Annotated in this window: 96 protein-coding genes and 1 tRNA gene (2 of these 97 running past the window's edge); 56 read left to right on the forward strand and 41 right to left on the reverse strand. The window is 35.1% G+C overall.

Going from position 1 to position 115,343, the window contains the following annotated elements; all coding sequences use genetic code 11:
• Positions 1-2,461, reverse strand: the 5' portion of a protein-coding gene (locus ACODST_RS00735; protein ID WP_488930200.1) for a TonB-dependent receptor plug domain-containing protein. 386 nt of this gene lie to the left of the window's left edge; 2,461 of the gene's 2,847 nt are visible here — the first part of the coding sequence; its start codon is at positions 2,459-2,461; the stop codon falls past the left edge of the window.
• A 534-nt stretch (positions 2,462-2,995) separates the two neighbouring features.
• On the opposite strand from ACODST_RS00735, the gene metK reads away from it, so the two are divergent.
• Positions 2,996-4,246 (forward strand): methionine adenosyltransferase, encoded by a 1,251-nt coding sequence (gene metK, locus ACODST_RS00740; RefSeq protein WP_488930201.1) that lies wholly within the window; start codon positions 2,996-2,998, stop codon positions 4,244-4,246.
• A gap of 90 nt (positions 4,247-4,336) precedes the next feature.
• Here metK and ACODST_RS00745 read toward each other — a convergent pair whose 3' ends face one another.
• The 4 genes from ACODST_RS00745 to ACODST_RS00760 form a co-directional block, all read right to left on the reverse strand.
• Positions 4,337-5,809 carry a M20/M25/M40 family metallo-hydrolase gene (locus tag ACODST_RS00745; RefSeq protein ID WP_488930202.1) on the reverse strand — a complete coding sequence of 491 codons (1,473 nt, stop codon included), beginning with the start codon at positions 5,807-5,809 and terminating at the stop codon, positions 4,337-4,339.
• Positions 5,810-5,951: 142 nt separating this feature from the next.
• The gene (locus tag ACODST_RS00750) at positions 5,952-8,183 is read right to left on the reverse strand and encodes a hypothetical protein (RefSeq protein WP_488930203.1); all 2,232 of its coding nucleotides are present in this window, start codon (positions 8,181-8,183) and stop codon (positions 5,952-5,954) included.
• Between the two features lie 93 nt (positions 8,184-8,276).
• Positions 8,277-10,970 (reverse strand): carboxypeptidase-like regulatory domain-containing protein, encoded by a 2,694-nt coding sequence (locus ACODST_RS00755; RefSeq protein WP_488930204.1) that lies wholly within the window; start codon positions 10,968-10,970, stop codon positions 8,277-8,279.
• Between the two features lie 39 nt (positions 10,971-11,009).
• Entirely contained in the window at positions 11,010-11,894 is an 885-nt protein-coding gene (locus ACODST_RS00760) for a GLPGLI family protein (RefSeq protein ID WP_488930205.1), read from the reverse strand.
• A 227-nt stretch (positions 11,895-12,121) separates the two neighbouring features.
• On the opposite strand from ACODST_RS00760, the gene ACODST_RS00765 reads away from it, so the two are divergent.
• From ACODST_RS00765 to ACODST_RS00780, 4 genes are all read left to right on the forward strand, one after another.
• Positions 12,122-12,925, forward strand: a complete 804-nt coding sequence (locus ACODST_RS00765; protein WP_488930206.1) for a hypothetical protein — start codon at positions 12,122-12,124, stop codon at positions 12,923-12,925.
• The gene (locus ACODST_RS00770; RefSeq protein WP_488930207.1) at positions 12,925-13,539 is read left to right on the forward strand and encodes a deoxynucleoside kinase; all 615 of its coding nucleotides are present in this window, start codon (positions 12,925-12,927) and stop codon (positions 13,537-13,539) included. The genes ACODST_RS00765 and ACODST_RS00770 overlap by 1 nt, the downstream gene beginning before the upstream one ends.
• Positions 13,540-13,674: 135 nt before the next feature.
• Positions 13,675-13,971 (forward strand): type II toxin-antitoxin system HigB family toxin, encoded by a 297-nt coding sequence (locus tag ACODST_RS00775; protein WP_488930208.1) that lies wholly within the window; start codon positions 13,675-13,677, stop codon positions 13,969-13,971.
• Position 13,972: 1 nt separating this feature from the next.
• Positions 13,973-14,341, forward strand: a complete 369-nt coding sequence (locus ACODST_RS00780) for a helix-turn-helix domain-containing protein (RefSeq protein ID WP_488930209.1) — start codon at positions 13,973-13,975, stop codon at positions 14,339-14,341.
• Between the two features lie 93 nt (positions 14,342-14,434).
• On the opposite strand, the gene ACODST_RS00785 is transcribed toward ACODST_RS00780, so the two are convergent.
• From ACODST_RS00785 to ACODST_RS00805, 5 genes are all read right to left on the reverse strand, one after another.
• Entirely contained in the window at positions 14,435-16,954 is a 2,520-nt protein-coding gene (locus ACODST_RS00785) for a sodium-translocating pyrophosphatase (RefSeq protein ID WP_488930210.1), read from the reverse strand.
• 112 nt (positions 16,955-17,066) lie between these two features.
• Complete coding sequence (locus ACODST_RS00790; RefSeq protein ID WP_488930211.1) at positions 17,067-17,597, reverse strand: inorganic diphosphatase; 531 nt, start codon at positions 17,595-17,597, stop codon at positions 17,067-17,069.
• Between the two features lie 131 nt (positions 17,598-17,728).
• Positions 17,729-18,328, reverse strand: a complete 600-nt coding sequence (locus ACODST_RS00795) for a DNA-3-methyladenine glycosylase family protein (RefSeq protein ID WP_488930212.1) — start codon at positions 18,326-18,328, stop codon at positions 17,729-17,731.
• A 193-nt stretch (positions 18,329-18,521) separates the two neighbouring features.
• Positions 18,522-21,023 (reverse strand): DUF5686 and carboxypeptidase-like regulatory domain-containing protein, encoded by a 2,502-nt coding sequence (locus tag ACODST_RS00800; RefSeq protein ID WP_488930213.1) that lies wholly within the window; start codon positions 21,021-21,023, stop codon positions 18,522-18,524.
• A 70-nt stretch (positions 21,024-21,093) separates the two neighbouring features.
• Complete coding sequence (locus tag ACODST_RS00805; protein ID WP_179002522.1) at positions 21,094-22,071, reverse strand: pyruvate dehydrogenase complex E1 component subunit beta; 978 nt, start codon at positions 22,069-22,071, stop codon at positions 21,094-21,096.
• Between the two features lie 506 nt (positions 22,072-22,577).
• On the opposite strand from ACODST_RS00805, the gene ACODST_RS00810 reads away from it, so the two are divergent.
• The 4 genes from ACODST_RS00810 to ACODST_RS00825 all read left to right on the forward strand — a co-directional run bounded on the left by ACODST_RS00810 (position 22,578) and on the right by ACODST_RS00825 (position 26,122).
• On the forward strand, positions 22,578-23,324 hold the full coding sequence (locus tag ACODST_RS00810) for an electron transfer flavoprotein subunit beta/FixA family protein (RefSeq protein WP_488930214.1): 747 nt from the start codon (positions 22,578-22,580) through the stop codon (positions 23,322-23,324).
• A 113-nt stretch (positions 23,325-23,437) separates the two neighbouring features.
• On the forward strand, positions 23,438-24,406 hold the full coding sequence (locus ACODST_RS00815) for an electron transfer flavoprotein subunit alpha/FixB family protein (RefSeq protein ID WP_488930215.1): 969 nt from the start codon (positions 23,438-23,440) through the stop codon (positions 24,404-24,406).
• A gap of 165 nt (positions 24,407-24,571) precedes the next feature.
• On the forward strand, positions 24,572-25,195 hold the full coding sequence (locus ACODST_RS00820) for a bifunctional nuclease family protein (RefSeq protein WP_488930216.1): 624 nt from the start codon (positions 24,572-24,574) through the stop codon (positions 25,193-25,195).
• A gap of 75 nt (positions 25,196-25,270) precedes the next feature.
• Positions 25,271-26,122 (forward strand): thymidylate synthase, encoded by an 852-nt coding sequence (locus ACODST_RS00825; protein ID WP_488930217.1) that lies wholly within the window; start codon positions 25,271-25,273, stop codon positions 26,120-26,122.
• A 38-nt stretch (positions 26,123-26,160) separates the two neighbouring features.
• On the opposite strand, the gene ACODST_RS00830 is transcribed toward ACODST_RS00825, so the two are convergent.
• Complete coding sequence (locus tag ACODST_RS00830) at positions 26,161-26,457, reverse strand: isoamylase early set domain-containing protein (protein ID WP_488930218.1); 297 nt, start codon at positions 26,455-26,457, stop codon at positions 26,161-26,163.
• Positions 26,458-26,696: 239 nt separating this feature from the next.
• Between ACODST_RS00830 and ACODST_RS00835 the strand changes: the two genes are divergently transcribed.
• From ACODST_RS00835 to porT, 4 genes are all read left to right on the forward strand, one after another.
• Entirely contained in the window at positions 26,697-27,041 is a 345-nt protein-coding gene (locus ACODST_RS00835) for a 2TM domain-containing protein (protein ID WP_488930219.1), read from the forward strand.
• 10 nt (positions 27,042-27,051) lie between these two features.
• The gene (locus ACODST_RS00840) at positions 27,052-27,534 is read left to right on the forward strand and encodes a dihydrofolate reductase (RefSeq protein ID WP_488930220.1); all 483 of its coding nucleotides are present in this window, start codon (positions 27,052-27,054) and stop codon (positions 27,532-27,534) included.
• A gap of 550 nt (positions 27,535-28,084) precedes the next feature.
• Positions 28,085-28,816 (forward strand): bifunctional demethylmenaquinone methyltransferase/2-methoxy-6-polyprenyl-1,4-benzoquinol methylase UbiE, encoded by a 732-nt coding sequence (gene ubiE / locus ACODST_RS00845; RefSeq protein ID WP_488930221.1) that lies wholly within the window; start codon positions 28,085-28,087, stop codon positions 28,814-28,816.
• A gap of 1 nt (position 28,817) precedes the next feature.
• Positions 28,818-29,534: a type IX secretion/gliding motility protein PorT/SprT gene (gene porT / locus ACODST_RS00850; RefSeq protein WP_488930222.1), complete on the forward strand. Its 717-nt coding sequence runs from the start codon at positions 28,818-28,820 to the stop codon at positions 29,532-29,534.
• A gap of 9 nt (positions 29,535-29,543) precedes the next feature.
• Here the strand turns inward: porT and ACODST_RS00855 are convergent, their stop codons facing one another.
• Positions 29,544-30,272 carry a TrmH family RNA methyltransferase gene (locus ACODST_RS00855; RefSeq protein ID WP_488930223.1) on the reverse strand — a complete coding sequence of 243 codons (729 nt, stop codon included), beginning with the start codon at positions 30,270-30,272 and terminating at the stop codon, positions 29,544-29,546.
• A 37-nt stretch (positions 30,273-30,309) separates the two neighbouring features.
• Here ACODST_RS00855 and tamL point away from each other — a divergent pair, with 37 nt between their 5' ends.
• From tamL to ACODST_RS00875, 4 genes are all read left to right on the forward strand, one after another.
• On the forward strand, positions 30,310-32,871 hold the full coding sequence (gene tamL / locus ACODST_RS00860) for a translocation and assembly module lipoprotein TamL (protein ID WP_488930224.1): 2,562 nt from the start codon (positions 30,310-30,312) through the stop codon (positions 32,869-32,871).
• Positions 32,872-32,931: 60 nt separating this feature from the next.
• The gene (gene fbaA / locus ACODST_RS00865; protein ID WP_012023542.1) at positions 32,932-33,999 is read left to right on the forward strand and encodes a class II fructose-bisphosphate aldolase; all 1,068 of its coding nucleotides are present in this window, start codon (positions 32,932-32,934) and stop codon (positions 33,997-33,999) included.
• 103 nt (positions 34,000-34,102) lie between these two features.
• The gene (gene accD, locus ACODST_RS00870; RefSeq protein ID WP_488930225.1) at positions 34,103-34,960 is read left to right on the forward strand and encodes an acetyl-CoA carboxylase, carboxyltransferase subunit beta; all 858 of its coding nucleotides are present in this window, start codon (positions 34,103-34,105) and stop codon (positions 34,958-34,960) included.
• Positions 34,961-35,333: 373 nt separating this feature from the next.
• Positions 35,334-35,732 carry a helix-turn-helix domain-containing protein gene (locus tag ACODST_RS00875; RefSeq protein ID WP_488930226.1) on the forward strand — a complete coding sequence of 133 codons (399 nt, stop codon included), beginning with the start codon at positions 35,334-35,336 and terminating at the stop codon, positions 35,730-35,732.
• Between the two features lie 353 nt (positions 35,733-36,085).
• Here the strand turns inward: ACODST_RS00875 and ACODST_RS00880 are convergent, their stop codons facing one another.
• The gene (locus tag ACODST_RS00880; RefSeq protein ID WP_488930227.1) at positions 36,086-37,333 is read right to left on the reverse strand and encodes an ABC transporter permease; all 1,248 of its coding nucleotides are present in this window, start codon (positions 37,331-37,333) and stop codon (positions 36,086-36,088) included.
• A gap of 164 nt (positions 37,334-37,497) precedes the next feature.
• On the opposite strand from ACODST_RS00880, the gene purH reads away from it, so the two are divergent.
• The 6 genes from purH (at position 37,498) to rodA (ending at position 44,777) form a co-directional block, all read left to right on the forward strand.
• Complete coding sequence (gene purH / locus ACODST_RS00885) at positions 37,498-39,024, forward strand: bifunctional phosphoribosylaminoimidazolecarboxamide formyltransferase/IMP cyclohydrolase (RefSeq protein WP_488930228.1); 1,527 nt, start codon at positions 37,498-37,500, stop codon at positions 39,022-39,024.
• 57 nt (positions 39,025-39,081) lie between these two features.
• Complete coding sequence (locus tag ACODST_RS00890) at positions 39,082-40,110, forward strand: rod shape-determining protein (RefSeq protein ID WP_008466528.1); 1,029 nt, start codon at positions 39,082-39,084, stop codon at positions 40,108-40,110.
• 110 nt (positions 40,111-40,220) lie between these two features.
• Positions 40,221-41,051, forward strand: coding sequence for a rod shape-determining protein MreC (gene mreC, locus ACODST_RS00895; protein ID WP_488930229.1), 831 nt, complete (start codon positions 40,221-40,223; stop codon positions 41,049-41,051).
• Positions 41,044-41,550 carry a rod shape-determining protein MreD gene (locus ACODST_RS00900; protein ID WP_488930230.1) on the forward strand — a complete coding sequence of 169 codons (507 nt, stop codon included), beginning with the start codon at positions 41,044-41,046 and terminating at the stop codon, positions 41,548-41,550. The genes mreC and ACODST_RS00900 overlap by 8 nt, the downstream gene beginning before the upstream one ends.
• Positions 41,547-43,526, forward strand: a complete 1,980-nt coding sequence (gene mrdA, locus ACODST_RS00905; protein WP_488930231.1) for a penicillin-binding protein 2 — start codon at positions 41,547-41,549, stop codon at positions 43,524-43,526. Before ACODST_RS00900 ends, mrdA begins: the two co-directional genes overlap by 4 nt.
• Before the next feature lie 15 nt (positions 43,527-43,541).
• Entirely contained in the window at positions 43,542-44,777 is a 1,236-nt protein-coding gene (rodA, locus tag ACODST_RS00910) for a rod shape-determining protein RodA (protein ID WP_488930232.1), read from the forward strand.
• Between the two features lie 170 nt (positions 44,778-44,947).
• Here rodA and ACODST_RS00915 read toward each other — a convergent pair whose 3' ends face one another.
• The 6 genes from ACODST_RS00915 to xrtF all read right to left on the reverse strand — a co-directional run bounded on the left by ACODST_RS00915 (position 44,948) and on the right by xrtF (position 49,706).
• A complete protein-coding gene (locus tag ACODST_RS00915; protein ID WP_488930233.1) occupies positions 44,948-45,628 on the reverse strand; it encodes a DedA family protein in 681 nt (226 codons plus the stop codon).
• 124 nt (positions 45,629-45,752) lie between these two features.
• The gene (locus tag ACODST_RS00920; protein ID WP_488930234.1) at positions 45,753-46,097 is read right to left on the reverse strand and encodes a heavy-metal-associated domain-containing protein; all 345 of its coding nucleotides are present in this window, start codon (positions 46,095-46,097) and stop codon (positions 45,753-45,755) included.
• 69 nt (positions 46,098-46,166) lie between these two features.
• Positions 46,167-48,173 (reverse strand): TonB-dependent receptor plug domain-containing protein, encoded by a 2,007-nt coding sequence (locus ACODST_RS00925; protein WP_488930235.1) that lies wholly within the window; start codon positions 48,171-48,173, stop codon positions 46,167-46,169.
• Positions 48,174-48,288: 115 nt separating this feature from the next.
• Complete coding sequence (locus ACODST_RS00930; RefSeq protein WP_488930236.1) at positions 48,289-48,687, reverse strand: HYC_CC_PP family protein; 399 nt, start codon at positions 48,685-48,687, stop codon at positions 48,289-48,291.
• Positions 48,688-48,733: 46 nt separating this feature from the next.
• A complete protein-coding gene (locus ACODST_RS00935; RefSeq protein ID WP_488930237.1) occupies positions 48,734-49,180 on the reverse strand; it encodes an exosortase F system-associated membrane protein in 447 nt (148 codons plus the stop codon).
• A complete protein-coding gene (gene xrtF, locus ACODST_RS00940; RefSeq protein WP_488930238.1) occupies positions 49,170-49,706 on the reverse strand; it encodes an exosortase family protein XrtF in 537 nt (178 codons plus the stop codon). Before xrtF ends, ACODST_RS00935 begins: the two co-directional genes overlap by 11 nt.
• A gap of 71 nt (positions 49,707-49,777) precedes the next feature.
• On the opposite strand from xrtF, the gene ACODST_RS00945 reads away from it, so the two are divergent.
• From ACODST_RS00945 to ACODST_RS00960, 4 genes are all read left to right on the forward strand, one after another.
• Complete coding sequence (locus ACODST_RS00945) at positions 49,778-50,233, forward strand: GAF domain-containing protein (protein ID WP_488930239.1); 456 nt, start codon at positions 49,778-49,780, stop codon at positions 50,231-50,233.
• Positions 50,234-50,264: 31 nt separating this feature from the next.
• Entirely contained in the window at positions 50,265-50,972 is a 708-nt protein-coding gene (locus tag ACODST_RS00950) for a toxin-antitoxin system YwqK family antitoxin (RefSeq protein WP_488930240.1), read from the forward strand.
• A 170-nt stretch (positions 50,973-51,142) separates the two neighbouring features.
• The gene (gene rpsO / locus ACODST_RS00955; protein ID WP_488930241.1) at positions 51,143-51,409 is read left to right on the forward strand and encodes a 30S ribosomal protein S15; all 267 of its coding nucleotides are present in this window, start codon (positions 51,143-51,145) and stop codon (positions 51,407-51,409) included.
• A gap of 169 nt (positions 51,410-51,578) precedes the next feature.
• Entirely contained in the window at positions 51,579-53,723 is a 2,145-nt protein-coding gene (locus ACODST_RS00960; RefSeq protein WP_488930242.1) for a polyribonucleotide nucleotidyltransferase, read from the forward strand.
• Positions 53,724-53,822: 99 nt separating this feature from the next.
• On the opposite strand, the gene ACODST_RS00965 is transcribed toward ACODST_RS00960, so the two are convergent.
• Genes ACODST_RS00965 through ACODST_RS00975 form a run of 3 tightly spaced genes read right to left on the reverse strand, consistent with a single transcriptional unit; the run spans position 53,823 to position 55,805 of the window.
• Positions 53,823-54,425 (reverse strand): CDP-alcohol phosphatidyltransferase family protein, encoded by a 603-nt coding sequence (locus ACODST_RS00965; protein WP_488930243.1) that lies wholly within the window; start codon positions 54,423-54,425, stop codon positions 53,823-53,825.
• Between the two features lie 15 nt (positions 54,426-54,440).
• The gene (locus ACODST_RS00970) at positions 54,441-55,058 is read right to left on the reverse strand and encodes a hypothetical protein (RefSeq protein ID WP_488930244.1); all 618 of its coding nucleotides are present in this window, start codon (positions 55,056-55,058) and stop codon (positions 54,441-54,443) included.
• Positions 55,059-55,061: 3 nt separating this feature from the next.
• On the reverse strand, positions 55,062-55,805 hold the full coding sequence (locus ACODST_RS00975; RefSeq protein WP_488930245.1) for an LA_2272 family surface repeat-containing protein: 744 nt from the start codon (positions 55,803-55,805) through the stop codon (positions 55,062-55,064).
• Positions 55,806-55,908: 103 nt separating this feature from the next.
• Here ACODST_RS00975 and ACODST_RS00980 point away from each other — a divergent pair, with 103 nt between their 5' ends.
• The 13 genes from ACODST_RS00980 to rpe all read left to right on the forward strand — a co-directional run bounded on the left by ACODST_RS00980 (position 55,909) and on the right by rpe (position 71,292).
• Positions 55,909-56,871, forward strand: coding sequence for a helix-turn-helix domain-containing protein (locus ACODST_RS00980; protein WP_488930246.1), 963 nt, complete (start codon positions 55,909-55,911; stop codon positions 56,869-56,871).
• A gap of 218 nt (positions 56,872-57,089) precedes the next feature.
• Positions 57,090-57,494 (forward strand): hypothetical protein, encoded by a 405-nt coding sequence (locus ACODST_RS00985; RefSeq protein ID WP_488930247.1) that lies wholly within the window; start codon positions 57,090-57,092, stop codon positions 57,492-57,494.
• 276 nt (positions 57,495-57,770) lie between these two features.
• Entirely contained in the window at positions 57,771-59,303 is a 1,533-nt protein-coding gene (locus tag ACODST_RS00990) for a tetratricopeptide repeat-containing sensor histidine kinase (protein WP_488930422.1), read from the forward strand.
• A 1-nt stretch (position 59,304) separates the two neighbouring features.
• Positions 59,305-60,051 carry a LytR/AlgR family response regulator transcription factor gene (locus ACODST_RS00995; RefSeq protein WP_488930248.1) on the forward strand — a complete coding sequence of 249 codons (747 nt, stop codon included), beginning with the start codon at positions 59,305-59,307 and terminating at the stop codon, positions 60,049-60,051.
• A 188-nt stretch (positions 60,052-60,239) separates the two neighbouring features.
• Positions 60,240-60,491: a hypothetical protein gene (locus tag ACODST_RS01000; protein ID WP_488930249.1), complete on the forward strand. Its 252-nt coding sequence runs from the start codon at positions 60,240-60,242 to the stop codon at positions 60,489-60,491.
• A 190-nt stretch (positions 60,492-60,681) separates the two neighbouring features.
• Complete coding sequence (locus ACODST_RS01005) at positions 60,682-61,425, forward strand: hypothetical protein (RefSeq protein ID WP_488930250.1); 744 nt, start codon at positions 60,682-60,684, stop codon at positions 61,423-61,425.
• Between the two features lie 5 nt (positions 61,426-61,430).
• A complete protein-coding gene (locus tag ACODST_RS01010; protein WP_488930251.1) occupies positions 61,431-64,217 on the forward strand; it encodes a TonB-dependent receptor in 2,787 nt (928 codons plus the stop codon).
• Between the two features lie 28 nt (positions 64,218-64,245).
• Positions 64,246-65,427, forward strand: a complete 1,182-nt coding sequence (locus ACODST_RS01015) for a DUF4249 domain-containing protein (RefSeq protein WP_488930252.1) — start codon at positions 64,246-64,248, stop codon at positions 65,425-65,427.
• 14 nt (positions 65,428-65,441) lie between these two features.
• Positions 65,442-67,136, forward strand: a complete 1,695-nt coding sequence (locus ACODST_RS01020; protein WP_488930253.1) for a hypothetical protein — start codon at positions 65,442-65,444, stop codon at positions 67,134-67,136.
• A gap of 154 nt (positions 67,137-67,290) precedes the next feature.
• Positions 67,291-67,842 carry an RNA polymerase sigma factor gene (locus tag ACODST_RS01025; protein WP_488930254.1) on the forward strand — a complete coding sequence of 184 codons (552 nt, stop codon included), beginning with the start codon at positions 67,291-67,293 and terminating at the stop codon, positions 67,840-67,842.
• Positions 67,832-69,298: a hypothetical protein gene (locus ACODST_RS01030; RefSeq protein WP_488930255.1), complete on the forward strand. Its 1,467-nt coding sequence runs from the start codon at positions 67,832-67,834 to the stop codon at positions 69,296-69,298. The genes ACODST_RS01025 and ACODST_RS01030 overlap by 11 nt, the downstream gene beginning before the upstream one ends.
• 84 nt (positions 69,299-69,382) lie before the next feature.
• Positions 69,383-70,246 (forward strand): sigma-70 family RNA polymerase sigma factor, encoded by an 864-nt coding sequence (locus ACODST_RS01035; protein WP_007804760.1) that lies wholly within the window; start codon positions 69,383-69,385, stop codon positions 70,244-70,246.
• 383 nt (positions 70,247-70,629) lie between these two features.
• Positions 70,630-71,292 (forward strand): ribulose-phosphate 3-epimerase, encoded by a 663-nt coding sequence (gene rpe / locus ACODST_RS01040; protein ID WP_488930256.1) that lies wholly within the window; start codon positions 70,630-70,632, stop codon positions 71,290-71,292.
• Here the strand turns inward: rpe and ACODST_RS01045 are convergent.
• Together ACODST_RS01045 and ACODST_RS01050 are read right to left on the reverse strand one after the other, a co-directional pair.
• The gene (locus ACODST_RS01045) at positions 71,269-72,051 is read right to left on the reverse strand and encodes a DNA/RNA non-specific endonuclease (protein ID WP_488930257.1); all 783 of its coding nucleotides are present in this window, start codon (positions 72,049-72,051) and stop codon (positions 71,269-71,271) included. The two genes, rpe and ACODST_RS01045, sit on opposite strands and share 24 nt — an antisense overlap.
• Before the next feature lie 78 nt (positions 72,052-72,129).
• Entirely contained in the window at positions 72,130-74,313 is a 2,184-nt protein-coding gene (locus tag ACODST_RS01050; RefSeq protein WP_488930258.1) for a carboxy terminal-processing peptidase, read from the reverse strand.
• Between the two features lie 211 nt (positions 74,314-74,524).
• On the opposite strand from ACODST_RS01050, the gene surE reads away from it, so the two are divergent.
• The 5 genes from surE to ACODST_RS01075 are packed head-to-tail and all read left to right on the forward strand — an operon-like array spanning position 74,525 to position 79,299.
• On the forward strand, positions 74,525-75,304 hold the full coding sequence (gene surE / locus ACODST_RS01055) for a 5'/3'-nucleotidase SurE (protein ID WP_488930259.1): 780 nt from the start codon (positions 74,525-74,527) through the stop codon (positions 75,302-75,304).
• On the forward strand, positions 75,297-75,569 hold the full coding sequence (locus ACODST_RS01060; RefSeq protein WP_488930260.1) for a hypothetical protein: 273 nt from the start codon (positions 75,297-75,299) through the stop codon (positions 75,567-75,569). The genes surE and ACODST_RS01060 overlap by 8 nt, the downstream gene beginning before the upstream one ends.
• Before the next feature lie 35 nt (positions 75,570-75,604).
• Entirely contained in the window at positions 75,605-76,720 is a 1,116-nt protein-coding gene (gene lpxB, locus ACODST_RS01065; RefSeq protein ID WP_488930261.1) for a lipid-A-disaccharide synthase, read from the forward strand.
• Between the two features lie 12 nt (positions 76,721-76,732).
• Positions 76,733-77,218: a C40 family peptidase gene (locus ACODST_RS01070; RefSeq protein WP_488930262.1), complete on the forward strand. Its 486-nt coding sequence runs from the start codon at positions 76,733-76,735 to the stop codon at positions 77,216-77,218.
• Positions 77,219-77,268: 50 nt separating this feature from the next.
• Complete coding sequence (locus tag ACODST_RS01075; RefSeq protein WP_488930263.1) at positions 77,269-79,299, forward strand: ComEC/Rec2 family competence protein; 2,031 nt, start codon at positions 77,269-77,271, stop codon at positions 79,297-79,299.
• Positions 79,300-79,304: 5 nt separating this feature from the next.
• Here the strand turns inward: ACODST_RS01075 and ACODST_RS01080 are convergent, their stop codons facing one another.
• The 6 genes from ACODST_RS01080 to ACODST_RS01105 all read right to left on the reverse strand — a co-directional run bounded on the left by ACODST_RS01080 (position 79,305) and on the right by ACODST_RS01105 (position 86,790).
• Complete coding sequence (locus ACODST_RS01080; protein ID WP_488930264.1) at positions 79,305-79,754, reverse strand: thioredoxin family protein; 450 nt, start codon at positions 79,752-79,754, stop codon at positions 79,305-79,307.
• Positions 79,755-80,024: 270 nt separating this feature from the next.
• Positions 80,025-80,477: a thioredoxin family protein gene (locus ACODST_RS01085; RefSeq protein ID WP_488930265.1), complete on the reverse strand. Its 453-nt coding sequence runs from the start codon at positions 80,475-80,477 to the stop codon at positions 80,025-80,027.
• A 225-nt stretch (positions 80,478-80,702) separates the two neighbouring features.
• On the reverse strand, positions 80,703-81,170 hold the full coding sequence (locus ACODST_RS01090; protein WP_488930266.1) for a thioredoxin family protein: 468 nt from the start codon (positions 81,168-81,170) through the stop codon (positions 80,703-80,705).
• Positions 81,171-81,223: 53 nt separating this feature from the next.
• A complete protein-coding gene (locus tag ACODST_RS01095; RefSeq protein WP_488930267.1) occupies positions 81,224-82,711 on the reverse strand; it encodes a peptide MFS transporter in 1,488 nt (495 codons plus the stop codon).
• A 1-nt stretch (position 82,712) separates the two neighbouring features.
• On the reverse strand, positions 82,713-84,581 hold the full coding sequence (locus ACODST_RS01100) for a peptide MFS transporter (RefSeq protein ID WP_488930268.1): 1,869 nt from the start codon (positions 84,579-84,581) through the stop codon (positions 82,713-82,715).
• A gap of 37 nt (positions 84,582-84,618) precedes the next feature.
• Positions 84,619-86,790: a S9 family peptidase gene (locus ACODST_RS01105; RefSeq protein ID WP_488930269.1), complete on the reverse strand. Its 2,172-nt coding sequence runs from the start codon at positions 86,788-86,790 to the stop codon at positions 84,619-84,621.
• 180 nt (positions 86,791-86,970) lie between these two features.
• Between ACODST_RS01105 and ACODST_RS01110 the strand changes: the two genes are divergently transcribed.
• The gene (locus tag ACODST_RS01110; protein WP_488930270.1) at positions 86,971-88,284 is read left to right on the forward strand and encodes a hydroxymethylglutaryl-CoA reductase, degradative; all 1,314 of its coding nucleotides are present in this window, start codon (positions 86,971-86,973) and stop codon (positions 88,282-88,284) included.
• A 38-nt stretch (positions 88,285-88,322) separates the two neighbouring features.
• The gene (locus ACODST_RS01115; protein WP_488930271.1) at positions 88,323-89,234 is read left to right on the forward strand and encodes a GYDIA family GHMP kinase; all 912 of its coding nucleotides are present in this window, start codon (positions 88,323-88,325) and stop codon (positions 89,232-89,234) included.
• A 25-nt stretch (positions 89,235-89,259) separates the two neighbouring features.
• Here the strand turns inward: ACODST_RS01115 and ACODST_RS01120 are convergent, their stop codons facing one another.
• The 7 genes from ACODST_RS01120 to ACODST_RS01150 all read right to left on the reverse strand — a co-directional run bounded on the left by ACODST_RS01120 (position 89,260) and on the right by ACODST_RS01150 (position 96,208).
• Entirely contained in the window at positions 89,260-89,706 is a 447-nt protein-coding gene (locus ACODST_RS01120) for a hypothetical protein (RefSeq protein WP_488930272.1), read from the reverse strand.
• 267 nt (positions 89,707-89,973) lie between these two features.
• Positions 89,974-92,073 (reverse strand): peptidylprolyl isomerase, encoded by a 2,100-nt coding sequence (locus ACODST_RS01125; protein WP_488930273.1) that lies wholly within the window; start codon positions 92,071-92,073, stop codon positions 89,974-89,976.
• 108 nt (positions 92,074-92,181) lie between these two features.
• The gene (locus ACODST_RS01130; RefSeq protein ID WP_488930274.1) at positions 92,182-93,441 is read right to left on the reverse strand and encodes a hemolysin family protein; all 1,260 of its coding nucleotides are present in this window, start codon (positions 93,439-93,441) and stop codon (positions 92,182-92,184) included.
• Between the two features lie 3 nt (positions 93,442-93,444).
• Positions 93,445-93,639 carry a hypothetical protein gene (locus ACODST_RS01135; protein ID WP_488930275.1) on the reverse strand — a complete coding sequence of 65 codons (195 nt, stop codon included), beginning with the start codon at positions 93,637-93,639 and terminating at the stop codon, positions 93,445-93,447.
• 10 nt (positions 93,640-93,649) lie between these two features.
• Positions 93,650-94,201 (reverse strand): LPS export ABC transporter periplasmic protein LptC, encoded by a 552-nt coding sequence (gene lptC / locus ACODST_RS01140; protein WP_488930276.1) that lies wholly within the window; start codon positions 94,199-94,201, stop codon positions 93,650-93,652.
• A gap of 53 nt (positions 94,202-94,254) precedes the next feature.
• A complete protein-coding gene (bamG, locus tag ACODST_RS01145; RefSeq protein WP_488930277.1) occupies positions 94,255-95,481 on the reverse strand; it encodes a BamG family beta-barrel-assembly machinery protein in 1,227 nt (408 codons plus the stop codon).
• Positions 95,474-96,208: a type III pantothenate kinase gene (locus ACODST_RS01150; RefSeq protein ID WP_488930278.1), complete on the reverse strand. Its 735-nt coding sequence runs from the start codon at positions 96,206-96,208 to the stop codon at positions 95,474-95,476. Before ACODST_RS01150 ends, bamG begins: the two co-directional genes overlap by 8 nt.
• A gap of 104 nt (positions 96,209-96,312) precedes the next feature.
• On the opposite strand from ACODST_RS01150, the gene ACODST_RS01155 reads away from it, so the two are divergent.
• From ACODST_RS01155 to ACODST_RS01170, 4 genes are all read left to right on the forward strand, one after another.
• Positions 96,313-96,385: transfer RNA gene (locus ACODST_RS01155), tRNA-Phe, on the forward strand.
• A gap of 50 nt (positions 96,386-96,435) precedes the next feature.
• Positions 96,436-96,561 (forward strand): GIY-YIG nuclease family protein, encoded by a 126-nt coding sequence (locus ACODST_RS01160; protein ID WP_488930279.1) that lies wholly within the window; start codon positions 96,436-96,438, stop codon positions 96,559-96,561.
• Between the two features lie 234 nt (positions 96,562-96,795).
• Positions 96,796-98,292 (forward strand): MFS transporter, encoded by a 1,497-nt coding sequence (locus tag ACODST_RS01165; RefSeq protein WP_488930280.1) that lies wholly within the window; start codon positions 96,796-96,798, stop codon positions 98,290-98,292.
• 13 nt (positions 98,293-98,305) lie between these two features.
• Positions 98,306-98,533: a DUF6814 family protein gene (locus tag ACODST_RS01170; RefSeq protein WP_488930281.1), complete on the forward strand. Its 228-nt coding sequence runs from the start codon at positions 98,306-98,308 to the stop codon at positions 98,531-98,533.
• Positions 98,534-98,647: 114 nt separating this feature from the next.
• On the opposite strand, the gene ACODST_RS01175 is transcribed toward ACODST_RS01170, so the two are convergent.
• The 4 genes from ACODST_RS01175 to ACODST_RS01190 form a co-directional block, all read right to left on the reverse strand.
• Positions 98,648-101,521: an alpha-amylase family glycosyl hydrolase gene (locus ACODST_RS01175; protein ID WP_488930282.1), complete on the reverse strand. Its 2,874-nt coding sequence runs from the start codon at positions 101,519-101,521 to the stop codon at positions 98,648-98,650.
• Positions 101,522-101,599: 78 nt separating this feature from the next.
• Positions 101,600-102,700, reverse strand: a complete 1,101-nt coding sequence (locus tag ACODST_RS01180; RefSeq protein WP_488930283.1) for a SusE domain-containing protein — start codon at positions 102,698-102,700, stop codon at positions 101,600-101,602.
• Between the two features lie 19 nt (positions 102,701-102,719).
• Positions 102,720-104,324, reverse strand: a complete 1,605-nt coding sequence (locus ACODST_RS01185; protein ID WP_488930284.1) for a RagB/SusD family nutrient uptake outer membrane protein — start codon at positions 104,322-104,324, stop codon at positions 102,720-102,722.
• Positions 104,325-104,359: 35 nt separating this feature from the next.
• Positions 104,360-107,341, reverse strand: coding sequence for a SusC/RagA family TonB-linked outer membrane protein (locus tag ACODST_RS01190; RefSeq protein WP_488930285.1), 2,982 nt, complete (start codon positions 107,339-107,341; stop codon positions 104,360-104,362).
• A 235-nt stretch (positions 107,342-107,576) separates the two neighbouring features.
• On the opposite strand from ACODST_RS01190, the gene ACODST_RS01195 reads away from it, so the two are divergent.
• The 5 genes from ACODST_RS01195 to ACODST_RS01215 all read left to right on the forward strand — a co-directional run.
• Positions 107,577-108,608, forward strand: a complete 1,032-nt coding sequence (locus ACODST_RS01195) for a LacI family DNA-binding transcriptional regulator (RefSeq protein ID WP_488930286.1) — start codon at positions 107,577-107,579, stop codon at positions 108,606-108,608.
• A 178-nt stretch (positions 108,609-108,786) separates the two neighbouring features.
• The gene (locus ACODST_RS01200; protein WP_488930287.1) at positions 108,787-110,136 is read left to right on the forward strand and encodes an MFS transporter; all 1,350 of its coding nucleotides are present in this window, start codon (positions 108,787-108,789) and stop codon (positions 110,134-110,136) included.
• 24 nt (positions 110,137-110,160) lie between these two features.
• Entirely contained in the window at positions 110,161-110,814 is a 654-nt protein-coding gene (gene pgmB, locus ACODST_RS01205) for a beta-phosphoglucomutase (RefSeq protein WP_488930288.1), read from the forward strand.
• Positions 110,815-110,984: 170 nt separating this feature from the next.
• Positions 110,985-113,288, forward strand: coding sequence for a glycoside hydrolase family 65 protein (locus ACODST_RS01210; protein WP_488930289.1), 2,304 nt, complete (start codon positions 110,985-110,987; stop codon positions 113,286-113,288).
• A 26-nt stretch (positions 113,289-113,314) separates the two neighbouring features.
• Positions 113,315-115,343, forward strand: partial view of a glycoside hydrolase family 97 protein gene (locus ACODST_RS01215; protein WP_488930290.1) — the 5' portion only. It continues 86 nt past the right edge of the window; 2,029 of the gene's 2,115 nt are visible here — the first part of the coding sequence; it begins with the start codon at positions 113,315-113,317; the stop codon falls past the right edge of the window.

The following is a 115,343-nucleotide window of genomic DNA, read 5'->3' on the forward strand; positions in this document are numbered from 1 at the left end:
TAGTCATTAAGTTAGCCTTTAATTTTGGAATGGCTTCTTCTAAATATACACGGCTGGATTCCGGGAAAAAGGAATATTTATAAGGATCTCCACCAGCATCGATGATAGACTGCGGCACATGCAGATCTCCTACTCTTTTTGTTTCATTAAAACTCAGCGCCAAATCGTTTCTGATAACAAAATCCTGAATCACATCATATTTCTGAGAAATCACCAGATCAACTCCTTTGGTTTCTGAATCAATTCCGTTAGTCCAGAACGAAGCTCTTTCTACTCCTTTTAAATCAAACGCCTGCTGAAACAATGTCAAAGCCTCTTTTTGTGACTGTGATGTCGCTGCATCGATCTGTGCATCAGTTGGTCTTGAATACTGACCGGATAAAACTACCCTGTCATTGATTCTGGTAAAATAAGCATCGGTTGCAATAGTAACATTAGCCTCCGGAATTTTAAAGGTAAATCCGGTACTGATGCTTTTTGATTTTTCGGGCTTCAGGTTTTCAACCCCTATACTTTTGGCTGCCTGCGAATCGTTTGTAAAATATCCAACCTGATAAGGAGACCCGTTAATAAACTGTGTTGAACTGCTTTCAAAATACTTCTGCTGTAAAGATGGCGCTCTAAAACCGGTTTGTCCTGAAATTCTCCAGTTGATATTGTCATTTAATTTTAAGAGAGAAGCCAGTTTAAAGGTTACTGTATTTCCAAAATCGGAATAGTTTTCATAACGCGCAGCTCCGTTTACGAGCCATTTGTCAGTCACATTTAACTCTAAATCAAGGTATCCGGCACCGCTTTTTCGATCTCTTTCTTTGGCATCTGAAGGCTGAAATCCTGAGAATCCTTGTGCTCCTGCTCCTCGTTTGTTACCAAAAAAATCAGTAACAATTAATGGTGAACTGCTTGGCAGAATTCCCGAAACCAGATTTCCGTTTACATCATACAAACCATAAGAAGCTTCTTCTCCCTGCTGAATCTGGTAATTCTCATATCTAAACTCTCCACCAAAAGCAACGTTTAAACCGGATAAAACATCGTATTTTCTGCTGAAATCTAAATTAGTTGTACTTTGTAAAAACGAAACTTTTCCGGCATCAAAACTAGAAGGCGAGTTTACTCCCAAAGTAGCATTGATCGTATTGTTTACATCATACTGAAAAGAGTTCGTCCCAAGATTGGTACTCAAATCAGTATCAAAACCAAATAACTGTGTGTTTACACCTACTGCTGCAGAAGCATCCAGAATTTTAGATTCTATTTCAGGTAAAAAACCGTTTTCATATACCTGTGTAAAAGTTCCTGAACCGTTTGGCAGCCTGTTGAAAGCATACGATTTACCGTTTCGGTACGAAACTCCTCCAAATGAATACAAAGAAGTCGTTTCTGTTAAAGGATATTTAGCATTGTAATAAGCCTGTCCTGAAGCTAATTCTGACTGCCCTACGCTCATATTATAATCGGCTCTTTCCTGACCTCTGTAAGAAAGCTCGTTATTGGTAACATCAAAATTCAAAGCGGTCTGCATTTGTGCAATAGTAGTGGCTGATGCAATGGCATTTTGCTGAGCTGTTGTAAAATAAGTAACCTGCGGCGCATACTGCTGCAGTGAGCTGATAATCTGTGCCGAATTAGAGGTCGTATTAATGTTACTGAAAAGTGAATTGATCTGAACCCCGTTTTGAGCTGCTCTGTTCTCAACAGCATTATAAGCATTAAAAATACCATTACTTCTGATTCCTGCACGACTGGTTGCCTGTCTGGTTACGGCAGTTCCGGTAACATTCAGAAAACTTCCCGGTTTACCTAATGAGGTTCCGTAGTTCAGATCGACCTGAGCGGTTTGTCCGTCTGATCCTCCTTTAAAATTATTGGAACCTGAAGACAAATTAGCTCCGTACTGAATTCCCCCTGTCAGATAATTGGCATTCTTCTTAAGTACAATATTAATAACTCCCGCAATAGCATCTGAACCATATTGCGCAGCCGCCCCGTCTCTTAAAACTTCAATTCTTTCGATGGCAAAAGACGGAATCGCATTTAAATCGGTTCCTACAGATCCTCTTCCCGGCGATCCGTTTATATTTACCAAAGCGCTGGTATGTCTTCTTTTTCCATTTACCAGAATTAAAACCTGATCGGGACCTAATCCTCTTAATTGTGCCGGGTCGACGTGATCTGTGGCATCGGCAGTAGAGGTTGCATTACTGGTAAACGATGGAGCCACATAATTTAAAATCTGCGTTACACTGGTCTGCGGCGCTCCTTTTGTAATATCGGCAATATTAAAAACATCAACCGGAACCGGCACATCTGTCTTCACTCTATTTTTACTTCTTGATCCGATTATGGTAACTTCTGACAGTTCATTATTTTTTAAAGTATCCTGCTCAGTTTTAGCATCCTGAGCATAAAGGCCTGAAAATGTCACAAGACCTAAAACGATTAGTACATTTTTCTTCATTTCTTTTTTACTGATTAATTAAATGTTTTTGGCTTAAAAAAAATCTTACAGCTTTAGTTTTCAAACAAAAAAAACCTCTGCGGCTGGCAGAGGTTCTATATATGTGGTTGAAATCAAACTACAACAGAGTCTCTGCGGATAATTCCGGCATCTTACAAGACATCATATTGCAAACTGTAAATTTCATTTTTGTTCTGTTCTTTTAACGAGGCAAATTTGCGAACTATTTTTCAATCAGCCAAACAAAAACCAAAATATTTTCCATTACCCTATCAAATTAGTATATTACTGTTAAATTTCTATCTGAAAAAATAAAAAAAGTTGTACTTTAATTTGCAAATCAAAATGGTTTTATACCTTTGCACCCGAATACAGAGGAAAAATTTGAACTGATTGCAACCTCTTCATAATGAAATGGTTCGTTATGGGTGCTGAAAGATAGATTTCGGCAGTAAAAAATGCTAAAGCAGATACTCTCCTTTAGCACTTTCAGCAATTACTTTTCCTCGATTAATGTTAATTTAATAAATTATTATGGCTTATTTATTTACGTCAGAATCTGTTAGTGAAGGGCATCCAGACAAAGTTGCAGATCAAATTTCGGATGCTTTAATTGACAACTTTCTGGCATTTGACGCTGACTCAAAAGTAGCATGTGAAACTTTGGTTACTACAGGTCAGGTTATTTTAGCAGGTGAGGTAAAATCTAATACTTATCTTGATGTACAACAAATTGCACGTGAAGTAATCCGTAAAATTGGATATACTAAAAGTGAATATATGTTTGAAGCGAATTCTTGTGGAATTCTTTCTGCTATTCACGAGCAGTCTGCTGATATTAATCAGGGTGTTGACAGAGCTAAGCCGGAAGAGCAAGGTGCTGGTGACCAGGGAATGATGTTTGGCTATGCTACCAACGAAACTGAAAACTACATGCCGCTGGCATTAGATTTATCTCATAAATTATTACAGGAACTAGCTATTTTAAGACGTGAAAACAAGGAAATCACCTATTTACGTCCGGATGCTAAATCTCAGGTAACTTTAGAATACAGCGACGATAACAAACCAACCCGTATTGATGCGATTGTAATCTCGACACAACACGATGATTTTGATGAAGAAGCTGCGATGTTAGCTAAAATCAAAAAAGATATTGTTGAAATTTTGATTCCAAGAATCATTGCTAAAAACCCAAAACACGCTCACTTATTCAACGATAAAATCAACTACCATATTAACCCAACAGGAAAATTCGTTATTGGAGGACCTCACGGAGATACTGGTTTAACAGGAAGAAAAATTATCGTGGATACTTACGGTGGAAAAGGTGCTCACGGTGGTGGCGCATTCTCTGGAAAAGATCCAAGTAAAGTAGACAGAAGTGCTGCCTATGCAACCCGTCATATCGCTAAAAACTTAGTGGCTGCCGGTGTTGCTGACGAAATCTTAGTTCAGGTTTCTTATGCTATTGGAGTTGCTGAGCCAATGGGGATTTTCATCGAAACTTACGGAACTTCTAAAGTTAACCTAACTAACGGTGAAATTGCTAAAAAAGTAGAAGCTATCTTCGATATGCGTCCTTACTTTATCGAACAGAGATTAAAATTAAGAAACCCTATTTACAGTGAAACAGCTGCTTACGGACATATGGGACGTAAACCTGAAACAGTTACTAAAACTTTCTCTGCTCCGGGCGGAAATGAAAAAACCGTTACTGTAGAGTTGTTTACATGGGAAAAACTTGATTTTGTTGATCAGGTAAAAACTGCTTTTGGATTATAATTCAATCTGAAACATCTACATACAAGAAAGGCTGTCTAAAATTTTAGACAGCCTTTTTTATTCTGTGTACATTAACGCTAGAAATATCTCCTATCGTTCCAATTGTTTAGCAGGCAAAATTTTAGGGCGATTGGCATCATTTGATAAAATCCATCCGGTACGGTACATCCACTCGGTCATTTTGTGGAGTTTTACGTAATCAATGTTTTCTGCTTCATCCATAGGGGTGTGATACTGGCTGTGCAGCACGCTGGTGAAAAATACGGCCGGGATTCCTTTTCGGGCATACGGCAGATGATCCGAACGAAAGTAAAAATACTCCGGATGTTCCGGTCTGTCCCAAAGTTTATCCAATTCAAATTTAGGGCCTTCATCATTTGCTTGTTTAGCGGCATTAACCAAATCAGATGAATTTTCATGCGGCGGTGCTCCCCCTAATAAAGCGGCCTGGTTTACATCATTTCTTCCAATCATATCGCCGTTTAGTACCGCTATAATATCTTTTTCAGGAACTGTCGGGTGCTCTGCATACCAGCTGGATCCGAGCAGTCCTCTTTCTTCGGCTCCGTGAAAAACAAATAAAGCCGTTCGTTTTCCGGGCTGTTTTTTAAACGCTCTGGCAATGGCCAGCATGGCTACACAGGTACTTGCGTTATCATCGGCACCATTATAAATAGAATCCTGTCCGTATTTTTGCCTCACTCCGTCATGATCCTGGTGACCGCTGAACAAAACATATTCTTTTTTTAATTTAGCAGCTGTTCCTTCTACTTTACCCACCACATTTACAGAAGGGTATTTATAAGTTTCGGAAATTACCTCAGCCAGCAGGTTTTCTTTAGTCGTTTTCAAAAATTCCAACTGATCATTATGAAGCCAGAAAGCAGGCATTCTGGACGGAACAGGTATTCTGTCGCGATAACCTTCAATTCCGTAAACTCCTCTTGTCAGCTGCGGCTCTACCTGAGACCAGCTTTGTTCTCCTAATTCGTCGGCAACAATAATAAGGGCTGCAGCGCCTTTCTGCGCCAGATCTTCATAATATTTCTGTTTTACAAAACCAGGATAACGTCTTTCAAAAAGTGAGATATCATCTGGAATCCCTTCTTTCGATGCCAGTATTACTACTGCTTTTCCTTTTACATCAGCTTGTAAAGCTTCTTTTGGCGTTACCGCCCCTAAATAGAGTATCGGTGCATTAACCTTAATATTGGCTGTTTCTGCTACTAAGACTTCCTTCCATAATTTATAGGATTTCAGTCCAATTTTAAAAGTAGTATTTGCGGTAACCTGATGTCGGTACAAATCAAAAAACTGGAAAAACGTACCATCATCACCAGCTGGTGACATTCCGGCTTGTTTTGCTTTTTCGGCAAGCCACATCGATACTTTGATTTCGTCTAAGGTTCCGGCTTCACGACCATTAAAATGATCTCCGGCCATTTGGTACATATCGGTTTTTAAATCGGCTGTTGTAATGGCCGACACTAAAGGCTTTTTAATTGCCTGCGAAAAGACCGCTCCTCCGCAAACCATTAAAAACACTATCATTTTGTTTTTCATACGATTAAATTTGGTATTCCAAACTTAAGGATTTAAACAGTACTAATTTCTTTCTGTACCAGACAATCTATGAAAATTACTTCAAAAAAAAATCCCGGCAGAATCTAAACTACCGGGATTTTTAAATACCAAATAGCGAAACTTAATACGTTCCGTTCTGCATTTTTGCTAAAACTTCTTTGATATTTTCTGCCGTTTCTTCTTCTATATTCGGGTTTAGATATTTCACTGCCAGAGTCTGAGTCGCAATTGCTTTCTCTTTTTGGCCGTCTTTATAATACAACTGTGCGAGAGTATCTAAATAATACGGACTATTTTTGGAAATCTGCAGACTGTATTCTGACCATTTAATGGCGTCTTTAATAAAATTAGAATTTTGAGGTTTTTCTACAACAGTCCAGGCGGCATTGTTACAAAGATCTGAATAATACGTTTTGAACGAGCTCCATCCGTCATATGAATAACTTGAACTGGAATCTAATCCTGTAAAAATAGCATCTAATTTTTCGATTGGACTTGTCCCCGCCAGTGTTGTATCAAAATAGGTATTAAGTTCTCTTAAATAAGTAGTGTTTGAACCATCTGGTTCCTCAATCTGGCTTAAATAATAGAAATAGTTTCTATAGGCATCAAAATTTCCTTTGCCGGACGTGATAATCTTTTTATAAACAGAATTGATTCTCTCTTTATTCATTTCACCGCTGACACCATCCTGAGAAGCATACAGGTTTTGCTGTAAAGCTTCCGAAATCTCCGAAACAACATTTCCTATATTATGAACTTCTTTTTCATTGCTATTAAAGGCTGCACGGTTATTTTCGATTTCTTCAGAGTGTTTCAGCAGATACTCTATTGCCAGAAAGTCGGTATCGTTAAGGATTCTGTCTTCATTAAAAAGCTGTTTGGTAAATCCCTGATTCTTGATCTCTTTTACAATGGTTTCGGCCAGATACATATCCGGCTTTTTATCTTTTTGATGGGCTTCCAGCAGTTTTTTCCAGGTCTGGGTAACTTCTTTTTTATCTAATACTGCTTTTGAAATTACAAATTCCGTCGAATTTGGATCGCTTACCGCTGCTTCTGACTCATAGTCGTAATAAGGTTGTAATAAAGCTGCTTTATTAAAAGCTCTAATCAGATCGCTGTCTGCTGCTTTTTTATTTTTCAGGGTTTTATCAATAGAAACAAAAGCATCCGCCTTTAACAGTTTATAGTACAAATCGCCATAATAACTAAAAAGGTATTGTTTGTCTGATAAATTCGATTTTGCGGCGGCCAATACCTCTCCGTTACCGTTTAAAATCAGTACTCCCGGATCATTTGTTATTTTATTATTTTTCAGCCATTTTTTATCATCGGTACCTGTTAGATAATAATTGTAAACATCGTACTGCGGATAATATTTATCATACATATTGTATCCGGTTTGTGTTTCCTGATCTTTTACAAAATTGTCAAAGTCCTGCTTTGCCGACTTGTTTTTGGTATCTGTTAAAACCACTAAAAACTTAGTACCGCCTTCTTTGGTTACGGTAATCGCTTTACTCAAACTGTTCTCTATTTTTAATTTAAAAGTGTATTGTGAATATACCGGCGGAGCTTCTACAACCATTGTAGTATCAAGAGCTGTCTCAGTTCCAAAATCATCACTAAGCAGTGTACCGTCTTTTCCTGCATAAGTCCATTTTTTTACTGTTTGGCTTTCTACAGGAATAACCTTAGAAGGCACTTCGGTTTTTGCTTCTTTTTCATTTACAAATATCAGCGGATTTTTCCCCGACTGTTCTGAAATTCTCAACTCATTGCTTTTTTTATCAAAAAATCCTGCGATTTTTAAATCTCCTAAAACAGCCAGCTGATAATTGATCGTAATCTCCGATACCTCTTTTGGCAAAGCATATTTATAAACACTGCTGCTGCCATCGTATTCTTCGTAAACCAGATATAAATAATCGGCTTTTTCGATTTCAAAATCCAGATCGGTGTTAGTCCATTCCGGATCGTTTTTACTTCTGATATCTGTCAGTTTCTGATATCGGATCGTTTCTGAACCCGTTTGTGTTCCTATATAAAAAGAGTAATAAGAAGGATCCAGAAACTTAACTTTTATATTTTTTGCTTTCTTATCCTGAACAAATGAAAGATCAAACCGGTTTTCTGATTTTGCATTTTTAAAAATCAGTGAATCTCCTTTTATTTCATAACCGCCTGAATAAAAAACCAATTCATATTTATTATCATCTGACAAATGCAGTTTGATTTTCTGTCCTTTGCTGACAGACAAATAGGTTCCTTTTTCAATGTTTTGGGTCTGAGAAAAAGATAGTAAGGTTCCGGAAGTAACTAGTAAAAAACTCCAAATAAAATTGCGCATAATGTATTTTTTGGTTGTTAATAGGAAACGCAAAGATACCTGATTTCTTACAAGATGAAACAGAAATATTTTAACCCGCTAAAAGACAAAACTTTATATGTTATATTTCATCGAAAATATAATATAACGTGGCTGTACAGTATACTGGGACACTCTTGTTGAGAATTGTGTAAAATTATCGTCGTTCAGATACCTTGTATTCAGCAGATTGGTAGCCGAAACTTTGTATTCCCATTTGCTGTTTTTCTTCTGATAAATCAAACTGGCGCTTAAGAAATCATATTCGTTATCGACTGATTTGTTTCCGTTATAATAATGATAGAATTCATATTCTGACACAAAAGAGAAACTGTCCAGAAAATAATAATCGAGTCTGGCAAAAGGTTTATCGGTATAAAAAGTAGAACCGCTGTATTTGTTCACCAAAAGGTTATAACCAAACTCTATATTAGGCAGTTTTTTATAATTAGTTGAAGCTCTGATAGTATAACTCTGCACAAAACTTTCTGTTGTTCTCAATTCATCATTTTGGATATTGTTGAATTTTGACCAGTTCAGACTAGCATTAACTGAGGCTTTGTAATTTTTTAAAAATGATCGGCCGTACGCTCCCATTCCGGAGAACGTTTCATCTGCTAAATTGGAATTATACGGAACCGAAGACTGATTAATTCCATCAAAATCGGCTCTTGTTTTAATCGCATCCACTTTTCTGGTATAAGTCGCATTCGCAAAAATGTTCTCAAAATTGAACATATTGTATTTAAAATAACGTAGTGAATGTACTTGCGAAGTGGCATTCTCTAAATAACGATTCCCATGAAATAAACTACTGTAATCAGACAAAACATAACCTGCTGCCAATTGATTGATATCGGTAAAATCATTAGTTAAAGAAAAATTATACGTTAGTGTCTCTGATTTTTTGATTTGATATAAGGCGAAGAAATCGGGCAGTACTTTGGTAAAACTTTGCGAATAATCAGTCCCCAGCTGTCCGTTTGTCATTTGATAAGTATGCAGACTTACTCCCGGCGTAAATGTAAATTTACCGGTCAGGATTTTATAATGAAAGCCAACGAAAGCGTCATTAAACCTGTAATCAACATCATTATTATTCTCCGGATTATTCAGGTCATTTCGGTCTCCGTTATCTAACATTTGAAAAATATGAGTGTTGAAGTTCTGATAAGAATAGGTATTCCCTAAGGTAATATTGAAATTACTTTTTGGCGTTACCATATAATAGTAATCCAGTTTGGCATCGAGTTTATTGGTTTTTACAAAACGATTCTGGTTATAATCGTTTCTTGACTGCGCAGGATCTGTAATATATCCTGACAAAGCAAAAGGAAGTGTCTGCAGGCTGGCATTATAAAATGGATTTTCGTCCTGATATAAATGCTGCATTTCAAAAGCAAATATATTTTTAGCACTCTGTGTATAATACAAGCTCAAATTTTGATTGACAGAAGTCGGATCTTGTTTTTTGGTTGTATAAATAGTTTCAGGCGTAACAACATTCTGCACAATTTGTTCTCTAAACAAATCGGAGTATTCTTCCTGTTTGGTCAATTTGGTTAAGACATCATAATCAAACTGAAATTTGTCGCTTGGCTTATAGGTTGAACTTAATTTAAAAAGTCCTAAGTTATTTTTCTGACTGGTATTTTCATCCCGTTTCTGCTGATCTCCAGAATCTAAAATCGTGGTCTGAGATTTGGTTTCTAATTGAGTTTTTGAGGTTGAAAGAATTCCGAAACCGCTTAAATTCCACGCCTTATTAACGGAATAAGCAAAGTTGGTCGCCCCAAATTTGGTTTCAATTTCTTTGGCACGGTTATTCCTCAGAAGTGAAATCCCTAAATCATTAGAAGAAACATTAAAACTGCTTCCTCCTTTTTTCATAAGGTTTTTAAATCCACCTGTGAATTTAAAATAATCCTGTGCAGTCAGAGGCAGTTCTCCAATATTATTGAAATTGGTAATTAAATTGATACTGTATTTTGGACTGTAGTAAAATAGTTTCGGGTTTATGATATAGCGGCTGTCTAATTCTGCCACTCCAATTCCTGCCGTAACGTCTCCAAACCAGAAGTTCTTTTTACCTTCTTTCAGTTTAATATTCATCGCGACATTTTCCTGATCATTTTCCAGACCTTTTAACTGACTTACTTCGTTAAAGTTTCTTAGCACCTGAACTTTATCAATAGCATCGGCCGGGATATTTTTAACGCCCAGTTTGGTATCTCCGTCAAAGAAATCTTTTCCTTCCACCATTAGTTTGCTTACTTTTTTTCCTTCTACTTCAATTTCTCCATCGGCATTCACCTCAACACCCGGGAGTTTTTTCAATACATCTTCAAGCTTTTTTTCGGTACCGGATTTAAAAGAATCAGCATTGTAAACGATCGTATCTCCTTTGATAGAAACCGGCATTTCGCGTACAATTTCTACGCCTTCAAGTTCTATCCCTACACCATCCATAACAATGTTCTGACTCATGTTTTCAGCTTTCGTGGTAACCGCTATTTCTTTAGATTTCATTCCAAGATAACTTACCTTAACGGTATATGCGGTATTGGGTTTTAAGGTGAGCTGAAATTTTCCCTTGTCGTTGGTAATTCCATATGAATCCATTGCTTTTGTGGCATTGTTTACAGCCATAATATTGGCCATTTCCAACGGGTTTTTCTGTTCGTCCTGAATGAAACCGTCAAAACGAACACTTTGCGAAAAAGAAACAGAAGTAAGTAAAAAGGCGAAGAAAAGAAATGCTTTGTTCATTAAAAAATGCTTATAGTAAAAAATAGGATTAAGGAGTTTTTATCTTCCCATTGGCGGCGGACCTCCCGCACGTCCTCTGTTCATCTCTCTAAATTCTTCCATTTTTTTAATTACCGTCTCGTCATAATCTTTCTGCGAAATTACTTTCCCTTTTTTTGATGGTTTTATTTCGACTTTGTCTTTGGCATTCAAAACAATTTTAGAACATAAAATCGTAGTTTTTCCATCGTTAACTTCTAAAATCAGTCCAGGAAGTCCCCAGTAGTTTTCCGGTCCCTGATTTACCGGAATTTCCGGAGTGTACCAGGCGGTAACTACAATTTCTTTTGGCATTTCAAAATTATCTTCAAAGTTCGTTTTAGTTTCTCCGGAAGTCTTTTTAGCCTCTTCTTTTTTGTCGTCATTATTTCTTGGTCTGAAATTCCTGAAATCGGTTTTGCTTGCCTGTTTTACAGCGGTAGCCTTAAAACAGTTGTAACCTCCGATCTGCTTGGTCTCCTGTTCTAACTTCCAGTTTAATTTTGGCAGTGAATCGACAACCAGGAATTCTTTTCCCATAAATTCTTTATCTACAGTATAGGTTTTACTTTTTACATCTTTATAAAAAGTGCCGCCGCCTCCCATCATCGAATTCATCATAATCCGCATGCCCGCGTTCTGCTGTCCCGGAGTATCCAGTTTTTCTTCTTCTTTATAAATAGAAGCGGCTTTGTCAAAGTTTAAAATAAAAGTTTTTTCGAGCATTTGTTTCATACGCTCTTCCATATTTTTCTGCATTTCAGGTGTAATATCCCTGTTTCCTCTCATTCCTTCAAATTTAGGTGCCTGCGTTTTAGACTCATAAACCGCCATTCCCTGAAAATCTTTTTGAGCCTGTACCTGAGCAAAGGCAAATAGTAAAAATAAATATGATAGTTTTTTCATTTTTTTGTTTTTAAAAGGTAGTAAAGTAAAACTTACATTCAAATGTATTATTAATTTGAAGATATTAAAAGTTAAATATATCAATTCCAAAATGGTATCGACAAAATCGGCTCTTTCTAAGACTATTAAGTCCGGAAAAGGTTTAACTTCCAAAAACGGTCAAATCGTTGTTTTTTGAAGATTCTTTGCTGTCGTTTTTGTAATTTGGTCTTCCAAATTAGATCATTATGAGTCCGGCCATCCGTCAATTTTTATTAGTATTGTTTATTACAGGCTCTTTCTCTGTTTGTTTCGGGCAAAGCCAAAAGATAAAAACCTCCGTAATTTCAAAGCTCAATATGGATGCAGATGAATTTATTGGGTATGATTCGTTTGGGTATTCGTATCAGATAAAAAATAATGTTTTCAGCAAAATAAAAGGCAGTGAAATTTTTGAATATAAAAACGTTTCTTTAGGAAATATTACCAAAGCCGACATTCAGAATCCGCTTAAAATTGTATTGTTCTACGAAGACTTTAACAGTGTTGTGCTTTTAGACAATCAACTTAATAAAATTACCGAAATCAACTTTTCACAAAATACGGTTCCTATTGTAGTGAGCGCCATCGGAATGTCGGGACAAAACCAGCTTTGGATTTTTAATACTTTAAATCAGCAGATCGGACTTTTTGATTATCTTAAAAATGAATATAAAACCATTTCTGTTCCTTTAACGGAAGGTATAAAATATTACCAGACCGACTTTAATACTTTTTATTGGATTGATAAAAAAAACAATTGGTTTTCCTGTACTATTTTTGGAAAAATAACCCATTTGGGAAGTGTTCCTGATTTTGATAAAATAGAAATAATTTCTTCTCAAAAATACATTTTCAACAAGGCTAACTCATTGTATTTGAGAGAAAATACCAACATAGTTTCAGAAATCGAAATTTTAGAAAAAACGTTTGACAAATACTATTACAAAGACCAAATTTTATCTATTTTTACAAACAAACAAATTGTAAATTATAAAATCGTAACACCGTAATGCACATAGCAGTAGCAGGAAATATAGGCGCAGGAAAAACCACATTAACCAAATTACTCGCCAAACACTTTAAATGGGAACCGCATTATGAAGATGTGGTTGATAATCCTTATCTGGACGATTTTTACCACCAGATGGAAAGATGGTCATTTAATTTACAGATTTATTTCCTTAATAGCCGTTTTCGTCAGATTCAGCAGATTCGTGAAAGCGGTAAGAAAATCATTCAGGACAGAACTATCTATGAAGATGCCCATATCTTTGCTCCCAATTTATATGCCATGGGATTAATGACAAGCCGTGATTTTGAGAATTATACGTCTTTGTTTGAATTAATGGAATCTTTGGTAAAAGCACCTGACTTACTAATTTATTTAAGAAGTTCTATTCCTAATCTGGTAGGACAGATCCACAAACGCGGACGTGAATATGAAAACTCGATTTCTATAGACTATTTAAGCCGTCTGAATGAAAGATACGAAGCCTGGATTCAGACTTACACCAAAGGAAAATTATTAATTATTGATGTAGACAATATCAATTTTGTAGATAATCCTGAAGATCTGGGAGATATCATCAACCGGATTGATGCCGAATTGAACGGGTTGTTTTAAACACAGATTAAACGAATTTATACGATATGAAAAAGCCTCTAAAATAACTTTAGAGGCTTTTTTATTAAATATTTTTCTTACATTTGTATAAATTTCCCGTTTTGGGAAAAATAATTTATATTTGCCAGACTAAATATGAGAATAATAGCAAAAAGAACATTGCAGCATTTTTGGGAACGATACCCGAACTCAAAACAGCAGCTTTTAGCCTGGTATCAGGTTTTTGATAAAAACAATTTTGCCAATTCTAATGTTATTAAATCTTTTTTTGGTACTGCAGATTTTGTTGGCAGTAATAAGGTAATCTTCAATATCTGTGGAAATCATTATCGGCTAATTGTAAAAATTAATTATGAAACCCAAATTGTGTATGTTCTTTTTATTGGTACGCACAGTGAATACGATGATTTAAAAGACATTAAATATTTATAAGATGAATATAAACCCCATAAAAACGGAACAAGACTATACTTTAGCTTTAGAAAGAGTAAATTTTCTTTTTGATGCTAAACCTGACACAACTGAAGGAGATGAACTGGATATTTTGGTAACACTTATTGAAAAGTATGAAGAAATACATTATCCTATTCCGGAACCCGACCCTATTGAAGCCATTAAATTTATGATGGAACAGAATGGATTGACCGACGCTGATCTGGGAGTACTTTTAAATAGCCGGTCAAGAGTATCTGAATTGTTTAACAGAAAACGGGCTCTTACTATAAAACAGATTAGAATATTAACTGAAAAACTTCATATTCCCGCTTCAGTTTTAATAAAAGAATATGCTTTAGTTTCATAAAAAAAGCCTCTAAAGTTATTTTAATTTTAGAGGCTTTTTTATTTTTGAGATCCTAACAGGTTTTGGAAACCTGTTAGGATTATAATCTAATCTTTATTTAGCGGCTTCTACTTTTGCCAAAACTTCTTCTTCAGTACCTTCAAACACTTCGGTAGTTGTTTTACCGTTTTCAGTTTTGGTAACTGTTCCCGTGGTTTTTCCGTTTATATTTTTAACTTCAACACGAACTGATGCTGTTTCGGTATGAGCTTGTTTTCCATTTGTATCAAAATGAGCTAAACATTTTGCCGTTTCTTCTGCAGAACAGCCTTTTTCTTTACACATTTTAATACATTCTTCTTTTGTCATACCTGACATATCACCACATTTGGACAATCCTGAATGCATTTCGGTTTTAGCACAGCACGAAGCTTTACCTGCAATATCTGAAGATGCGTGCCCTTCACCTAAAATTGGCGCAATTACTAACCCAATCAAACAAGTCAGTTTAATTAAAATATTCATTGATGGCCCTGAAGTATCTTTAAACGGATCTCCTACGGTATCTCCGGTCACAGCGGCTTTATGAGCATCAGAACCTTTATAGGTCATTTCTCCATTGATCATAACTCCGGCTTCAAAAGACTTTTTAGCATTGTCCCAGGCACCTCCTGCATTGTTTTGAAACACAGCCCAAAGTACTCCGGACACAGTAACCCCTGCCATATAACCTCCTAACATTTCGGCAATTAACTGGTTGTTGTCAGCATAAACTAATTTCCCTATTAAAACGATTGCGATTGGAAAACCTATGGTTAAGATTCCTGGAAGCATCATTTCACGCAAAGCAGCCTTGGTTGAAATTTCAACACATTTTCCGTATTCCGGTTTTCCGGTTCCTTCCATAATACCCGCAATTTCCTTGAACTGGCGACGCACTTCATACACCATATCCATAGCTGCTTTTCCAACAGAATTCATAGCCAAAGCAGAGAAAACTACCGGAATCATTCCTCCCACAAATAACATGGCCAGAACCGGTGCTTTGAAAATATTAATTCCGTCAATTCCAGTAAAGGTTACATAAGCCGCAAATAAAGCCAGTGAAGTTAAGGCCGCTGAAGCAATTGCAAATCCTTTTCCGGTTGCTGCAGTTGTATTTCCTACTGAATCCAAAATATCGGTTCTGGTACGAACCTCTTTTGGTAATTCACTCATCTCAGCAATTCCTCCCGCATTATCAGAAATGGGTCCAAAAGCATCAATAGCTAACTGCATGGCTGTGGTGGCCATCATAGCAGAAGCAGCCAGAGCAACACCATAAAATCCCGCTAAAGCATAAGAAACCCAAATAGCCACAGCAAATAACAATACGGTTGGGAAAGTCGAAATCATTCCGGTTGCTAAACCAGCAATTACATTTGTCCCAGCTCCTGTAGATGATTTTTGAACAATAGCTAATACTGGTTTTGTCCCTAATCCTGTATAATATTCAGTTACAGATGAAATAGCTCCTCCTACCACTAATCCAACTAGGGTCGCATAAAAAACACGCATAGATGAAATAGCTTTTGATCCTTCTCCAAAGAAAGTCATCTGCATGGTTTCAGGAAGCATGTGCTGTACCAAAAAGAAACAAGCCACAGCCGTTAAAACAATCGAAACCCAGTTCCCTATGTTTAACGCTTTCTGTACCTGCGCTTCTTTGGCATTATCATCTGAAATTTTCACTAAAGTAGTTCCGATAATCGAAAACAAAATTCCGAAACCGGCAATAGCCATAGGCAGTAAAATAGGACCAATGCCGCCAAAAGCATCATTGATACTGCCTCCCATATCTTTTATCAAATAGTTTCCAAGAACCATGGCGGCCAGAACAGTCGCTACGTAAGATCCGAACAAATCGGCTCCCATACCGGCAACATCTCCAACATTATCACCAACGTTATCTGCTATTGTCGCAGGATTTCGAGGGTCATCTTCCGGGATTCCGGCTTCAACTTTTCCTACCAAATCAGCACCAACATCGGCTGCTTTCGTATAGATTCCGCCTCCAACTCTGGCAAATAAAGCGATTGATTCTGCTCCAAGTGAAAATCCTGCTAACGTTTCTAAAACAACAGTCATGGTATCAGTATCTTTCCATACACCATCTGAAAACAGATTAAAGAAAATTATAAAAAAGGCCGTTAAACCTAAAACGGCTAAACCGGCAACTCCTAAACCCATTACGGTTCCGCCTCCAAAAGAAACTTTTAAAGCCTGAGGCAGACTGGTACGGGCAGCCTGAGTAGTTCTAACGTTTGTTTTGGTTGCGATTTTCATTCCTATATTACCTGCATAAGCAGAAAATAAGGCCCCGAAAATAAATGCAATTACGATTAATAAATGTGTTTTTACACCCGGAATAAAAGTAATTCCCGCCAAAGCTAAACTGGCAATAATTACAAAAATGGTTAATAATTTATATTCGGCTTTTAAGAAGGCCAGGGCTCCCTCATAGATATAATCTGAAATCTCTTTCATCTTACCGTCTCCGGCATCTTGTTTTAATACCCAAGTCCTTTTTATTCCCATGAAAAGTAATCCTAAAACTGCCATGACAATTGGCAGGTAAATCATAAATGCATTCATAATATTGTAATGGTTTTGGTTAATAGTGAACAAACTAACTAAAACGAATTTAAACAAAAAAGCAATACTCCTGACGGAGTATTGCTTTTTTTATAAAATAGAAGTGCTAAAATTATTTAATGCTAAATAATCCTGCCGGTTTATTTTCAATATCATCAAAACGTTTGGTGCACTCAGCAATAATTGCATAAGCTTCGTTTACATCTCCCCAACCTTCCACATCTACTTTTTTGTGCTCAAGGTCTTTGTAAACCTGAAAGAAATGCTCAATTTCTTTTACTAAGTGAGGGTTGATATCAGAAAGATCTGTTAGTGAATTCCAGATTGGATCTGAAACAGGTACACAAATAATTTTTTCATCTGGTCCTTTGTCATCTGCCATGTGGAAAACCCCAATTGGTTTTACTTCCATAACACATCCTGGAAAAGTTGGTTCGTTTACTAAAACCAATACGTCAAGAGGATCACCGTCAAGGGCTAAAGTTTCCGGAATAAATCCGTAATCTGCAGGGTACATCATTGAAGAGAATAACATTCTGTCGAAACGCATTCTTTTGATTTCAAAATCGTACTCGTATTTATTTCTGCTTCCTCTTGGTATTTCGATTAATACATCGAAAGTCGTTAGTTTGTCTGCGGTCATTTTCGTTTTTTATAATTTCTAAATTTCGACTGCAAAAGTAACTAAAGAATACCTTTTTACAATAAAAAAAGTATATTAATCTATGTATTTATACATTAATTAATATACTTTTCTTTTTATATAACAGACAGTTAATATGTAATTTTTCTGTTTCGCTTCGTTAAGTAGTGATGCCAGAGTAAATAAGTGGCATATGACCGGTATGGACTCCATTGTTCAGCATGGATTTCCATCTCTTGTTTGTCGTGAATATCAAACAGTTCTTTAATAGTATTGATTACCGCAATATCACCAAGCGGAATCAAATCAGGCTCCTCAAGACAAAACATTAAATAAATATCAATAGTCCAGTTGCCGATACCTTTTAGTTTAATAAGTTCTTCTCTTACTTCTTTTGCTGTTTTAAAAGCCAGACCTTCTATATCCAGTTCCCTGCTCAGGACGGCTTCTGCCAAAATTTTAATGTACTTTGTTTTCTGACGGCTTACCCCCAGATTTCTAAACTCTTCTTCTGATAAAACTGCCATGCTTTGAGGGTCACAGGTAGTATAACTTTTTATTTTTAAAAATGTGGCTTTCGCCGAATCTATAGAAACCTGTTGTTCCAGAATTAACAAAACTAATGTCGCAAACCCCTGCGGACGTCTCGGAATTGGCGGCAGCCCGTATTTTTCTATTATTTCCTGAAATACCGGACTTTTGGATGAAAGAAAATCAATGGCTTCCTGCATGATGATGATTTTAAGTCTAATCCCAAAAATAAATAAAAAATTATCCCCTAAAGACGCTGAGTTTTTCTTTCACGCAGATTTTTTTAATCTTTAATACATCCGTTTAGATCTGTAAAATCTGACTGAAAGAAAATAAAAAAGCCACAAAGATTTAAAACCTCTGCGACTTTATAACTTTGAACCTTTACTGCTTTTAGAAATAAAAACCAAATGATCCTTTTATAGCAAACTTATTAGCATCCGGCATATCCAGATAATTTCCTCTCCAGGAGAAATCAAGTCGGAAAACTTTAAAGATATTCCCAATTCCTGCATTATATTCCCAATATACTTTTTCAGGAGCATTATACGGAAGCCCTGAAGCATTGATAGCACGATTGGCATCCGAAATAGTTCCGTGTACCGCCCTTACACCAATAAACTCTCTCCAGTTTAGTTTTCGCATAAACGGAATTCGGGCAAACAACCTTCCTCCAAAATCATGATTCCACTGCAGCGTTGTGTATTGATCCGTTACAAATTCATAGAAATTCAGGTTACTGAAGGTATTTTCAATGGTAAAATACGTCTGGTTCCCCGGAATAACGCTCATTAAGCCTAACGGAATAGTCCCGAATGTTTTTCCGGTTTCCAAAATAATATTTGTACGTCCCAAAGGCCCTATAATAATAGGCTGTTTGTAAAACACCTGAATTTTTTCGTAAGCAAAATCGCTATCCAGAACTCCTTTAAGACCATAACTGAAATTTACAAAGAAATGACTGAAAGGACTGTCCACTAAATCTCTTTCTACACCATAACCGATCGTTTTACGGTTTGGCATATACTCAAACTGAATATTGGCTTCTGACTGTTTTACATCGCTTTTTACAACTCCCATTGGGTTTGCGGCACTTGGCAGAGTGGTATAATAATCTAAACTAAAAGTTTTAGAAGCCGATTCTAATGTTCGATAGGAGAATCCTGCCGAAACGATAAAATTCTTTTTAGGCTCCATTTCCAGCGAAACATTGCTCAGATTAATATTCGTCAGCTTTCCGTTGCTTCCGGTTGTAAATAAAGCAGAAGAAGCAAAACTTCGTCCTAAAATATCATTTGTGGTGGTTAAACTGGCTCCAATCTGTTCGATATCCCGCCTGTTTCCTCCGGAAATAATAAGACGGTTTTTCTTGTCCAGCATCCATTTTCCCGAAACCCCGTATTTGAATTTATTATCGTCAAATCCGTATGCTGTATACACTTGTAATCGCCACGGATCGTTTGGACCGAAATAAGTTCTTCCTCCTACTCTCAAACGCAGACCTTCAACTTCGTTATAACCAAAAGTGGAATAAATGGGTCCGTAATCAAAATTCTTAAACTCAATATAACCGCTTCCTAAAATCGAGACGAGATTATACAGCTGCTTAAATCGCTTGACGGTCTGAAGTGTATCAAGCATCTTATAAATACCTGCTTCGTCTTTATTTAATTTTTCAAAACGATTTTCTTCCCAGAATTCAGGCGGACGGTCATAAACCGCATTGTCTATAAAATTGACTTCTTCTTTATAGAATTTTTCGGGTTTTTGAATGTTGAATTTATGATTACGATACAAAGTGGTTCGTTTTCCGTAAATCCCCTTTGATTTTTCTTTTTTATTCAAAGCAAAATCAGACATCATATAATCACGGGTCAAAAGAAAAACAGAATCATTTTCTACCTCAAACTCCTGTTCAATATAAATATCTTTTACCCAGTTAATATTGGCGCTTTTAGTTACACCCATATTAATTTTTTTGATGGCAAAAGTGGTATCATTTACCCAGAAATCCCCTTTAAACGTCAGTTCGTTTTTACGTCTTGGGTAAAAAACAATATTAAAACACCATTTTTTATCAATATAAGCACTGTCTTTCAGAACATAATTATACACGTCGATTCCGGTTCTTGAAAGCGGACTTGTAAAACTTTTATCAAAAAATTTAAGATGGTTATCGTAGATATTATAATCTGAATAAAGGTCTTTTACGAAAGACAAAATCTGCTGATTTCCGTTGAAACCAGACATTTTATTTCCAGTCAGGTTTTCTTTTACCTTCTTTATTTTATTGTCCCCGTAAACATCATAAACCGATTCGTTTATAAAAATAGGCAGATAGGTTTTTCCCGTAACATCAGAGGTATCCACATGGTTAAAAACAAACTCCATTCCCTTAAAGAGTTTACTTTTCATAAAAGCACTGTCAATCGTGTTCATGTCAAACTCGACTTTTTCATACTTCTGCATCTGATACTGGCTAAACTGGTAAAGTCCGTTTTTACGTTTTCTTTCCCATATTTTTCGCAGAATATCAAGTGCGGGATTATTTTTCTTTGATGTTTTTCCGGTATAAATAACGACTTCACTTAGAGCTTCAGGCTCACTTAAAACAATTTTAAAATTGTAATTCACTGCTTTCTCCAAAGGAACTTCCTTATCTGAAAATCCTGCTGATGAAACCAGTAAAGCGGTGTAAGTAGTTGGAGATTCTAAATAAAAACGTCCGTCTTCATTAGAAACAATCCCGGTATTTGAACCTTTAAATACAATATTGGCAAAAGGTATCGGCTGATTTGACTTGTCCAAAACAATTCCGCTCACTTTCGTTTGTGCAGTAGCAATTGTCGCAAATGCGAATACAAAAAATAGGCTGAGTAAAATTATTCTTTTCATTGTCCGGGCAAAAAAAAACTTCATCAATTAACTATGAATGATGAAGTTTTGTGAGTATTTTATATAGGTATTACTTGTATAATACTTTCTTAACTGCTTTTACTACATCACCTGCATTTGGCAGCCAGTCTTTCAATAATACTGGAGAATAAGGTGCAGGAGTATCTGCAGTTGTAATACGCTGAATTGGCGCATCAAGGAAATCGAATGCCTGTTCCTGAACGATATAAGAGATTTCAGAAGAAAGGCTGGCAACCGGCCAGGCTTCTTCAAGAATTACTAAACGGTTTGTTTTTTTAACCGATTTAAGGATTGCCTCTTTGTCCATTGGACGAACTGTTCTTAAATCGATAATCTCGCAAGAAATCCCTTCTTTTGCTAATTCATCAGCAGCGATAAAAGCTTCTTTGATAATTTTACCGAAAGAAACGATAGTTACATCTGTTCCTTCGCGTTTAACATCAGCAACACCTAACGGAATTGTATATTCTCCGTCCGGCACTTCACCTTTGTCTCCGTACATCTGCTCAGATTCCATAAAAATAACCGGATCGTTATCACGGATAGCTGATTTTAATAATCCTTTTGCATCGTAAGGAGTTGAAGGAACTACAACTTTAAGACCAGGAGTATTAGCAAACCAGTTTTCTAAAGCCTGAGAGTGAGTTGCTCCTAACTGACCAGCAGAAGCTGTTGGTCCGCGGAAAACGATAGGCACATTAAATTGTCCGCCCGTCATCTGACGCATTTTAGCTGCGTTATTTATAATCTGATCAATACCTACTAAACAGAAGTTGAATGTCATATATTCTACAATAGGACGGTTTCCGTTCATTGCAGAACCTACTGCAATTCCCGAAAAACCAAGCTCAGCAATTGGAGTATCGATTACTCTTTTCTCACCAAACTCAGCCAGCATTCCCTTTGAAGCTTTGTATGCTCCGTTGTATTCTGCAACTTCTTCTCCCATTAAATATATGGATTCATCGCGGCGCATTTCTTCGCTCATTGCTTCACAAATGGCCTCTCTAAATTGTATTGTTCTCATATTTTTTATTGTATGTTGAATTTTCTGAAGAGCAAAAATAAATATTTTAAATAACTTAAAGGCATAATTTGAATTTAAAATCTCACCAACCTCCTTTCGTTTTCAGGTTTTAACTTTTTTAGGTTTATTGTGACATTTACGAAATCGATATAACAGATGTATTCCTTACACTTAATCGCCCAAAACAGCTTTTTTAGACAAACTGCAGTTTATTTGTTTAATTCCTGTTTTCTTCCAAAATTCTTTGATCAAAACGATAAAAGGTAAAAATTAGTATATCACTTCACAAAATTCGATCGTATGCTTTTCCTAAAACGCTGAAAAATCCCTAACAATCAGCGTAAAACGATACATTTTTATTTTTACAAACCAATGAAAACTACAGTAAACCGAACAATCTTCGAAAACGTAATAGTTTTTAAAAAATATTATGCATGCATAGTATAATTATTCCAAATTAAATTCTAAATTTGTAAAAGCATATTATAAATTCAAAATATATACTTATGAAAATACTAGTTTGCATCAGCCATGTGCCTGATACTACTTCAAAAATTAACTTTACCAATAGTGACTCAGAATTTGACACTAACGGAGTACAATATGTAATTAACCCTAACGACGAATTCGGACTTACACGTGCCATCTGGTTCCAGGAGCAGCAAGGTGCAAATGTAACAGTGGTAAACGTTGGAGGCCCGGATACTGAACCAACTTTGCGTAAAGCCCTGGCAATTGGTGCCAACGAAGCAATTCGTATAAATGCCAATCCAACCGACGGATTTTTTGTAGCAAAACAATTAGCAGAAGTAATTAAAAACGGAGGTTACGATTTAGTAATCGCCGGAAAAGAATCTCTGGATTATAACGGAGGAATGGTTCCTGGAATGATTGCCGGAATCTTAGGCTCTAACTTTTTAAACTCCTGTACAAGTTTAACTGTTGACGGGAACAACGTAAAAGCAGTTCGCGAAATCGACGGTGGAAAAGAAACTGTAAATACTACTCTGCCTTTAATTATTGGTGCTCAAAAAGGTCTTGTTGAAGAAAAAGACCTTCGTATTCCAAACATGAGAGGAATCATGACTGCAAGAACTAAGGCTTTAACTATTCTTGAGCCAGTCGATGCTCCAGTAAACACAAAAGCGGTGAAATTTGAAAAACCAGCTCCAAAATCAGCTGTAAAATTGGTTTCTGCTGATAATTTAGATGAGTTAATCAATTTATTACACAACGAAGCGAAGGTAATCTAGTATTCAGTTATCAGTTTTTAGTGTTCAGTACTATCTGAATCTAAATATTTTAATAATCCATTTTTTAGTTTTCAGTTTAATCTGAAATCTAAAATCTAAAATCTAAAATTGTTATGTCTATATTAATATATGCAGAATCTGCAGAAGGAAAATTTAAAAAAGTTGCTTTCGAATTAGCTTCTTACGCTAAGAAAGTCGCAGAATCATTAGGAACAACTGTTACAGCTTTGACTGTAAACATCAACGATGTAAGCGAATTAGGAAAATACGGAGTTGATAAGGTCCTAAAAGTAAGCAATGATAAACTGGCCGGTTTTACAGCTAAAGCTTACGCCGATGTAATCAAACAAGCAGCTGAAAAAGAAGGCACAAAAGTAGTTTTACTTTCTTCTACTACAGATAGTATTTATCTCTCACCACTTGTTGCAGTAGCCTTAGAAGCCGGTTTCGCTTCAAACGTAGTGGGACTGCCGGTAAGCACTTCTCCATTTCAGGTAAAAAGAAATGCTTTTTCAAACAAAGCTTTCAATATTACAGAAATCAGCACTGATGTAAAAGTTTTAGGATTAGCAAAAAACTCTTATGGTCTTTTTGAAAGTAACGGAGCTGCTGCTGCCGAAGATTTCAGTCCATCGATTGGAGAAGATGATTTTGGGGTTAAAGTAGAATCTGTTGAAAAAGTAAGCGGAAAAGTTTCTATCGCAGATGCAGATATTGTAGTTTCTGGAGGACGCGGCCTTAAAGGTCCTGAAAATTGGGGATTAATTGAAGATCTTGCCGCCGTTTTAGGTGCTGCAACTGCCTGCTCTAAACCCGTTTCGGATTTAGGATGGAGACCTCACAGTGAACACGTTGGACAAACAGGAAAACCCGTTGCAACAAACTTATACATTGCAGTAGGTATTTCCGGAGCGATCCAGCATATTGCGGGTATTAACTCATCTAAAGTAAAAGTAGTAATCAATAACGATCCGGAAGCTCCTTTCTTTAAAGTGGCTGACTACGGAATTGTTGGAGATGCCTTCGAAATTGTACCTAAACTTACAGAGAAATTAAAAGCTTTTAAAGCTCAGCATTCTTAATTCAGGAATTCTCTTAAAAAAATATTGCTGCCTAAAAACAAGATGTTGTATCTTTGTTTATAGGCAGCTTTTTTGTTCGATATTTTTTGATTAAAATTGCAGCTTTATTTTCTAATCAAAAAAAGCAACAAAATGAGGCACTAAGTGCCTTTTTTACAAACATATATGAGTCTAGTAAAATTATCCATAAAAGGAATTTCATACAGTCAAACTCAAAATGGCGCTTATGCCCTGATTTTGAACGAGGTTGACGGCGAAAGAAAACTACCTATCGTTATTGGAGCTTTTGAAGCCCAGTCGATCGCTATTGCCTTAGAAAAAGAAATAAAACCACCTCGTCCGTTAACACACGATTTATTCAAAAACTTTGCCGAAAGGTTTGACATTGTTGTCAAACAAGTTATTATACATAAACTTGTGGATGGTGTTTTTTATTCCAGTTTAATCTGCGAAAGAGATAAAATCGAGGAAATTATCGACGCCAGGACTTCTGATGCTATTGCACTGGCACTTCGTTTCAATGCACCAATTTTTACTTATAAAAACATCCTTGACAAAGCAGGTATCTACTTAAAATCAAATACAGCCGATTCTGATCAGGGATCTCAGGAAATTGACGATGTGCTTTCTAATCCTGAAACTTTTGGACATGAAGAGGAAACCAACCAATCCGGCGAAGTATACGCCAAACACAGTCTTCAGGAACTAAACGAACTTTTAGATCAGGCTGTTTCACAGGAAGACTATGAAAAAGCAGCTAAAATCAGAGACGAAATCTCCAGAAGATAAATACATGTTTAATCGTTGAACCGTTTATTTGTTAAGTCGATTAAACGGTTAAACAATTAACCGAATAAACAAAACATGAAACAATACTTAGATTTAGTAAAACACGTTTTAGAAAACGGCAATCAAAAAGGAGACCGTACCGGAACCGGAACCAAAAGCGTTTTTGGCTACCAAATGCGTTTTGATTTGAGTGAAGGTTTCCCGATGGTTACCACCAAAAAACTGCACTTAAAATCGATTATTTACGAATTGCTCTGGTTTTTAAAAGGCGATACAAACATAAAATACCTTCAGGAAAACGGTGTAAAAATCTGGGATGAATGGGCTGATTCTAATGGTGACCTTGGTCCTGTTTACGGACATCAGTGGCGTAACTGGAACAGTGAAGAAATTGATCAGATTTCGGAATTAATAACAGAACTAAAAACAAATCCAAACAGCCGCAGAATGCTGGTTTCTGCCTGGAATCCTTCTGTTTTACCGGATACCAAAAAATCATTTGAAGAAAATGTAGCCAATAATAAAGCGGCACTACCTCCATGCCATGCGTTTTTCCAGTTCTATGTTGCAGCACCTGATACTGAAAAAGGAGAAACAAAAGGAAAACTATCCTGCCAGTTATATCAGAGAAGTGCTGACATCTTTTTAGGAGTTCCTTTCAATATTGCCTCTTATGCCTTATTAACCATGATGATTGCTCAGGTTTGCGATTTGGAGCCAGGTGAGTTTATACACACTTTTGGTGATGCCCATATTTACAACAACCATTTTGAACAATTGGAACTGCAATTAACACGTGAGCCAAAACCATTACCAAAAATGATTTTAAATCCGGAGATTAAAAACATTTTTGATTTTGATTATGACGATTTCACTTTAACAGACTACGATCCGCATCCTGCTATAAAAGGAAGTGTTGCCGTATAATTATAAAAAAATCCGTTGGGAATTTCCAGCGGATTTTTTTATACAACTAAAACACCATTTTCACTTCCGGCGTAATCATTCCATTTGTAAAAATCCGCTTCAGGATCATTTACATAAGTACCGTCGATTACATACTTGAATTCGTAAATGGCATCTTTTACCAAATCGTAAGTAGCCTTAAAAGTACCGTTTTTCAACTTACTTAAAACTCCTTCTGCCGGGTCCCAGTTGTTAAAATCACCAACGACTGCTGCCGAATCAGCATCTTTGGCATCTATAGAAAAGGTAACTTTACAAACCGGCTTCGTTTTGACAAATTGTTTTTTCAAAGACATAACTATTTAGTTTTTAGATTTATATCTTCTAAATTAAGTAAATTCCGTCAAACATTAGCTACACCCCTAACCGATTTACGATAATACCAAAAACGATATACTTTTTTAATTGTATCCATAATTTAAAGTCACTAAAATTTTGTTTTTCAAACTCATAAACCATTTTAAAACAAATATTCTACAGCCGGAATATTGTCTTTCAAAAATAAATTTTAACTTTATAATCTCATTTTTATCTTATGGAAAAAGAAGTACACGAACAATACGAGTATGCCCGAAGACGATTAAGACAAAAAAATGTCTTATATTTTCATTTTGTTCTTTTCCTCTTAGGGAGTTTATTTTTATTTATTGCCAATACGTTTTTCGGTTTTGGCAAAGGAACAAATCAAAACTGGTGTATCTGGGGTATTACCATCTGGCTTTTTATTTTTATTTTACATTTCATAAAAGTATACATAACAGACCGTTTTATGAATAAAAAATGGGAAAGAGAACAAATTGACCGTCTGGTTGCTTTACAGCAAAAAAGGATCAGTCAATTAGAATCAAAAATCAACGAAGACTCCGAGAATAAAATTTAGTACGCATAACATGATTATAATGATTGCGGCTGTTGCCGAAAACAATGCCCTTGGCAAAAACAATGAATTAGTCTGGCACCTTCCAAATGATTTCAAAAGATTTAAATCACTTACGACTAATCATCATATTATTATGGGGAGAAAAACTTTTGAAAGTTTCCCAAAACCCCTGCCAAACAGAACCCATATCGTCATAACCCGTCAGACAGATTATAGTCCGGAAGGCTGTATTGTGACTGACAGTATGGAAAAAGCCATTGCTTTATGCCCGGAAAATGAAGATGTGTATATAATTGGCGGAGGAGAAATCTATACCCTGGGCATGTCTTATGCTGATATAATCGAAATCACCAAAGTGCATCATACTTTTGAGGCTGATGCTTTCTTTCCAAAAATAAATAAAAGTGAATGGCAGCTGGTAGAAACAGAAGAAAATCTTAAAGACGACAAACATCTTTACGATTACACTTACGAAACTTACATCCGTAAATAAAAAAACATCCTCTTTTAAGGGAGGATGCTTTTTAAAAAACGATTGATTAAATTGACTCTTTCAAGAAAATAGTTTTTGTAAAAAAAAATCACAAATGTTGAGAACATTTGAAATAACTGAATAACATTTAATGTTAATTGAGACGAATCTCAAAGAGCCTTTAATAACAAATACCACTAAGATATTAAAGGCAAGAAAATTAAAATTTCCAAAAACAAATTTAATCCTAAGAACGTATTTCGCACTTTTAAAAATAGTATTCCCCCAAGAACAACACTTTTAAAACTACTAACTTGAACAGATGCGTACCAGCGCAAAAAAAATACCCATCTGATTAAGTCAAAATGATTTATCAATCATTTAAATTTTCATCATTTTTACTTCAACAAAGTTGTGCATAAAACCCTCATTACGCAATACCCACTTTTGGTGATGCCGGAAAAAGTTTCAGTGAATCAGTTTTACTCCTTGTTGTAAAACATTTATTTCACATTTTAAAAAACTCAATTACAGTTAACCTAGATTGTTTATATTTGCGTAAATTATAATAATGTCTGAAAAAATAACCCCATATAAAGATTCTTCTTTAGGTAAAAAAGAACAGGTTACCCAAATGTTTGATAACATTTCCGGGAACTACGATAACTTAAATCGTGTAATTTCATTTGGTATTGATACGAAATGGAGAAAAAAAGTATTAAAAATAGTTTCAGACTCTAAGCCCAAAATCATTCTTGATATTGCTACCGGAACAGGTGATTTAGCTATTTTAATGGCTCAGACGAAAGCAGAAAAAATTATTGGTCTTGATATCTCTGCCGGAATGCTGGAAGTTGGAAAAAGAAAAATAGAAGAAAAAAAACTGTCTTCTGTCATTGATTTAGTTCTGGGCGATTCTGAGAACATTCCTTTTGAGGATAATTATTTTGATGCCATAACAGTAGGTTTTGGAGTTCGCAATTTTGAAAATCTTGAAAAAGGTTTCGGCGAAATTTTACGTGTTTTAAAACCAAATGGCGTGTTTGTGATTCTGGAAACTTCTGTTCCGGATAAAACACCTTATAAACAAGGATATAAATTTTACACCAAAAATATACTTCCGGTTATTGGAAAGTTGTTTTCTAAAGACAATTCAGCTTACGGATATCTGTCTGAATCGGCCGCTGCATTTCCTTATGGAGAAGCCTTAAACAATATTTTAAGAAAAACCGGGTTTATAGATGTTGTAGCCATGCCGCAGACTTTTGGTGTTGCAACCATTTATTCAGCATCTAAAAAATAGTATGAAAAAAACTGTAATCTTAATTTTACTGGTCTTAACCACAAAAGGATATTCGCAATTTGCTAAAAGTATGTTTAGCAAAGACCCTATTATTAACCTTGAAAACTGGCAGAAACAGCGCGTTTATTTTGGTTATTATTTAGGTTTTAACAGTTTCGACTTTAAATTTGATTACAAAGCTCCTGTTCAGCAGGATATTCAGGTAAAAAAAACAACCGGTTTTAATGTGGGTGTTGTTGCCGATTTAAGACTTCAGGAATATATCAACCTGCGTTTTGAACCTGGCTTATATTATACAAAAAGAGACCTGTATTATCCTGAATTATATGATTTTGGAGAGAGTTCTTATTTAAGAGAAGTAAACAGTACCTATATTCATTTTCCGTTATTGCTGAAATTTTCGTCATTACGTACCGGAAATATCCGTCCTTATTTAGTTGGCGGAATGTCTACAACACTAAATTTATCCAGTAATTCAAAATCTCAGGATGACAACCACGAAAACAAGTTTAGGGTAAAACAATGGACTGCCGCTTATGAAGTAGGTTTTGGAATTGATTTTTTTACAGAATACTTTATTTTCTCTCCTTCGGTTAGGGGAATGTTTGGTATAACCGATGAATTAATTCGCGACAAGCCGGGACAGCCAAGTCCATGGACAGACAACATCGATTCAATGAAATCGAGAGCGATTTTAATAAATTTCACATTTCATTAAAACAAAATCTTAACTATTTCGTTTAAATTCACTAAGAATAATTGCTGTTGCTGTAGCTACATTTAAACTTTCGGTTTTTTGCAGCTCTCCAAATCTTGGAATTGTGAGTCGGCTGGTTACTATTTTTTCAATTTCTTCTGAAATACCATTGGCTTCATTACCCATAACGATGATGCCTTCCTGCGGCAGATTAGACTGATAAATAGTATCCCCATCCATAAATGTTCCAAAAACAGGAAGTTCTGTCTGAGTGATAAAAGTTTTCAGATCAACATAATTCACGTTTACCCTGGCAATAGACCCCATTGTAGCCTGTACTACTTTTGGATTATAAATGTCGACTGTTTCTTTTGAACAAACCAGCTGTTTGATTCCAAACCAGTCACACAGACGCATTATGGTCCCCAAGTTTCCGGGATCACGAATATCGTCTAAAGCCAGAATCAGACCCGAATTAAGAATCCTGCTTTCTTTTGGCATTTTAAAAACTGCAAGACAGGTATTTGGAGTCGCTAAAGCACTTATTTTTTTAAGTTCCTGTTCATTAATAAGAGTACGTTTTGAAGACTGAACTTCTTCAAAATCATTAATCGTGGTGTATAAATGCTCTAATTCGAAATTGGATTGCAATAATTCCTGAATTACTTTTACACCTTCGGCAAAAAATAACTGATTTGCAAAACGATTCTTTTTTTGATGTAAACCCGATATAAGCTTTATTTGGTTTTTACTAACCATAAAATAATGTACTTTTGAATTAAATATTTAAAAACACTTGAAAAATAATTCCACAAAAATAACAGCATTTCTTCTAATGGCAATACTTATTTGCGCTTGTAATGCTGTAAAAAGAGTTCCTGATGGAAAAAACCTTCTTGTAAAAAATAATATTCTTGTAAACGGAAAATCAACAAATGACGAAAATGCGATAAACCAGCTGTACCAAAAACCAAATGGTAAACTATTGGGCTATAAGCTGCGTTTAAACCTTTACAATCTGGCCAATTTAAATCCGGACTCCACTTATCAGGCCAAATTCAAAAATAATCCGGGTTTATATGAGCGTCAGTCCAAATTTTTATCAGCCAAACAAGTAGACCGCCTTGGACAGTCTTTTTTATATAAAGGAATTCACGAATTTTTAAAAAATACCGGAGAACCTCCTGTTATTATTGATACTGCCAGAACAAAAAAATCTTTACAGCGATTACGTTTTTATTATTTCAACAATGGTTACTTTAATGTTTCTACAGCTTACACCATTGACAGCATCGCCAGAAAAAAAGCCCGAATCAATTACAACATCACAACAGGCCCAGCCTTTATTTTAGACACTATTAAATCTAAAATATTAACTCCTGCCCTGGATTCGCTATATAAAACCAATACCGAGCCTTCCTTTTTAAAATCCGGAAACCAATACAAAACCACTGATTTGGAGGAAGAAAAAAACAGAATCACCACCTATTACAGAAATCATGGTGCCTATTTTTTTCAGCCCACTTATGTAACGTTTGATATTGATACTATTGGTAAAAAAAATAAAGCCGATATTACTTTAGTAATCAACAACAACACCATACAGGAAAGAGATTCAAGCAGAACTGAGCCTTTTAAGCTTTACACCATAAGTGATGTTAACATCTATACCGATTATTCGCCTGCCAATGCCAAAAGTCAGATTAACGACAGTATAACGTACAACAACTTTAATTTATACAGCTACAAAAAACTAAAGTATAAACCGCGAGCTATTACAGACGCTATTTTCATCACCAAAGGAAGCACTTTTTCTGACACAAGAACCACGCTTTCTTCACGGTATCTCAACAATCTTAAAATTTTCAATTATCCCTCCATACAATACGAAGTAGACAAACGTGACCCCGCACAACAGTCCTTAATTGCAAAAGTGTATTTAACACCCAGAAAAAAATACAGTTTTGGATACACATTAGACTTTACCCATTCCAATATTCAGGATTTTGGTATAGGAGCCAGCGTCTCCGAAACGATTCGAAATGTATTTAACAGAGCCGAAACACTTGAAATTTCGGCACGTGCCAATATTGGTTCGTCTAAAGACATGGCTAATCCAAACAATAACTTTTTTAATGTTTCAGAATACGGGGTAGATCTAAAACTGAACTTTCCAAGAATCCTGATGCCTTTTGGAACCGAAAAAATTATTCCGAAAAGAATGATCCCTTCTACCTCTGTAACAGCTGGTTTCTCAAAACAGCAGAATATAGGTTTGGACAAGGAGAACTTTACAGGGGGACTTTCGTACAACTGGTCGCCTAAAAGACACAATACGGTAAAATTCGATTTATTAAACGCACAATATGTTCGAAACCTAAATCCGAATAACTATTTTAACGTTTATAAATCTTCCTATAACGAACTAAACAGTATTGGTAAAGATTACAATACCAACACCAGTTATTTTGATAACGATACCGATAAAAACTTAACTATACCTGACGGAACTACTGGCTTTACGAATGATGTACTAAACGGCAGAACCGATTTAGCTCCGGGAGATCCTCAATATAAAGATGTAGAAAGTATTGAAGAAAGAAGGGTTCGTTTAACCGAAAACGATTTTATTCTGGCCAGCAGTTATACTTTTACCAAAACAACCAAAAAAGACCTGGCCGACAATACCTTTTACCAGTTTAAAACAAAAATTGAATCAGCCGGGACTTTATTAACCGCCATTTCGAGTATTGGAAATTTAACCAAAAATGCAAATGGTAATTATGAAATTTTCAATCTGGAATATGCTGAATATATTAAAGGAGAATTTGATTATATCAAACACTGGGATTTTGGAAAAGAAAAAGTACTCGCTGTAAGAAGCTTCTTTGGAATCGCTATTCCGTTTGGAAACTCCAATTACATTCCGTTCTCACGAAGTTATTATTCAGGAGGATCAAATGACAACCGTGCCTGGCAGCCTTATTCACTTGGACCGGGAAGTACAAATGCCTTAAACGATTTTAATGAAGCCAATATGAAAATAGCGGCGAGTATTGAATATCGTTTTAAAGTTTTTGGCGATGTTAAAGGAGCTATCTTTGCAGACGCCGGAAATATCTGGAATGTGCTCGATAATGTCATTGACAACAAAGCAAAATTCAACAACTTAAACGATTTAGATGAAATTGCCCTGGGCTCCGGATTTGGTTTACGTTACGATTTAAGCTTTTTTGTTATTCGTTTAGATTTAGGCTTTAAGACCTATAATCCGGCGCATGACAAAGGAGACCGATGGTTTAAAGAGTACAATTTTGGACACTCGGTTTTAAATTTTGGTATAAATTATCCATTCTAATGCTAATTAATTCTTATTTTTGCAACCTAAAAACTAAAAACAACTATAAAAAAAATTACAATGGCACACAATATTAAACCCGGAGTAGCTACAGGAGATCAAGTTCAGGAAATTTTCAACTATGCGAAAGAAAAAGGATTTGCTTTACCTGCAGTAAACGTTACAGGATCTAGTACAATCAACGGAGTTCTGGAAACTGCAGCAAAATTAAACGCGCCGGTTATCATTCAATTTTCTAACGGAGGAGCTCAATTCAACGCTGGAAAAGGATTATCAAATGCAGGTGAAAAAGCAGCAATCGCAGGAGGAATCGCGGGAGCAAAACACATTCACACTTTGGCAGAAGCCTATGGTGCAACTGTAATTTTACACACTGACCACTGTGCAAAAAAACTTTTACCTTGGATTGATGGTTTATTAGATGCTTCTGAGAAACATTTCGCAGAAACAGGAAAACCATTATTCAGTTCTCACATGATCGATTTGTCTGAGGAGCCAATCGAAGAAAACATCGAGATCTGCAAAGAATACTTAGCAAGAATGAGCAAAATGGGAATGACATTAGAAATCGAACTTGGTATTACAGGCGGTGAAGAAGATGGTGTTGACAACTCTGATGTAGACAGCTCAAAATTATATACTCAACCAGAAGAAGTAGCTTACGCTTACGAAGAATTATCTAAAGTGAGCCCTAAATTTACAATTGCTGCTGCTTTTGGAAACGTTCACGGTGTTTACAAACCAGGAAACGTAAAATTAACTCCAAAAATCTTAAAAAATTCTCAGGATTTCGTACAAAACAAATTCAACACAGGACACAACCCGGTTGATTTCGTTTTCCACGGAGGTTCAGGTTCTACACTTGAAGAAATCAGAGAAGGAATCAGCTACGGAGTTATCAAAATGAACATCGATACCGATTTACAATTTGCATACACTGAAGGAATCCGTGATTATATGGTTAAAAACCTTGACTATTTGAAATCACAAATTGGAAATCCAGAAGGTCCGGATGCTCCAAACAAAAAATACTACGATCCAAGAAGATGGGTTCGTGAAAGCGAAGTAACATTCAACGCAAGACTTGAACAAGCTTTTGCTGATTTAAATAACGTAAACACGTTATAAAAAAGTAATCAGTATACAGTTTTAAGTGTTCAGTTTGAATACTTAAAACTGAGTATGACTGAACACTGAAATTTTTATTACTGAACACTGAATACTAAAAGAAATGGCTTGGTTTAAAAGACAAGAAAAAGGGATTACAACCGCTACTGAAGACAAGATGGACGTTCCGAAAGGATTGTGGTACAAATCTCCTACTGGAAAAATTATTGATGCTGACGAATTAGCAAGAAATTTATTCGTTAGCCCTGAAGATGATTTTCACGTTCGAATTGGAAGCGCAACCTATTTTGAAATTTTATTCGACAACAACGAATTTGTTGAGTTAGATAAAAACATGACATCAAAAGATCCTCTGCACTTTGTTGATACAAAGAAATATGCAGACCGTTTGAAAGATGTAATGGAAAAAACTCATCTTAAAGACGCTGTACGTACGGGAGTAGGAAAATCTAAAGGAAGAGAACTTGTAATCTGCTGTATGGATTTCGCCTTTATTGGCGGATCTATGGGAGCTGTTGTAGGGGAAAAAATTGCAAGAGGTATTGATCATGCTATCCAAAACAAATTACCTTTTGTTATGATTTCTAAATCTGGCGGGGCTCGTATGATGGAAGCTGCTTATTCGTTAATGCAATTAGCAAAAACTTCTGTAAAACTGGCTCAGTTAGCTGAAGCTAAATTACCTTATATCTCTCTTTGTACAGATCCAACAACGGGTGGAACAACCGCATCTTACGCTATGTTAGGAGACATCAACATCTCTGAACCGGGCGCTTTGATTGGTTTCGCTGGTCCGCGTGTTGTTCGTGACACTACAGGAAAAGATTTACCAGAAGGTTTCCAAACTGCTGAGTTCTTATTAGAGCACGGTTTCTTAGACTTTATCACGCCTAGAAAAGAATTGAAAGATAAGATCAACTTATATATCGATTTGATTCAGAATAATGATATTAGAAAATAGTTTTTAAGACTGTTTCAAAACATAAAATCCCAAGAAGAAATTTCTTTTTGGGATTTTTTTTATTTTATACCATATAAGTTACAGAAACGCATCATCCTGCAAGGTTTCCAAAACCTTGCAGGTGTTTTGAAGATTGCAATAGATTAAGAAGTGTTGCGTTAAAAATTGAAACCTACAAGGTTTTGAAAACCTTGCAGGAAAGAGAACAAGACGTTTGTTTATTTTAAATAAAATACTTGTCTGAAAAATTGTATTTTTGTTTTACAATTATAGTTTTACCCCAAACAAACTATTAAAAAATGTATCGTACAAAAATTGATTTGTATTTTACTAAACCTAATTTTCATTAAAGTTTTATAAATATCTTTGAACTATGAGCACAGCAACTAAACAAAACCATATTGGACGAAAAATAAGCCGTATTCGCGAACTTAAAGATATGAAGCAGGAAGCCTTAGCTCAGGCTTTAGGAACAAATCAACAGTCAGTTTCGGCTATGGAAAACAGCGAAACCATAGACGACGCCAAACTTGCAGAAGTAGCAAAAGCTCTTGGAGTAAGTGTTGAAGCTATAAAAAACTTTACCGAAGAAAATATGATCAATTATTTCAACAATTTTTATGACAACAGCTGTAATGGAGCAAATGGAATGTTTCATGCAAATTATTGCAGCTTTAATCCATTAGACAAAGTAATTGAGCTTTATGAGCGTATGGTTCAGGCAGAAAAAGATAAAGTCGAATACTTAGAGAAATTATTAAAAGACAAATAGTTTTTCAAAAACATTTGAAATTATAAAAAACCTAAGAAGCAATTTTTTTTAGGTTTTTTATAATTGTAAAATACGTCGTTCCTCTGGAACTTGTCCGTCGTGTGGCATTATTTTCAACGCATTGAAATCCGCTGCTACAAAATAATTCATTCCTACGGAATTTTATTGACAGGTAATATCTGGTCTAAATCAACAAATAAATTGAGCTGCTGCCCATATTTTATCCCTGCGGTATTTATTTCACAAAAACAGATATTACACCTTATTACAAAAACTAAGGATCTCAGAGCCTTAGCATCTCCAAAAAAAACCTTTGTTCCTCTGCCCCTCTGAATCTTTGCAGCTAAAAAAACCTACATCCCTGTCCGGATCGCTTCAACCGGATCTAAATTTGCCGCTGAAATCGCCGGCAGGATTCCGGAAATCAATCCAATAAGTGCCGCCAAAGTGGTTCCTAACATTATATTTCCAAAACTTAAAACAAATTCAAAATCTAACGCTTTTGTTAAAATGAGCGCAATTCCCCATACCATCAGCAAACCTACAATTCCGCCAATTACAGAAAGAATTATGGCCTCAAATAAAAACTGAAATAATATAAACCGGTTTTTGGCACCCAGCGATTTTTGAATTCCAATCAGATTGGTTCGTTCTTTTACCGAAACGAACATAATATTGGCAATACCAAAACCACCCACTAAGAGAGAAAAAGCACTGATAACCCACCCTACTACATTCATCTGACCTAAAATTCCATCTATAAAATCAGTAAACCCGGAAAGTACATTAATAAAAAAATTATCCATCTCGCCCGCTTTCATGCCGCGGATTGCTCTTAGTTTTTGTGCTATTTCTGCTTTATAAGCATCCATATCTACCCCTTTTACCGGCTTTAAAACGATTACTGGCGTCATAGCATCACTGTCTCCATACATTCGTCGCAGAAAATTAGCCGGAAGATACACCGAAGTATCGTTACTATCTCCAAAAAAACCAGCTCCCTGTTTGGCAATAACACCAATTACGGTAAAGCGCTGGCCATACAAACGAATATTTTTACCAATTGGATCGCTTCCTCCAAAAAGTCCTTCAGCAACCTCATACCCCAGAACAATTACAGCGGTTCCGGAGTTCGATTCCGATTCATTATAAAATCTTCCTTTATCAAAGCTTAATCCGTCGATATCGACCATTTCAAATGATGAAGGCACAATATTTACATCGGCTACTGTTTTTGAATCGTACTTTAAAGTCTCACGATTTACAAAAAGCTGATATCCCACCTGATCAGTATCATTCATAGAATTTTTCAAACCTACATACTCATCGTATTTAACATTTGGAAACTGTTCTCTTTTCCACTGCGGAATTTCCGAAGGCCCGAAACAATATTTCATTAAATAAATCGTATTTTTATCTAAACTGCTCAAATCTTTAGAGATTTTTTTATCTAAAGAATCAACAGCCGCCAGAACAGCGATAATTGAAAAAATACCAATTGTAACGCCAAGAAGCGACAACAGAGTACGCAGTTTATTATTTCGAAGAGCATTTATGGCAAAGCTCAGACTTTCTTTTAATAATCGTAAATAAAGTAACATAAGTAGTATTTTTCAACAAAGTAAAATTCAATAATTTAAAAACAAAAACCTAATAAAAGTTAACTTACTCATCAGTAGTTTTTTTTAAGAGAATGTTACACTAAAATCTTTTAAAATAATATATAAAAAAACTACTTTTGCAGTCTGAAAATCATAACTACACAATGAGCACAACTAAAAAAATACAATCAGCGTTAATATCTGTTTTTTCGAAAGATGGATTGGAGCCAATCGTTAGAAAATTACACGAGCAAAACGTAACACTTTACTCAACCGGAGGAACTCAGGATTTCATTAAAAACCTTGGAATTCCGGTAGTTCCTGTTGAAGACATCACCTCTTTCCCTGAAATTCTTGGCGGAAGAGTAAAAACGTTACACCCGAAAATTTTTGGCGGGATTTTAAATCGTCAGGACAACGAGAGTGATGTTCAGCAAATGAAAGAATTTGACATTCCTCAAATTGATTTAGTAATTGTGGATTTGTATCCTTTTGAAAAAACAGTTGCTTCAGGAGCAGGCGAACAAGATATTATTGAAAAAATTGATATTGGCGGAATTTCATTAATTCGTGCTGGTGCAAAAAATTTCAAAGACACTGTAATTGTGGCTTCAGTTAACGAATACAGCTTACTTTTAGACATCATTACAGAACAAAACGGAAGTACAACTCTTGAAAACAGAAGATTATTTGCTTCAAAAGCGTTCCATGTTTCTTCTCATTACGATGGCGCTATTTTCAACTATTTCAATACAGATGAAACGATCTACAAAGAAAGTATAGCAGACGGACAAGTTTTAAGATACGGAGAAAACCCACACCAAAAAGGATTTTTCTTTGGAGATTTTGACGCTATGTTTAAAAAAGTTCACGGAAAAGAATTATCATACAACAACTTATTAGATGTTGATGCTGCAGTTAACTTAATTGCGGAGTTCAAAACTGACGGACCAACATTTGCCATTCTAAAACACAACAATGCCTGTGGTTTAGCATCCAGAAAAACAATCAGTGAGGCTTATTTAGCGGCTTTGGCCTGCGATCCTACTTCAGCGTTTGGAGGTGTTTTAATTTCAAACACTAAAATTGATGTAGAAACAGCACAGGAAATCAATAAGTTATTCTGCGAAGTAGTGATCGCTCCGGCTTATGATGATGAGGCTGTTACCATTTTACAAGAGAAGAAAAACAGAATTATTTTAGTTCAGAATGAAGTTGAATTACCATCCCGTCAGGTAAGAACTTGTCTTAATGGTTTGTTAATTCAGGACAGAAATAATATTACGGATAATAAAGAGCATTTAAAAACCGTTACCATTACAGAACCTACTGCTCAGGAGATCGAAGATTTAATCTTTGCTTCTAAAATCTGCAAGAATACAAAATCAAACACAATCGTATTCGCTAAGAACGGAACATTGATTTCATCCGGTACAGGTCAGACTTCAAGAGTCGACGCTTTAATTCAGGCTGTTGACAAAGCAAAAGCTTTTGGATTTGATTTAAACGGCGCTTCAATGGCAAGCGATGCGTTTTTCCCGTTTCCTGACTGTGTAGAATTAGCTAAAAAAGCAGGAATAACCGCTGTAATTCAGCCGGGAGGTTCAATAAAAGACGAATTAAGCATAAATTATTGCAATGAAAATAATCTTGCAATGGTATTTACAGGAACACGTCATTTTAAACATTAATTTGTTTAACTTTGTTCGATAAATAATTTTATAACATTTTAAACCCCTAAAAAACTTATGGGATTTTTTGATTTCATGACCGAGGATATTGCGATAGACCTTGGAACCGCAAACACTTTAATCATTCATAATGATAAAGTTGTTATTGATAGTCCGTCTATTGTAGCACGTGACAGAGTATCAGGCAAAATCATTGCTGTTGGTAAAGAAGCCAACATGATGCAAGGTAAAACGCATGAAAACATCAAGACCATAAGGCCGTTAAAAGATGGTGTAATTGCCGATTTTGATGCTTCGGAAAAAATGATCAATATGTTCATTAAAAGTATCCCTGCATTGAAAAAAAGAATGTTTACTCCTGCCCTGCGTATGGTAGTATGTATTCCTTCCGGTATTACTGAGGTGGAGATGAGAGCGGTAAAAGAATCTTGTGAAAGAGTAAACGGAAAAGAAGTTTACCTGATTCACGAGCCTATGGCAGCAGCAATTGGTATTGGAATCGATATCATGCAGCCAAAAGGAAATATGATTGTTGATATTGGAGGGGGTACAACAGAAATTGCCGTTATTGCATTAGGTGGTATTGTATGTGACAAATCTGTAAAAATTGCAGGTGACGTTTTCACCAATGACATTGTATATTACATGCGTACACAGCACAACCTTTTTGTTGGAGAAAGTACTGCTGAAAAAATTAAAATTCAAATTGGAGCGGCTATTGAAGATTTAGACGGGCCGCCAGAAGATATGTCGGTTCAGGGTAGAGACTTACTTACCGGTAAACCAAAACAGGTAGATGTTTCTTACCGTGAAATTGCAAAAGCTTTAGACAAATCGATTCAGCGTATTGAAGATGCTGTTATGGAGACATTATCGCAGACTCCTCCTGAATTAGCTGCCGATATTTACAATACCGGTATCTATTTAGCCGGTGGAGGATCTATGTTAAGAGGTCTTGACAAACGTATTTCTCAAAAAACAGATTTACCGGTTTATATTGCCGAAGATCCGTTAAGAGCAGTTGTTAGAGGAACCGGAATGGCCCTTAAAAACATCGCGAAATTTAAAAGCATCTTAATCAAGTAAGATCAAAAATAACAATCATTATACTTTTATTAAGGCCGGATTCTGTAATTTGGCCTTAATAAAATTTGAAACCTTAAAGCATATCCTGAAACAAAATAACCAGACAAGAAATGCAGCAAATTTTTAATTTCATTATAAGAAACAGTAATCGATTGCTGTTTTTGCTGCTTTTAGGTATTTCGTTGACGCTCACCATTCAATCACATTCCTACCACAGAAGCAGAATAATAAGCTCTGCCAATTTTTTAAGCGGTGGCGTTTACGAAAGAATCAACCACGTAAATGAGTACTTGAATTTAAGAGCAGAAAATGACGAGCTTGTACTTGAAAACGCAAGGTTAAAAAGTCTTTTATTTAATAAACAAGACACTACCAAAGCACCACTGCCGGACAGTATCAAAGGTGTTAAACCTGCTGATATTATCGTTTCAAAAGTAATTCACAACTCTTACAATACTCACGAAAACTACATCACCCTTAATTCAGGAAAAAATGAAGGTGTTAAGCAGGACATGGGGGTTATTAACAGTTTAGGAATTATTGGAGTTGTAGACAACACTTCTGCAAACTACTCTACCGTTGTGAGTATTTTGAATATGAAGTCCCACATTAACGCTAAAATCAAAAAATCAAATCATTTTGGTTCCTTAACCTGGGACGGAAAAAGTACCGGATTTGTTCAGCTGGAAGATGTTCCAAGACTAGCTTCTATCCGAAAAGGCGACACTATTGTTACCGGAGGACAATCGGTAATTTTCCCGGAAGGTATTAATATCGGAACAGTAGATGTGATATACAAAAAAGAAAACACCAGTTTTTATGTTATCAAGGTTAAGTTGTTTAACGACATGACGAATCTGGGACATGTATACATTATCAAAAGTAAAGACAGAGAAGAACTTATTAATTTAGAAAACAAAAGCAAAGAAAAAGATGAGTAGCGCTTTGTTGGTAAATATTTTTCGATTTATTATGCTGCTGGCAATTCAGGTGGTTATTTTTAACAACATGAATTTTTTAGGCTACATAAGTCCTTTTCCGTACATTTTGTTTATTATTTTATATCCGGTAAACAGCAACCGAACCGGATTAATAATTTCGAGTTTTTTACTTGGACTGGTCATGGATATGTTTTGTAATTCGGGAGGAATTCATGCTACGGCCTGTGTAATACTCTCCTACTACCGACCGTATATTTTTAAATTTTCGTTTGGATTGAGTTATGAATACCAGACCATTAAACTAAATGAATCTTTAACACCTGAGCGGTTCTCATTTATATTAGTATCTGTTCTGTTACATCATATTGTACTCTTTACACTGGAAGCTTTTCAGTTTAAGTTCATAATAGATGTTTTACTAAGGACACTCTTTAGTACCATTTTTACTATAATCACTTCAATTATAATAATCTATATTATTAAGCCCAATAAACGATGAGAAAAGTTCTGCTGCCCTCTTTAATTATTATTGCAGCATCTTTGCTAGTGATTCGGATATTTTATCTGCAGATTATTGACGATTCCTTTAAACTGAAATCAGAAAGTAATGCGATAAAAAAAGTTTATGACTATCCTGAAAGGGGCTACATCTATGATAGACACGGGAAACTTCTCGTTGCCAATCAGGCTTCTTATGATATCATGGTTATTCCAAGGGAGGTAAAAAAAGATTTAAACATTGCAGAATTCTGCGCACTTCTAAACATTACTCCTGAAGATTATCATAAGCGTATTGAAAAAGCAAAAGTATACAGTCCAAGACTTCCATCTGTGTTTTTATCGCAATTGAATAAGAATGAATTTGCTGCTTTTCAGGAGAAAATCAGAAAATATGATGGTTTTTATTTCCAAAAAAGATCTCTTCGTGATTATGAAGTAGATTATGGCGCCAATATTTTTGGTTCTATTACACAAGTAAATGAAGGCCAGATTGCAAAAAATCCTTACTATAACAGTGGAGATTTAATTGGAAGACAAGGTGTAGAAGAGAGTTATGAAGAAATATTGCGAGGTATTAAAGGCGTTAAATACATTCAAAAAGACAAATACAATAGAGAAATTGGCTCTTATAAAGAAGGGAAATATGATACGATTGCCGTTGCCGGAGAAGATATCACTTTAACGATTGATGCTGCACTTCAAAAATATGGCGAGGAATTAATGATCAACAAAAGAGGTGGAATCGTTGCGATTGAACCAAAAACAGGCGAAATTTTAGCACTTGTTACCGCTCCATCTTACGATCCCGGAATTTTAGTAGGAAGACAAAGATCTAAAAACTATACGCTGTTATATAATGATTCTATCGCAAAACCATTGTATGATAGAGGTCTTTTAGCAGAGTATCCTCCTGGTTCTCCATTTAAAATTTTAACCGGTCTGGTTGCACTTCAGGAAGGAGTTGTAAACGAACAAACCACTTTTATGTGCCATCATGGTTTTAGTTATGGCGGAGGCCGTTTCATGAAATGTCACGGTTTTGGGCCACATCAACTGCATAACGGAATTTACAATTCCTGTAACACTTATTTCGGACAAGCCTATATGTTAACTATTAACAAATATAAAGATCCTGGACAAGCTGTTGATGTTTGGAGCAGTCATGTGAAAAGTTTCGGTTTAGGACAGTTTATGGGATATGATTTACCAACCGGAAAAAGAGGAAACATTCCAACTTCTAAAACTTATAAAAGAATTTATCCTAACGGAGGATGGAGAAGCTCGACCATTGTATCTAACGCAATTGGACAGGGTGAAGTCTTAATGACTCCTATTCAGCTGGCCAATATGATGGCCACTGTTGCCAATCAAGGGTATTATTACACCCCTCATATTATCAAGAAAATTGAGGACGAAAAAATTGATGCTAAGTTTACAACAAAACACGTAACTACTATTGATCAGAAATATTTCCCACCAGTTATCAGCGGATTATTTGATGTATATAACAAAGGTACAGCTTATGCTCTTAGAGTAAACGGAATTGATATTTGCGGTAAAACAGGTACTGCCGAAAACTTTGCCAAAATTAATGGCAAAAGAACACAACTTAAAGACCACTCTATTTTCGTCGCTTTCGCACCAAAAGACAATCCCAAAATTGCAATTGCAATTATGATTGAAAATGGAGGTTTTGGAGCAACAGTTGCAGGTCCGATTGCGAGTTTAATGATCGAGAAATATCTAAGAAACAAAATCACAAGAACAGACTTAGAAACAAGAGTACTAAACAAGAGTTTAGTTGCTGAATATGCGAAACTAGGCGGAATAAATGAAGCAAGCAAAATCGAATCAGTACCAAAAGATTCTGTTTTACAGGCAAAAATCATAAAACCAAAAATACCCGTTCCCGTTACAGCGGCACCAAAAACTGAAGTTAAAAAAACAGCGGTAGACACTACTAAAAAAAACTAACAAAGATTATTTCAAATGAAAAATCAAAGTGTAAAAAATAATATAGACTGGATAAGTGTCTTTATCTACATTGCGCTGGTAGTATTAGGGTGGCTGAATATTTACTCATCATCGTTATTATCCACTGATGGAACGTATCAAAAACAATTAATCTTTATTGGATGCACCATTCCGTTAATTTTTGTTGTGCTTTTTGTTGACGGAAAGTTTTATGAAAAATACGCCAGTATAATTTTTGTCGCCGCATTACTGTCTCTGGCAGGTTTGTTTTTATTTGGAAAAACCATTGCCGGCCAGCGATGCTGGTATGCCATTGGAAGTTTTACATTACAGCCTTCGGAATTTGCAAAGGCAGCTACCTCATTAGCACTGGCGAAATATTTAAGTGACACACAAATTAACCTAAAAGAAACCAACAGGCAGTTACAGGCTCTTGCCATCGTATTTCTTCCGGTAATGCTTATTTTACCACAGCCCGATCCCGGAAGCGCCTTAATTTACAGCGTTTTTATTCTCGTTTTATTTAGAGAAGGACTTCCTTCGTGGTATGTCTGGACCGGCTTCATCACCATTTTATTATTTGTACTAACACTGGTCTTAGAGCCTTATGTGGTTATTTTAATTTCATTAGGGGTGCTGATGATCATACATTTTAAAGGAAGAGCAGTTGACCGAAATATCATCTTAAGTGCTATTTTACTGGTTCTTATTTCTGGTTTTGTATTTTCAGTAGATTATGTATTCGACAATGTTTTCAAGCAGCACCACAGAGACCGTTTTAATATTCTTTTAGGAAAAACGGTCGATATGAAAGGTATTGGCTATAACACGAATCAATCTGAAATTGCTATCGGATCCGGAGGATGGGTTGGAAAAGGATTTCTGGAAGGAACACAAACCAAAGGAGGATTCGTTCCTGAACAGCATACCGATTATATTTTTACAACCGTTGGTGAAGAATGGGGATTTGCAGGCTCTCTGGTTGTTATTCTACTCTTTACCGGGTTGTTCTTAAGAGTCATTTATTTAGCCGAAAGACAAAAGACTAAATTCAGCAGGGTTTACGGCTATTGCGTTGCAGGAATTCTCTTTATTCACTTCTTTGTAAATATCGCCATGGTTATTGGTATATTTCCAACAATTGGAGTTCCTCTGCCTTTCTTTTCTTACGGAGGCTCAGGATTATGGGGATTCACTATTTTATTGTTTATCTTCTTAAAAATGGATGCCAATAAGGTAAACGAATGGTAAGAAGGGAATATTAAAAAAATTGAAATTCCAAAATCCAAATTCAAACTTTATTATCGATTATAATCAGAAGTTAATCTTTAGCACATTGCAGTTTAATTCCTCTGTCATTATAAAAAAAGTCCGAAGTTTATTAAATACTTCGGACTTTTTTATTTTATATCTTTTAAATTTTATATCTGTTCGTGTGGTCTCTTTTTTAAAAGCTTTAATAAAACCGGGAATGTAGAAATGATAATGATAATAATGATAATGTATTCAATATGTTCTTTCAAATCGATTCCTTTCTGCAAGAAAACCCCATAAAGGTAATGTCCGGCAAAGATTAGAATAAACGACCATAAAAAAGAACTTAAAATATTATAGAACATAAATTTCTTTTTATCCATAGAAACTATTCCTGCAATAATCGGAGCAAATGTTCTGAAGATTGGAAGGAAACGGGCATAGATAATAGCTTTACCTCCATATTTTTCGAAGAAATCTTTAGACTGTAAAAGGTATTTTTTCTTAAACCAGAAAGTATCTTCTTTTTTAAACAAATAATAACCGCTTTTTGCCCCAAACCAATATCCGGTCATATTTCCTAAAACCCCCATAATGGCAACGGCCGTAGAAAGCAGAAACACATTTATAAAATCACCCGGAATATAAACTACATTTTGAATCAGATCGCGGCTGTAAATACCTGCTAGAAAAAGCAAACTGTCTCCCGGCAGAAAAAAACCTGCGAAAAGTCCTGTTTCTGCAAAAACAATAAACAGAACAATAAACAACCCAATTTCAAAACCTCCGATACTTAAAGTTATATAAAATTCAGGGTTTATTAACTGAGTCCAATCAAAATTAGTCATAAATGAATTTGGTTATATTTATAAGTTGGTGAAATTAACAATAATTTGCCTTAACCACAATTAAATGGAATATTTTAAAGATAAATTAACTAATTGAAAAAGCCCGGATAACCGGGCTGTAAAATTATTTTTCTCTTTCGTACTTACAGCAGGAATGCAGATTTTCATAATCAGCATCTGTTGCTTTGATCTCTTTTGTATCATGGCCTGCTTTTGCAATAGCCGCATTTAAATCTTTCGTTGAAGACTTCTCTTCGTTTAAAATGACCGCCAGTTGATGGGAACTGATATCCCACGATGCTGTTTTTACCCCCGGCACTCCGTAAGCTGCTTTTTCAATACGTTTTTTACACTGCTCACAATTACCATTTACTTCGGTAGTGTATTTTAAATTTTTATTTTTCTTAGTCTGTGCCTGGGCCGAAAATCCGAAAAAAGAAATCACGGCAATTAAAATCAAGTTTTTCATTTGTCTATTATTTAGTGTTATAAATTTATTATTGATATTGATATTGATATTGATATTGTTATCGAACATCTATTTTATTTTAAACCGGAGCCCCGCATAATACATCTGTCCAAAAATAGGCGCATAGGCCACCGAAGCATCAAAATTGGGTCCAAACGGATTATCGGCCCCTAAAATAGCTTTCTGCTGTTTATAATTCCCTATGTTTTCTCCCCCTATATACACCTCAAAAACAGGCGAAAAAACTCGTGTAACCTGTGCATTCATAACTACATAAGATGGTGAAAAGTCAGGAAACTGATCTTCTTCAGGATTGGAAGCCGTATAGGGCAGCTGCTGTTTTCCCGACCAGTTAAAGGTGTAATCAAATTTCCATTGTTTAGTATCATTAAGACTGGTTTCGTATTCTAAATTCCCCAGAAAACGGTGTTTAGCCTGAAGCGGACGCTGGAAAGTTCCTCTCAGATAATCTGTCTGGATATCATAATACTTATAAGCAGTTCTTAGATTCAGGTTATGAATTAATTCATAATTAAATTCAACCTGCAGACTGTTGGCAAACGAACTTCCTTTTAAATTATAAAACAAAACTTCCTGAGGACTCTGCATAATATCGACTACCGCCTGATTTTGAAAATCGGTTCGGTAAAGATCAAATCCGGCCTCGGCATTTTTATTAAAAAGCCGGAACTTTTGCGAAAAACTAAGTCCGTAATTCCAGGCAATTTCCGGATTTAATCCATAAATTTTCCCGCTATTATCCAAAATACTAAATGTTCTGGAACTGGCAAAAAGCTGCTGATTCTCGGCAAAAATATTGGCAGAACGTTTTCCTCTTCCGGCAGAAAAACGAATTACCCCATTTTTCCACGGATTGTAACGCATGTGCAGACGAGGCGTTACAAAAACACCTAAACGATTATGATTATCAACCCTTCCGCCCAGAATCAGACTAAAATTATCGGTATTGTCGTAGGTATATTCGAAGAAAGCTCCAACCGAGTTGTCAATTCGGCTGTAATCGGTAACATTTACAAACTCCTGATACTGGTCGTATGCAAAATTCAGTCCCGTGGTAAATTTATGCATGGTATTATTGATAATCGAATTGAAAATTAAATTCGAATAAAAACTATTCTGCTTAATGTCGTACTGGTTTAAACCAAAATAAGAATCCTGTTTATGGCTGTTAAAAGCATTTTGAAAACCAATGCTCTGAAAAGGCATATCCGGGAATACATACCCAATTTTAGTCGAAACATCAAAACGTTCTGTATTAATTTCTGAACCCCAGTGATTTGTAGTACCGCGGTCACGATCTTTATCAAAATCAAGCTCTCCCGTTTGTTTTTTATCATTCATATACCTGAAATTAATAAAACTCACCAAACCGCTCTCGGCATCATAATACTGATAACGGTTTAAAACATTAACTTGTTTTCCCAACGGATTATCCAGAAAACCATCATCATTCATATCGTTTTTAGCTACCCGGGCATTGCCATGAACAAACAAACTTGTCGCCCATTTATCGGACAGTTTCTTATTAAAATGAGTATTCAGTTCAAATCTTGAATCGGTAGAACCATAAGCATTGAGGAAAAACGGAATGTCGTTTAGCGGTTTTAAAAGCTCTGTATTAATTTGTCCTGAAATACTTTCATAACCATTCACTACACTACCCGCTCCTTTGGTAATCTGAACACTTTCTATCCAGGTTCCGGGCGTAAATGATAGTCCGTAAGCCTGCGAAGCTCCCCGTACAGAAGGAATATTTTCTTCCGTAATCATTAAATACGGACTGGTCAGCCCGAGCATTTTAATCTGTTTTGTTCCGGTTAAAGCATCCGAAAAATTCACGTCAATTGACGGATTTGTTTCAAAGCTTTCAGCCAGGTTACAGCAGGCCGCTTTTAAAAGTTCTTTACTGGTAATTAATGATGTATTTGAAGTAAGGGTATAGGATTTTTTAATTCCTTTTTGCTTTTTTGTAATTTTCACTTCCTCTAAATCTTCCTGTGAAAACACAGAAACCGAAAGCAAAAACATCACAAACAGCATGATATTTTTTTGCATAAAAAAAGACTTTAATGTTATTTAGAAATTTCTGTTTCATTATTTCCCAACAGATCAGGAAATACAAACAGTTCATTACAAGCCATAAAAAAAGGCTTGATTCTAAACATTAAAATCAGTAATAAAAAATGTATTGATTGTATAATTTGAATAAGGGGGGCGCATTCGCATCTGAATAGTACGAAATAACCTGATTGTTTTTGAAATTTGGAACAGACAAAAACACCATAGGTTTGTATTCCTGAATTACCGCAGGAAATGCCAGCTGAAAAAAGAAAACCTTAAATGTGGCATCATCTGATTTTTTTTCGAGATGTACCACTTTGTCCTTGCAGCAGGAGTCTTTTCCTTCCTTAACACCGCAGCATTTTTTTTCAGTTGATGCCGAAACAGAAGTATTTAAAGAAACAGAAGCAATTTTTCCTCCGCAATAATGCACATCAAAAGCAAACCCAATGTTGGAAACCAACAGCAGGACGGCCAAAAACAATACGGTGCATTTCTTTAAACTCATACTGCAAAAGTATCTAAAAAGACCTGAATAAAAATCTAATAAAATGTTATTTTTTCAAACTCTGAAGCTGATAATAAAACGCGGGAATAAAAAGCAGTACAAAAAGAGGCTGAATAATAAATCGGCGGACGTAAAATAAAAGCCAGCTGTTTTCAGAAAAATAATCTGTAATTATAAAAAACATCCCCAAAAGAAAAACTAAAAAAAACAGATACAAAAACGAACTGAAAGCCACCATGCCTTTATCTCTAAAAAGATTATAAATCAATATAAGCGATAAAACCGTATTTAAAAAATACCGGAAAAGCAGACTTAAAAACAACCGCACTGTATCGTATTCCGGCAGCGGCAGATTATTAAAATCGGAATCAAAATACATCAGGAAGGGATCATAAAACAAACTGTTTTCAAATGCCCTTATCAATCCAAAGCAGATGATAACCAATACAGAAATAAAGATTTTTGTTTTTTGTTCTTTTATTCTACTTGGCATATTTAGAAAATTTACTGACCCAGATCACCCATAAAATAAAAACAGTCCCGTATATTATTAACGGAAAAAGAACGCCATGCAAAAAGTGCGTGTTCTCAGGGAAATGAAACAAAAGAATCGTCAACAAAGCAATTCGCAAAACATTCAGAATATAGATCAGGACAATTCCGGACAATATATACAAAATTGTAACTTTAATTTTTCCGGAAAATGCTGCTATAAAAGAAACAAACAAAATAACAACACTCACCGCATTACAGCCTTCTATAATACGAATGGGATATTTTCCCTCAAACCGTACATCGAGCCATGGACTTGAAATATTCTTCTGAATGCTGATATCATAATGGAAAATTTTAAGCAACTGCTCCACGTTCAGACCTACAACATTGGTTAATCCATCTACTTCATTCGCAGTAAAACTGTTCAAATAATATTTATATAACAGCGTTAAAGCAATATATACTGCAAAAAATGTCCCTATAAAAATTAAAAACGGTCTGAATTGGGTTAAATATTTTCTCAACAGATTTTTTTTTCAAATTTATGTATTTTTTGAGTTTAGCTTTAGATACTTTTGTATAAAATTTTCAAATCATGACATTTCAGGAATTAGAACCAAAAATAAGCGCTATAGTAGCTGATAACAATAAAGTTAGAGACGAAAAACTATTGGCAGTCTGCCAATTATTACACGAGAACGTAGACTATTATAACTGGGTAGGTTTTTACTTTGCTAATCACGAAAACAAAACCCTTCACTTAGGTCCTTATGTAGGAGCTGAAACAGATCATACGGTTATTCCGTTTGGAAAAGGAATCTGCGGCCAGGTTGCCGAAAGTAATGCTAATTTTGTAGTGCCCGACGTAAAAGCTCAGGATAACTATATCGCCTGCAGTTTAACCGTAAAATCTGAAATTGTAGTGCCTTTATTTGTTAACGGTATCAATATTGGCCAAATCGATATAGACAGCCACGTAATTGATCCGTTTACAGAAGCTGACGAAAGATTCCTTGAATTTGTTAATCAGGAAGTTGCCGGATTATTCTAAAAATCTTATTTTTAGTACAAAAAAGGCCTGAATGAAAAACAGCATTCTCATATTATCTTTTCTTATAATTTCTACCGGTCTCTCTGCACAAATTAATTTGGTCTCGAAAAAAATTTTTCTTGACTCATTGTACCGTGAAACAACCCCCGAAAATTACGCTTATACCAGAGTAATAACCAATTATTCCCAAAAAAGCGTTCGTTACGTGGTAACCGATTTTTATAAGAACGGGAGAAAGAAAATGACTGGAGCCACTTTAGACCGGGATATCCTTAAGAAAGACGGAGAGTTTATTTATTATTACAAAAACGGAGCAAAAGAAGCGGTTGTAAATTATGCTGATGACCATAAGTCCGGTAAAGAAATTAACTGGTACGAAAATCAGAGTAAAAAATCGGAAAAACAAAACAGCTGGGATTTAAAGACTAAAAAATCTCAAACACTGATTCTTAATGCCTGGGATGAAAATAAAAACCAGACCATAACGGATGGGAATGGTGAATATGAAGAAACGGAAGGATTTATAACTCAAAAAGGAGAACTCAAGAATGGCTTAAAACAAGGTGTCTGGCAGGGAAATGACAAAATCCGTAAAATTTCATTTACTGATAATTATGATAAAGGAGTTTTAATTTCGGGGTTCAGCATAGATGATAATAATGTAAAATTCTCCTATTCTTCTTTAGCCGAAAAACAAACGGGTAAAAGATCCTTAAAGGAAAATAAAAAACAGTTGTAATTAAACACTTTAAGTCAAAAAAAGTCTTCAAATCATCAAAAAAGAATTCCTTACGGGCTTATTTTCAGATTCTTTTATTTTTTTTTGATTTTTCTGTTTTTTTAATCTAATTTTGCACCCGTCTTACAAAAGTTGTATGACATACATAAAAATCATTAAATAATATTGGAATGTATTTAACTAAAGAAAAGAAAGAAGAAATTTTTGCACAACACGGTGGTGCAACAAACACAGGAAGTGCAGAAGGACAAATCGCTTTGTTCACTTACAGAATCGCTCACCTAACTGAGCACTTAAAAAGAAATCGTCACGATTACAACACTGAGCGTTCTCTTGTACTATTAGTAGGTAAAAGAAGAGCTTTGTTGGATTACCTGAAAAAGAAAGATATCAACAGATATCGTGAGATTATCAAAGTATTGAATATCAGAAAATAATCAATATAGAAAAGAGGTGCGAAAGTGCCTCTTTTTGTTTTTACATTACACGCATACTATTACAAGAAAAAAAGTTTGGTTTTTCATTGGGTTTTAGATAACAACAACTACACACAACAACAACTACAACACAACTAAAACCCATTGTATAATCAAAAAGGAAAAATTTATGATTCCACAAGTTTCACAAGAAATTATCGATTTGGGAGATGGAAGAAGCATCTCAATCGAAACAGGCAAACTAGCCAAACAAGCTGATGGTTCAGTTGTTGTAAGACAAGGAAACTGTATGTTGTTAGCAACTGCAGTATCTGCAAGAACATCTAACCCAGGTGTTGATTTTTTACCTTTAACAGTAGATTACCGTGAAAAATTTGCAGCTGCAGGACGCTTTCCCGGAGGTTTCTTTAAAAGAGAAGCAAGACCAAGTGACAGCGAAATCTTAACAATGAGATTAGTAGACCGTGTTTTACGTCCGCTTTTCCCAGACGATTACCATGCAGAAACTCAGGTTATGATTCAGTTGATGTCTCATGACGAGAATGTTATGCCGGATGCATTAGCAGGTTTAGCAGCTTCTGCTGCATTAGCCGTTTCTGACATTCCATTTTACAACTTAATTTCTGAAGTACGTGTTGCACGTATCGACGGAAAATTAGTAATCAACCCAAGCAGAGCTGAATTAGAAAACTCAGACATCGACATGATGATTGGAGCTTCTTTAGATTCTGTTGCCATGGTTGAAGGAGAGATGAAAGAAATCTCTGAAGCTGAAATGATCGAAGCTATTAAATTCGCACATGAAGCAATTAAAGTTCAAATTGAAGCACAGCAAAAATTAAGAGCAAAATTAAACTCTCAGGAATACAGAACTTACGAAGGTGAAGTTGAAGACGAGGCTGTTTACGCAAAAGTAAAAACTGCTGCTTACGATAAATGTTATGCCATTGCTCAGGAAGCGTCAGGAAAAGCTGAAAGAGGTGAGAAATTCGCTGCTGTAAAAGAAGAAGCAAAAGCTTTATTTACAGAAGAAGAATATGCTGAAAATGCAGATCTTGCCGGTTTAGTTGGAAAATATTTCTACAAAACCAACAAAGAAGCGGTTCGTAACGTAATTCTTGAAAAAGGAATTCGTCTGGACGGTAGAAAAACTACAGAAATCAGACCAATCTGGTGTGAAACTGATTATTTACCATCTGTACACGGTTCTTCTTTATTTACACGTGGAGAAACTCAGGCTTTGGCAACTGTAACTCTTGGAACATCAAGAGAAGCAAACCAAATCGATTCTCCATCTGAGCAAGGTGAAGAAAAATTCTACTTACACTATAACTTCCCTCCTTTCTCTACTGGTGAAGCAAAACCATTAAGAGGAACTTCAAGAAGAGAAGTTGGTCACGGTAACTTAGCTCAAAGAGCTTTAAAAAATATGATTCCTGCAGATTGTCCTTACACTATCCGTGTGGTTTCTGAAGTTTTAGAATCTAACGGTTCTTCTTCTATGGCAACTGTTTGTGCCGGAACAATGGCGCTTATGGATGCCGGAGTTCAAATGGTAAAACCAGTTTCTGGTATTGCTATGGGATTAATTACTGACGGAGAGAAATTTGCTGTATTGTCTGATATTTTAGGTGACGAAGATCACTTAGGAGATATGGACTTTAAAGTAACCGGAACTGCTGATGGAATTACAGCCTGCCAAATGGATATCAAAATCGAAGGATTACGTTATGATATCATGGAACAAGCCTTAGCTCAGGCTCGTGACGGACGTTTACATATTTTAGGAAAATTAACTGAAACAATTGCTGCTCCAAGAGAAGACGTTAAAGCTCATGCACCAAAAATCATTACCAGAACTATTCCTGGCAACTTTATTGGCGCTTTAATCGGACCTGGAGGAAAAGTAATTCAGGAATTACAAAAAGCTACAGGAACTACTATTGTTATTAACGAAGTAGACGAGCAGGGTATCGTTGAAATCTTAGGAACTGACCCTGACGGTATCAAAGCTGTATTGGCTAAAATTGACGCTTTAACTTTCAAGCCGCAAATGGGAGAGGCTTACGAAGTAAAAGTAATCAAGATGCTGGATTTTGGAGCTGTAGTAGAATATACTGCCGCACCAGGAAACGAAGTATTGCTTCACGTATCTGAATTAGCCTGGGAACGTACTGAAAATGTTGCTGACGTGGTTAAAATGGGAGATATTTTCCAGGTGAAATACTTAGGAATTGATCCTAAAACTAAAAAAGAAAAAGTGTCTAAAAAAGCACTTGTTCCAAGACCTCCGCGTGAGGAGAAAAAAGAGTAATCAGATCTTAGTTTACTAAAGGTTTATTCATAGAAAACCCCGATTCATGTATTTGAACCGGGGTTTTTAAGTTTTATTCCCTTCAGATTTTAGTTTAATTTATCCATTAAACCATTTGTGCCTCCTGATTGATTTACCTTCCCGAATTAAATAAGCATGATAAGAACTAGGAACATCATGTGTCCATTTAGGCAAAAAATAAACGATCAGATAAACATCAATATGACCTATTATCCCAAAAAATACTGCAAGAAAAAAAGGAATCCCAGCGTGACCAAAACCAATCATAGAAACAAAGGCGGCAAGCAATGTTATCCCCCATAATTTAGATAAAATCGCATGAGTACAGGTTTCTTTTCCAAATTTCAGAAAACTAAAAACATACGTTAGACCTTCCATTATAAAAATTGAAATAATAGCATATTTATAATCCATAACAATCTCCGGATTTAATAACCAGGCACACCAGCCTGCACAGAGCCAGAAAACCAAATCAACCTGACTATCCATTCTACGCAACTTTTCTGATGACACACCAACTTTCCGGGCAATAATACCATCAAAAATATCAGTTAATAACCCCAATATCATTAATGACACTAAAATCATTCTAACATAAACAAAATTGCTATTCGCAATTAAAATCATTACAAAACCCAGCAATAATCGAATACTAATAAGTAATAGAGGAACTTTTTTCATTTTTATAATATTAATTTATTGTCGGTAAACAATTCCAAACATCAGACTTTGGGAACCAAAATTCTTTTCAACCTGATCATTAAAAAGACCATAGGGCGACCATTGATAATGACATTGCAGTCCGGTATTTCTATAATTCAGCTTAATTCCCTGCGAAAGATAAAATGTAGTCAAAACTTCTTTTGTGTGTTCTCCGTCTCCAAATTCTAATTCTCTTGGAGCATTATAAAAGTTTAAAGCCAAACCAATTCCGGAATTCCATTCTAAATTAAAATCTGTTTTTCGTTGAGATAACGGAATAACTTTTGAAAAACGCGTCCCTATGTTTATCGCAAAATGACTTGATTTGTATTGCACAATTGAATCCCGATATTTAAAATTGACATTTACAGGATCTTTTGGTACAAAAAAATTAAATCCAAAATCTACAAAATCTTCCCGATTCAGTTTATTTCTAAACCAAAATCCAAATGAAGGCGATAAATCAAATTTATTAGAAAGTTTACCAATTGGCTGTACAAAACCAGCTTCAACATAAACCCTCTCGTAATCATCAGATGAATTTTGAGATTGATTTTGAGCAAGTGCAAATTCTGAAAACATAAGAATCAACAGTATTAAATATCTTCTCATGATTTACCAATTTAAAAAAGGCATAGACCTTTTATTATTTATATTCCAAAGCCCCAATTGAAAACCCTTAGAGTTTGATTTATTCAAAACACCTATCTGCACACCTTTATTCATTCTGGTTTGATTAAAAATCCCCAGATGCAGTCCGCTTAATTGATAGGATTGATTATAAATTCCAACTGTTAAACCTGTCAAATTATTATTAGCATTATAAATCCCAGCAGAAAGGCCGTTTTGATGATCCGCAATTGTTCCTAAAACCGTAAGCGAAAGGCCGTTAAAATCATTAAATTTATTTCCCGCAGAAATATTTACCCCATTCATGCTGGTAGTAGTAAAAAAACATCCTGAACTAACATTTAAACCATTTAATTTTAAATGAGGGGAGTAATTCATATTCTTAACCCTATAGTAATCTTCAGTACTTTTTATACTATCCGATTTTTTATTATTCTTAATAATCTCTGGCAGATAAACTAATGACATAAAAGCCATAAATGCTCCAACAACCGGCGCAGGGTTAATTTCTGCATTTATACCATTAATAGTTTGATTTGCAACATGTTTATTTTCAACATGCCCTACCCCAAAAACCAATCCGTTTACTTTATCTACATTTTTAGACATTGGGGAAAGACTGAAAATTTGCGAATGCAACATGACAGAATCATTTTCAGCAAGGGCGGCATTCTGACCGTAAGAACATCCAAAAACAAAACTTAGCATTACTAAAACTGATGTTTTCATAAATCATTATTTTAAAGTTACAGGACAAACCTATTGCATTTATCGCAGTTGAATTTGTGTAAACCAATAAATCTTTTTCTTAAATTTGCGATTATCGCAAAACATGAAATCGCAAGAATTATTTTTAAAAGCAATTAAACAGAAGATTCCGCAGTCAATTTCTCTGATTGACGAAATTGCCGGTGTTTTAGAAATCAGCTACGATGCTTCGTATCGACGAATTTCAGGGAAGAGTAAGTTTTCTATAGATGAGACAGTCAAACTGGCCAGCCATTTCAACATTTCATTAGATAATTTATTTTCTAATAATGAAAAGGTGATTGTGGAAAAAACAATCGAAATTGAAAACTTAAAAGATATGCTTCAGTATTTCAAATCCTCTGCTGAAAACATTGAAGTGTTAACAAAAAATAAGAAAACTAAATTATTCTATTCTGCCAAAGACATTCCGCTGTTCTATTTTATGGATGGCACTATTTTATCAAAATTTAAAGCTTTTGTATGGCTTAATCTTTTAAATTCTAATCAAAAGAAAGTATCATTTGAAAATTTTGTAATCGATGAATCTTTTACAGAATACATGCAAAAGCTGAAAAAAATCTACGAAAACACAATTGTAAACGAAGTATGGAATGATACTACCATAAACAGCAGTTTACAGCAGATTCTGTATTTTTATGAGGCGGGACTTTTGAGTTTAAAAAGTGCCAATGCCCTTTGCGTAGATCTAAAAAGAATCATTGTCCTGATTCAGGAAAAATGCAGCCATCCTGATACTAACTTTGCCATTTACTACAACGAGCTTATTTTATTAAATAATAATATGCTTATTGAAACCGATGAAAAACTAACCATGTTTATTCCTTATACACTTTTAGGCTATTTTATTACTAATAATGAAGAAAGCTGCAAAAATGTACATCAGTTTTTTAAGCAGCAAATTATAAATTCCAAACCTCTTGGCCAGTCCGGTATTAAAGAACAAAATCTGTTCTTTAACAGAGCAATCCGAAAAATAGATTATTATATGGAAAGGCTGAACTCCCAAGTCGATTTACTTTTTTAAACCCTGCCGCAATATAGTTTCAATTCACAGATAAAAGCCTGCGTTCTTTTTGAGCCCGGTTTTTTCGTTTAAACTGGATCGTAATCTTAATATTTTATCCCGTTTCATGAAGAAAATGTAAAAAATTAAAAAAAACACGACAAAACTTACATTTTTTTAAAGAAAACGAATATCTTTAGACCTCCAAAAATAAAATTATTAACCCTAAAAACCTTATCATGGACTTATCACGTTACAAAGTTATCCAGAACACAAGAATTAATTCAGACGCATTTACTTTTGTAGACACAACACACCTACAACACCCTCTTCCTCCCTTAGTTTCGGTAGAAAGTTTTATTAGTGCAGGAGGAGTTCCTACATTAAAAATCAGAACAACACTGTACATAAACTCAGAATTCACTCAAAATCCAATTGTTTCTGTACCTACATTGCAGGACACTTCACTTGAGATTTTCTTTGATTACGATTATACTGAAGATACACCTGAAACTTGTGATGTCTGGTATATTGAAATCGATTATTATTCAACCGACGTAACTAAAATAACAGAGGTTGTTTCTTACTTAAGAAACGTTGATCCTGAAACTTCCAGAGGAACCAGAACGGGAGTAGGTGAATAATTTTTATTGATAGAAAACCACAGAAAACATCATTTACTTTAAATAGAAATGATGTTTTTTACATCAATATTTAAAAGTATGAACAAAATTACTTTTTCTATTTTTATATTGCTTTCTTTCTATTCTGTAAATTTTTTTTCACAAAATCAAACTGTAAATACTATTTTAATTTCTGAAAGCAAAAAAAAAACTAGTATATTTAAAGATGAAATAAACTTTAAGGAAGCTCAACGCTATTTTGAAGCAAATAATTGGGACTCATCTTTAGTCCATTCAATGAAACATTTGAGTACAAGTAATAACAAAGAATTAAATGATTATTGCCATTATTTCAGAGGATTTAGTTTTCACAAAAAAAAGCTTTTCAAAGAGGCCAGATCAGAGTTAAGCTTAATCTCAAAAAAATTTATTTTTTATCCTTTGGTAAACAAAACTTTAGGTGAAATTTCGCTGGAATTAAAAGAATTTAAAAAGGCAATTGACTATTTTAATAAAATAGAAAAATTTCCAACAACCTTCAAACAAGGTTTTAAAACTAGTATTATTTATCAGGATATCGGTGTTTGTTATTTACATCTCAATGATTTTAAAAAAGCAGAAGAATATCTTTTTAAGAGTAAAGAACTCCAAGAAAAAGAAAGCGATAATACAGAACTTATCTATTTATACATGAATATTGCCAACCTTTATTATCTGCAATATAAAGATGATAAAGCAATTCCTTATTTTGAAAAATCATACCAATTATCTAAAAAAGTTAATGATTTTAGTAAAAAATGGGACACTTCATTAAATATGGCTGTTGTCGAAGAAAATCGAGGCAATTATAAAAAAGCACTAGAATACCGAAAAGAATCTGACCAATGGAAAGACTCTTTAAATAACCAAAATAAGATCTGGGCGGTTGCTGATTTTGAAAAGAAATTTGCCGTAGCACAAAAACAAAAACAAATAAAAGTACTTGAAGTAGAAAACAAATTAAAAAACACTCAGCGGAACGCTTTGTTTTTCTCCGCCATCGGTTTGTTATTAATTTTAACAGGAGGCGTCTACTTATATGCGCAAAAAGTAAAAAATGGTAAAACCATATTGCGCCAGAAAAATAAACTCGACGAACTCAATGCCACAAAAGATCAGCTATTTTCGATTGTAAGCCATGATTTACGTTCATCTGTAAATGCCTTAAAGACTAGTAATGCTAAATTATCTGCCACTCTGGAAACTAAAAATTATGATGAATTACATCATTTAGTTGTTCAAAACAGCGGGATTGCAAACGGAGCTTACAGCTTATTAGATAATTTATTACACTGGGCCTTACTGCAGACCAAACAGTTGTATTTTCATAAAGAATCAGTCCATTTATATTCTGTCATCCAGCAAATCGAATATAATTACAAACCTTTGTTACAGGACAAATCCATAACATTCGAAAATCTGGTTTCAAAAAGCATTTTTTTATTTGTCGATCTTGATTCCTTAAAAATTGTTTTTAGAAATTTATTAGACAACGCCATAAAATTTTCGAAAGAAAACGGGCAGATAAGCTTTTCAGCCCAAGAAGTTGATTCTGATTTCTGCCAGGTAGTTATTCAGGATAACGGAATTGGAATGAGTAAAAACACTATTGAAGAACTGTTGCAGGAAGGTGAATTACTGGCTAAAAAAGGCAATTCAGAAATTATTGGCACCGGTCTGGGCTTGCAGTTATGCAAGCAGATGATTCGAAAAAATGACGGAACGTTTACTATAGAAAGTGAGCTTAACGAAGGAACCAAGATGATATTAACCTTACCTAAAGCAAAATGAAATGGACAGTATTAATGTTTTAATCATAGAAGATACTCCGGAACAGAGTGAAGCTCTTTCAAAAGTATTACTTCAAAACAATTATAATGTAGCAGGAATTGCAGCTACTTACACAGAAGCCCTGAAACTTTTTTACGAAACCTCTGTGGATGTTATTATTATTGATGTATTTCTGGAAGGCAAACCCGATGGAATAACTTTTGCCGAATCTATTAATATCATTCCGCATGCCTCAAAACCTTTTGTTTTCCTGACCAGTTCTCAGGACCGGCAGATTTTTGAACGGGCCAAACTCACCAGGCCTTTCAGCTTTTTAATGAAACCTTTTAATGAGCTGGAAATTTTGTATGCCATTGAAATGGCCGTTGAAAAATTCTACGAACAAACCAATGTCTTTCTCAGCGAAGAACAAAACACGGTAATCAGTAACGATTCCTTGTTTATAAAAAAGAAAAATTCGCTAAAGAAAGTGGCTCTTAAAGACATTCTTTATATTGAAGTAGAGGAACGTTACTGTAACATCATCACCGAAAAAGAAAAGTTTGTTATTCTGATTTCTTTGACTAAAATCAGTGAATTACTGGATAAAAATAAGTTCATAAAAACCCACCGTAATACGGTAGTAAATATTGACCAGATCGAGGAAATAATTCTGGCCGATAACCTTATAATTCTAAAAGGTAATCATAAAATCAATTTAAGTGATACCTATAAAGACTTTATAAAAAAAATGAACATTCTTTCGTAAAGACTTAAAACAATATATCCACTCTTTTAAATCCTCTTTCTTTCAAGAGGATTTTGTTTTTAGATAAAAGTCTTAAAATGAGAATCTATTTGCAGACTTCATGACATAAAAACGAGCTTTCGTGACATTTTCATTATCAAGGGCTTAAAACGAAATTATTTTTACAGCACTAATAAAAGTATGTATAGATGAAAACAGTCCTAACGAGAGAACCCGAAATGAAATTTCTGCCCTTTATAAAAAAACTAAAAAGCAATCCCTGGCTAGGCGTAGCCGTTTCTCTTGCCATTATCATTCCGAGTTTATATAAAATATTAGACGATGTAACGGTTTTAAGAATAGAGTACCTGCTGCTTGCTATTGCCTTTCCGGTTTATATCAGATCGTTAAAAAAGATATTCGACGAAATTCTGGATGATGATGAAGATTTCCATGATTAAAAATTTACTTACAATCCTAAACTTAGGTCACTCATTTCGTTAAAAACCCTAATCATTATCATGAATTAGGGTTTTTTCTTATACAAAAAACAGGTTTTTATCACATTTTAACAAACATCCGTTTTGTTTGTAACGTTTTTTTAATAAATTTGAAATCCACCTAATCAATCATCAAATACCATTAAATCCTTTGAAAAATTACCAAAAAAAGTTTATTATCCTTATTTTATTTGGATTATTCTTAAACATTTACACGCTTCATAGTCAGACTAGCAATGACATTTCGATCTATAATTGGTTTGACAAAATTATAGGAAAAAACAATCTTGAAATCAATATCGGTACACCACACACCAATCCGTACAGAACGATCGAAAACAATCATTTGTATTTCATTAATTCATACGAACCGGGAAAACTCACTTACGATGGACAGAATTATTACGATCTAAAACTAAAATACGATACTTTCAGAGATCTTTTAGTTTTAAATCCCGACGGAGAATCTGAAAACATAGGTATAAACCTTCTCCAAAGCAAAGTTGAATCATTTTCTATTGGTGACATTTTTTTTGTAAAAATCGACAGAAGAAATGACGCTGTTCCGGAATTCACAACCGGATATTATGAAGAGACCAAAACCGTTTCTGATCTCGTTTTTTATATAAAACATCATAAAAACCAATTAAAAAAAGTTTCTGAAAGCGGCGTTTATTATACCTATAAGGAAAACAATACTTTTTTTATTGACTTTAAAAACCATATCTACCTCATAACAGGAAAAAGTGATATTATTAAAATTTTTCCAGATCAGAAAGAAAAAATTAACGGGTTTTATTTAATGAACAGAGAACTGCGAAAAACCAATTTAAATCAATTTATGAAGAATTTGATGAAATATATTGCTAACTCTCTTTCAACACAAACTAAATAAGACAAATGAAAAAAATTATACTCGCCTTTGTTATTTTATTCTCATTTCAATTATCTATTGCCCAGGAAAAAAATGAGAAACTCACTATTACACTGAAAGATGAGACGTTAGAAAATGTAATTAAACGCATTGAAGCTTCAACACCTTATAAATTTTATTTTGATCCGGTTTGGGTAAACTCCGGCAAAGTACTGATTTCAGGAACTTTTACTGATGCCAGAATTGATGATGTGCTTAATGCGGTACTTAGTAAAACAGATCTAAACTACATTGTTTTAAAAAACAAGGTAATTCTAACCCTAAACAGTACCATTTATACCAATTTGCCATCCAATTATTTTGCCGATGCGCCTATCGAAACCATTAATCAGAACGATGACGGTCAGGGAGATAATCCGGTATTTTATCAGCAGTATGATTCCTTGGCCAGCTACAGTGTTACCAAAAAAAGTTCAATCGTATTTATTGGAAAAGAAAACAAAAATGTAACCCGAAAGAATTTTACAGTTTCCGGAACTATAAGAAATGAAGAAACCGGAAAACCGGAAGCCAACATTTATATCAGAGTAAGAAACAAAAACATTAACACCTCCAGTGATCTTGACGGAAATTATAGTTTACAGCTTCCAAGAGGAATCAATGTCGTAGAAATAAAATCACTCAGCCATAAAGAAGTTGTCAGAACCCTGGTTGTTTACGACGATGGTACTTTTAATATTGATATCAACGAAAAATCAAATCAGCTTGATGAAGTAGTCATCAAAAAGAAAGGTCAGAGAGCTACAGAAACGGTAGTATCCGGACTTGTATCAATTGATATTGAAAATGTTAAAAATGTACCTCTAATACTGGGTGAAAGAGATATTTTAAAAGTAGCTACTACTTTTCCGGGGATAAAAACTACCGGAGAAGGTTCTGCCGGATTTAATGTCCGCGGAGGAAAAGAAGATCAAAACTTAATTCTTTTAGACAATGCCGTTTTATATAATCCACAGCACTTTTTAGGCTTTTTCTCTGCTATAAATCCGTATACGGCAAAAAAAGCCGATATCTATAAAGGAAGCATCCCGGCCGATTTTGGAGGACGATTGTCTTCGGTTTTTGATATTACTACCAAAAACGGAAATAAGGAGAAATTTTCGGGCGAAGGTGCCATTGGACCTGTTACTTCAAATTTGACACTGAGTATGCCAATAGAGAAAAACAAATCCAGTATCATCTTTGGAGGGCGTGCTACTTATTCTGACTGGATCTTAAAAAAATTAGATGATGAAAACCTTAAAAATAGTCAGGCCGGATTTTATGACGGAATTTTAAAATATCAAAATACCATCAATAGCAATAACGCGATTGAAGCCACTGCCTATTACAGCCATGACCGTTTTAGCTTAAGCTCAGATTCAATTTACAAGTACAGTAACCGACTAATATCTGCAAAATGGGATCATACTTTTAATAAAAAAAACAAAGCCGCTTTTATCCTAACAAATAGTGAATATAAGTTCAACATTGATTATGATTCAGAAGATATCAACGCATTTGATTTTGGCTATAAAATAAATGAAACCCAATTACAGCTTAAGTTTAATTATCAGTTTAACGATAAACATACTTTCTCATACGGATTAGCCAGCAAACTGTACAACATTTCTCCGGGATACCAGCATCCTAAAAAACCGGAGGCCACATTGGTACCTACAGACATCAATAAAGAAAAGGCTCTTGAATCTGGCCTGTATCTGGCGGACAGTTACAAAATAAATGATAAATTATTACTGGATCTTGGCTTACGATATTCATTTTATGCATCGCTGGGTGAAGCCGATGTCAATATTTATGAAAGCGGCAAACCTTTGAGCGACGCTACTATTATTGATACTCAACATTATAACAACAATGAAGTAGTCAAAACGTATGGCGGTTTAGAACCCCGAATTGCAGCCAGGTATTTCTTTACAGAAGATTTCTCTATCAAAGCAGGATTTGATGTTACCAGACAATATATTCATTTATTATCAAGTAATACCACTCAATCGCCTACAGACACCTGGAAACTGTCAGATTCTAACGTAAAACCTCAAAGCGCACAACAGGTTTCATTAGGATTGTTTAAAAACTTAAACGACGACGAATTTGAAATCAGCCTGGAAGCCTACTACAAAAAATCCAAAAACATTCTGGATTATAAAGTGGGCGCACAATTATTATTAAACGAAAATGTAGAAACAGAACTTTTACAAGGTGAAGGAAAAGCATATGGTATAGAGTTTTTAATTAAAAAACAAATTGGTAAACTAAACGGATGGCTGGGATACACTTACTCCAGATCACTAATTAAACTGGATGGTGCGTTTAACGAGGAAAAAGTAAACAATGGTAAATACTTTGCTTCTAATTTTGACAAACCACACGATATCAGTGCTGTATTAAATTATAAATTTACAAAGCGTTACAGTCTTTCTACTAATTTCATGTACCAGACCGGAAGACCTATAACCTATCCAATAGGAACATACAATTATGGAGGTGCTCAATATACTTTATACAGTGATCGAAACGAATTCAGAATTCCGGATTATATCCGTTTAGATATTGGAATAAACATTGAAGGAAATCATAAAATAAAGAAACTAGCACACAGCTTCTGGAATATATCTGTTTATAATGTATTAGGAAGAAACAATCCGTATTCAATTTTCTTTGTAACAGATAAGACCGGAAAATTAAATGGTTACAAAACCTCTATTTTCTCAATTCCGGTACCTAGTATAACTTATAACTTTAAATTTTAATATTCCATTCAGACTGGATTGAAAAATCATGAAAACATATTTTTATAATAAAATCACTATAGTACTTCTATTGAGTTTTATATTCAATAGCTGTACCGAGACCTATAATTTACAATCAGACTCCTATGAAGAAGCGCTGGTTGTGGAGGCCACCATTACTAATGAGCTGAAAAATCAGGAAATAAAACTTTCTAAAACTTCCCGTCTGGAAGACGATGGTATAGAAACCGAGAAAGGAGCCGATGTAAATGTTCTTGATAACAAAGGAAATACGTACCACTTTACAGAGCAATCAGATAAATATGTTTCTGAAACGGAATTTAAAGCGGAACCTGGTACTGAATATACACTGGAAATAAGCACTAAAGATGGCAAAAAATACCAGTCCTCCAGTGAGATACTTACTACCGAAAATGAGATTCAAAATGTTGTACCAACAGTAGTAAACACAAAAGAAGGAAGAGGGGTTCAGATAAATGTAGAAAGTTATGATCCTCAAAATACCTCAAAATATTACCGATACGAATATGAGGAAACTTACAAAATCATTGCCCCTAAATGGCTTGAATATAAACTTGTCGTTACCGGCGATCAGGAAATTGATTTTGCTCCCAGTCCTGATAACATCAGAATTTGTTACAGCACTAAAAACTCTGTTGATATTATTCAAACCACCACAACCAATTTACAGGAAGACCGTGTTAACTTTCCTGTTAGATTTATAAGTGACCAAAACTATATCATCAGTCACAGATACAGCATACTGGTTCGTCAATATGTTCAAAATCTGGAATCGTATACTTTTTATAAAACTTTAAAAGAAATTTCAAGCAGTTCGAGTGTACTATCCCCAAAACAGCCCGGGTTTGTAAACGGAAATATTAAATGTTTAACCAATACCGACAGTAAAGTCATTGGCTTTTTTGATGTATCCTCTGTATCCTCAAAAAGAATATTCTTTAATTACGTTGATTTATTTCCGGGAGAAGATCTTCCTCCTTATTATGTGCCTTGTACAGACACTTATTACAAATTCTGCTTTGGTTTTAGTGATCCTCCTTGTTTAGGAAGACAGCTTATATATGATCTGAAAAATTATACAGTCTGGTATGATTTTCATGAGGAAATTGATTATTATATGGTTCCGGTAGCCTGCGGAGACTGCACAACATTTTCATCTAACGTAATACCTTCATTTTGGACAGAATAAAACACCTTATTTTATTGCTTGTATTAATTAATACACAATTTAGCCGAGCACAGCAGAACATTACGGTAGATGAAACCGTTTACCTTCACTCAAACTCCTCTGCTTTTATCTGCGGAGAAACATTATTGTACAAGGTTTATTGTATCAAAACGTCTGACAAAACATCTTCTTACATTAGTAAAACAGCATATGTAGAACTCTTTGACAGCAATAACAAATCTGTTTTTAAGAATAAAGTAAAGCTGGAAGATGCTTCCGGACAGGGAGATTACTTTATTCCCACAAATTTAAAAACAGGAAACTATAAACTGATCGCTTACACAAACTGGATGTTAAACAAACCGGTTTCGGAATTGTACCAAATGGATATAAACATCATTAATCCGTATAAAGTAAACGATTCCGGTAAAGCAGAAAATATTATACGTACAAATAATGCCGGTACTGAAACTGCTGATGAAGACACTAAAAATATTAGTTTTAATCTTTCTAAAAAAACCTTTACCAACCGTGAATTGGTTGATTTAAAAATTCAGTCTTCCGACCGCAATTTCCAAAATGGTAATTACTCTCTTTCTGTTCGAAGACTGGATAATATTCCGGCTGTTTCCCAAATTTCAGCAGTCAAATTTGCTTCTCATCCATTTTATCCTGCATCATTGAACTTACAATCTAAAGTGGTTTTACCTGAATTAAGAGGTGAGATTCTGGAAGGGAAAGTAACCGCTAAAAACCATACTGATAAAACAGAAAATCTTACCATAGCAATTTCTATCCCGGGAAAATCGTATATTTTTCAGATTGTCAAAACAAATTCAGACGGTCATTTTATTTTCAATCTTGATAAAGAAAATTATAATCCAAACGCTGTTATACAAATAATAGACGAACATGCTGACAATTTTATGATTACAGTAAACCAAAATCCTGAAGTTGATTATGCAAAATTATCACTTCAGCCAAATACTGCTTTATCCTATATTTTTAAAGAAAGCCTGTTAGACAGATCCGTTTCCAGTCAGATTGAAAATGCTTATTTTTACAAAAAGGCCGATCTTTTCGTAAAACCTGCCTCATATGAACCTTTTTACGGAAACACGCCTAAAGAATATGTCCTGGATGACTTTACAAGATTTAAAACACTCAAAGAAACCATTACTGAGGTGGTTACAGAAGTGTATCTGAAACAAAATAATAATAATTTTTACCTGCATGTTAACGATCCAAATGTGTTTCCGCAATTACCGGATGCTGCTCTGGTTTTAATTGATGGATTATTGCTGCAGAATCAAAATGACCTGATTACTTATAATATGAAAAACATCTATAAGATTGATGTCATTGTAGGCAGGTATTATGTTGGTCCAAAATCTTTTAACGGTTTAATAAGTTTTACCACTTTTGACAATGATTTTACCAGTAAGCAGAATCCAAATTCTATATTAAAAACAACATTATTGAGACCACAGCCCAAAAAAATATACAATAAAGTAAAATACGAAAAGGCTGCCGATAATGAAAGAATCCCGGATTTCAGAAATCAGTTATTCTGGAATCCTGATTTACAGTTAAACAACAATACCGAAACTTCATTCTATACCTCTGATCTTTCCGGTACTTTTGAAATACGTCTCGAAGGTTTTACAAAAAATGGAATTCCCGTATCTATAAAAGAAACTTTTGAAGTAAAAGATACGGTCTCAAATTAAAGATCAGCTTCAATTTAATAAAAACACCCTGGTTCTAAAAAACAGAATCAGGGTGTTTATTTTTTTTATACTTTATGACGCAACCTTTTTCATTCTTTTTATACTATTGATTAAAACAGCATAATACCGGATTACGGAATCAAAATTTTAAAATTTGAACTTAGACCAGCTCATTAAGGACTGCATTAAACAAAACCGAAAAGCACAGGAAGCATTATACCAAAGGTATAAGAAAGATCTTTTTGTGTTAAGTCTAAAATATTGTCCTAATGAAGCTGAAGCCGAAGACAACCTTCACGATTCTTTTATAGAAATTTTTACTAACATTCGCAATTATAAAGGAAATGGCAGTTTTGAAGGCTGGATTAAAAGAATAACCATTAATAAAGCCATAACCCGATACAAACAATCCTATTCGCTTACCGCTATTAAGGATGAATATTCTGAAGAAGATACAATAAACGAGAGCGAACTCAACTTTTCTCTTGACACCATTTTATCTTTCATTCAGCAGCTGCCTCATCAGTATCGTCTGGTCTTCAACCTTTATGAATTAGACGATTATACACATCATGAAATAGCTGCAATGCTGTCGATATCCGAAAGTACATCTAAATCAAATTTACACAGGGCCAAACAGATCCTGAAAGAGAAAATTAAAGCACAAAACACATTTTATTATTCAAAACAAAAAAATGGAAAATAAAACGGAAATAGGAAGAGCCATTAAAAATAAACTGGAAGGTCTGGACAAAACTCCGGGTGATTTTGTATGGACTGGAATTGAAAAAGATCTAAACGCCAAAAGGCGCAAAAAAGCCCTATACATTTCCATTGCCAGTTTGCTTTTTATGGCATTTTTTTCGACTGCACTTTATTTTATAAATGATTCCCAGGAGAAACAGCCAGAACAAAAACCATTATCTGTTGGTCAGCATGATAAAAAGGAGCAATTATCTGACACCAAACAAAAACAGAAGGGATCGGATGAAATTACTACTATTAAGAAAAGCAAAAGTGTGAAGCTGATCAAACAATCTTCAAAACTGGTTACTTCAACCAGTGAATATGAAGAATATGAAGTAGTTAAAAAATACAAAGTAATAGTCAAAAAACAACAAGTTAGTATGAGGCCCATACAGCCGAAAAGTAAAAAATCAGGTATTCCCGTTATCCCAAAAAAGACATTCACTACAGTTAAAAAAAAGAAAACAGTCAAACCCATTTTAAAGAAAAAAGTACAGCCGGTTGTTTCTGTCCGAAGCAAAACCAAATACGTTAAAGACAACCCTGTTAAAACTCCTAAAAATATACTTCCGGAAAAAGATACCTTAACTTCTGAAAACAGTGAGAAAAAACCAATTAAGACAACCGAAACAGAAGTACAAACAGAAAGAGAAATTTTAACAGATACTATCACTAAAAAAGACAGTATCCAACTGAAGAAGAAAACAACTCCCAAAAGAGAATACAAAGAAAAAACGTATTACACTCAAACCGATGAAACAAAACCGGAAATTTCTATTTCTGCTTTTTACGGTCCGGCTCTTTTTGGCTCCTTAAACGGGAGCTCAATGATTAATCCTGCAATGAACGGCCTGACCAGAAAGCATCCTCTGACCTCTCATTACGGCGTTTATGTGACAACAATGTTTGATAAAATCGGATTTAGGGCCGGATTTTCAAAAATAAATTTAAAAACAGCCACACAGCTGGGTGAGAATCTAATTCCGAATTATAAAAATATCGAACTAAAATCTTCTTTAAATATAAAAGAAGTCTTTGGTAATTCAAAAGAGGCTGATTTAATACAAAAACTGTCTTATTATGAGCTTCCTCTGGAGTTTGCCTATGCCATAAAAAAGGATGAAAGCAAGATTGGAACTTCTGTTTTTACCGGGTTTAGTTTCCTAATTCTGGATAAAAATCAACTGTTTTTAAAATCAGAAAATGTTTCAAAACAAAATATTGGTGAAGCCAAAAACATTTCAGGTATTAATATCTCATACAATTTAGGCCTTGGAATAAATTATAAATTAACTGAAAAATGGTCTCTTGATCTAAATCCGCTATTTAAATATTACTTAAGTACTTTCAATGAAAACAAGGAGTCAAAACCGTATAGTTTTTCCCTTCAATCCGGTGTCAGTTATAAATTTTAAAAATATTTTTTAAAGAGTTGTAACTTTTTTGATACTTCATACGTATAATCACTTGTACACTTAAAAATTGAGGAGACAAATAACATGAGACAACTTAAAATCACCAAGCAGGTAACCAATCGTGAAACTGCATCGTTAGATAAATATCTACAAGAAATCGGAAAAGTTGACCTAATTACCGCTGACGAAGAGGTAGAATTAGCACAAAGAATTAAGGCGGGTGATCAAAGAGCATTAGAAAAATTAACAAAAGCCAACCTACGTTTCGTTGTATCGGTTGCAAAACAATATCAAAATCAAGGTTTAACCCTTCCTGATTTAATTAATGAAGGAAACTTAGGACTTATCAAAGCGGCTCAGCGTTTTGACGAAACCCGTGGATTCAAATTCATTTCGTATGCTGTATGGTGGATTCGTCAATCGATCCTTCAGGCATTAGCAGAGCAGTCACGTATTGTTCGTTTACCATTAAACAAAATTGGTTCTATCAATAAAATCAACAAAATGTATGCTTTATTAGAGCAGTCTAATGAGCGTCCGCCTTCTGCTGAGGAAATTGCAAAAGAACTTGACATGACTGTAAACGACGTAAAAGAGTCTATGAAAAACTCAGGACGTCACTTATCAATGGATGCTCCTCTTGTTGAAGGAGAAGATTCTAACCTTTATGACGTATTACGTTCAGGAGAGTCTCCAAATCCTGACAGAGAATTAATTCATGAATCTCTTCGTACTGAAATCGAACGTTCTTTAGAAACATTAACGCCAAGAGAGGCAGATGTAGTGCGTTTGTATTTTGGACTTGGCGATCAGCACCCAATGACATTAGAAGAAATTGGAGAAACTTTTGACCTGACACGTGAACGTGTTCGTCAAATTAAAGAAAAAGCAATCCGCAGATTAAAACATACTTCAAGAAGTAAAATTCTTAAAACTTACCTTGGGTAATCAACCCAAATTTCAATGTAGAAATTCCCAATTCCATTCATTTGGAGTTTATTCTAAAATTTCTTAAATTAGATTTTAAAGCAAACAACAGTTTGATTGACTGTTCGTTTTTTGATTGATGATTGAAACTCCGGCTGATTACCGGAGTTTTTTATTTTTATTCTTTAGCTGGAAAAGTCTTCTGCCACAAAGAGCGCAGAGAACTACGCAAAGATTATAAAAAAACTTAGGCTGAATGCAAAGCTCACAAAACTTTGCAAACTTTATAACAAACACTTACATTTAGGATAAAAAACTTGCGGCCTTTGCGTACTTTGCGGTTAAATTACCACGACAGCATAAAAAAAATTATCTTTGTAATAAAAACAACACACAACACTACAATGAAAAATACACTTATTGCCCCTTCAGTTCTTGCTGCCGATTTTGGTAATTTACAGCGTGATGCAGAAATGATTAACAACAGTCAGGCTGATTGGTTTCATATCGATATTATGGATGGCGTTTTTGTTCCTAATATCTCTTTCGGAATGCCGGTTTTAGAAGCTATTTCTAAACATGCAAAAAAATACATTGATGTTCATTTAATGATTATCGATCCGGATCGCTACATCAAAACTTTTGCTGATTTAGGAGCAAACGGACTAACGGTTCACTACGAAGCCTGTACACATTTACACAGAACCCTTCAGGCCATTAAAGCAGAAGGAATGAAAGCGGGAGTCGCCATTAATCCTCACACCACTATCGATTTACTTGAAGAGGTTATAAACGATATTGACTTAGTCTGCATTATGAGTGTTAATCCGGGTTTTGGAGGGCAGTCGTTTATCGAAAATACCTATAGTAAAGTAAAAAAACTAAAAGACCTGATTACACGCAAAAACGCTTCAACCCTTATTGAAATTGACGGCGGTGTAACAAACAAAAATGCAAAACAACTGGTAGAAGCCGGAGCAGATGTTTTAGTGGCCGGAAGCTTTGTTTTTAAAGCCGAAAACCCGATTGAAACCATCACTGACCTAAAAGTCCTGACTGCTTTTTAAGTTTTTTAAATTTGGAAAGAAATCAATTCCGGTCATTTTTTCTAAAGTCTCAATAGAAACCACAAAATCATAAATAGACTTATCACTCTTTTCATTAGGCACCAAAAAAGCTATGGCCTTGTGTTTATTTCCTGATTTAGCCAGAATGATTTTATAAAAATATTTAGGAACAGCTACTTTTTCTGTTCCTATTTTTTTATCCGTATCTTTCAAAACCCCGCCTGTTACCACATAAATATCATTATATTTTCCGGCCCAGTAACGGGTTTTCTGCTCTATTCGATTCCAGATTCCACTGTTAAAATCATGTTTCTGGGGAGAAATATTGGACGTATAAAAAGTATCATTATACGCTTCTTCGCTAAACTCCATATCTCCGGCCGGACAAAGATGTCCTTTATCATAACCTGATTTTTTGTAGTTTCTCCAGTTGGCAGAACCGGTCGTTACCTTGGGATCTTCAATAAAATACGGGCGTTTGAAATCTCCATTCTTCAAGTACTCTTTTTTTAGTTCATATGCAACCCATTCAGCCTGCTCAAATTTTTCATTGTAAGACAGCGTATAATATTTGTGTTTTACGATCTGATTGGTAGTCGATACCGGCTGATAGGAAACTGAATAACCTTCTGTATTTGTACTTTGATCCGAAACAAAAGATTTAGGTTCTTTCACTATTTCAGCTGTATCTGCCGTGTTTTCATTTTTACAGGAAAGCATCATCAGTCCTGCCAGACCATAAACTAAACTTTTTTTCATCCTACTATTTTACCTAAAAAAAACGCTCCGTAAATTATATTTAAGAAGCGTTTTAATAACAAATTAAATTTTAAAAAATTACGATTTTACTAATTTCTCCTTTTTCATCTTTGGCGAAACAGTAGTTTTTACGTAAGAAGCTGACTGTAAATCATCTAAAACATTTAGAGCTTCTTCTACATATATATCTTTAGATAATGCCTGATGCCAGGCTTCTCTCTTTTCTTTCAGCACTGCATCATTATTCATTTCAGTTACTTCATAAGGAAGTGATTTGAAAACCAGATCATTTTTATAATCTGAAATTGGTTTGTATTTTTTTCCTTCGTTTTCAACCTGCTCCTGAGTTTGTTTGAAATTTACAATATTCAGACTATAGGTGTTTTCTTTATTTTTAACATCGATCCATTTTGCATTATCTTCAATCAATTTAAACTGAGGATTCTGTGCAATTCTTCCTCTGCTTTTTTCGATAGCTTTATTGAAATTCTGGTTAGAAGTCCATGTACTGTAATCTGCCGGGTCAATCTTATCCCATGGCATTGCATTATCAATATCACGTTCTCCCATTTTTAAATAAGCATAACGGTCTGGCATCACAACATCGCTATGAACACCTTCTAACTGCGTAGAACCTCCATTAATTCTATAAAATTTCTGACCTGTAATTTTCAATGCTCCCAGATCTCCATAACTGGCATTACGAACAAACTGGTTTAAATCTAATACATTTTGCACTGTACCTTTACCATAAGTTTGCTTACTTCCAATGATAATGCCTCGTTTGTAATCCTGAATGGCAGCTGCTAAAATTTCAGACGCTGAAGCAGAGAAGCTGTTTACCATAATTACTAATGGTCCGTCCCACTCTATCTTTTTATCTTTATCGTATAAAACTTCTTTCTTTTTTCCGGCAGATTTTACCTGAACAATTGGTCCGTCTTCAATGAACAAACCGGCAATATCCACTACTGTAGAAAGAGATCCTCCTCCGTCATCACGAACATCAAGAACAATTCCGTTGATATTTTCTTTTTTAAGTCTTTCAACTTCAAGGGCAATATCTTTTCCGGCATCACGACCGTCTTTATTTTCAAAATCGATATAAAATTTAGGAAGGTAAATAACTCCGTATTTCAATCCGTTTTTCTCTACGATACTTGATTTAGCATAGGTTTCTTCAATTTCAACCACATCTCTGATAATTGAAATCACTTTGATACTTCCGTCTACTTTTTTAACGGTCAGTTTTACTTCGGTACCTTTATGTCCTTTGATTTTTTTAACCACATCATCCAGACGCATTCCTACCACATCAACAGGTTCTTCGTTTCCTTGTGCCACTTTCAGAATTAAATCTCCGGCCTCAAGCTGTTTCCCTTTCCAGGCAGGACCTCCCGAAATTAATTCGTCAATTTGGGTGAAATCATTTTTCTTGGTCAGTCTCGCTCCAATTCCTTCCAGTTTTCCACTGATGTTTACATCAAAACGGTCTTTTTCTTCAGGAGCAAAATAACTGGTATGAGGATCGAAACGGGCCATGATAGAGTTCAGATAAACTGAAAACCAGTAATCTTTATTTAAATCTTTAATAACGCTGAAATTATCATCTAAAGATTTCAAAGAACTTTCACGGGTTTCTTTCTCTAATGTTTCAAAAGATTTCTCTTTATAAGCAGGATCTTTTTTCTTCTTCTCTTCTTCGATTTTCTGCTTGGTTACCAGCGATGAAAGTGTAGAAAGCTTAATTTGTTTTCTCCATCTTTCGTTAATTTCGTTTAGGTTTTTTGCATACGGAATGTTCTCATAATCCGCATTAAAAGTCTCGTCTGTAGTATAATTAAAAGGCTGTGCTAAAATCGTTTTATAACGTTTTTTACTCTCTTCCATTCTCTTCATTAATCTTGTATAAGTCAGATTAAAAAATGTCAGGTCTTTGTTTAGGAACTGGTCGTCCAGCATCAGTTCATATTGTTTGAACTCATCAATATCCGACTGTAAAAAGAACCTTTTTGAAGGGTCCAGTGCCTCAATATAGTCTTTAAAAATACCTTTGGAAAAATCATCATTTATTTCAGCCGGGCTGTAATGCCCTTTTTCGATAACAAAAGCCAGTAATTCTAAAAGTGTCTTATCTCTGTTTGGGTCCGGATCCTCACTTTTATCAGCATTAATCTTAAAAGCAAAAAGGGTTAGAGACAAGCATAATACAGCTATAAGTATTTTATAATTTCTTTTCATAAACTTAATAATAGCATTCATCAAATTTTTTAATCTAAGTTACGGTAAAAACTATGCCAACATGCTAAGATCGGTATAATTTTTTGTTAAAGATATAAAAATGTTTATTGTTCAAAAGTCTTCGCTTGTTAAGTTTAGAATTTTTATTTATTTGTTAGTAAAGTACCGTAATCTGTTATTACATTTGCTTTAAGAAGCTTTAATTTTGATAAATCAAAAACAAAAACACCCCATGAAAAACGAAAAACCTTTAATATTAGTAACCAATGACGATGGGATTCTGGCTCCGGGAATCAGAGCTTTAATAAGTGTTATGGAAACTATTGGGGATGTTGTGGTAGTGGCTCCGGACAAACCTCAAAGTGCAATGGGACATGCCATCACGATAAACAATACTCTTTTTCTGGATAAAATTTCTAAAGAGGATGATACTATTACAGAATACAGCTGTTCGGGAACTCCTGTTGACTGTGTAAAACTGGCCGTAAACGAAATCTTAAAAAGAAAACCGGATTTGTGTGTTTCCGGAATTAACCACGGATCAAACTCGTCTATCAATGTTATCTATTCCGGAACAATGAGTGCCGCTGTTGAAGCCGGAATAGAAGGTATTCAGTCTATTGGTTTTTCACTATTGGATTTTGACTGGAATGCCGACTTTGAACCTGTAAAATCATTTGTAAAAAAAATAGCGCTGGAAACACTTGAAAACAAACTGCCGCCGGGTGTTGTTTTAAATGTTAACTTTCCGAAACTAAACGAAAAAGAAATCAAAGGCATCAAAATCTGCCGGCAGGCAAAAGCCTATTATGCTCAGAAATTTGACAAAAGGCAGACTCCCTTTGGAAAAGATTATTACTGGCTTACAGGAAAATTCACAGTCGAAGATCAGGGTGAGGATACCGATGAATGGGCTCTGGAAAACGGATACATATCGATCGTCCCTGTTCAGTTCGACCTGACCGCCCATCATACTATGCAGCAACTTAATACCTGGAAATTAAATGGATAAAAAAGACTTCTTAACTGGATTTCTAATCGGAATTTTCACTTCTCTTATGGGAAGTTATTTGTTTATAAAATTCTTTACAAATTTTGATATTTCCACTGGCATCCAAACGATCAGAGAAATGGGATACTTAGGAAAAGTTATTACTATAGGCACAACTCTGGATCTTGCCGTATTTTTAATTTTATTAAAAAGGAACCGGGAAATGATGGCCAAAGGTGTCATTTTGGCTGTGATTGTTCTGGCCATTTCTACCATAATTATTTAAACCTTATCTTTGTGCAGCAATAAAAATTCGTTGATATGAAATATTACATAATAGCTGGTGAAGCATCCGGTGATTTACATGGTTCCAATTTAATGAAAGCTTTATACGAGGAAGATCCTGAGGCCGAAATTAGATTCTGGGGCGGTGATTTAATGCAAAAGGCCGGCGGAACATTGGTAAAACATTATCGCGATTTAGCTTTTATGGGATTCGTTGAAGTGCTTTTCAACTTAAAAACCATTTTAAACAATATAAAATTCTGCAAAAAAGATATCTCTGATTTTAAACCGGATGTTCTTATTTTTATTGATTATCCGGGATTTAATATGCGTATTGCAAAATGGGCCAAAGAACAGAATTACAAAACACATTACTATATTTCTCCTCAAATCTGGGCCTGGAAAGAAAACCGGATCACTGCCATAAAACAGCATATTGACAAAATGTTTGTAATCCTGCCTTTTGAAAAAAGTTTTTACGAAGACAAACATCATTTTCCGGTAGATTTTGTTGGTCACCCGCTAATTGATGCGATCCAGAATCAGCCTGCTTTTAATGAAGCGAATTTCAGAGCCGAAAATCAATTGGGTAAAAAACCTATTATTGCAGTCTTACCAGGAAGCCGTAAACAGGAAATTACCAAGATGCTGAGTGTCATGCTAAGCGTTGTAGATGATTTCCAGGATTATGAATTTGTAATTGCCGGTGCTCCCAGTCAGGATTATGAATTTTACCAGCAGTTTATCAAAAACAAGAACATTGCCTTTGTTTCTAACAAAACTTATGACCTGCTTCGTTCTTCTACAGCTGCACTGGTTACCTCGGGTACAGCAACTTTGGAAACGGCGCTTTTTAAAGTTCCGGAAGTGGTTTGTTATAAAGGAAGTGCCATTTCTTATCAGATTGCCAAACGAATTATTACTTTAAAATACATTTCGCTTGTGAATCTGATTATGGATCAGGAAGTGGTTACAGAGCTGATTCAGAACGAATGCAGTACAAAACGAATCAAAGAAGAACTGCATAAATTACTGGAGCCTTCTCATCGTGAAAAACTTCTGAAAAACTATGATATTCTGGAGGAAAAACTAGGAGGAATCGGAGCCAGTAAAAAAACCGCAGAACTTATTGTTACTGATTTAAAATCTTAAAATATTTGTGTTTTGAAAAAAATATTCGTTTTTCTTCTTTTATCAATTGTGTTTGTTTCCTGTAAATCGACTTCGACTGCTGTAAGTAAAAACGAATCGAAAAAAGAAAGCAGATCTCTTGTAAAAAATCTAATAGAAACAGCCACAGCCAATATTGGCGTGAAATATAAAGCAGGAGGAACTACAAAAAACGGCTTTGACTGCTCAGGTTTGGTTTATACAACATTTGAAACGGAGCATATAAAGCTTCCCCGCAGCTCTTATGAACAGGCTAAAATTGGAAAAGTAATTCCCCTTACTGATGCCCGAAAAGGCGATTTGATTTTTTTTAAAACCAATAAAAGCAGACAGATCAATCATGTGGGACTTATTACTGAAATAAATTCAGATGAAATAAAATTTGTACACTCCTCCACTTCCAAAGGAGTCATCATTTCTTCAACAAAAGAAGCATACTACAAAAATTCATTCGAACAGGTAAACCGGGTAATCGAATAAATTAACACAAAATATATTTATTTTCTTACAATATTTAATACTTTTAACTCATGAAAGTATTAGATTTCCCTTTGGTTAAAATTACAATTGGTTTTCTTTTTGGAATTTTAACTTCGTATTATTATCAGCCCTCCATTTCAGACTCACTTGTTTTTCTGGGAATCTGTTTTGTCTTATTCTGTCTTTCGTTTTTTCTTTCACAACAAAATAAAAAGGCAAAGTTTATTTTTGGAATCAGCAGTTATTTTATGGCTTTTGCAGTTGGAATCTGCGTTTTACTTTTTCATACAGACTGTTTCAATAAGTCAAATTACATACATGCGGAAACTGTTTTTAAAACTCCGCAATACATAACTCTTACTTTAAGGGAGAAACTCAAAAGCAATGATTATAACGACCGCTATATTGGTATCATAAACGGTATTGACACTGTACGATATTCCGGAAGAATTATCGTTAATTTACAAAAAGACAGCTTAACAAACCCATTAATTATTGGCAATATTATCCGGGTAAAAACTACTTTACAGAAAACGTCTGCCAGCAAAAATCCTAATCAGTTTGACTATTCCAAATATCTATCAGACAAACAGATTTATGCCCAGTTATATTGTAAAAAATCTGAAATAGCAATTAGTAAAATCATCAAAAAAGACATTTGGTATTATTCCGGACGTCTTCATTCCACCATTCTGAAAAACCTGGAAACAGCTCATTTTAATAAAGACGAAATGAATGTCGCACTGGCTTTAATTCTCGGACAACAGCAGGAGATTTCATCGGAAATAATCAAAGATTACCAGTACTCAGGTGCCACCCACGTACTTTCTGTCTCAGGTTTACATGTTGGTTTTATAATGCTATTTATAATGTTTATCTTAAAACCAATTCCCAATACCCGCAGAGGTTCTGCAGTAAAACTAACTGCCATTTTAATTTCTCTGGCTGGTTTTGCTGTTATTTCAGGCTTATCTCCTTCGGTTTTACGATCGGTTGTGATGTTTTCGTTTGTGGCTGCCGGTGCTCATTTACGAAGAAGCGGCAACATATACCATACTTTATTAGTTTCTGTTTTACTAATACTTCTTTTTGAACCTTACTTTCTATTTGACGTAGGTTTTCAATTAAGCTATTTAGCGTTATTTTTTATCGTATGGCTTCAACCTGTCTTAGATAAAATATGGCTGCCGAAGAACAAGATTGCGAAATATATCTGGAATGCCTTAACTGTTTCTTTTGCCGCTCAGATTGGCACGCTGCCGCTGTGTCTTTATTATTTTCATCAATTTCCGGGACTTTTTTTTGTTACCAACATTATCATTCTCCCCGTTTTATCTTTTATCATGATTGCAGGAATACTGGTAATGCTTTTTGCAATCTTCAAAAGTCCACCTGAAATACTGGTTTACATTTTTGAAAAAAGTATTTTTATATTAAACCGCATGATACATTATGTAGCTTCTGCTGAATCTTTTGTAATTCAGGACATCAGTTTTAATTTTTACTATTTAGTCACACTGTACTTCGTTATTATCAGCGCCGTTATATGGTCTAAAAAACATACTTTTTACAAACTAGTACTGGTATGTCTATCGGTCATACTTTTTCAGATTTCCTTACTCTATACCAGAAAAGAAACATCCCTGCAGCAGGAACTGATTGTATACAACGTAAAGAAAAACACATTGATTTCCAAAAGAAACGGATCTCATAATACCCTGCTTACCAGCAATATCACGAAGACCAATAAAAACAGCGCATTCAACGCTTACTTAGTAGGCAATTTTGGCATCTTAGATACAACCTGTCAGATTAAAAACGTTTTGTATTTTAAAGGAAAGAAAATTTCAATCCTTGACAGCACCGGAATTTATAAAAGCAGTATTCAGCCTGATATTTTACTTTTAACCCAATCGCCTAAAATAAATCTGGATCGTCTTTTACTAACACTTCACCCTGAAATAATAATTGCAGACGGATCGAACTCTTATGCTATTCAAAAACTTTGGAAAGCAAGCTGCGAAAAAAGAAATATCCCTTTTCATGCCACAGCCGAAAAGGGATATTATCGCTTAAACTGATTATTTTATTCCGGATTCAAAATCAAATTACAATCAGCAATCCAGGCCTTTACACCTCCTGAATTATAAGAAAGTTTTCCAAGGGTATTAAAGTTGGTTTTTTCCTTGCGGATTACAGCACTTGCAAAACAAACTTCAGGCAGATCTATTACGCCAAAAGCATTTTTCAATTTAATATTTTGTTCCCGTACTTCGCTTGAAATAGCGGTATCAGAAAGATCAAGCTTTACCAGAATAACATTCTTGCGGGACCATTTTTCAAAATCGGCTGTTTTAAATATTTCATTCTGTAAGTTTTCGGGCGCATTCACAGCTGTAAACCAAATAAGCATTGGCTTTCTCTCTTCATTACTAATTTTAATAGCATCGGCCATACTCGTTTTCCATTCAAGGTTTTGCGCCTTCATCGCAAAAACCATAAAAAAAAGCAGTAGTGTAAGTAGTTTTCGGGTCATAAATCGTTAGGTTTTTGGTTGGGTTAATAAAACTAAATTAACACAAAACTAACATCAAACAATCCTCTTCAAAACAAATAGTTACAAAAAATCAACATTAAAATGAAATTAATTATTTAAGCTTAAATATTTGAAAATAATTAAAATTTTACCCCTCTAAAATATTAAATGTATAATTTACATTTAATATTGTTTAAAAAAAATATCCCCTTTCAGAGAACTAAAAGGGGATTCTACAAATTAAACTAAAGAATCTTAATTTAAATTTATTTACTCACTAGGATGCAGGATATTATTTGATTCTGCAATCCACGCTTTGGCGCCGCCCGGTTTATAAGCCAGTTTTCCAAGAGCGCTGAAAGTTGTTTTGTTTTTTCGGATAGAGGCAATGGCAAAACATACTTCAGGAAGATCCTGCACTCCAAATGCGTTCTTCAGTCTTACGTTTTGTTCTTTATCTCCTTCGGAAGCGTTTATATCTGATAAATCCAATTTCACCAGTATTACGTTGTCGCGTGACCATACGGCAAAATCAGGGGTCTTAAAGATTTCATTCTGAAGATTTTCCGGTACACCTGAGGCAGTGAATAGAATTAACATTGGTTTTTTTTGTTCGTTACTAATGGCAATTGCATCAGTCATGTTTGTTCTCCAGGCAAGGGTTTGAGCTTGTGTGAAAAATGAACCTAAAAAAAACAGTAGGATAAGTAATTTTTTAGTCATATTATATTGTTTTTGGTTAGTATAGCATGACGAAATTAACACAATATTTTAATTATCCAAATTATATCACATCAAAAAATACATTATGTGTTTTTTTATTTATAAATAAATACCGAAATAATAATTCACAGCAATTAAATGAAAATCTTTTCTTACTAAACAAAAAAACTCCTTACAATAATGCAAGGAGTTTAGTTTATATATCACAATCTAAAAATAGTCTGCTTATGATTTTTTAGGATGAACAATTCCTTCGGCCACCGTTAACCAGGCAGAAGGTCCCCCGGCTACATAACCGGTTTTTCCAAGACCTGTAAAATTAATTTTTCCGTCTTTTGACTGAGCACTGGTAAAAAATACAGTAGGAAAGCCCTGAATCCCAAAAGCCTGCTGTAATTCATTATTCTGGCTTTTTAGTTCCGGCGTCTGCGGAACACTTCTCGGATAATCCAGTTCTACTAAAACTACATTTTCGGCAGCCCATTTTTTAAACTCGGCTGTTTTTAAAACTTCGTTTTGTAAACGAATACACCATCCACACCAGTCACTTCCCGTAAAAAACATTAACATAGGTTTTTGTTCTTTATTACTGACTGTAATGGCTTCTTTTACATCAGTATACCATTTTAGTTCCTGAGCTTGTGTAACAAACGCTCCAACTATAAAAAAAGCGGTCAAGAATATTCTTTTCATATGTGTATTTGTTTTGCACAAATTTAAATAAAAAATGAATTAAAAAAACATCATTATTTTACTTCCTGCATTAACCTTCTAATCAACGGAGTCAAAACAATTAATGCAATACCGGCAATAAGTGAATATACCGCAAGCTGATAATATCCATCCGTATAAGCAATAAGTTTAGACATTAAGGTAGTACCTGTATTTGCGTCAGACATTTCTGCTCCTAATTTCCCGGCTGCAAACTGACCAAATGCACTTGATAAAAACCACAGTCCCATCATCATTCCAAATAATCTCTTAGGAGACAGTTTGGTAATTACTGACATTCCGATTGGACCAATACATAATTCTCCAAGTGTGTATAAAAGATAACCTAAAGCAAAAACATCCAGAGAGCTCAGTCCATCCGCTCCTACAAAAAATCGGGCACTGTAAAAAATAAAGAAACCGGCTGCCAGCAAAATAAAGGATAATCCAAATTTAATAACCGTATTAGGCTCTATTTTTCGCTTGTACATAAATATCCATAACAATCCTACCAACGGGCTGAAAATAATAACATAAAGCGAGTTTATACTATTATTTACTACGTTTGGATCAATGTGAAAAAACAGCATTTTGTTTGATAAGTTATCTTTTGCAAACAAGGACAACGATCCTCCAGACTGCTCTGAAATAGCCATAAACATAAAGTATCCAAAAATAAACACAAATGCTGCCAATAATTTACGCTGCTGTTTAGGATCTTTTATCTGTATTAATTCAAATAAAAAGTAACCAACAGCCGCAATACCAATTGTATACATAAAGTACTCTGTAAAATCAGAGTTGATAACCATTATATATACCAATGGAATCACAATAAAAGAACCTGCATAAACCGCTATTTCATACAGATTACGTTTTTTAGGCGTATGATTTTCCAAAGGAGAATTTCCAATTGGTGCTAAGTGTTTTTTCGTTAAAAGAAAAGTTACCACACCAATAATCATAACGACCGCTGCGGAAAGAAAACAAAGGCTCCATGAATAGTTTTTTCCTAAATAAATAGGTATCGCACCACCCAGCATTCCTCCAATATTGATACCTGCATAAAACAATCCGTAACCCGCATCACGACGACCATCATTTTCATGATACAACTCTCCTACCATTGAAGAAACATTTGGCTTAAAAAACCCTGTTCCAATAATAGAAAGTGTTATTCCGTAATAAAAGAAATCATGTGGAGAAGCCGCAATAAGCAGGTTTCCCAAAATCATTACAATCCCACCAAAAAGAAGCGATTTCTTAAATCCTAATATTTTATCAGCGAAAATTCCGCCAATAAAAGTAAAGGCATACACAAAGGCCTGAATAGCTCCGTATTGTAAATTTGCTTTCCCTTCCAGCAGACCTAATTGATCTACCATAAAAAAAGCTAAAACCCCTCTCATTCCGTAGAAACAAAAACGTTCCCACATTTCAACCAAAAACAAGTACCACAATTGTTTTGGGTACTTGCCTTCAAAATTTTGAATTTGTTCTAAAGTAGTAATCTTGCCTTCCATCTTATCTAACACCGTGCATCATTTTTTTCAACATTGGCGTTAAAGCAAACAATAAAACAGCTGCAATACCGGTAAGAACCACAAACACCATAAAAAACTCATATAAATTGTGGATAATAAATCCTGCAAAGTTTGGATACGAAACTGTAATCACTTGTTTCTCTTTAATAATATCTAATTCTTTTACAGTAAATGTTGTATCCTTTGCTGTGAATTTATTTACAAACTCTGTTTTATTTCTTTTAGCAAAATCTTTTTGATTTTTAATTTCAGCAAGAGTTTCAATTTTCTTTTCGATATCTAAATTAAGTTCTTTTGCTTTTTCTTTATCAACTTTTGCAATTTGAAGTTTAGCTAACGTAAACAACTCCCCTCCATTTGCAACAGTTTTATTATCTAATAATGACTGTAGATCTATGTTTGCTTTTTTAGCAGCTATGTATTTATCGCCCGTTGGAGGCAAAATAGATCCTAAAGTTCCTCCTAATGCATAACCAGATGCGTTTGATAAAAAGAAAACTCCAAATAATAATGATGCAAAACGTTTTGGCGATAATTTACCTACTAATGATAAACCAATTGGAGACAAACACAACTCCGCACAAGTGTTTAAGAAATATAATAAAATAAGCCATTTTACTAATAACAATCCTGAAGTGCCAAGTCCTGAAACCTGATTTGCAATCATAAAGAAACTTACTGTGATAAGAACTAATCCTGCAGCTAATTTTACTGGCGAAATAGGCTCTTTATCTCTTGCTCTTAAGAAATCCCAAAGAACACTAAAAGGAACCGCCATTATCACAACAAAAAGTCCGTTAAAAATCTGAACCATCGATGGCGGCATCAGCCAGCCAAAGAAATGTCTGTCGGTTTGGTTATCCGCAATAAAAGTCAATGAAGATCCAGCTTGTTCAAATGCAGCCCAGAAGAAGATAATAAAGAATGAAACAATGTAAATTACAAAAATTCTATCACGTTCAACTTTAGTTAATGATTTATCAGAAATAATTAATCCAGCTAAAGCCAAACCACTTGAGTAAATCAAAGTATAAATTAAATTTTGCCCAACTACATAATGAAAAAAGAATCCTAAAGCGATAAAAGCAAGACCTGCAAATACTAATGCTTTAGTAGAAAAATTAGCTTTTTGAGCTTCTCCTTCTTCAAAATCTTCTGCCACATTTTTAGATGGTAAACCTCCTAACGGTCTTCCTTCCGGAGAAACCACATATTTATTTTTTAGGAAATAAAATAAAATTGTACCTAAAAGCATTGCTATGGCAGCTGCTAAAAATCCCCATTTAAAAGCGTGAACATCTCGGAAACCTCCAGCATCTTTTACATCTCCCAATAACGGACAGATAGACTGACCTAAGAAAGCTCCAATATTAATACCCATGTAGAAAATAGTGAAAGCTGTATCCAGTTTTGTTTTTTCCTGTTTTGGATATAAACTTCCTACCATACTCGAAATGTTTGGTTTGAAAAATCCGTTACCAAAAACAATTGCCCCTAATCCACAATACATAATTGTTTTTGCAAAAGGAACATTTCCTTCAAAAACACTCCCACTAGTAAATAAAAGCAATTGGCCAATAGCCATTAACAAACCACCTAAAAGGATACAATTTCTGTTTCCCAAATAACGGTCGGCAATAAAACCTCCGAGCATTGGGGTTAAATAACAAAGTCCGAGGAAACCTCCATAAATCAAAGACGCTTCTTCTTCCTTCATCAATAATGAATTCACAAGAAATAAAGTTAACAAAGCGCGCATTCCATAAAAATTGAACCGCTCCCACATCTCCGTTCCGAATAATACCCACAGGCCTTTTGGATGCGCCGTTTTCACTTGAGTTTCTCCCATATTTTCATTATTATTTTAGGTTAATATTTGTTTTAGATTATAAATTTTCTTTGATGAAATTAGTCATTTTATTGTAAAGCTGAACTCTTGTTTTTCCGCCGTAAATACCGTGATTTTTATCCGGATATATCTGAGAATCAAATTGTTTGTCTGCCTGAATTAAAGCTTCCATCATCTGCATTGAATTCTGAACATGAACGTTATCATCACCAGAACCGTGAATCAGTAAAAATTTACCTTTTAATTTATCAACATGGTTAATTGGAGAGTTTTGGTCATAACCACTTGCATTTTCCTGCGGTGTCTGCATGTATCTTTCTGTATAAACACTGTCATAAAATCTCCAATTGGTAACCGGAGCTACGGCAATTGCCATTTTAAACACATCATTACCCTGGAAGATACAGTTAGAAGCCATAAAACCACCATAACTCCATCCAAAAATCCCAATTCTTGAAGCATCAACATACGGATAAGCTCCAATTACTTTTGCAGCATCGATCTGATCTTCAACTTCGTATTTCCCTAATTCTTTCTGTGTTACTTTTTTAAAATCAGCCCCTTTGAATCCGGTTCCTCTTCCATCTACACAAGCCACAATATAACCTTGCTGCGTAAGAGATAAAAACCAGTAATCGTCGCTGTTATTCCAGTCGTTATTTACCTGCTGTGATCCAGGACCAGAATACTGATACATAAAAACAGGGTATTTTTTAGACGGGTCAAAATCTTTTGGTTTTAAAATCCAGGCATTTAGCTCATTCCCTTTAGCTGTTTTTAAAATAAAGAATTCTTTTGCAGGAAGACTGTATGCTTTTAGTTTATCAGCAAGTGCCTGATTGTTTTCGATAACCTGAATTTCTTTTCCGGTTTTAGCCTCATTTAAAGTATAAGTGGTAGGCTGTAAATTACTTGAGAAAGTAGTAATAAAATATTGAAAATTAGGGCTGAATGTTGCCGCGCTTGTTCCTACTTTTGAAGTTAAACGGGTTTTATTTTTTCCGTCTAAACCAATTCTGTAGATATCTCTGTTAATAGAACCATTTTCTGTAGACTGATAGAAAATAGTTTTTGTTTTTTCGTCGAAACCGTAGTATGAAACTACTTCCCAGTTTCCTTTTGTAACCTGATTTTTAAGTTTACCTGTTTTATCGTAAACATAAATATGATTAAATCCGTCTTTTTCGCTTGTCCAGATAAAACTGTTATCTTTTAAGAAAGTTAAGTTATCTGTCACATCAACATAAGCCTTATCTTTTTCATTTAAAACTACTTGAGCAGCAGCCGTTGTTCCGTCTACAAATAACAAATCCAGATTATCCTGATGACGGTTTAAAACCTGTGCAGACAGTATGTTATTGTCATTCGTCCACTGTAATCTTGCGATGTAAAAATCATTATAATTTCCTAAATCGACTTTTTTAGCAGTATTTCCCGCCGCATCATAAATATGTAATGAAACTACCGAGTTTTTCTCTCCTGCCTTAGGATATTTAAATGTTTCGATTGTTGGATATAAATCTTTATGAAACATCGACATAGAGAATTCAGGAACCTGGCTCTCGTCGAAACGAATATAAGCCAGCTTTTTACTGTCTTTGCTCCAGTCGAACGCCCGGACAAAAGCAAATTCTTCTTCATAAACCCAGTCCGTAATACCATTTATAACGGCATTTTTCTTTCCGTCGGTTGTAACTGCTGTTGATTTCTTTGATGCTACATCGTAAACATATAAATTATTTTCTTTTGCGTAGGCTATTTTAGCACCGTCAGGAGAAAAAACTGGCTCTTGAATTTGAAAATCAACAAGTTTAGTTAAGGATTTGGAAGCAATATCATATAAGAAATAATCTGCTGTAAAAGAGTGACGGAAGATCTTTTTAGAATTGCAGGCAATTAAGATCTTTTTTTCTGAAGCATCGAAGGTATAACTGTCAATTCCGTCGGCAAGTTCTTTGTAGTTTTTAGTATCGATTAAATTGGATACTTTTTTCAGGGTTGCAAAATCGTATAAATCAATCTGCATACTTCTGGCTGCCTGATCAACATTTAGAACGGTGTATTGATTGGTGTTCTTTAAGGATTGTAATTCGTCCATCCCTTTTGCCCGGAATGCTCCGCCAAAAATATTTTCGACTGTTATTTTCTGCTGTCCAAAAACAACGGTAACCAAAAATAAAAGCACGAGCGTAATTTTACTTGTCTTCATTAGAATTATTTTAAATATAAAAAGAGCCCAATTTTAATAAAAAAAATAAACATAATACACATTTTAAGTGTTAAATGTTAAAAAAAATAACGATTGCGTATTTTCAACTTGAAAATACATTGTAAACAAAACTCTTAAAATAGTATCTTTGCCGCAACATTATTATTTAATATATTGAGAATGAACAACGCTGTTGCCGGATTTTCTAAATTATCCAAAAAGGAAAAAATTAACTGGATTGCCAATGAATATTTTTCGACCCCGGAAGAGGCCTTAAATATTATAAGAAATTACTGGAATACAGACGAAAAGCTCCAGCAGCTGCATGATGAATTTATTGAGAATACGATTACCAATTTATATATTCCGCTGGGTGTAGCTCCTAATTTTTTAATTAACGGGAAGTACAAAACAATCCCAATGGCTATTGAAGAAAGTTCTGTTGTTGCTGCAGCATCAAAAGCTGCAAAATTCTGGGCTTTGCGGGGAGGTTTTAAAACCACTATAATCGACACCGAAAAAATTGGTCAGGTTCATTTTAACTTTAAAGGTGACGCTGATAAACTGCAATCCTTTTTTCAGCAAATAAAACCTAAGTTTTTCTCTGAAACACAAAGCATTACCAAAAACATGCAGGAACGCGGCGGCGGTATTTTGGATATTCAGCTAAAAGACAAACGCAATTTACTTGAAAATTACTTTCAACTGCATGCCTCTTTTGAAACTAAAGACAGCATGGGCGCTAATTTTATCAATTCGTGTTTAGAACAGTTTGCTGCCACTTTAAAAGAAGAATTTCAAAATTCTGAATTATTCTCAGAAAAAGACCAGCTTACAGTTGTGATGAGCATATTATCCAATTATGTTCCCAATTGCCTGGTAAGAGCCGAAGTTTCCTGTCCTATTGAAGATTTAGCAGAAAAACATATCCCAAATCCACAGGAATTTGCAGAACGTTTTGTTCAGGCGGTACAAATTGCCGAAATAGAGCCTTTCAGAGCTGTAACCCACAACAAAGGCATTATGAATGGTGTAGACGCCGTAGTGCTGGCAACAGGAAATGACTTTAGGGCCATTGAAGCCGGAGTTCATGCTTATGCTTCAAAAAACGGACAGTACAGCAGTTTATCACATGCCAAAATCGAAAACGGTATTTTTACCTTCTGGCTTGAAATTCCTCTGGCACTGGGAACAGTTGGCGGATTAACTTCTTTACATCCTCTTGTAAAATTATGTCTGGAAATGCTTGAAAAACCTTCGGCTTCAGAATTAATGGAAATTACTGCCGTTGCCGGTTTAGCACAAAATTTTGCTGCATTACGTTCTTTAACTACCACCGGAATACAGGAAGGCCACATGAAAATGCACCTGAACAATATTATCAATCAGTTTGAAGCTTCGGATGAAGAGCGTCATTTAATTAAAGCTCATTTTAAAAAAACTGCGGTTTCTCACAGTGCTGTAGTTGAATTCATTGAAAGTCTAAGAAAATAAAATGAAGCTCCTTTTGAATCGGAGCTGCTAAGAGATATATGTCAACAACCTTTTATAGTAACGGAAAGCTATTCATATCCGGAGAGTATTTAGTTTTAGACGGTGCAGATGCCTTTGCCCTTCCTACCCAATTTGGCCAGAATCTGGTTGTCGAAAGCGGAAAAGATAAAATTATAGACTGGAAAAGTTATGATTACGATAATAAGCTGTGGTTTGAAACCCTGCTAACATTTGATGAAATCATAAACAAAACTGATTCTGAGACCGAAACTGTAAAAACAACTTTAATCGATATCCTGCACGAAGCTTATCTTTTAAATCCGGGGTTTATTAATGAATCAGACGGATATAAAATTACTACCCACCTTACTTTTCCAAGAAACTGGGGACTGGGAACTTCTTCAACCCTGATCAATAATATAGCGCAATGGACAAAAGTCAATGCCTTTACACTTCTTAAAAACAGTTTTGGAGGAAGCGGTTATGATATTGCCTGCGCCCAAAACAACACGCCTATACTTTACAAAATAGAAAACAACAGTGTTGAGCCTGTTATTTTTAATCCGGACTTTACGCAAAACATCTTTTTTGTTTACCTTAATAAAAAACAAAACAGTAAGGCAGCCATACATGCTTATAACAAACATAAAGATCAAAACTTAGCCAAAAGTGTTGCGCAAAACAACAAAATAACCCATGCTATACTAAATGCAAAAACTTTAACCGAATTTGCACACGCTGTTGAAAAACACGAAATTCATCTGAGCAATATCCTTCAGATAAAAACTATTAAAGAGATTGCTTTTTCTGATTTTAGCGGCACTATTAAAAGTCTTGGTGCCTGGGGAGGAGATTTTGTAATGGTGGTTTCGAAGGAAAATCCGGCTGACTATTTTATTTCTAAAGGATATGATACTGTTCTCACCTATAACGAAATGATTTTACAGTAGTATTCTGCATTTATAAAACACGGAATCAGAGTTTCATTTTCTGCTGATCTCCTGTATGTTCAAAATGTCCTGATTCTAAGCGACGGATTTTTTCGTTTTCCTGCTCATTCGATTCAATAAGGGTATTATGAAGCCGCTCTGCCATTTTTTCTATACTATTAGTAATAGAATCATATACCAGTTCCATTCGGCGGTGCTTTTCTTCTTTTACAGCCCTTAATACATCTTCTACAAAAATCTTATCGTATTTCTCTGCAACTGAATCACGTGTATTAGTAAGCCTTATTACATAATCATTGCTGAGTATAGTAACTTTAAAATGCTGCTCTTCATTGCTTAAATAATACTTACCACCAAGCTCATCAACATTGATGTCGGTACTGCCAACTTTTAAAAGCTCCGTAATTATTCCAAAAATGTGATTTTCAATTTTAGAATATACCTTAGGCTTTTTTCTTAAAAAACTAAACATATAAAACATTAAGTACCCTGATTATTAACGTATTACCTGTCTTTTTTACAACAAATTGGATATTTGTTATAATAAAAAATCGGACAAATTAACTGTAATAATTTGAATATCACAAATTTTTAGGGAATTATATTTCCTTATTTTCACATAGTTAAGAAAAAATGGCAGGATATTTACTACAAAGCATTCATAATCAATATCAGGCATAAAAAAAACCGAAACATTCTATTGAATGTTTCGGTTTTAAGTATTTATAGATTAGTAAAACTAATAGTTAAAGTCTAATCTGTTGTCTTCAATTTTAGCATTGTTTTTTAATGCTGGTAAAATTCTGCTTGCATCAGAAGCACTTTGTGCTTTTATCTTAGATACATATTCTGCATGATTAGCAATAGCAGGAGCTTTTACTGTACTGATGTTTTTCACTACATACACTCCGGTATTCCCTTCAATTGGAGCAGAAATTTTATTTGCTGTTAAAGCAAATGCATTTCCTACTACTTTTGGTTCTTGTCCTACTCCTCCTGGTAATACAGGATTATCCAGAGTAACGTTAGAAGCCTGCTGAACAGTTACACCTGCATTTTTAGCAATAGCTTCAAGGCTTGAACCTGTCATTTTAGCTTTTAAGATCTCTGCTTTTTTCTTGTTTTTCAAAATTGGCTCAACGTAAGGTCTTGCCATAGTAACAGAAACTAAACCAGATTTATTTTCATTTTTATACTGAGCAATTACATGTCCAACATTTGCGATTTCAAAACGTTTTACATCTCCCGCATCTGTTTCTTTATCAAATGCCCATCTCACGATGTTTCTTTGATTTCCTAACGCACCAAATTGCTCATCCATAGCTTTTACAGATACCGGACCTTCTACTTTTAATCCTAACTCTTTTGCTGTAGCAGCAAAATCTTTATCAGCAGCTTCCATTTCGAATTTAGTAGCCAATGTAAATACTTTATCAGAAGTAGCTTCAGAAGGCTCTATTTTTTGAGCAATTGTTGCTAAACGAATTCCGTCTTGTTTATCTGTAATTTTGATAATGTGGAACCCAAATGGTGTTTCTACTAAACCAACTTTACCAATACCGTTATTGAATACAAAATCATTGAAAGGTTTTACCATCTGACCCTGACCAAAATATCCTAAATCACCACCCTGCTGTGCAGATGAATCATCAGAACTTGTAAACGCCAGCATCATAAAACTATCCGGGTTAGCCTGAACCTGAGCCAGGATTTCTTCTGCTTTAGCTTTAGCTTCTTCTTTTGTTCTTTCTTCTTTTTGGTTTGGTGTCTGAGACCCTTTGTAACCAATTAAAATATGACTTGCTTTTGCATTTACCCCTGCTTTAAATCCTAAAGATTTAGAAATAGCATAATATTTTCCGTAAACATAAGGTCCGTAAATAGCTCCTGCCGGTAAGCTGAATAGTTTATCAGCATCAACCGCTGGTAATGCATTTTTAGGAACATAAGTAGAATCGTAAGGAACATCAGAGTTTGAGTTTACAAATTCTGCAATATTAGTAGCATTTTTAAATCCTGGCAGTGTATCGTTTTTACCTGTTTTAGCATTGTAAACAACACTTCCGGATAATAACGCTGTTATTTTAGCTTTGATATCTGCTTCGTCTTGTTTTGAAGCTTTGTCTTCAACTAAAACATATTGAATTTCACGAGTTGCATCCGCTTTGAATTTTTTCTCGTTTTTCTTCATATAATCTGTGATCTCTGAATCAGAAATTTTCACTTCACTGTCTTTAATAGAAGAATATAAAGCTCCGGCATAAGCAAAGTTTACTTTGTTTGCTTCCATTTCATACTTTAACTTTCCTTCGCTGGCAGTTGTATAAAGTCCGGATTTTACTAAAGTACTGTAAATCTGAAATTTTGCATTTAATTCAGCATCTTTTTCTTTTGCAGAAATATATTGGGCTGCTTCAGGATTGGTTTTAAAGTAGTCTTTAAACTTTACTACATCAAACATTCCTGCTGCATTTAAGAACATTGGATTTTTACCAATATTCGGATCTGATTTTAAAACTTCAATCAGGTGTTTTTCTCCTACTCTCAAACCAAGTTTATCAAACTGAGTTGACAATAATGCGATCGAAACCTCCTGATCCCATACTCTGTTTGCAGCTTCAGTGGAAGTAATCCCTTGACCACTTTTTTCAAGATTGCTGACTTTAAGCCTAAAGTCTTCAAATGAAATATCTTTTCCATCGATGCTTCCTACATCTTTTGAACTTTGACCAAATGTTCCTCTATTAAATAAATCTTGTATTATAAATGCAAATAATGCAAGAGCAATAACTCCTATTAATAAAGCGGAACGCTGTCTAATTTTTGCTAAAACTGCCATTTTTATTATCGTTAATTTTATATTCAGTTTGCGAAAATACAATTATCTAGTTAATAACAATACAACTAGCGTTTTATTTTGCACAATTTTTTTTAATTATTTAAATTTTCACTCTTTAATCGTCATTTTAACCAATTCAATTTTCTTATTTGAGGCCTGCTCAATCACGAAAACAAACCTGTCAATGCTTATTTTTTCGCCTTTTTGAGGAATATCTTTGGTCGAATTTACAATAAAACCTCCGAGAGTACCATACGAATCTTCTTCGGGAATCATTAGTTTATACTCCTCGTTTAAATACTCCACATCGAGCCTGGCCGAAAACAGATATTTTCCATCTCCCAGTTCCTGTTCAATAAGTTCTTCGTCTGAATCGTGCTCGTCTTCGATTTCTCCAAAAAGCTCTTCTACTATATCTTCTATCGTTATAATTCCGGAAGTTCCTCCATATTCGTCCAAAACAACGGCAATGTTTTTTCTCTTTTTGATTAAAAGGTTTAAAACATCTTTAATCAGAATGGTTTCCGGAACAAACTCAACGGTCATTAAAACCGATTTAATAGTTTTAGGCTTCTTAAACAAATCAAAGGAATGAACATAACCTACAATATCGTCAAGAGAGTTTTGACTAACGACAATTTTCGAATATCCGGTTTCAATAAAAAGTGCTTTTAAATCTGAAACGCTGTCAAATATATCGATTGACACCAGTTCTGTACGCGGCGTCATGATATCCCGGGCCTTAACCCCCGAAAACTCTAAGGCGTTTTGAAAAATCTGAATCTCAGAATCAACTTCCTCATCATCTTCAACAGCATTCATCTGCTCGGAAATATAATTCCCCAGTTCTACCTTGCTGAAATAGACTCTGACCTGATCACCTTCTGTTTTAAAAAATCTTTTCAGAACAAAATCGGATATCCAGATAAAAAATGTTGAGATATAATAAAACAGACGGTAAAAAAGATAAGCCGGCACTGCAAAAACCTTAATCAGGGAATTGGCATAAATCTGAAAGAAAACTTTTGGGAAAAATTCAGCAGTTATGAGCACTACGAACGTAGATACTGATGTCTGAACTAATACGGTTGTTATATCTGAAAAGTAAAAACCAAGTCCCGTAATCCATTTCAGGACAGCTTCTCCCATATAAAATCCGTATACCACCAAGGCAATATTGTTTCCAATAAGCATTGAGGCGATAAACTTAGAGGGGTTTTCTGTGAGTTTTGTTAAAATCTGCGATAAGAAATTAGCTTGTTTCTTTTCGATTCCAAGATAGATTTTATTGGAAGAGATAAAAGCAATTTCCATCCCTGAAAAAAAAGCTGATAGTATTAAACATAATATTATAATACTAAGTTCCATTTTTTACTGCTTTTTATTACGGTCTTCAAATTTCCTCAGAAATCTTCTTCTAAAGAAAAACATAAAAACGGCCATCCCGGCGATTACAAAGCTTAAAGGATAAGCTTCGTTATTTTCATTTAATTTGGTTATACCGTCATAAATAAAATAAAGTCCAAATGCAATGTAAACGTATTGTGTATATTTTAAGTAACCCATGTTATATATTTTATTCTTCTGATTCAACTTCACCGCTTATACGCTGTGAATTGATCACTTTAAAATCTTTGCTAAAATCAATCCCCTGTCCGTTAGAAATTCCTTTTGCGTCTGTCAGTTTAAATTTTCTTTCTGTATAAAACCATTCATTTTTCTGGTCAAAATACAGCTGTTCCGTTTCCAGTACCTGTCCTTCTTCAGAGGTAATTTTTACTTTTCCCTGTAAATCAATTATACCGGTAGGTTTATAGGAAACCGCATAATTAGATCTTATAAAAGTACGTTTTTGTTTTTTATCGTACAGTGTAACATCAACTCCTTTTGGAAACTCTGTAAAAGGGAAATCAAGATTGGAGTAATCCAGCATTTTTGAACTGATTAAAACCCCTGTTATTTTTCCTGAGTCTGTATATTTGATATTAACAGTGTCTGCATCACTGGCCGGAACGAACTCAGAGAAGTTGATTTTCTGAACTTCTTTAAAGTTACTTTCGCACCCAAAAAACAGTGTCACAGTTATAACTGTGACAGCGCTTATGATATATCTCTTTGGTAAATTCATTTGCCAAATGTAGTAAATTGTGACGAGCTTATAAAAACATAGAAGTTTATGTTTTAGTTGTATTTCGTCTTCACAAACCATCTGTCATTAAATGAGAAGCTTAAACTAAAGTTCAGGTAGTTTTCTTTAACCAAACCAGCAGATGTTGTTCCTCTTTTACCAAACTCAATTCCAACATTTACATTTGAAAATGTTCCTGTAATTGGAAAACCGGCTCCCAGAGACATTCCTACATCATTTACCGCTTCATTATTTATTACCAGACCTAATTTTTCGTATTTCAGACCCGCTCTGTACGTAACTCTGCTGAAATAACTGGCAAAAGAACTATAGTTTGGAATATAGTATCCTCCAAGGGCATACTTGCTGTATTTTTCGTATTTAACGTTATTCCTTGTATTATAGTAGTTTGCAAGCTCGCCTGCGCCCTGAAAAGCCATCGTGGTTCCTACCAGCCATTTTCTGGCCTGTCCTATACCCGCTCCAAAAGTTACTTTGTTAGGCAGTTTAAGACTTGTATCTATTGGATCTGCACTAACAGAATCCGGATCTCCGTCTACTTCAATAATTCGGTTACTAACTGAGTTTAATGTACTTCCAAAAGTATAACTCAGACTCGTATAAACATTTAATTTTTTGGTGATTTTAGTCTGATACATTGTACCAATATTAAAATTCACACCTGATAATTCAGAGCTATTGGTTTCTCTGGTAGCATTTTGAACGCCCGATACCGCTTCAATACTGGTAGTTGAGATTTTTCCGAAATTATACTGTAAATCTGCTCCAATATTCCATTTAGGCGTAATTTTATATCCCAGACCAAAGAAAACCTTATTCACACCGCCTTTTCCTTCAAGCTGGCTGCTTACTTCTCCTTCTGTTGTATTTATATCTGAAATTTTATATCCAACGGAAGACAAAGGCACTAATCCGAATCCGGCTCCAAATTTCCCCATTGGAATTCCCAGTGCCAGATAATCGAAAGTGGTTCTCTGTGCTTTTGATGATTCACTGCTGCTTTTAATAGTGGTAGTAGCAAAAGTTCCTCCTACAGAAAAAGTAGTCTGCCCCAGACTGGCATAACTTGCCGGATTTTCAATATTCAGGTGAATACTATCCTGTTCAACCGCAACTCCTGCCATTGTTCTGTTTTCGAGAGTTCCTTTAAACCTTGTTTCTCCAATTCCATAAAAAGAATAAGGAGACGAACTACCTTGCTGAGCAAACGAAACGAACGAAATAAGTAAACAGGCACTTATTATAATTTTTTTAATCATTGTCGATTTTATATTGAAATGTTTGGTTCAAACTTTCCAGAAGGAAATTTGAATTGGCAAATATGGTATTTTTTAATCGTTTAGCCAAAAAATCTGCATCGCCTCCCGTTAAAATTATTATAAAATTTGAAAACTTTGATCGATATTCATCGATAAAACCGTCAATCTCATAGACGAATCCGTTCACAACCCCAGAGTGAATCGCCTGTGCCGTTGAGTTTCCTATATAGGAATCCGGCTGTTCTAATGTCAGTAAAGGCAGCCGGGCCGTGTAATTGTGCAAAGCTTCATAACGCAGTCTGAGTCCCGGAGAAATGGCACCGCCAAGATAATTGTCTGATTCGTCGATAAAATCGTAGGTTATACAGGTACCGGCATCTATAACGAGTCTGTTTCTTTTGGGAAACTTCAGTGTGGCTCCTGCTGACAGAATCATCCGGTCGATCCCTAAAGTTTTTGGGGTTGCATATTGATTATGGAAAGGAAACACATCTTCATGCGTAAAAAAATGAACATTCAGCTGATTTTCGAAAGCCAAAAACGATTCTTTTTCGATACTTCCTACCGAAGCAGCAACCAAATCGGAACAATTTTGAAATTTTTCGAGAATTTCTGTAATTTTTTTTTCAAGTTCATTTCGCTCAAAAATAAAATGTTCCAGAACAGTACTACCCTCAAAGACAGCCGCTTTAATTCTGGTATTTCCCACATCAACGGTTAAAATCATTTCTTTCTTTTTGTTTTTGCGAAGATACAAATTGATTTTTTTAAAAAAATGTTTTGCATAAACGGAAAATGATTCTATATTTGCACCCGCAATGAGCACAACACGGTACCTTAGCTCAGATGGTAGAGCAATGGACTGAAAATCCATGTGTCCCTGGTTCGATCCCTGGAGGTACCACAAAACCCGAATAGAAATATTCGGGTTTTTTGTTTTTAATATGTTTTTAGATGCATTACTTATATATTTATTCAAATTCTTCTCAAAAATTCTATATCGGAGAAACAAAAAATATGGATGAAAGAATTCTTAAGCATCAAAACCATTTTTATTCAAATTCTTTTCTGTTTTTTTAACCGCAAAGAGCGCAAAGAAAAAGCGCAAGATTCGCAAAGCTTAAAAATAACTTTGCGAACCTTTGTGTAAAACTTTGCGCTCTTTGCGGTTAAATCCTTTTTCAGTTCAAAACCAAATGTCAACAAATAAACATATTTTGTTAAAAAAGTATTAACTGAATAAAAAAATATCTTATATATTCGTAAAACTATAATTTTATCTTTCATTTACTAATAAGATTTCAAAGCAGTTTTATGAGCAGAACTTCTACTAAAGGCATCTGGAAAGTAATTTCCGCCTCCTCAATGGGAACTATGATTGAATGGTATGATTTCTATATTTTTGGGAGTTTAGCCGTTGTTATTTCTACCAAATTCTTTCCCAGTGACAATCCAACAGCCGCTTTTTTATCAACTCTGGCAACCTTTGCAGCCGGATTTGTTGTACGCCCTTTTGGAGCGCTGTTTTTTGGAAGACTTGGCGATATTATTGGCCGAAAATACACTTTCATGGCTACATTACTGTTAATGGGCGGTTCTACTTTTTTAATAGGCTGTATTCCCAGTTATGAAACTATTGGCTTCCTTGCTCCTTTATTAGTTTTGATTCTGCGTTTATTACAGGGACTCGCTCTTGGCGGAGAATATGGCGGTGCTGCAACTTATGTGGCCGAACATGCTCCCGTTGGACAAAAAGGATACTGGACTTCCTGGATTCAGACTACCGCTACTGTAGGTTTGTTCATCTCTTTAATGGTGATTCTGGCCACTAAAAGCGTCCTTTCTGCCGAAGCTTTTGATTTATGGGGCTGGCGTGTTCCTTTCTGGGTTTCGATTGCAATGGTAGGAGTTTCTTATCTGATTAGAAAAAACATGGACGAATCTCCTGTTTTTGCCAAAGCTAAAAAAGAAGGAACCACTAGTAAAAATCCGTTACGGGAAAGTTTTGGAAACCGCTACAATTTAAAATTTGTTTTACTGGCCTTATTTGGCGCCACTATGGGACAGGGGGTTGTTTGGTATACCGGGCAGTTTTACGCTATGAGTTTTATGAAAACGGTTATGAATATTGATTCGTCTCAGGTTGACAGTTTACTGGGTATTGCTCTTTTAATCGGGACTCCGTTTTTTATTGTTTTTGGATGGCTCAGTGATAAAGTGGGAAGAAAGTACATTATGATGCTGGGAATGCTGCTGGCTATTATATTCTACAGACCCATTTATAAAATGATGTACACCACTACTGACGTTAGTTACAAAACTGAAATCACAGAAAAAACAGTTAGAAACACTGAAACAACGAAAGAAAATAATACAATCACAACTACTTTTAAAACCTTTACAGACGGAACCACGTATATAGAAAAGAAAACAGATTTCGCTAATAAAAAGGAATCTCAAAGCAACATCGTAATTAACATTAATTCAGGCGATGAATGGACGCTGATTTTTCTGGTTTTCATTCAGGTTATATTTGTTACAATGGTTTATGGGCCCATTGCAGCCTTTTTAGTGGAGATGTTCCCAACTAAAATCAGGTATACTTCAATGTCACTTCCTTATCATGTAGGAAATGGGATTTTTGGAGGACTGCTTCCTGCCATTTCAACCTATTTTGTAACACATGCAAAAGCGGCCGGGAAAAGTGATTTTTACCTTGACGGACTTTGGTATCCTATTAGTATTGCTGCGGTCTGCTTTGTAATTGGAATGATTTATATCGACAATAAAAACAAAATTAATCATCTTTAAAAAATTTTAGAACATGAATACAATCAAACAGGCTTTAGGCGTTTTATGGGTTATTTTATCAGTTGCTGCTGCTTATTTTTGTGTGTTTGAGTTTGGCCTGCCTAAATTATTATCAGACCAGCAGGATGATTTGGTTTTCGGCATTATTATTCTTTTTATCCTGACTCCATTAATCGTTCTTGGTTTGGGAACTTTTGGTTATTTTGCCGTTATTGGAGAATATAACCATAAAAAGAAATAGATCTGCAATTAAAAAACACTAATACAGAAAAGGGCTGCCTACCATCGTGTAGAACAGCCCTTTCTCATTACTAACCAAACCAAATTTTTAATCTGTCCAGATATATTTTAAAGTTTATTTTTTAATAAACTTCATTACTTGTATGTTGTTATTTTCGTCTGAAGCCTTTACAATATATAAACCGGTCTGAAGATCACTTACCCCAAACTGATAATCCGGATTTCCGACTGATGTAAAACTTTTAACCAGCTGTCCGGAAACAGAATAAATCTGAACGGCTGTAAATGCAGTACTTAACGTAAAATAATGGGATACCGGATTAGGATACAGACTTACTGTATTTCCTTTTTCAAAATCTCCAATAGCCAGACTGGCTGTTTTATTACCATAAATTCTGTATTCACCAGCCGGTAAATTAACCGGCACATTTACATCGGTAACATTTATCGTGGTATTGTCCATTAAGTTGTACCAGGTGCCTGTATAAGGAAAACCAGTCGCCACATTTTGAGCTGTCGTATCAAAATTAGCCAGAATCACAACATCTTTTAATTGCGTCGAAGTCAGACTGGCATTCGTTATTTTAATGTTTACGGTTTTAGAGTTGGTATTGGTTATGGTGGATGTTCCCACAAATACCGGCTCTGTCTTTTTAAGCGTAATCATCTTAGCCCAATCGTTATAAATTTTATTGCGATTCGAATCGGCCAGCCAGTTTTCTGTCCATTGCGGCTGCGGCTTCGTATCTAATTTACAATCTCCGGAAATGGTTGAAGAAGTATCGTTTATTGTCCCATTATTGCACATATAAATAGAATCATCCATACCCAGTTCACCAAAATGCCAGATCATTTTTGGTCCCGGAACCAGCAATGAAACCGCCCCAACTGCCGGCATTCTGGACAAAGCTGTATTTAGATTTTTAACATTATAAGTACCATTTGAAGCGCCGTACTGTACATTTTTATACATCAAACGCTCTTCGTCATGGCTTTCAGCATATCCCATTAAACGATTTGCCGTAAATCCTCTGCTTACACTTGACATTCTGGTGATCGTACTATTATATCCCATTGACAATTCATTATAAGGATCTGTCATTTTCCCCCACATCATAACCCCTTTACTCGGCGTTTCAGCCACACGATAATTAGCCCACTGCTGTTCTTCGGCATCTGTTCCTAAATGTTCAAAAATAGTATAATGTGTTGGATCTAAACTCCATGAATAATCAGCATATTTTTTCAAAATATCAACTCTGTCCTGCTGATAACCATTGGTACAGGATTCATCTGAAGCGGTACAAGCCTGTGTAAATCCTTTGGTTAAATCCCAGCGAAAACCGTCTATTTTATATTCTTCAATCCATTGTTTTACAACACGCTCTACATAATATTGTGTTCTTGCCGACTGATGATTGAAATCTTCTCCTACACTATAGGTATGTTTGGCTGTTGTATTGAAATAGGGATTTTCGGCTGTTGGTGATCCAAAACCATCTCCATCCGGATCATTCATCCACATTCTTACCATGGGATTTCTTCCAAAAGCATGATTGAGTGCTACATCCAGAATTACGGCAATTCCGTTTTGGTGACACAAATCGATTAATTCTTTCAGCTTATCAGATGTTCCGTAAAATTTATCCAGTGCCATATGAAATGAAGTATTATACCCCCAGCTTTCATTACCTTCAAATTCCATTACGGGCATTAACTCGATGGCATTTATTTTAAGATTTTTAAAATAGTCGATTCTGTCAATTAAACTTTGGTAATTTCTGGCAGCATCAAAATCACGAACCAGAACTTCATAAACTACCAGTTTTTCTTTTTCTGGTTTTACAAAATTAGTCACCTGCCAGTTGTATGGTGTCTGACCTGTTTTTAAAACGGTAACCTCAAATTGCTGTCCGGCGGGATAAGCGGGCAGATCCGGGTAAGAAGATGCCGGAATATACGGATCATCATACGGAGATAAAACTAAAGTCGAATAGGGATCGGCCGTTTTTACCATTGCTGGCGAATTAGCAAGCGGTGCAGCATCAACAACCCAGTATTGATACGTATTATTTGCTCCCGAAACTAAACCTGTTAATTCTAACCAGAATTTCCCCGAAACCGGATCTTTTTTCATGGCATAAGCCGAAGTAGGCTGCCAGTTATTAAAACTACCGGCAACATACACAAAGTCTTTTAAAGGTGCATCTAAAACTAAAGTTGCTTTTGTTGCATCTGCTGCATTATAATTAATTCCGTCAACCAAACCTGCCGGCATTGCCTGCGAAACGGTGTTTGGATTTACTACAACCGAAAACTTTTTAACGATGGTATTTCCATTCTGAGTCGCACTCAGCTCATACGTCTGATTGCTGGTGATATTAGTATGAGAATATGAATAAGCAGCTGTACTTGTATTGGTATTGATAACCGTTCCGTTTGCTTTTAACGAATAACTTGCCGCTCCATTGGTATTGGATGCCGTAATAGTAAAACCGGATCCTGAAGCTATAATAGTAGAACTGTTTTCAACCGGAGCTGTCAGTGTAACCTGAAATGATCCTACTTCTGCAAAAATATCCTGCGATTTTTTATCACTGGTCCCATCTTTAGCTTTAACCAAAAAGCCAATCTTTCCTATTCCATTTCTTGCAAAATAAGCAGAAGGGGTAATTGTTTTGGTATAAGTATCGGTTCCTGCATTATAAGTAAATTTACTTGCTTCATTAGACGATGTCCAACTTCCATTAGATGGCGAATCTATTTGACCGGCATCATTTATATCATAAGACCACGACCAAAGATACAAGGCATTAGTTGTATTAATCCCCCATGAAGTTTCATTAACACTAGTACCATTAATAGTAATAGTAATTGGAGTAGTTTCTTCAAAAGTCGATGGGCTTATTGAATAAGTAACTGTTTGCGCTAACTGTGCAAACGAAACCATCGATACCAAAAGAAATATTGATAGTAAAGTTTTTTTCATAATAATTGTGGTTATCTAGTTAGTCGATTAAAAAAGGGCTATCCGGAGATAGCCCTTTTTCAGTTATTAACTGAAGTTTTATTGATTAGGAATCATTACATAACTTCCGTCTAAATCATTGAAATAAATAAGATATTTAGATTTTGCAACCGGTATATTATCTCCAGTTCCTCCACCTGAAAAGGCGGTAGTTCCTCCCCATGAAACATCCCAGGCATCATTTGCTCTAAACTTCATCTCTCCATCATTTAAAGAGGTTACACCTAATGTCCAGATGTGTGCATTGAAAGAAGATTTAACCATTGCAGTAGAAGCATCCCATCCTTTAGAAGTAGCACTTCCAATAATACCTACAGTACTATAAACTGTTGCCCCTGCACCAGCAGCATATGGAGTTACTGTATAGGTTAATTTCTGAACATCCATAACAAAAGTATAGTATCCTTCTGCAGGAATTTCAAAACTCGCAGGATCTGCATCACCTTCTGTTGCTCTGTAAATTAAAGATCCGTCTTTACCTCCATACATTGGAGCCCAGCTTCCTAAGTTTTTAATAGCTTTAAAGACTCCTTTTTTGAAGAATCCTGTAAATTTATATTCATTTGCATTTGTTCCGCTTCTGAATAAAATTTGGTTTCCTTTATTGTTATCCCAGCCCGAAACTGTAGCATCTCCAACTAAATACCAATCGTCGAAATCATAATCAACTTTTCCAACATATGGAGTTACAGTAATCGAAATTAATCCTTTTGAAACCTGAGTAAATCCTCCTGATACATTAGAGGTAATTTTTACATCGTACTCTGCAGCTACTTCTGGCACACCTCCAAGATCAATTGCCGCCTGATTTAAATCTTTTGCAAGCACCGATACCTCTGTAGTATTATTAGTAGTAGCTTCAAGAACTTTTGCCTCTGTAAAATCTCCTCCTTTTTTATCTATCAGTAAGCTGTATTTTACAGATACTGTATTAGAATATTCTGCTGCTGACCATGTAAATTTAGCAACTTCCTCAGATGCTTTTTCAACATCAAGAACATAATTTTGTCCTGTTGCAGGCGCAGTAATCTCTGGTGCAGCAATAGCATCCAGAATTGGTCTTTCGTCTACAGCATCAGCATTACATGACACCGCTAGTACACCAATAAATGCGATTAAAACTTTATATATATTTTTCATTTTTCAGTTCTATTAGGTGTTAGTATCCTGGATTTTGTTTCAAAGTTGGATTTGCCTGAATCGTTTTAGAAGGGATTGGCATTAAATCTCTGTATGAATCTGTAGCGGTACCGTTCATTACGCCACCTTTCCACTGCCAGATTTTAGTTCCTCCCGTGAATTTACCAAAGCGAATCAAATCCGTTCTTCTATGGCATTCCCAGAACAATTCTCTTCCTCTTTCATCCAAAATAAAATCAAGCGTCAATTGTGCTGTAGAGATATTCTGTGCACCAGCTCGTGTTCTAATTTGGTTTACATACCCTAATGCTGTAGCTATATTTCCTGTTGAAGCTCCTCTTAAAGTTGCCTCAGCATACATTAAATAAGCATCCGAAACTCTGAACATTGGAAAATCTGTATCTGGAATATCAGTTCTCTGAGCCGCTGAACCATCTGCTTTTTTATTAATAAACTTTGTTACAGCATAACCATTTGTAAATGTTGATATATTGGCAATATCTAAAGTTTGACCATCTGTATAGAATGTGCCTCTTTTATCTCCTGTAGCAGTTGCATCAGGGAAAAGTCCGACAAACTCTTTACGGGTTCTGGTTCCCTGCCATCCACCATCCATACCTCTTGAAGCAGCATCCATACTTCCTCCAATAGAAGCGTGAAGAATAAAACTCATTCCTCCACCAGTTGCTCTAATAGCAATACCGTCACTAATAATTGGAAAAATAAATTCATTTTGAGCTCCGTTTTTATCATTATCCGCAGAGAACAAATAAGCATAAGGAACATTTGCAAATGCATAGCCTGAATTAATTACTTCACTACATAATGTAGCAGCATCATTATTTCTATCTGTGCCTGTATATACTTTAGAATTTAAATAAATCTGTGCCAATAAAAATTTAGCCGCTACTTTATCAACTCTACCATATTCATTTGTTTTTGCGTCGGCAAGACTGTTGTCTAGATCTTTCAATTCAGACTCTACAAAAGCAAAAACTTCTGCTCTTGATTTTTGCACAGGGTAAAAGAATCCAACTGGGTCAGCTTCTGTTGTAATTGGGACATTCCCAAACAAGTCCATTAAATTTACATAAGAGAAAGCTCTTAAAAAGCGTGCTTCTGCTCTAAAAGTGGCAATTTCAGCTTTTAAATTAGCATCAACTCCTCTTGCTTCTAATTTCTCATCTGTAGTTTGTCTTAAAAACTCATTTGCCAAACTAATGTGGTAAGATGCTCTGGAATAAGTTCCATATAAAAACTCATTAACAGGTGACCAAGTCTGTGTATTTAGTGTTGGTAAAGTACCATCTGCCCAGGCAATAACTGCTTCGTCTGTAGGCAATTCCTGAGTTACAAAAAGCAAACGTAAATAACTGCTGAAATCCCCTCCTAAACCAGAAATATCGGCAGAACCATCACCATCATTACCTCCAACATATAAACCAGCATATAATTTTGCTAAAACTTGTTTATACGAAGCCGGATCCTGAAAGAAAGTTTCAGATAAAAACTCATCATCATCCTTTGGTGTCACGTTTAAATCGTCAGTACACGAAGTAAGCGTCATACTTATTCCTAAAATAAACAGGAAAAAATAAGATATATATTTAAATGATATTTTCATTTTGTATGTTTTAAAATTTGTTTTTCAATGTACTATTAGAAACTTGCATTTACTCCAAACAAGTAAGTTCTTGCTCTTGGGTAAACATTACCATCAATTCCGTTGAATTTCTCCGGGTCTAACCCATCATATTTTGTAAGTACAAAAACATTTTGAACACCAGCAGAGAATCTTAAAGAAACATCTTTTAATAAAGATTTGTCTAAAGTATAGCCAAGAGTTACGTTATCTAATTTGATAAAAGAAGCATCTTTTATGTAATAGTTAGATAAATAACGTTGTGTCCCATTATCTTCAAATTTGAAACCAGTGTTTAAATAATCTGAGCTAAGATTAGATAAATCATTATCTCTTCTTAAAGCCGCATCTGAATAACCCATATTAGAATTTACGTTGTCAAAAATGTAATTTCCTAAACTTGCTCTCCAGTTCATTGTAAAATCAAACTTCTTGTAATTTAAAGTTGAAAACAATCCAAATGTATAATCTGCTGTTGGTTTTTTATATCTGTAGCGATCGTTTGCATCTATTTTACCATCTCCATTTCTATCTACATAAGCACCAGCTATTGGTTTTTTGTTAGCATCGTATAACTGCTCATATACGAAGAATGAGTTTGGAGCAAATCCGACAGTATTAATCAAAACTTTATTTCCATTTCCTCCTTTAATATTATCTCCCACTTCGTAACCTTGAAAACCTTCAACAGTTTGTCCTAAACTTTCAATTTTCTGATCCAGGTAAGTAGCATTAACAGCAACATTCCAATTGAAATTATCTTTTTTGATAATATCAGACTGAAGACTGAACTCAAGTCCTTTAGTTCTTAAGTTACCAATATTATTAAATCCTTGGTTTCTTAAGTTTGCTCCATCTGGGACTAATACATCTGCCAATAAATCAGTTGATTTTTTATCAAAATAGTTAACTGTACCTGTAATTCTATCATGTAAGAATCCGAAATCAAACCCTACGTTCATTTCAGCCAATTCTTCCCATTTAATATTTTGGTTGTATCCCTCTGGTCTGGCTGTTCTGTAAACCACACCATTAAATACATACTGAGTATTAACTGTACCAAGAGTTACTCTTCGTAAATAATCGTATTGAGCAGAGATATCCTGCTGACCAGTTGTACCGTAACCTACTCTTAATTTTAAACTAGAAAGTGTTTCGTTATCTTTCAAGAAAGACTCTTCGGCAATATTCCATGCAAAAGCACCTCCCATAAAGTTACCCCATCTGTTTTCTTCAGAAAAACGAGAAGTTCCGTCTCTTCTGTAGTTTAAAGTCAATAAGTATTTACTGTCCCAACCTAAGTTCAAACGACCAAAATAAGATTGTAAGTTAATATCCGGATCAGTAATAACATCTTCATTTCTAGTTTCAACTGGCTGTGTAAGAGCCCCTGACTGGTATTTTTCTTTTTGAAACAACTGATAGTTGTAACCAGCAGTAGCATCTAATTTAAGTTTTCCTAAATTTTTAGTATAAACGAAATAGGTGTTTAAGTTCTTATTTTGAAGATCATCAGTATACGTATCATAGTTTCCTAAATTCACATAACCTGCCGAAGTAAAAGGAACTGGCTGGAACCCTAAAATACTTTCTGTACTTTGTCTGTTATATCCACTGCTGTCAAATCTGTCTATACCAGCTTCAGCTACAATTCTTAAATCTTCAAAGAAGTGGAATTTATAATCTACACTAATGTTACCCCATTTTCTGGTAGATTTAGATCTTTTATCTTCCTGGTTTAATCTTGCAACTGGATTTTTAGCAGGCAATAATGCTATATTTCCATTTGGCTCTAACCACTCAAAGTATCCTCCATAACGAGAACCTGCCTGATAAGGAGACTGTGTTGGATCAAAACTAATTGCAGAACCGATAACGGCATCTTCATCCTGGAACTGATTTTTGCTGAAAGACAAGTTTCCGCTAATATCAATTTTTAAGTGATTGTCAAATAAAACTGGATTTAACGATATCGATGTCGTTGTTCTTTCAAAAGAAGTGTTTCTTAGAATTCCAGGATTATCAACATTTCCAACAGATAAACGTACTGGTAATTTGTTAAATAAAGCACCGCTGACAGAAATATTATTATTTGTTGTTAAAGCTGTGTGGAAAATTTCATCCTGCCAATTTGTACTTGCAGTACCCATTGTTGCTTTTTGAGCATCATTCCCTAATGTATTTACTAAATTACGGAATTGATCTGCGCTTAAAACATCTACTGTATTAGCAACCGTATTAATACCAACCTGAGAGCTGAAATTAACTTTTACACCACCTTTTGTTCCTTTTTTAGTAGTAATTACGATTACACCATTTGCCGCACGTGAACCATAAATAGCTGCCGCAGATGCATCTTTTAATACTGTAAATGACTCAATATCATTTGGATCAATAGTAGATAAAATACTTGTTGCTCCACTTGGAACAGCATTACTTAATGGAAGTCCGTCCAAAATAATCAATGGATCGTTAGAAGCACTTAATGAAGATCCTCCACGAATTCTGATATCTGCTTTTGCTCCCGGAGCTCCTCCTCCAACAACATTTACACCAGCGATACGTCCTCCAATTAAACTTTCCGGAGTTACGTTAATTCCTTTATTGAACTCTTTTGCAGAAATTTGAGATACAGATCCTGTAGCGTCTTTTTTCTTAACAGTACCGTAACCTACCTGTACTACAACTTCCTGCAGCTGATTTGTATCCTCGCTTAAAGAAACGTCGATTGTTTTTTGTCCGGTGTAATCAATTGTTTCTGTTTTGTATCCAATAAAAGAAACCACGATTTTACTTCCCGTTTTTACATTTGACAGCTGGTAACTTCCATCAAATCCAGTTGATGCACCATTTGGAGCACCCTGCACATTTACATTTACTCCTGGTATTGGCTGACCTGTTGTTTTATCAACAACAGTCCCTTTTAAAGTGTTTTGAGCTAACACACTAAATGGCAACAACAGGAATAAAAATAACAACTTTTTGTAAATTGTTTTCATACTTTTTGCTTAAATTAGTTTGAGTTTGTGATTGTTAGTTAAGTTTTTAATTTTACTTCGAATTCCAAAATTATGAATTTATTAACACGCTCAACGCCAGCAAATTTTTATAGGTTTACGAAAACGTGGTAGTGTTGAAAACTTTCTATTTTTTGTAATCTTTTAAGTCAAAAATTGTCAATTATAAAAATTTCAGATACCTTTATTATTAATTAGATTTTTTTCAATTCACGCCATGAAACGTAAAATAACCCTGAAACAGATTGCGAAGGAACTCGACGTATCGATCTCAACTGTCTCAAAATCACTTAGAAACAGCCTTGAAATCGGAGAAGAAACGAGACTAAAAGTTCAGGCTTTTGCAAAGTTTTATAACTATAAACCCAACAACATTGCCCTTAGTTTAAAAAACCGAAAAACCAAAAGTATCGGTATTATTATTCCGGAAATTGTACATTATTTTTTCTCTACTGTAATCAACGGAATTGAGCAGGTTGCGAACGAATATGGTTATAGTGTTGTCATCTGTGTATCAGACGATTCATTTGATAAAGAAGTCTTAAATATGGAGATGCTGGCCAACGGAAGTATCGACGGTTTTATCATGTCTCTTTCAAAAGAAACCCAGTTTAAAGGCGACTTTCATCATATTACCGAAGTGATCAATCAGGGAATGCCGGTAGTGATGTTTGACCGCGTTACCAACGATATTTTATGCGACAAAGTAATCATCGATGATAAAGCCGCTGCTTATGAAGCCGTACAGAGCTTAATTGATAACGGAAGAAAAAAAATCGCACTGGTAACCACCGTTGATTATGTAAGCGTAGGAAAACTGCGAACCGATGGTTACGAAAAAGCTTTGTTAGATAACGGATTACCCTTTAATGAAGATTTAATCATAAAAATTGAAGATGTAGATACCTGCGAAATTACCATAAGCCAGCTTTTACACGATCGTGCTTTTGATGCTGTTTTTGCGGTAAATGAACTTTTTGCCGTAACGATTATCAAAACAGCCAATAAAATGGGATTAAAAGTTCCTGAAGATTTAGCTGTAATTGCTTTTACTGACGGAATTATCTCAAAATATTCAACTCCAACCATTACAACCGTTAGCCAAAGCGGTGAAAAAATGGGAAATAAGGCCGCTAAAATGCTTATTGAACGCATAGAAGCCGAAGAAGACGATGATGAAGAACATACCGAAAATTATACCACAGAGGTGATAGAAACCCACCTTATAAAGAGAGAATCTACCGACTAATTTTCTTGAAATCAACACTTTCCAAAGCCATAATTTTTTTTTATGGCTTTTTTATTAGTATAAATAAAAAAATAATTTATAATTTTACGCCCGTCAAGGCTTTTAGTTTTACTTCGAAAGAAACAGTAAGTTTTGATAAGCAAAGCGCTTATCGTATAATTTTTCACAAATTACGATAATGGAAAAGCGTAAATTAAGTTTCTGGGAAATCTGGAATATGAGTTTCGGTTTCTTAGGAATCCAAATGGGGTTTGCACTTCAGAATGCAAATGCCAGCAGAATTCTTCAAATTTTTGGTGCCGACGTACACGAACTTTCGTGGTTCTGGATTATTGCTCCCTTAATGGGATTAATAGTGCAGCCAATCATTGGTCATTACAGTGATAAAACCTGGGGGAGATTTGGCAGACGAAAACCTTTCTTTTTAGTGGGAGCCGTTTTAGCTTCAGTGGGATTAATTCTAATGCCTCAGGCTAACATTTTCATTTCTGTTTTACCTGCCTTATGGGTTGGAGCCGGAATGTTAATGATCATGGATGCTTCGTTCAACATTGCTATGGAGCCCTTTCGCGCTCTTGTTGGAGACAATCTAAGAACAGACCAGCGTACTGCAGGTTTTAGTATTCAAACTTCCTTAATTGGTTTTGGAGCCGTAATTGGTTCCGCACTGCCTTATATCCTAACAAAGTATTTTGGTGTACCCAACAGTACCGTTCCAGGAAGTGTTCCCTTAAACTTAACCTTATCCTTTATTATCGGTGCGGCAGTTTTAATTGGTTCAATCTTAGTTACGTTATTCACAACAAAAGAATATTCACCAGAAGAACTGGCAAAATTTGAAGATCCGCAAAATGATATGATTTCTGATTCTGAAGAAAAATCAAAAATCACAGATATCTTTACCGACTTTGCAAAAATGCCAACAACGATGCGTCAGCTGAGCTGGGTACAGTTTTTCTCCTGGTTCGGGTTATTCGGAATGTGGGTTTTTACCACTCCGGCAATTGCGCATCATATTTACGGCTTACCATTAAGTGATACTTCAAGCCAGCAGTATCAGGATGCAGGAGACTGGGTGGGAATTCTTTTTGGAGTTTACAACTTCGTTTCGGCAATTGTCGCTTTGTTTTTCTTACCCTATATCGCTAAAAAAATTGGAAGAAAAGCAACACATTCACTTTCATTAGTCATTGGAGGAATTGGATTAATCTCCATTTATTTCATGCCAGATGAAGACTGGGTTGTACTGCCAATGATTCTAATTGGAATTGCCTGGGCAAGTATTCTGGCTATGCCTTATGCTATTCTGGCCGGTTCGATCACACCTAAAAAGATGGGAGTTTACATGGGAATCTTCAACTTTTTTGTAGTTATTCCTCAAATTGTAAATGCTCTAATTGGCGGTCCCATTGTAAAATATCTGTATAACGGTGACGCCATTTATGCCTTAGTCACAAGCGGAGTCAGTTTTCTAATTGCTGCCGCTTTAGTTTCTAAAGTAAAAGATGTAGACGACTTTAAAAAGTAATTAATTACGTATTCCCCCTTAATAATGAGCAAAAAAGCATTCATATTCGATCTTGACGGAGTGATCGTTGATACCGCTAAATACCACTTTTTAGCCTGGCAGAAAATTGCCAAAGAATTAGATATAAATTTTACACTTGAAGATAACGAACTTTTAAAAGGCGTAAGCCGCGTTCGTTCTCTGGATATCATATTAGGATTAGGAAATCTTCAGGCTTCACAGGAGGACAAAGACAAATGGCTGATTCAAAAAAATGAAGAATATCTTTCTTATTTAGTTGACATGGACGAAAGTGAGATTCTTCCGGGAGTTTTAAAAATTCTAAAACTATTAAAAGATAAAAACCAGGGAATTGCATTGGGCTCAGCGAGTAAAAATGCAAGACCAATTCTGGAAAAAACAGGCGTTCTGTCTTACTTCGATGTTATTGTTGACGGAAATGACGTTACCAATGCAAAACCAGACCCTGAAGTATTCTTAAAAGCGGCTCAGTTATTACATATCGATCCGAAAAATTCAATTGTATTTGAAGATTCTGTTGCCGGAATTCAGGCAGCGAATATTGCAGAAATGGTAAGTGTGGGAATTGGTGAGGAAACAATTTTACATGAAGCTGATTACATTTTTAGAGATTTCACTCTTATAGATGAAAACTTTATCGACAAGTTAATCAATTAGATAATGTGCCAATTTGATAATGAGAAAATGAATAATTATCAAATTGAAACAAATTAAGAAATCGTTCCAAATCATCAATCAAAACATTACAAACAATCAGCAATTAGAAATAGCCAAAAAAATAATTATCAAATTGGCACATTATCTAATTCTCTAATTAAAGAAAACAGATGAATCAAGATTATATAAAACCAGACAATTGGTCTATTATTGAAGAAGGATTTGATGCGGAGAGAGTAAAATCGTCTGAAAGTCTTTTTAGCATCGGAAACGGGGCTATGGGACAACGCGCCAATTTTGAAGAAACATACTCAGGCGAAACTTTCCAGGGAAGTTATATTGCCGGAATTTACTACCCAGACAAAACAAAAGTGGGCTGGTGGAAAAACGGTTATCCGAAATATTTTGCCAAAGTTTTAAACGCTCCAAACTGGATCGGAATTGACATTGAAATCAACGAAGAAAATCTTGATTTAAATGCATGTACTGAGGTTAGAAATTTCCACAGAGAATTGAATATGAAAGAAGGATGGTACAATCGTTCTTTTGAAGCAGTTTTGAAAAACGGAACTGAAATCGCTGTAAATGTTCGTCGTTTTCTGTCACTAAATTTAGACGAAGCCGGAGTTATCAAATACGACATTACCCCTTTAAACAAAGATGCTAAAATCGTTTACAAACCTTATATTGACGCTGGTGTAACCAATGAAGACGCCAACTGGGAAGAAAAATTCTGGGAACCTCTTGAAGTTAAAAAAGGAACAAACGAAGCTTTTGTAACCGCTCAAACATTCAAAACGCATTTCAAAGTAACGACTTTCATGCACAATACGATTTTGGCAAATGGTGAAGATGCTCATATTTCACCGTCAACAATCGATTCAACTATAGATAAAGTTCAATACACTTACGGAACAATTATAGCAAAAGGACAAACCTCATCCATTCAAAAAATTGGAGGTTATACGGTTTCTTTAAACCATGAAAACACTTTGGCCGGAGCCGAAAAAGTAATTAAATCTGCTATTGCTTTAGGTTATGAAACTTTACTTCAAAACCAAATTGATGCGTGGGCAAAAGTTTGGGAAATGTCAGATATTACTATTGAAGGCGACGTAAAAGCACAACAAGGTATTCGTTTCAACATTTTCCAATTGAACCAAACCTATTCAGGAAAAGATTCTCGTTTAAATATTGGTCCAAAAGGTTTTACTGGAGAAAAATACGGCGGATCTACTTATTGGGACACTGAAGCATATTGTATTCCGTTTTACATGGCTACAAAAGATCAGCAAGTGGCAAGAAATTTATTGACGTATCGTTACAACCAATTGGACAAAGCGATTGAAAATGCTAAAGATAATCTAGGTTTCAAAAACGGCGCTGCATTATATCCAATGGTTACCATGAATGGTGAAGAATGCCACAACGAATGGGAAATCACGCACGAAGAAATTCATAGAAACGGAGCTATTGCTTTTGCCATTTACAACTATAACCGTTACACGGGAGATTACTCGTATATTCCGGAAAAAGGATTAGAAGTTTTAATCGGAATTGCGCGTTTCTGGCATCAGAGAGCTTCTTTCTCAAAAGACAAAAACCAATATGTAATTCTTGGAGTTACAGGGCCAAACGAATATGAAAACAACATCAACAATAATTTCTACACCAATTATATTGCAAAATGGTGTATTGATTTTGCTGTTGAACAAATCGAAAAAGTGGCTTCAGAATATCCTGCTGATCACAAACGTGTGATGGATAAAGTTAGCCTTTCGGCGAATGAAATTCAGGAATGGAAAAAAGTAGCTGATGACATGTATTTCCCAATTTCAAAAGAACTTGGAATCTATTTACAGCAAGATGGTTTCTTAGACAAAGATTTAGTTCCAGTAAAAGATTTAGATAAATCACAGCGCCCAATCAACCAAAAATGGTCTTGGGATCGTGTGTTGCGTTCGCCATACATCAAACAGGCTGACGTTTTACAAGGTTTTTATTTCTTCGAAGATCATTTCTCAAAAGAAGAATTAAAACGCAATTTTGAGTTCTACGAATCGTTTACAGTTCATGAAAGTTCGCTTTCACCTTGCGTTCACTCGATTCAGGCGGCAGCATTAGATAAAATGGATATGGCATACACATTTTATTTAAGAACTTCTCGTTTGGATTTGGATGATTATAATAAAGAAGTCGAAGAAGGTTGTCATATCACGTCAATGGCCGGAACATGGATGAGTATCGTGGAAGGCTTTGGAGGAATGCGTGTTAAAAATGACCAGCTTCATTTCTCACCAAAAATCCCAAAAGAATGGAAAGGCTATTCGTTTAAAATCAATTTCAGAAACCAGATTTTAAAAGTTGCTGTAAATCATAACGAAACAACTTTTACTGTAGACGGTGATCAGGATTTGAACATTATAGTAAATGGCAAAACTATGACTGCTAATAAACTCGCACAAATTAATTAAATTACAATACTCTAAAAATCAAAAACATGAAAAACTTATTTTTCGCAAGTTTAATTTTGTTTGCGTTTAGCACCGTTGCAAAAGCGCAGCAGTTAAAATCGCCCGAAGGAAAGTTCGTAATGGAATTTTCTCTTCAAAACGATGGGACTCCAACGTACAATTTAAAATACAAAAACAAAGAAGTTGTAAAAACCAGTAAACTAGGTCTTGAACTTAAAGATGATAAAAAATCTTTATTGAACGACTTTACAATCGCTGATACCAAAACTTCCACTTTTGACGAAACCTGGAAACCTGTTTGGGGAGAAGTAGATCACATTAGAAATCATTACAATGAGTTGGCGGTTACTTTAAACCAAAAAAGTACCGACAGACAAATCGTTATCCGTTTTCGTTTGTTTGATGACGGTTTAGGATTTAGATATGAATTTCCAGCGCAAAAGAACCTTACTTACTTTGTAATCAAAGAAGAAAGATCTCAATTTGCAATGACTGGAGATCATACTGCTTTCTGGATTCCGGGAGATTATGACACACAGGAATACGATTATACAAAATCGAAATTATCTGAAATCAGAGGTTTATCTCAAAAAGCATATACGGCAAACGTTTCTCAAAAGTCGTTTTCGCCAACAGGAGTTCAGACTTCTTTGATGTTAAAAACGGCTGACGGAATCTACATCAACTTACACGAAGCAGCTTTGATTGACTATTCTTGTATGCATTTGAATTTAGATGATAAAAACCTGGTTTTCGAATCTTGGTTAACACCAGATGCAAAAGGAGACAAAGGTCATATGCAAGCGCCAAATCACTCTCCTTGGAGAACAATTATCGTAAGCGATGATGCTAGAGAAATTTTAGCTTCAAAAATGACTTACAACTTAAATGATCCATCAAAAATTGACAATACTTCATGGATTAAACCAGTAAAATACGTTGGTGTTTGGTGGGAAATGATTACGGGAAAAAGCTCTTGGTCATACACAAATGATTACCCAACAGTTCAATTGGGTGTTACCGATTTCGCGAAAGCAAAACCAAATGGAACACACGGAGCCAACAATGCTAACGTAAAAAAATACATTGACTTTGCTGCAGCAAATGGTTTCGACGCTGTTTTGGTTGAAGGATGGAACGAAGGTTGGGAAGACTGGTTTGGTCACTCAAAAGATTATGTTTTTGATTTCCTGACGCCTTACCCAGATTTTGATGTAAAAGGGTTACACAAATATGCAAAATCAAAAGGTGTAAAAATCATCATGCACCACGAAACTTCTGGATCTGTTCGTAACTACGAGCGTCACATGGATGCAGCTTACAAATTCATGAACGATAACGGATACGATGCTGTAAAAAGCGGTTATGTAGGTGATATTTTGCCAAGAGGTGAAAACCACTACAGCCAATGGATTGTAAACCACTACCAATATGCTATCGAAAAAGCAGCTGATTACAAAATTATGGTAAACGCTCACGAAGCGGTTCGTCCAACAGGAATTGCCAGAACGTATCCTAACTTAATTGGAAACGAAGCAGCAAGAGGAACAGAATACCAGGCGTTTGGAGGTTCTAAACCAAATCACGTTACGGTTTTACCATTTACAAGATTAATCGGTGGTCCAATGGATTACACTCCGGGAATCTTCGAAATGGATATCAGCAAAATGAATCCTGAGAACAAATCTCATGTAAACAGTACATTGGCAAATCAATTAGCATTATACGTTACAATGTACAGCCCGCTACAAATGGCTGCTGATACTCCGGAAAACTACAACCGTTTTCCAGATGCATTCCAATTCATCAAAGATGTGGCTGTTGACTGGTCAGAAAGTAAATATATCGAGGCTGAACCAGGAGATTTCATCACTGTTGCACGTAAAGCAAAAGGAACAAACAACTGGTTCGTTGGAAACGTAAACGGAGAAACTCCTCGTACATCTAACATCGATTTCAGCTTCCTTGAAAAAGGCAAAAAATACACCGCAACCATTTATGCTGATGCAAAAGAGGCACACTACAAAACAAATCCGCAAGCTTATACTATCAAGA

It is taken from the genome of Flavobacterium sp. FG19 (genome assembly GCF_057809475.1).

Coding starts and splice junctions, on each gene's coding strand:
- metK (WP_488930201.1), top strand. CDS start 2,996: ATGGCTTATTTATTTACGTCAGAATCTGTTAGTGAAGGGCATCCAGAC.
- ACODST_RS00745 (WP_488930202.1), bottom strand. CDS start 5,809: ATGAAAAACAAAATGATAGTGTTTTTAATGGTTTGCGGAGGAGCGGTC.
- ACODST_RS00750 (WP_488930203.1), bottom strand. CDS start 8,183: ATGCGCAATTTTATTTGGAGTTTTTTACTAGTTACTTCCGGAACCTTA.
- ACODST_RS00755 (WP_488930204.1), bottom strand. CDS start 10,970: ATGAACAAAGCATTTCTTTTCTTCGCCTTTTTACTTACTTCTGTTTCT.
- ACODST_RS00760 (WP_488930205.1), bottom strand. CDS start 11,894: ATGAAAAAACTATCATATTTATTTTTACTATTTGCCTTTGCTCAGGTA.
- ACODST_RS00765 (WP_488930206.1), top strand. CDS start 12,122: ATGAGTCCGGCCATCCGTCAATTTTTATTAGTATTGTTTATTACAGGC.
- ACODST_RS00770 (WP_488930207.1), top strand. CDS start 12,925: ATGCACATAGCAGTAGCAGGAAATATAGGCGCAGGAAAAACCACATTA.
- ACODST_RS00775 (WP_488930208.1), top strand. CDS start 13,675: ATGAGAATAATAGCAAAAAGAACATTGCAGCATTTTTGGGAACGATAC.
- ACODST_RS00780 (WP_488930209.1), top strand. CDS start 13,973: ATGAATATAAACCCCATAAAAACGGAACAAGACTATACTTTAGCTTTA.
- ACODST_RS00785 (WP_488930210.1), bottom strand. CDS start 16,954: ATGAATGCATTTATGATTTACCTGCCAATTGTCATGGCAGTTTTAGGA.
- ACODST_RS00790 (WP_488930211.1), bottom strand. CDS start 17,597: ATGACCGCAGACAAACTAACGACTTTCGATGTATTAATCGAAATACCA.
- ACODST_RS00795 (WP_488930212.1), bottom strand. CDS start 18,328: ATGCAGGAAGCCATTGATTTTCTTTCATCCAAAAGTCCGGTATTTCAG.
- ACODST_RS00800 (WP_488930213.1), bottom strand. CDS start 21,023: ATGAAAAGAATAATTTTACTCAGCCTATTTTTTGTATTCGCATTTGCG.
- ACODST_RS00805 (WP_179002522.1), bottom strand. CDS start 22,071: ATGAGAACAATACAATTTAGAGAGGCCATTTGTGAAGCAATGAGCGAA.
- ACODST_RS00810 (WP_488930214.1), top strand. CDS start 22,578: ATGAAAATACTAGTTTGCATCAGCCATGTGCCTGATACTACTTCAAAA.
- ACODST_RS00815 (WP_488930215.1), top strand. CDS start 23,438: ATGTCTATATTAATATATGCAGAATCTGCAGAAGGAAAATTTAAAAAA.
- ACODST_RS00820 (WP_488930216.1), top strand. CDS start 24,572: ATGAGTCTAGTAAAATTATCCATAAAAGGAATTTCATACAGTCAAACT.
- ACODST_RS00825 (WP_488930217.1), top strand. CDS start 25,271: ATGAAACAATACTTAGATTTAGTAAAACACGTTTTAGAAAACGGCAAT.
- ACODST_RS00830 (WP_488930218.1), bottom strand. CDS start 26,457: ATGTCTTTGAAAAAACAATTTGTCAAAACGAAGCCGGTTTGTAAAGTT.
- ACODST_RS00835 (WP_488930219.1), top strand. CDS start 26,697: ATGGAAAAAGAAGTACACGAACAATACGAGTATGCCCGAAGACGATTA.
- ACODST_RS00840 (WP_488930220.1), top strand. CDS start 27,052: ATGATTATAATGATTGCGGCTGTTGCCGAAAACAATGCCCTTGGCAAA.
- ubiE (WP_488930221.1), top strand. CDS start 28,085: ATGTCTGAAAAAATAACCCCATATAAAGATTCTTCTTTAGGTAAAAAA.
- porT (WP_488930222.1), top strand. CDS start 28,818: ATGAAAAAAACTGTAATCTTAATTTTACTGGTCTTAACCACAAAAGGA.
- ACODST_RS00855 (WP_488930223.1), bottom strand. CDS start 30,272: ATGGTTAGTAAAAACCAAATAAAGCTTATATCGGGTTTACATCAAAAA.
- fbaA (WP_012023542.1), top strand. CDS start 32,932: ATGGCACACAATATTAAACCCGGAGTAGCTACAGGAGATCAAGTTCAG.
- accD (WP_488930225.1), top strand. CDS start 34,103: ATGGCTTGGTTTAAAAGACAAGAAAAAGGGATTACAACCGCTACTGAA.
- ACODST_RS00875 (WP_488930226.1), top strand. CDS start 35,334: ATGAGCACAGCAACTAAACAAAACCATATTGGACGAAAAATAAGCCGT.
- ACODST_RS00880 (WP_488930227.1), bottom strand. CDS start 37,333: ATGTTACTTTATTTACGATTATTAAAAGAAAGTCTGAGCTTTGCCATA.
- purH (WP_488930228.1), top strand. CDS start 37,498: ATGAGCACAACTAAAAAAATACAATCAGCGTTAATATCTGTTTTTTCG.
- ACODST_RS00890 (WP_008466528.1), top strand. CDS start 39,082: ATGGGATTTTTTGATTTCATGACCGAGGATATTGCGATAGACCTTGGA.
- mreC (WP_488930229.1), top strand. CDS start 40,221: ATGCAGCAAATTTTTAATTTCATTATAAGAAACAGTAATCGATTGCTG.
- ACODST_RS00900 (WP_488930230.1), top strand. CDS start 41,044: ATGAGTAGCGCTTTGTTGGTAAATATTTTTCGATTTATTATGCTGCTG.
- mrdA (WP_488930231.1), top strand. CDS start 41,547: ATGAGAAAAGTTCTGCTGCCCTCTTTAATTATTATTGCAGCATCTTTG.
- rodA (WP_488930232.1), top strand. CDS start 43,542: ATGAAAAATCAAAGTGTAAAAAATAATATAGACTGGATAAGTGTCTTT.
- ACODST_RS00915 (WP_488930233.1), bottom strand. CDS start 45,628: ATGACTAATTTTGATTGGACTCAGTTAATAAACCCTGAATTTTATATA.
- ACODST_RS00920 (WP_488930234.1), bottom strand. CDS start 46,097: ATGAAAAACTTGATTTTAATTGCCGTGATTTCTTTTTTCGGATTTTCG.
- ACODST_RS00925 (WP_488930235.1), bottom strand. CDS start 48,173: ATGCAAAAAAATATCATGCTGTTTGTGATGTTTTTGCTTTCGGTTTCT.
- ACODST_RS00930 (WP_488930236.1), bottom strand. CDS start 48,687: ATGAGTTTAAAGAAATGCACCGTATTGTTTTTGGCCGTCCTGCTGTTG.
- ACODST_RS00935 (WP_488930237.1), bottom strand. CDS start 49,180: ATGCCAAGTAGAATAAAAGAACAAAAAACAAAAATCTTTATTTCTGTA.
- ACODST_RS00945 (WP_488930239.1), top strand. CDS start 49,778: ATGACATTTCAGGAATTAGAACCAAAAATAAGCGCTATAGTAGCTGAT.
- ACODST_RS00950 (WP_488930240.1), top strand. CDS start 50,265: ATGAAAAACAGCATTCTCATATTATCTTTTCTTATAATTTCTACCGGT.
- rpsO (WP_488930241.1), top strand. CDS start 51,143: ATGTATTTAACTAAAGAAAAGAAAGAAGAAATTTTTGCACAACACGGT.
- ACODST_RS00960 (WP_488930242.1), top strand. CDS start 51,579: ATGATTCCACAAGTTTCACAAGAAATTATCGATTTGGGAGATGGAAGA.
- ACODST_RS00965 (WP_488930243.1), bottom strand. CDS start 54,425: ATGAAAAAAGTTCCTCTATTACTTATTAGTATTCGATTATTGCTGGGT.
- ACODST_RS00970 (WP_488930244.1), bottom strand. CDS start 55,058: ATGAGAAGATATTTAATACTGTTGATTCTTATGTTTTCAGAATTTGCA.
- ACODST_RS00975 (WP_488930245.1), bottom strand. CDS start 55,805: ATGAAAACATCAGTTTTAGTAATGCTAAGTTTTGTTTTTGGATGTTCT.
- ACODST_RS00980 (WP_488930246.1), top strand. CDS start 55,909: ATGAAATCGCAAGAATTATTTTTAAAAGCAATTAAACAGAAGATTCCG.
- ACODST_RS00985 (WP_488930247.1), top strand. CDS start 57,090: ATGGACTTATCACGTTACAAAGTTATCCAGAACACAAGAATTAATTCA.
- ACODST_RS00990 (WP_488930422.1), top strand. CDS start 57,771: ATGAAACATTTGAGTACAAGTAATAACAAAGAATTAAATGATTATTGC.
- ACODST_RS00995 (WP_488930248.1), top strand. CDS start 59,305: ATGGACAGTATTAATGTTTTAATCATAGAAGATACTCCGGAACAGAGT.
- ACODST_RS01000 (WP_488930249.1), top strand. CDS start 60,240: ATGAAAACAGTCCTAACGAGAGAACCCGAAATGAAATTTCTGCCCTTT.
- ACODST_RS01010 (WP_488930251.1), top strand. CDS start 61,431: ATGAAAAAAATTATACTCGCCTTTGTTATTTTATTCTCATTTCAATTA.
- ACODST_RS01015 (WP_488930252.1), top strand. CDS start 64,246: ATGAAAACATATTTTTATAATAAAATCACTATAGTACTTCTATTGAGT.
- ACODST_RS01030 (WP_488930255.1), top strand. CDS start 67,832: ATGGAAAATAAAACGGAAATAGGAAGAGCCATTAAAAATAAACTGGAA.
- ACODST_RS01035 (WP_007804760.1), top strand. CDS start 69,383: ATGAGACAACTTAAAATCACCAAGCAGGTAACCAATCGTGAAACTGCA.
- rpe (WP_488930256.1), top strand. CDS start 70,630: ATGAAAAATACACTTATTGCCCCTTCAGTTCTTGCTGCCGATTTTGGT.
- ACODST_RS01045 (WP_488930257.1), bottom strand. CDS start 72,051: ATGAAAAAAAGTTTAGTTTATGGTCTGGCAGGACTGATGATGCTTTCC.
- ACODST_RS01050 (WP_488930258.1), bottom strand. CDS start 74,313: ATGAATGCTATTATTAAGTTTATGAAAAGAAATTATAAAATACTTATA.
- surE (WP_488930259.1), top strand. CDS start 74,525: ATGAAAAACGAAAAACCTTTAATATTAGTAACCAATGACGATGGGATT.
- ACODST_RS01060 (WP_488930260.1), top strand. CDS start 75,297: ATGGATAAAAAAGACTTCTTAACTGGATTTCTAATCGGAATTTTCACT.
- lpxB (WP_488930261.1), top strand. CDS start 75,605: ATGAAATATTACATAATAGCTGGTGAAGCATCCGGTGATTTACATGGT.
- ACODST_RS01075 (WP_488930263.1), top strand. CDS start 77,269: ATGAAAGTATTAGATTTCCCTTTGGTTAAAATTACAATTGGTTTTCTT.
- ACODST_RS01080 (WP_488930264.1), bottom strand. CDS start 79,754: ATGACCCGAAAACTACTTACACTACTGCTTTTTTTTATGGTTTTTGCG.
- ACODST_RS01085 (WP_488930265.1), bottom strand. CDS start 80,477: ATGACTAAAAAATTACTTATCCTACTGTTTTTTTTAGGTTCATTTTTC.
- ACODST_RS01090 (WP_488930266.1), bottom strand. CDS start 81,170: ATGAAAAGAATATTCTTGACCGCTTTTTTTATAGTTGGAGCGTTTGTT.
- ACODST_RS01095 (WP_488930267.1), bottom strand. CDS start 82,711: ATGGAAGGCAAGATTACTACTTTAGAACAAATTCAAAATTTTGAAGGC.
- ACODST_RS01100 (WP_488930268.1), bottom strand. CDS start 84,581: ATGGGAGAAACTCAAGTGAAAACGGCGCATCCAAAAGGCCTGTGGGTA.
- ACODST_RS01105 (WP_488930269.1), bottom strand. CDS start 86,790: ATGAAGACAAGTAAAATTACGCTCGTGCTTTTATTTTTGGTTACCGTT.
- ACODST_RS01110 (WP_488930270.1), top strand. CDS start 86,971: ATGAACAACGCTGTTGCCGGATTTTCTAAATTATCCAAAAAGGAAAAA.
- ACODST_RS01115 (WP_488930271.1), top strand. CDS start 88,323: ATGTCAACAACCTTTTATAGTAACGGAAAGCTATTCATATCCGGAGAG.
- ACODST_RS01120 (WP_488930272.1), bottom strand. CDS start 89,706: ATGTTTAGTTTTTTAAGAAAAAAGCCTAAGGTATATTCTAAAATTGAA.
- ACODST_RS01125 (WP_488930273.1), bottom strand. CDS start 92,073: ATGGCAGTTTTAGCAAAAATTAGACAGCGTTCCGCTTTATTAATAGGA.
- ACODST_RS01130 (WP_488930274.1), bottom strand. CDS start 93,441: ATGGAACTTAGTATTATAATATTATGTTTAATACTATCAGCTTTTTTT.
- ACODST_RS01135 (WP_488930275.1), bottom strand. CDS start 93,639: ATGGGTTACTTAAAATATACACAATACGTTTACATTGCATTTGGACTT.
- lptC (WP_488930276.1), bottom strand. CDS start 94,201: ATGAATTTACCAAAGAGATATATCATAAGCGCTGTCACAGTTATAACT.
- bamG (WP_488930277.1), bottom strand. CDS start 95,481: ATGATTAAAAAAATTATAATAAGTGCCTGTTTACTTATTTCGTTCGTT.
- ACODST_RS01150 (WP_488930278.1), bottom strand. CDS start 96,208: ATGATTTTAACCGTTGATGTGGGAAATACCAGAATTAAAGCGGCTGTC.
- ACODST_RS01160 (WP_488930279.1), top strand. CDS start 96,436: ATGCATTACTTATATATTTATTCAAATTCTTCTCAAAAATTCTATATC.
- ACODST_RS01165 (WP_488930280.1), top strand. CDS start 96,796: ATGAGCAGAACTTCTACTAAAGGCATCTGGAAAGTAATTTCCGCCTCC.
- ACODST_RS01170 (WP_488930281.1), top strand. CDS start 98,306: ATGAATACAATCAAACAGGCTTTAGGCGTTTTATGGGTTATTTTATCA.
- ACODST_RS01175 (WP_488930282.1), bottom strand. CDS start 101,521: ATGAAAAAAACTTTACTATCAATATTTCTTTTGGTATCGATGGTTTCG.
- ACODST_RS01180 (WP_488930283.1), bottom strand. CDS start 102,700: ATGAAAAATATATATAAAGTTTTAATCGCATTTATTGGTGTACTAGCG.
- ACODST_RS01185 (WP_488930284.1), bottom strand. CDS start 104,324: ATGAAAATATCATTTAAATATATATCTTATTTTTTCCTGTTTATTTTA.
- ACODST_RS01190 (WP_488930285.1), bottom strand. CDS start 107,341: ATGAAAACAATTTACAAAAAGTTGTTATTTTTATTCCTGTTGTTGCCA.
- ACODST_RS01195 (WP_488930286.1), top strand. CDS start 107,577: ATGAAACGTAAAATAACCCTGAAACAGATTGCGAAGGAACTCGACGTA.
- ACODST_RS01200 (WP_488930287.1), top strand. CDS start 108,787: ATGGAAAAGCGTAAATTAAGTTTCTGGGAAATCTGGAATATGAGTTTC.
- pgmB (WP_488930288.1), top strand. CDS start 110,161: ATGAGCAAAAAAGCATTCATATTCGATCTTGACGGAGTGATCGTTGAT.
- ACODST_RS01210 (WP_488930289.1), top strand. CDS start 110,985: ATGAATCAAGATTATATAAAACCAGACAATTGGTCTATTATTGAAGAA.